Raw genomic sequence first — 115,343 nt, 5'->3', positions numbered from 1 at the left:
CTACTGCTTCAACACAGAAAATATTCACAGCAGCGGCGGCTTTGGAAACGTTAGGTAAAAGTTATACTTATAAAACAACATCAAGCTTTTCAGGAAATATTTCTGGCGGAGTTTTAAATGGAAACCTTTTCATCACTTCAAACGGGGACCCTACATTGGGAAGCTGGAGGTATGATGCTTATAAACCGGAAAATTTTAAGCAAAAACTAATTGAAGTCATAAAAAAATCAGGAATCACAAAGATTTCCGGTGACCTTATTATCGATGATTCTTATTTTGATCATCAAACTATTCCCGGAGGCTGGCCCTGGGATGATCTGGGAAATTATTATGGTGCAGGAGTCTGGGGAATCAACTGGCGTGAAAATCAGTTTGATATCAATATAAACGGAACCGAATTTCAAAGTTTTTCCTATCCTCTGGAAGGTGTAAAATGGTTGAACGACCTGAAAGTTGGAGGAAGTTCAGACCAAAGCCTGATCTTCACGGCACCGCATTCTGATGTTGCTTTAATTAACGGAACTTTACCTTCAAAAACGGTTACGGTTTCCGGTTCTACACCGAATCCGCCACTACAATTAGGAGTTGAAGTAAAACAATGGTTGAAGGAATCAGGAATTGATTTTTCCGGAAAAGTGGTGACAAATTCTCAATTGGAAATTGAAGGAAAACAAGCTATGGAAGTCCCGAAAGAAAATGTAATTCTTACATACGAATCTCCAACCTTAGATAAAATTATTTATTGGTTTTTAAGAAAAAGTATCAATCTTTACGGTGAAACGTTAATTAAAACATTGGGAAAAGAAAAGAAAGGAAATCCAAGCTTTAAAAGTGGAGTTGCGTTTCTGAAAGACTTCTGGAAGTCAAAGGGAATCAACCCAAATATGATTAATTTTGCTGATGGAAGTGGACTTTCACCACAGAATTATGCTTCGGCAAAAGCACAGGTTCAGGCCTTGCTGTATGCGAAAAAACAACTGTGGTTTGAGTCTTATTATGACGGCTTCCCGATTCAGGAAAACGGTATCAAAATGAAAAGCGGAACCATGCGCGATACCAAATCTTTTGCGGGTTACCATACTTCAAAAGATGGAAAAAAATATGTATTTTCTATCATTATTAACAATTATCAGGGAAGCGGAAGTTCGGAGCTGCAGAAAATTCTGAATGTTTTAAAATAAATTATTTTGAGGAAATCCATTCTTGCCAGGCTGAATAACTGGATTATTTTTACCTTAATGACCATCGTGGTTTTAACGATTGTCATTGCTTCGACGATTCTTATTAATTTTTTGCGAAAAGAAGAAGTGAAAAGGGTTGATATTTTGGTAAGCGCCTTAAGATTTCAGCAGGAAGTAGCGAATCCGAATTTGGAAGTTCAGGCATTGCTTCTTCAGATTTATAGCTCCAATACAACAATTCCGCTCATTATTTTAGATAAAAATGATCAGATTATTGAGCACAAAAATATCCCTAAAGATATTGAAGGTGACTCCTCGAAAATATTAGCTTTAGCAAAAAAAATGGCAAAGAGCTATACTCCTATTGAAATTGAAATCGTAAAAGGAAACAAGCAAATTGTTTATTACGACAATTCACAATTGTTGAATAATTTACGCTATTCTCCATTTATCTTAGGATTTTTTATTCTGTGCTATTTTCTGTTTTCATTCTGGTTTTTAAGGACTGTCAAAAAAACAGATGAAGGATATCTCTGGGCCGGATTGGCGAAGGAAACGGCACATCAGATAGGAACCCCGCTGTCTTCAATGATCGGCTGGATGGAGATCATGAAGCTCGACACTCCTGATTCTGAAGGCGTTCATGAGATTGAAAAAGATATTGAAAGATTAAGAACAATCTCTGAAAGGTTTTCCAAAATCGGTTCTGTTCCGGAGCTGAATGATATGGATTTTAATGCAACTATTCGTGAGAATTATGATTATTTAAAAACCAGGATTTCAAGAAAAATAAATTTCGGACTGCATCTTCCTAATTATACAATTTTGGTTCCTCACAATAAAATTCTGATGAGCTGGGTAATTGAAAATCTAGTAAAAAATGCCGTAGATGCGATGAAAGGTGAGGGTTCCATTTCCATGTCTGTTTTTGAACGGAATAAAAATATTGTAGTGGAAGTTCAGGATAACGGAAGCGGAATGACGAAACAACAAGCTAGGAATGCCTTTAAACCAGGATATTCAACCAAAAAAAGAGGTTGGGGATTGGGATTGTCATTAGCGAAAAGGGTAATCAAAGAATATCACAGCGGAGATATTAAAATCTCACAGACTGAAGTGGGAAAGGGGACGACTTTTAGAATAACGATTAAAAAAGGATAATTTAAACACCATTCTCACTAATCTTTCACAAATAAGCACGATTAAATTATGTTTTTATTTATCATCAAATTTGTGTAATTAGTGAAAATATTTGTGCTCATTAGTGTTTAAAACAAAAAGCGGAGAAAATTCCCCGCTAATATTCATTTAAATTAAATCAAAAATTATTTCTTTCCAGTCAGCCACTGCGTCTGCAGCTTCAGTTCTGCCGGAGTAGGATTAGCTTTATATTGCAATGTTTCCACTGTCATTTTATCTAAAATTGCTTTTCCTTTAAGATCAATTTTTTCAGATTTTCCGCCGTTGTTTCTTAAAACGGTTACTGTCACATTCTGGCCTTCTTTAATTGTTTTAGAATACCCAATGAAATCCTGAATATTCTGAACATTAATTGTTTTCCCATCCAATGCTACAATTTCGTCGGTTATTTTGAAGCCTATACTCTTTGCAAAAGATGATAAAGCCGAACTTTCATCGAAAATAAAAGTATTGTTTTTATCGTTGTAACCCGTTTGTTCCGGATTTTTAATAAACCAGAAAATTGGTGGCGTTTCCTGCTTTTTAATTTCTACTCCCACCTGGTTCAGGTAATCTGCATAAGGCGTTGGCTGGCTTCCGGCAATGTATTTGTTGTAGAAATCTCTCACCTGAGGATATCCTGTTACTGCTACCAATTCATCAATCAGCTTATCATCTTTAAACGGCTTGTTTTCACCGAATCTTTGCGATAATTTTCTGATCATATCGCGGTAACCCATTTCACCGTTTGACAGTTTTCTTAATTCAATATCAAGGCACATCGTCAAAAGTGTTCCTTTTTCGTAAACGTTTCTGTATTGATCTTTGTATTCGTCCTTAAGAATATTTTTACTCATCACCGTGAAAGGCATGGTGTCGTTGTAGCTCTTGGAGTTTGTAATTTTTTCGTTAATTCTTTGAAGGAACTCATCTTTAGTAATCAGACCTTCCTGAATCTGGAATAAATTGGCAAAATATTCCGTTCCGCCTTCATACATCCAAAGGTGTTGAGACATTTTCGGGTCTGCATAATCGAAATAATGAATCTCTTCCGAGTGCGTTTTCAAAGGATTTACCGTGTGGAAAAACTCGTGGGAAACTACGTCTGTAATGGTTTTATCAATGGCTTCTTTCGGCATCATTTCAGGAAGGACAACACTCGTAGATTCATGGTGTTCCAATGCTCCGAAACCTTTGATCTGCGGCCCGTCACCTCCTGAAAGGTAGAGCATGATCGCATATTTTTTGTTGGTATTCATGTCACCCAAAAATTTCTTCTGAGCCACTACCATTTTTTCTAAATTTTCTTTAAAATCAGCAGCTTTATATTTTCCCGTCGGAGAATAAACGCCCAGAACAAGATCCATTCCGCCTGCATTAAACGTGATGTAATCAGGTTTTGTGTACATCAAAGGAGAGTCCGTAAGCTTTGCATAATTTGCCAGGGTAAACGTATCCGTAGATTCAGACTTATCCTGATCTACTAAAGCGGTTGTTCCGTAGAAATCAGTCGGTTTCTGAATTACTAATTGATAAGGAACATCCTGCATATTGTCGATATATCCAATAAAACCGTGTGTATTTACCATATACACTTTTCCGGCTTCGATGTCCGTTCCAGAAGGGGAAAATACGGCTTTATGTTTTGAAGAATCCATCTCATCATCAAAACTGTCGTTTACCAGATAGGTTACTTTTGTTAAATTCTGAGCATTTTTAAGGGTATAGGTATTGTCTCCTACTTTTGTAAAAGCCAGTTCCTTTCCTTTATTATCATAAAATTTTATTCCTTCTACAAATCTTCCGTAATCATCCACGGAATAAGTTCCGGGAACGGTTTTTGGAAAATGAAACTTTACGTCGCCGGATTTCATTTTCGGAAATTCCATTGTAACGGCAACTTTATCATCTTTTACATTGACAAGGTCAATTGTTGTTTTGATAGACTGGGCATTAACGAGAAATGCAGTCAATATACCCAAGCTTAGTGCTATTTTTTTCATTGTTTAAATTATATATACAAATAGTTGCTTTTAAAATCATTTTGTTACAAATGTTCAAGAATTAATTTAAAACTTAATAATAAATGTTAAAATTAAAAGATATTTAGTTTCTTTTCAAAATAAAATTTAAAGAAAAACTTTCAAGAGGAAATAAAATTATTCCATATAAAATAAAATGCCATAATTTTTTTTAGTGATCAATGCTTTTTGTGGAATTTTAAGGTTTTTTCAAATATAATCGACTGATATTTTAAATGCAATATAATTTTATAGCCGTCGTTTTCCTGATAGTAAATTCAAAATTATGAACAACAATTTTTTAATCACTGTACCTTGTGTAGCAAGATCTGAATTATGTAAAACATTTTTAAACAAAACGATAATTAATATCTGGTATCGTTATAAACAATTAAGCCAAAACCGTTGAGTCAATATAAAAATACAGAAAAAGATGAAACGTTTAATCTTGGCATGAATTTTGACTAAAAATTAACTTAAAAAATACAAAAAATGAAAAACAATTTCTTAAACTCTACACTTAGAGTAGCAAAATCTGCATTATTAGCAGGAACAGTGTTCGCAACAGTATTATCTTGTAGCCATGATGATGAGCCTGCACCGAGAATTAACCACAAAATTTTAGTTAAAGCAGAAGCATCAACAGGAAGCAATATTACGGGTGGAAAACATTCATTTTATGCTGATGAGGAATATGAAAATTTTACAGCAAGTGGAGAAAAATGGACAAAAGAAGTAACAACCATAGGAACACAGGGGTATGATGGCGCAGTTCGAGTAGTAGTAAATGCTACGGGAGCAAATGCTTCTTCAACACTAAAATTACAGATTTATGTAGATGGTACATTGAAAAATGAAAGTGTGGTAACAGGTCAAAGTCTTCAGGCAGGTCTTACGACGATATATAAATATTAATAATAGTTAATATAATTACTAGGCTTCCTCGACATTACGAGGAAGCTTTTTTATGCTTATGCTATTTTTTCATTGTGTTTATATTATAATTTAGTAGTTGCTAAAAAGTGGATAAAACACATACTTATTTAACATAAATTTTATTAGTTAAATTTATTTTTGGATAAAATAATAATTTTTTTTAATTAAAAATTTAATTGTTGTAAAATTTATATAATGTTATGGCTTGTAGATAAAATAAAAGTTTATTTTTTGAGAATTTTACAATAAATTAAGATAATTTAGCCGAAATCATAAATATATTTAAAATGTAAAATAAACGTTTAATGTTTTGTTTCTTTGTGAAAAATATAAATTATGAGACAAAATTTTTTAGGCTCAAAACTTTTTAGAGGAGCCGTTACCGCAGTTTTAGCAGGTGCTTTATTTTCGACAACTATATCATGTGATGATGACAGAGAAGTGACACCTTCAATGGCGCACAAAATTACCTACAAAGCTGAAATTGTTTTGGGAGGTACTATCACAGGAGGTACATATTATGATATTGTAGAAATAGCGGATAAAACCATCCCTCCGGTAGGTCAGGTATTTACTAAAGAATATCAAACCATAGCTGCTGTGGGAACTATGAATACAGCATCTATCAATGTAAAAGCAACAGGAACGAATCCTGCATCGATGATGACTGTAAAAATATTTGTCGATGATAAATTGATGAGTGAAAAAGTAGTTACAGGAGTGAATCTTGATGCGGCTACCTCTTATAAATTAACATATTAATAAAAGGGTTAAATAAAAACCGTCTCCTTTATCGGGGACGGTTTTTTATGCTTGCTAAAAAAATAATTTTTAAAACTGATATAAGATTATTCAGGCAATATTGCTTTATTTATTGCACTTTTTTATAATTGATATAATAATTTTTATTGAAATCAATGGAACCTCCTTTCTTCAGTTTTACAGTCTGCCATTGTTCGGTAGGGTTGATGGTTTGTTCGCCAATTCTGATCGGAAGATTAAAGCCTTTAACTACATCTGTATAACGGAATTTCATTTCTTCTCCTTTTTGAACATATTCTAAAACCGGAACTTTTGTAGTTCTTAAATATTGATTAAAAATACTTGAAAAATCTATCCCCGATTTTTTTGAAATATAATCCTCAACCTGTTGTGTGGTAACGGTTTGGTGATAGAAATCTTTATTTAATCCTCTTAAGATCTGTCTGAATTTATCATCATTATTAATAACCTGACGAATGGTGTGCAGCATGCTTGCTCCTTTTGGATACATATCGCCGCTGCCTTCATTTCTTACGCCATATTTTCCGATAATAGGAATGTCATTATTGATCGTTTTATGGATTCCCTGCATATAAATATCCGCAGATTTTTTATCCATATATTTTTCGGTAAAAAGCACTTCGGAATACATCGTGAAACCTTCATGCACCCACATATCCGCCTGATCTTTTGCCGTGATATTGTTTGCAAACCACTCATGGCCGCTTTCATGAATGATGATATAATCCCAGTTCAGTCCAACTCCCGTTCCGGACAAATCTCTTCCAAGATATCCGTTTTGATACCCGTTTCCATAGGCAACATTACTTTGGTGTTCCATGCCTAAATACGGTGAGTCAACAAGCTTGTAAGAGTCTTCATAAAAAGGATACGGCCCAAACCAATATTCAAATGCCGAAAGCATCGGTTTTACTTGCTGGAATTGTTTTTTTGCTTTATCTAAATTATAATCCAGTACCCAGTAATCCAGATCCAGCGTTCCTTTTTCGCCTTTGTAAGTATCTTTAAAATTTACATATTTTCCAATATTCGGAATGATAGAGTAGGCATTGATGGGATTTTTCACTTCCCAGCTGTAAGCAATTTTATCACCCTGAGTTTTTTTATCAATTAACTTTCCGTTTCCGATACCTACTAAATCTTTCGGAGTGATAATTTTCATAATAACACCGTTGTCTGGTTCATCGCTCCAGATATCTTTTGTCGGAAGCCAGATAGATGCCCCGATTCCTTCGTCAGCAACGCTCATCCACGGATTTCCTTTTTCATCTTTTGTGAAAACCCAACCTCCGTCCCAAGGAGCATTTTTTGCAATCGTAGGGTTTCCGGAGTAAGTGACATTAATAGTATATTTTTCTCCCTTTTTAAAGTTTTTATTGGTTTTAATCCAAATAAAATCACCATCCTGTTTATATTCTGCTATCAGGAAACTTGCTTCCACTTTATCAGCTTTCATCGGTTGTTGTAAATCAATTTGAAATGTGGGATTTGCAGCGTCTTTTATAATTTCAAAACTGATTGTATTGTTTCCTTTGATACTTTTCTGTTCAAAATCCGGCTCTACGGAAAGATTATATTTCTTGACATCCCAAAAATTCCGGAATTTTGTATTGGAACCCTTTAATGTATCTTGTTTTGTGAATGTTTTATCTTTCTCAAAGAACTGTCCGAAGATAAGTCCGGAGGCAAACAAAAGTGTATACGACAGCTTTTTCATTTAAATTGAATTAATCTTTTCAAAAATAGAAAATTAATTGATTGTAAGTTCCCGAAATGGTAAAATTATTGAAGCTCAACATAATTAACGTAATAATTACCTGTCATCCTGAAAGGATCCAGCCACAAATCTTCCAGACCCGTGTCTAATACTTTGCTTAGACCCTTTCAGGATGACAAACGGGGGTTAGTTAACATTGATAAAACGACAAAAAGTTCTTTGGTGGCTGAGGTTCTCGAAGCCACCCGTCCTGAACCCTAGCCCCGATTGCAGCATTTGTTTGAGCTCATTTCCTGTTTTTTTCGGGGCGGCGGCAAAGCCGCCGCCCCGAAAAAAACAGGAAATAGCGAGTGCGGAAAGCGGGAAATAGCTCAAAAAAAATCCCGAAGAATCAATCTGCGGGAATATATTATTTTAAATTTTTGATATTTTATTTCTGTACAACCGGTAAATTTCCAGCTGATTTTTGAACTCTTTTATAGGTATAAGAACACATCAGAATACTGAATTCATACAATAAAAGCAACGGGAAAGCCGCCATCAACATACTCAAAACGTCGGCAGGAGTGATAATTGCAGCCACAACCATAATTAAAACAATAGCGTGACGGCGATAAGTTCTCATAAACATTGGAGTCAAGATCCCAATCGTTGTAAGGAAATAAATAAGTACGGGGAAAAGGAAAATCACTCCCATACCCAAAACTACCTGTAAAAACAATGTCGTATAATCACTCAGATCGTAAAGAGGAATAATAATGTCTGAAATTTTAAAAATAACCCCGAAATTAACGGCAAAAGGAAGAATTAAATAATATCCGCATAAAACACCCGTCATAAATAAAATCCAAACCGAATTGATAATAAAGATTGAATTTTTTCTTTCCTTCGGATGCAGGGCCGGACTGATAAATCGCCAAAGTTCCCAGACAATATACGGGAAAGCAGCCACAATTCCTCCGAAGATGGAAACCGCCATCATCACATTAAACTGCTGGTAAAGCTTACTGGCACGTACAGGAAAATCTTTTGGAAGGTGAATGCTTTCTTCTCCTAAAATCATTTTAGAAAAGTGGTTGACAATCTCGAAAGTCGCAAAATCATTTCTGGTAGGGCCAAAAAAGATATGGTCCATAATCCAGTTGATATTAAAGCCGATGACCACTGCAGCAATTATAATAGCAATAATAGAGCGGATAAGGTGACCTCTTAATTCTCCAATATGTCCCCAGAAAGACATGTCTTTAGCATCACTCACAGAATAAAATTTTTAAGGCTCAAATTTATGAAATATTTTATTAAAGATGGAAGCCGGGAGCGGGAAGATGGAAGTTAAATATTTTACGTTAAAATTAAATATTTTAAGTTTATTAATAGAGATCTTTCAAATCTCAGTTAACCTGACTTTAAACTATAAAAAAGATAAATTTGTAACCTTAAACAATATAAACCTCACGTCTACAACCTCAAACTTCCAGCCTAATTAATCCCCTCATCAAGCAATTTATGCAGATCAATAATCCCGAAATATTTTCCGTTTTCGGTTACGATAAGTTGGCCGATGTTATTTTCTTTCAGGATTTTCATGGCTTCTTTTGCCAAGGCTGTTCTTTCAATCGTTTTTGGATGGGCAGACATAATGTCTTTTGCCAGAACTTTAGAAATGTCATCACCTTTCATCAGCATTCTTCTCAGATCTCCGTCTGTAATTACTCCGATAATTGCATCTTCATTCGTTACCACCGTAATTCCGTGTCTCGATCCGCTGATGGAAATAATGACATCTTTTACGGTATCATTTTCCGTTACCTGAGGTTTTTGTGAAGACAGGAAATCGTCAACTTTCGAGATTAAATTTTTCCCTAAGCTTCCTCCCGGATGGAATTTTGCAAAATCATTGGCTTTAAAATCATTCATTTCCATTAAAGAAACGGCCAAAGCATCTCCCAGAGCCATTTGTAAGGTTGTTGAACTTGTAGGAGCCAGTTTGTTCGGGCAGGCTTCCATATCAACATGCGTATCTAAAATTACTTCAGAGAATTCTGCCAGTTTGCTTGATTTATTTCCTGTCATCCCAATTAATGCGGAAGAATAATCCTTTAAATAAGGAACAAGGTTTACAATTTCCGGTGAATTTCCAGAGTTTGAAATACACAAAACAACATCTTGTTTCTGGATGACCCCCAAATCGCCGTGGATGGCTTCCGAGGCGTGTAAAAATTGAGCGGGAGTTCCCGTGGAATTTAATGTTGCAACGATTTTATTTCCGACATGCGCCGATTTCCCGATTCCTACAACGATCAGCTTTCCCTTCGCAGAATGTATGATTTCTACAGCTTTCGCAAATTGATCGTCAAGTCTGTTTTTTAGTTTTTTAAGTTCAGCAATCTCTATTTCTAAAGTTGTTCTTGCTATTGAAATAATGTTGGCTCTTTCCATTTTATTTTTAGGGGCTATACAAAAAATCTCTTAAAAAATGTTATATTTAAAAAAGAATATTTAATATAAGTTTTATTCTTAATAAATCCGTTCGCTTTTATTTTAAGCGAAAAATTCATAACTTTGGATTGGATGCAAATTTAGCAATAGAAAATTAGATGAGCGCAAAAAAAGCCAATTTATCAGGCGAGTTGAAAAAATATTTCGGGTTTTCTACTTTTAAAGGCCAGCAAGAACAAATTATAGAAAACCTGTTAGAAGGGAAGGATATATTTGTCTTAATGCCTACAGGAGGTGGGAAATCCTTATGTTATCAGCTTCCGGCACTTATTTCGGAAGGTACTGCAATTGTAGTTTCTCCCTTAATAGCATTAATGAAGAATCAGGTAGATGCTGTAAACGGCCTTTCATCTGATGACGGAGTGGCACACGTTTTAAATTCATCATTAAATAAAACACAAACCAAACAGGTCTTCGACGACATCAAAAGTGGTAAGACAAAACTTTTATATGTCGCCCCGGAATCGTTGATCAAGGAAGATTATCTGGACTTTTTAAAAGATGTAAAAATATCTTTTGTTGCTATTGACGAGGCCCACTGTATATCAGAATGGGGACACGACTTCAGGCCCGAGTACAGGAATTTGAAGTCCATTATTGATAAAATTGCCGATGTACCCGTAATTGCATTAACGGCAACCGCAACTCCTAAGGTTCAGGATGATATCCAAAAAACATTGGGAATGGCGAATGCCCTGGTTTTCAAGGAAAGCTTCAACAGGCCGAACCTGTATTATGAAGTACGCCCGAAAGTCAATGTAGATAAAGAGATCGTTAAATTTATCAATCATAATAAAACAAAATCAGGAATTGTTTACTGTTTAAGCCGAAGAAAGGTGGAAGAATTTGCCCAGCTTTTGCAGGTAAACGGAATCAATGCTCTGCCTTACCACGCCGGTCTCGACCAAAAAATAAGGGTTGCCAATCAGGACAAATTTTTAATGGAAGAAGCTGATGTAATTGTTGCGACGATTGCATTTGGGATGGGAATCGACAAGCCGGATGTGCGTTTTGTGATCCATTACGATTTCCCGAAATCCCTTGAAAGTTACTACCAGGAAACCGGCCGTGCGGGACGGGATGGCGGTGAAGGCCACTGTCTGGCGTTCTACGATCCGAAAGATATTGAAAAACTGGAAAAATTTCTTGCCCAAAAACCTGTTTCCGAGAGAGAAATAGGGTTGCAGCTTTTAAATGAAGTCGTTGGCTATGCCGAAACTTCAATGAGCAGACGACAGTATATTTTATATTATTTTGGAGAAAATTTTGACCCAATTAATGGTGATGGCGCAAAAATGTGCGACAATTCCACAAATCCACCAAAATTAAAAGACGCAACCGCTGATTTGAAAAAAGTACTCGAACTTATCCGGGATACTGGGGAAAAATTCAAATCTAAAGATTTAATTTCTGTGATTGCAGGAAAAGAAAATGCCGTAACCAAATCTTATAAACTAGAGCATAGTCCTTATTTCGGCTTCGGAAAAGAGGAAAAAGACAATCATTGGAAAACGGTTTTAAGACAGGCGACAGTTCAGAATTTCTTATTAAAAGATATTGAAACGTATGGTGTTTTAAAGATCTCCGAAAAAGGGAAGTTGGTTTTAGAAGGAAAACTGGAACATTCATTTTTAATTGCGGAAGACCGGGAATTTGATCTTACCCAAACGAAAGCTGAAAGTGATCAGATCCAGATGCAGTCAACAGGAGGTTTGGATCAGAATTTATTTACTTTATTAAAGGATTTACGTAAAAAAGTAGCAAAAAAACACGGAATTCCACCCTATACAGTTTTTATGGACCCAAGTCTGGAAGATATGACGGTTCAGTACCCGATTACTGTTGAAGAAATTGCAAAAATCTATGGAGTTGGGGAAGGAAAGGCTAAAAAATATGGGAAGGAATTCGCGGATTTTATCAGTAAATATGTAGAAGAAAATAATATCGAACGCACTCAGGATATGGTATTGAAACAAGTGGCGAATAAATCCAGCCATAAAGTATTCATCATCCAGAGTACCGATAAAAAAATTGACCTTGAAGATATTGCCAGAGCTAAAAACCTTTCAATGGATGAACTGTTGAAAGAAATGGAAAGCATTGTCTATCAGGGTACTAAATTGAATATCGACTATTACATTGAAGATAATTTTGATGAAGATATTGTCGACGGCTTCATGGAATTCATGACTGAATCCGAAAGTGACAGCATGAAAGTTTTACTCGATGAATTCGGGGACGAACTTTCTGATGAAGAAGTGAGGATGTTGAGAATAAAATTCATCAGCGACGTTGCCAACTAAGTGATTTTAAACAATAACGAAATAATTTGAAAGAAATTCTTCCCTGGAAGAGTTTCTTTTTTAATAATTATTTGGTTTCGTATAATTTAATAAACAAGAAAAATAATCAAAAAGTTTGTCATGCTGAAAGCATCTTTACAAGGCGTTTCAAATTTTGGTTAGATCCTTTCAGGATCACAAGGGAGTATTGATAAAAATCAAGCATCTTCAAACTTAAATGTTCTTATTCAGAAAGTATTGAACTAAAAAAGATTAATTCATGTTAAGATTCAAGGTTACCAAAACTTTTTACTAATTTTACATTGATGAAAAAGATTTCTGTCATATTTATTCTGCCGGACCTTGAAACCGGAGGCGCAGAAAGGATTATTACCACTATTGCGAATCACCTCTCCCGAGATCGATTCGAGCCTAAGATTTTGCTTTTACGTAAACAGGGCGGATATCTCAATCTTGTAAAAGATGATGTGGAAATTATTGATATCAACACAGAAAGAATCAGACATTCATTAAAGCCTATTTTAGGTGAGATTTACAGGAGAAAACCTGATATTGTATTTTCCGGTTTCGGTGAGGTAAATGCGTATTTATCTTTATTTATCAAGCTTTTTCCAAGAACGAAATTCATTGCCAGGGAAACCAATGTAGTCACGGAACATGTTACCAGAAAGGAGATAAAATTTTTCTATAATTTTTACAACAACTATGATAAAATCATTGCGCAAAGTGATGATATGTTGAAAGATTTAACGAAGAATTTCAGAATTCAGTCAAGTAAAATTATCAAAATAAATAATCCCGTAGATTTTGATTTTATTGATGAAAAGCTCACCGTTTCCCCAAAACCTGAATGTTTTAAATATAATTATAAAAACGTTGTAGCAATTGGGAATTTATCTGCCCGAAAGGGTTTTGATAATTTGCTGAAAGTTTTTTCCAGACTTAAAAATGAAAATATTTTACTACATATTTTAGGAGACGGCAAAGATAGGGAGATGCTGCATCAGATGAAGGATTTTTTAGGCCTGAAAAATGTTTATTTCCATGGAAGACAGGAAAATCCATATCAATTTCTGAAATATGCAGACTTGTTTATCCTATCTTCAAGATATGAAGGTTTTCCCAATGTTTTATTGGAAGCAGGAGCCTGTGGAGCCTATTCTTTAGCTAATAACTGTCCGGGCGGGATCAACGAAATTATCCAGTATAATATTAATGGTGAAATTTCAAATATTGAAAATCACGAAGAATTTTCGCAAAAAATAATGAGAATTCTTCATCAGACCTATGATAAAGATGCTATAAAAAGTTCTATCAGATCGCGGTTTTCAAAAGATATTATTTTGGATAAGTATGAGAAGCTTTTGCTGGATTTAACGAAATAGTTGCAGTATTTTTTATTATAGATTGTCATTTTCTTACATTTTATCTTAATTAATTTTATCTAAAAAAATCAATATTTCATTAATGAAAAAAATTCCGAAACTAGGATGTACTTGTGAAAAACCTCCTTTCAACTATACAGATTTCAGAAGTTCCGAATTAGGTATAGATCATACCAACGGAAGATATGGAGAGGTAAGTATTTTACAGTGCAAACTTTGTCAGAGAATATGGGTCAATTATCTTGTTGAATTTGAGCATTTTTCTAATTCCGGAAGATGGTACAGAGGAATCGTTTCAAAAAAAGAACGTCCGCAAATAACACCGGAAAACACCATAGAATATCTGGAAAATCTTGAATGGTATCTGTATGGGGGTTCCTATTTTGAAAGTACAGGAAAATTCGGGCAAGGAAAGGTGAATGTAGATTTGTAAACAGACTTGAAGTTTGAAGCTGGAGATAGGAAGATATCGTAAACAATTCAACTTTCATCACCCAACATCCAGCATCCATTCTAAAATTTGACAAATCTCACTTTCTCACTTGGTAATTAATCTGTAAATTTGTAAGAATTAAGTAAGATAATAATAAACAAATTCATAAAATAACATGAGTCAATTCGATGTTACCGTAATCGGTTCTGGTCCTGGTGGTTACGTTGCTGCAATCCGTGCTGCACAATTAGGTTTCACAACAGCAATTATTGAAAAATATCCAACTTTGGGAGGAACTTGTCTTAACGTGGGATGTATTCCTTCAAAAGCGCTTTTGGACAGCTCTGAACATTTTGAAAATGCAAAGCACAACTTCGCAGGTCACGGAATCATTATCAATGAGCCTCAGGCGGACATTGCTAGAATGATTGAGCGTAAAAATGAAGTCATCAAGCAAAATACAGACGGAATCAGCTACCTGATGAACAAAAACAAAATCACTGTTTTTGAAGGTGTCGGAAGCTTCGAATCTGCAACTCAGATTAAAGTGACAAAAAACGACGGTTCTACAGAAACCATAGAATCCAAATATACAATCATCGCAACGGGTTCTAAACCATCATCTTTGCCTTTCATTACTTTGGATAAAGAAAGAGTGATTACTTCTACGGAAGCATTAAATCTTAAGGAAATTCCTAAGCATTTAGTGGTAATCGGTGGTGGAGTTATAGGTCTTGAGCTTGGTTCTGTTTATTTAAGACTGGGCGCTCAGGTAACTGTTGTTGAGTTTATGGATAAAATCATTCCGGGAATGGACGGAGCTTTAAGTAAGGAATTAACTAAAGTTTTGAAAAAGCAAGGAATGAAATTCATGCTTTCTACGGCTGTTTCAGCGGTTGAAAGAAATGGAGATTCTGTAAAAGTAACTGCTAAAGGCAAAAAAGGAGAAGAAGTAACAGTTGAAGGTGATTATTGCTTAGTTTCTGTAGGTAGAAAACCTTACACGGACGGACTTGGACTTGAAAAAGCAGGTGTTGAGCTTGACGAAAGAGGAAGAGTAAAAGTAAATGATCATTTGCAGACGAATGTTGCAAACATCTACGCAATCGGTGACGTTATCAAAGGAGCAATGTTGGCTCACAAAGCGGAAGAGGAAGGAGTTTTTGTTGCTGAAACTTTAGCTGGACAAAAACCTCATATCAATTATAATTTAATTCCTGGCGTTGTGTACACTTGGCCGGAAGTTGCGGGAGTTGGTAAAACTGAAGAGCAATTGAAGGAAGAAGGAGTAGCTTACAAAGTGGGATCTTTCCCAATGAGAGCTTTAGGAAGAAGCCGTGCGAGCGGTGATGTTGATGGTTTGGTTAAAATCATTGCAGATGAAAAAACTGATGAAGTTTTAGGAATGCACATCATCGGAGCTAGAGCTGCCGACCTTATTGCAGAAGGGGTAATTGCTATGGAATTCCGTGCAAGTGCTGAAGATATCGCAAGAAGTTCTCACGCACACCCGACCTATGCAGAAGCTATCAAAGAAGCGGCGTTGGATGCTACGGCGAAAAGACCGATTCATATGTAATAGTTGATTAAAAGATTTAATCATTTAAATATTTAAATTAAGAGAGGCTTTTGTCTCTCTTTTTTTGTTAATGATGGTTTAATTTAAAAATCGAGATATTGAGCATAGTCGAAGCATCCTAACATAAATTTCAAACAGTTTTAATTAAATCTATCTTTTTGCTTAACAATATTAATCATTAACCAACAAATTCAAATTTCATACACAATATTCAAATTATGAAATTTATCATTCCTAAAAATACCACTTTAGTTTTTATTTAGAAAAATTATAAATAATTTTGCGGAAAATTACTAACATTGAAGAAAAGAGTTTTACTTCTTGCTTTTCAGTTTGTTATACTTTCTGTCAGTGGGCAGACGTTGACGGGGATCGTAGTAGAAGCTGATAACAAGAAGCCGATTTCGGGAGTAAAAGTGGGTATTGAAAATACAGGAATCTGGACGGTGACGGATAATTCCGGGGCTTTTCAGATCAATTATAATGCTAATGAGACATTGGTTTTCTCAAGATCCGGGCTCGTTGAAGAGAAAAAATCTTATATAACAATCCCTGCCAGTCAAATTACTGTTGAAATGCAGATTGCTTCCATCCGCATCAAGGAAGTGATGCTTGCAGCAAAAAAGAAAAATTACTCCGAGATAGAAATTAAAGAAGAGGCTTTGAAAAATATTCAGGCATTTTCATTGAATGAAGTGTTGGAGCAGATTCCCGGGCAGCAGTTAAAAAATCTTAATCTTAATGAATTTAAACCGATTGTTTTCAGATCTGTAAATGTTGGAAGTTTAAACGCCACAGGTGCGGACGGATTTGGAAATAAATCTTTCGGTACCGCAATCGTTGTAGATGGAATTCCCATTTCAAATAATGAAAATATGCAAGGATATGCAGGGAATTATGCAGCAATTACCAATTCTTTATCCAATGAAGGATCATTATTTAGTCCTAATGTTTTAGGTTTTGGAAAAGGGAATGGTTATAACGGCTATTTTTCCAATGCCAATTTCGGGGTAGATTTAAGGGAAATTCCTGTTGAAAATATTGAAAGTGTGGAAGTTGTGCAAGGGATACCATCCGCAAAATACGGAGATTTGACTTCGGGTTTGGTAAATATCCAGCAAAAAAGTGGTAAAACGCCTTTCAGGACCTATCTTGCTTTGAGAGAAGGAACTCAGGAATATAATATTAATAAGGGTTTCCAGATCAATGATAAATTAGGTTTTATTAATGTTAATTTGAATTATTTAAGTTCAAATTCTGATCCCAGAACAAAATTCAACCGATATCAAAGAGTTTCCACAAGCTTAATGTGGACGGTTTACAATAAAAATAAAAATATCAGCAATTCACTTTCCGTGGATTATGGATATAATTTTGATAATGCTAATTTTGAAGAGGAAGATATTTTTGAGACTCTTATCAGAAACAAGAAAAGAGACTTCAAAATTTCCAATCGTTTCAACTGGAGATTTAAAGATTCTTTCTTCGACAATTTAAATATTAATGCCAACTATTCTCAGGCTTACCAAAACAGTTTTGAATCAAAATTAGTAAGTAGTGGAGGTGATGTTGTAGGAACGAGTACAACTGAAGGTGTTTATGTAGGAGCTTATACGCCAATTAATTACAGACAGGTTCAGGAAGTGGAGGGAAAACCCATTTCCATGTTTTTTTCAGCAGATTTAAAGAAAAACTTTAAAACAAAATCTAACTGGATTCACAATTTCTTAGTGGGAACTTCATTGAGAAGCAGCGATAACAAAGGTGCTGGAAGAATTGGAAGCCCTGAAACTCTGATTGCAGCTCTGGCAGGAGGCGGACAGGCCTTCAGACCCTATAATTTCGGGCAGAATGTAAAGGCAGAATATCAGTATTCATTATATGCGGAGGATAATTTGTTTAAGAGATTCGGGAATTATATTTTCAACCTTAATGCAGGGATAAGATTTGACAATCAGTTTGGAACATCGGTTTTACAGCCCAGGATTAATTCTTATTTAATTTATAAAAACTTCAAATTCAGAGGAGGTTTCGGGATTGCTTCAAAGGCCCCGTCTATGAATATGATCTACACCGGGCCAAGATATTATGACGAAATTTTGGCTGATGTTCGACTTCCGGGATATTATAATGTAGGAGTGGTGCAGACTTTCATCGATTATGCAGATAATAAAAACCTTAAACCATCTAAAAGCATCCGTTCTGAGGTTGGGATTGATTACAAATTTTCTTTGGGAAATATTGGGTTAACAGCCTATTATAATAAATTGTACGACGGATTTACCAACGAATATTTTGCCTCAAAAAGAGATCTTGCAGAACTTCAGATCAACTATAACGGTACAAATACGCCAACTTTTGACATTATTGGGTACAGTAATTTGTTTTACCTCCAAAATAAAATCGTAAACAGCCTGCAATCTCAGGATAAAGGGTTGGAGTTAATGGCGAGCCTTACAAAGCTTCCATTAAAAAATATTAGTCTGGACATCAATGCAACTTATATCGATACGAGAAACAACTCTAATACAGATCGTTACCTGCCGGCAAAAAATTATGATGATGGAGCGGTCTTTGGGATTTACAAGTCTTATGAACCAAAATACAGGCAGATGAACATCGGAGCTGCATTAAATTATCACTTGCCGAAAGCAGGATTGGTCATTACCTTGAGATCACAGCATTTAATCATCGATGACAAAATAAAATACAACCCCAAAATTCTGTATGCTTACATCAACAGGGATTTGGAAAAAGTAATGCTGACACAGGATCAGATCAATGATCCAAGCCAGTTTGCAAGTATAAAGGATAATGATGTAGACGATACTAATGAAAGGCTGGGAAAAGTCTTTCATAATTTTAATCTTAAAGTTTCAAAAGATTTCCAGAACGGATTTAAGTTTTCTTTTTATGCCAATAATTTTTTAGACTTAAAACAAACCCAGACTACGTACGAAAACGGGAAGTATGTCACCACCCTTAAATCAGACTTACTCAGTCTTTCTTTCGGGGCTAAAATAGAATATCAATTTTAAAAATTACCTTATAAATAAACACTATGAAACAGTTATTAAGTTTTTTAACGATTATGTTGTTGCTTATATCCTGTAGGGATGATGATTTTGGAAGCAATAATAATTCACTACAGCCTACTAATTTTAGGGTAGAAGTGAAATACGATGCTACTTACAGCTCTTTGCATGCTAAAAATGCAACGGTAGTTTTAACTAATAACAACTCCAGTGATACCTACACACAATCCACCGATGCCAACGGTTTTGCCAATTTTACCAATGTAATTCCCGGGATTTACAAGGTAACGGTTTTCAAGAAAATGCTTTCAGATGAGTTTAATACAACATTTGGGTATGCACCTGCCGTTTCCGAAATCAGCTTCAATGGTGTTCAGGAAAATGCAACCATTAATGTAAATGTGCAGTCCACTTTTATCGAATTAAAAGGAGCTAGAATCGGGGATTTATTGATTAAACAAATTTATTATGCAGGTTCGCACGCGACTCAGGGGGCAAGCTTCAGAGATCAGTTTATTGAAATTTACAATAATTCTAATGAGGTAATTTATGCAGACGGATTATACATTGGCCAGCTTTACGGTAAGGTGAACACCAATACTACAAACAACAATTATTCTCAGCCAAACGGGCAGTTCGATTGGAGCAAGTCTATCGGAATGACTATGGGCAGCACAGCAAATACGGATTATGTTTACGCAGATTATGTGCTGAAAATACCAGGAAACGGGACACAATATCCTATTTTTCCGGGACAAAGTATCGTCATCGCAGCTAATGGTGTCAATCACAAAGCGCCTTTGGTAGACAACACCGGAACACCGATTACGGTTCAAAATCCTTCATTAACGGTAGATCTGAGCACCGCTGATTTTGAAGTGTATTTGGGAGATTTCAACTTGTCGATCGGTGAGCCCGTTTACAAATATGATATTCAAAATCCGGCTGTAAAAGATATGCAGATTGCTTATTGGGGAAGACAGGGATATTGGAGTCCGAACAATGATTTTTTAATTGATAACCCGGGAAGAGACAGTTTTGTTATTTTCAGAATTAATGATTTTGATACGCTTCCAAACTATTCTGATCCTTCTGTGACAAGCATTTCATCAAGCACAAGATTCTTCAAGCAAATCCCGAATTCAGCAATTATTGATGGGGTAGACCTTCAGCATTTCAACCCAAATTCTCAAAGGCCAAAAATGTTGAGTGCCGCTGTCGACGCTTCTTCTATTTCCTGTGATGCTTCATTCAATTCTCAGGCGGTGATCAGAAAAACCAAAACTGAGGTAACGATGTCAAACGGAACAAAAAGAAAAATTTTAGAAGATTCTAATAACTCAGCGAACGATTTTGTAAAACAGGCAGCCAATCCGAGAGGTTTCCAACAATAATAAACAATGAAATTTAAAAGTTTTTATTTAATTTCTTTTCTGTCATTCGGTTGTGCTTCTGCGCAGCTTAATGACAGTATTTTTATTCCTGTGAACCAGGTTTATTATCAGCAATTAGGCAGGATTTGGGATAATCCTATTCAGTTTTCCAACCAAAAATTTTCAGATTTTACGGAAACAAATCTTAGCGCAAAGGTTAAGAGCTTAAATATGAAAAGGGTTCAAACAGCGGAAGAGACAAATGAATTTGGTTTTAATACACAGGGAATTTTCAATATTTCCGATAAATTAAGGCTATTGGGAAGTTTTGATTATCAATTCATTACCGAGAAAGGATTAGGATATAATCTGACTAATGAGCGGACAGAAGATCAGTTTGTCTTAAACCCGAATTATTTATTTGTTCCTAAAAAAGCTAATTGGGAAACCCAGAATTACCATATTAAAGGAGGTTTGTCTTATAAAATCTGGAAAGGGCTGGAGCTGGGCGCAACACTAGATTACAGAAACCAAAGCTCATACAGAAAATCTGATCCGAGACCAGACATTTCTACAGCTGATTATTCCGGAAAAATCTTTGGAGGATACCGTTACAAAGACCATCAGCTATCTGTTTTCGGAGGATTGGGAAGAAAATCCGAGACGTATGACCTTATCGCAGTGAATGAGGCCGTAAATGCCCCTGCAAATCCTGAATATTATGTGAGATTCTCCAATGGCTACGGAAGATTAATATTCTTCCCTTCTTATGCAGATTATAGCTACAGAACCGTAGACAGGAATTTTGGAGCAGGCTATTCCTTTGAAAACCAGAAAAATTTCTTCAATATTAATTTTAGTTACAGCAAAAAAATGCAAGATCTCTTTGAAAAAGATGCAAGTAACAATACCTATTTTGAGGAGAGTTTAGAAAAAATGAAATATCGCCTCGTCAACTATAAAACCGACGCCAACTATTGGTACAAAGGCAATGCAATGGATTTTATGTCTAATGTAAATTTCCAGAGTATTACAGGCGACAATTACAACAATGCAGAATTTGGGCAAAACTACAGAATGACGTTGGATAGATTGTCTTCAGCAAATCATTTTTTACTGAGAGATGGCCAAAAGATAAAATTCGGGGCGAGTCTTGAAGGAGTTTACAATGATTTTTCCGCGATTGATTTATTAGGAATGACTTATAAATATGTGAAAAGCTTAAACTTAAATTTAAAATTTAACAAAGATATTTTCTACCGCGATACTCAGAAAATTAACCTTGAAATCGGGGCGATGTCTTATTTTCCTTTAAGTGAAAGCTTAACTTATACCCCTGCTTCTTCAAATACTTTGTTGTTTGATAATGTCATTAAAAACGATCATGAGTTTGATGCGACTTCAAAATTAGGCCCGCAATTCGGATTACAGTTTTATCAGAAGATAACTTCTAAGACAGACCTGAAAATATTTACTAATTTTGCAACGCTCTTCCCATTGACTAAAGATTTTGAACAAAATACAGACTACAACGGAAACCCAAATCTGTATTTCAATGCGGGAATATCATTGTTTTATTAGAAAATTATGAAGTATTTTTTATTGCTTGCGGCAGTTTTATGTTTAATTTATTCTTTTTCTGATTTTAATACAATTCAGAAAGGATACACGATCCAGGAATTGAGGGATCTTTACGGAAGCGGAGATCAGAGCCTTTGGCCGAAACCCCATCTTTTTGATGAAGCTAAAGAAGGTTTTAAAGATATCGGATCCTTATCAAAGCCGGAATTTCCTACAGTTAATCCATATTCAAAAGAAAAGGAAGAATTGGGAAAAATGCTGTTTTTTGATCCGAGACTTTCAAAATCCGGACAGATTTCCTGCGCCAATTGTCACGATCCGGAACTTTCCTGGGCAGATGGAAGACGTGTTGCTTACGGCCACGACAGGCAATTGGGAACACGAAATGCTCCAACCATTCTCAATATTGCTTATGCCAAAGAATATTTCTGGGACGGAAGAGCTGCCAATCTTGAAGATCAGGTAAAAGTTCCGATAGAAAATCCTCTGGAAATGAATTTCCATTCAAGATTGGCGGTGAAAACTATTTCTAAAATCAAAGGATATAAAGAACATTTTTCGAAAGCGTTCGGAGACGATAAAATAACGGAAGAGAAAATAGTAAAAGCTATTGCAACTTTCGAGAGAACGATTGTAAGCCCGAAATCTAAGTTTGATAAGTTTGTAGGCGGAGAAAAAGATGCTTTAACAGATTCTGAAATAAACGGACTTCATTTATTCAGAACAAAAGCAAATTGTATCAATTGTCATAATACCCCTTATTTTTCGGATCAGAAATTTCATAATTTAGGACTAACTTATTTCGGAAGAGAATATGAAGATCTTGGATTGTATAATATTTCGAAAAAGAACGAAGATGTAGGAAAATTTAAAACACCGACTTTAAGGGAAGTTTCACAAACTGCACCTTATATGCACAACGGATTATTTCCCAATATCAGAGGTGTTTTGAACATGTACAACGCCGGAATGCCAAATGAAAAACGAAACAGGGACAGCCCGCTCGCGCCACACAAATCAAAAATGCTGGAAAAGCTTAGCCTCACGGATGAAGAGCTTACAGATCTGGAAAACTTCCTGAATACTTTACACAGCTATAAATATAAAATGCGGGCTCCGCAATTACCGAAATAATATAAAGAGGTCTTTTTGATCAAGAATCTAAACCTGAACCTCTGCCTTAATCTCAACCTTAACCTTAATTTTCGTACCTTTGTCAGCTAATTTTATCATTCAATGCAAATAGGAAAAACTCAGACTTTAAAAATTTCAGAAAAAAACAGTTCAGGATGGATTTTAACAGATGAATCAGGTGAAAAAGCTTTTTTGCCTAAAATTTTTATTCAGGACGATATGGAAATTGATGATGAGATGGAAGCTTTTGTGTATCAGGATGATAATAAATTAAAAGCTACCACAGAAATTCCTTTGGCGGAAGTGGGCGAATTTGCGGTGATGAGCTGTGTGCAGAGCCTTCCAAGCGGGGCTTTTATGGATTGGGGGATTATCAAAGATTTATTTATTCCTTACAAGCAGCAGAAGACTAAAATTATTGAAGGTAAAAGATATTTGGTTCACATTTATATAGATGATGAGTTGGAATTAATCACCGGAACTACGAAATTCAAAAGAAATCCGCAGTATGAAAACTTGCCGTTCCAGAAAGGGGACAAGGTTGATCTGATCATGATGAATGAAAGCGAATTGGGCTGGAATGTGGTTATCAATAAAAAATACATCGGATTAATTTACGCATCTGATGTTTTCAAAAAACTTTATCCTTTATCGGAAGAAACCGGCTATATCAAAGAAATCCGTGAAGATGGAAAAATAGACGTTTCACTACAGCCGCAAGGTTTCGAGAATATTGATGAATTCAAAAAGAAGATTCTTGATAAATTGGAAGAAAACTACGGCTTGCTTCACCTTTCAGACAAATCAACTCCGGAAGAGATCAAAGATGAGGTTCAGATGAGTAAAAAGAATTTCAAAAAAGCGATCGGCGGACTTTACAAGGATAAGGTCATCGATATTTTAGATGATAAAATAAAATTATTATAAATAAAAAACGAGCAGAATTTTCTGCTCGTTTTTGTTATTCTCTATTCTTAATCAGTAGCCAACCGGTATACACTCTGCCGTCGGATACTTTAATCGTGTACCAGTAGTTTCCTGTCTGAACAGGGCTTCCATTTTGTTTCCCGTCCCATTCCATCGGTTTTTTGGTGATGACAGCCTTGTAAACCTGCAGGCCTCTTCGGTCGTAGACATTCACTTCTGTTCCGGGGTAGTTTTCCAGGCCTGCAATTTTCCATTTGTCATTGTAGCCGTCTCCGTTTGGAGTGATTGCATTCGGAATATTAAATATTGAAAAAGGCTTCTGGCCAATGATACAGCCTCCTTTTGTCCTTACGTAAACAATATATTCTCCAATATTTAAATTAGTAAAAATATTAGAATCCTGCCATGTGAAATTATCCAATGAATATTCAAAATTACCCGAGGCAGAAAGAATTACCGTTGCAGAATTGTTATTAATATTGACAGCAACAATTTCTGGTAAAACCGTATAGCTTACCTGGATATTGTCCGTACTTTGACAGCCAAAACTGTTTGTGACAGTCACGGAATAGTTTCCGGGAGTTGAGACAATAATCGACTGTGTTGTAGCTCCTGTACTCCACAAGTATGATGAATAGCCGTTTCCTGCATCCAGCGTAACATTTTGTCCGTTACAGAAATCAATTTTTTCCGGAAGATTGAATTCTGGTTTTGGATTTAATGTCAAGCTTAATCTAACCACTTTAAAGCATCCGTCCGGTGTAAGAACTTTCACATGTATAACAATTGGTCCTAGATTTAAATTATAATTTGAAGGATTGGGAATTATAGCTCCTACATCATCAGTGTAAGTGAATGTATAAGCACTTGGATTGGTAATAATATTTGGTTCGTAAGAAGTTAAATTAACAATCATTGAACTTCCTGTAGTGTTGTTGCATAACGCTGCAGAATAGTCATTTGCAGGGACATTGTTTGTTGAAAGCGTAACGGAAATCGCCAGTTTTTCCGACTCACAATTATTCAAGGTTTGTGTAACAAAATAAGTAACTCCATGAACAAGAGGAGTTGTTAAAGGCAGGGCATTTCCTGCGGCATCATAGAATTTCAGGGCGGTTCCTATTACCACCAAATTTGCCAAAGTCGGGCTTGAAGAAGCACAAAAATCCTGAGCAGAATTTCCTGTTGGCTTCGGGGTTTCGTTTACTGTAACCTGAATGGCAATTTTATCACTTTCGCAGCCGTTGATCGTTTGGGAAGCGTAATAGGTTTGTCCGTTTACGAGGGCGGTTGCCGGAGTTAAAATATTTCCTGCGACATCATACCATTTTATATTTTGTCCTGTAATTTGGATGTTGGCAATAGTTGGATTAGTGGTTTTGCAGAAAATTTGTTGAGCGTTTGCTACCGGGGTGATACCTTGAATTGAAAATACTTTAAAAGGAACTTTTACGCTTTCACACCCCGATCCATATTGAGTAACGAAATATTGATTTCCAGCAATAATATTTGCATAATTACTGATTAAACTTCCTGCAGCGTCATAAAAATGAATATTCTGATTGTTATTAATATTTAACTGATTTAATGTCATTAAATTTACATTAGCACAAAAATAAAAATCACTGACAATTAATGCTGGTGGAGAATTTTTTATAATTACAGTTACAGGGAGCCTTTTCGGGTTGTAAGGGCAAGATTCATCCTGTACTGATGCATAATAAGTAACATTATGTTGCAAAGGTGTATTGGCTGCCAGAGGAGAAAGTGAAAAAGGCGAATCATACCATGTAGTATAAGATGTATTTGGATATAAGTCCTGTATCGTTGGATTGGACGAAGAACAAAATGTTTGTGTTTTGTCTCCGTCCGGAGTTCCATTATAGCATTTTCCAAATTTTTGAATAAAGCCATTTATATCACCGTTGGTATATTTTATATTTTTAATGTCTTGGTCTGGATCAAAATCTTGATAATCATCATAATACCCTCCTATAATCAGATTTCCTTCATGATCAATACTTTGGGTATATGAATAAGAAGAAAAGTCACTTTTATTAAAAATTAGTTTACCATCATTCCGGAATTTTAGGTAAAATGTATCAGCATGACGGCTTAAATAACTGTAGTTTAAACCGAGATCTAATTTTTTTATTGTTTCTTCTGTGCTATTGTTCCCATTTACGACTTTAATAAGATTTTCATCATATCTTACAAAAAAATTTATGGTATTGTCAGCATTCCGTTTTATGGATAAAAAATCAAAGGAATTATCACCTTTAATAAGCGAATTCCAAACTAAGTTACCATTACTGCTGATTTTATAAATTATAGTTCTGCCTCCAAATGGTGCATTAATAGTTGTATTCGGAAAATTGATCGTCTGAGCGTCATAATATGTACTAGCAGTGTAAATATTATTATCATTATCCGTATCAATTTTAAAATTTGATGAATTTAAATAGAAACTATAGGTAGATAGATGTTGATACCATATAAAATTGCCATCATTATTAAATTTTGCCAAAAAGTATCTATTAGAGTTTGTATTACCCGCAGGAAATGTATTATTATCGATTTTTAGATATGATTCAAAATTCCCTAATACAATTATATTATTACTTTTATCAACCTTCACACAGTTTATCGCTGGAGCATTATGAGCATGAAGCGGACGAGCCCAGACAAAAGAGCCGTTGGGACTGTTTTTCATTACAAATATTCCGTCTGGAGCAGGTAAATTATAATTTACTGCTGGGTTGGGATCAAAATCAGTAAGAAACAACGGTTGATAGTTTGCATAATTTCCCGTAGATATTATGTTATTATTTTCATCTACAGTACATGTCATATTTCCTACATAATTATAAATGTTTCCAAATACAAAATTACCTGTAGGATCAAGTTTTACCAGAAAAGAACTGGATGATAAAATACCGGTATCAAAAATGGCATTAGAATTTGGGTTTAATTTTAAATTCTGCCCATCTGTGTAGCCCGTGACAATTACATTATCCAGTTTGTCGACAACCAAAGAAGTAATGGATGATCCATAGCTAGAGCTGATCTCTTTTACCCAAATAACATTTTTATTCTGATCAAGTTTTGCGATAACAGCTCTTGATAATTCCGTGTTGGATGTTGTTTTAGTAATACTTCCAAATGCTATACTGTTTACACTAGGGAACGCCAGTCTTCCATATCTGCCGGCAACATATATATTACCTTGAGAATCGGTAGCGCTACAAGTAAGATAATGTTGAGACTCAATAATTGGGCTTGTTGTTTGAAAATCCCAAAGAATATTCTGAGAAAACAAAAATCCACAGCAGAAAACTGTGAAAAGAAACAAGATTTTTCGCATCGGTTACTAATTTTCCGGCAAATATATGACAATACCACATTTAATAAGGATTAAGAAATATTAATCTAACTGATATATTCAAAAACCTGATGCATATCATAATAATTTCCATTAATTATTTTGTTTAACAATTTTGTCAAAACATTTGATTGATTTATATTTGCACAAATTTGTTTAACAAAAATGTCAAATCAAGCAAAAAAAGACCAAACACAAGAATTAATCAAGGATACAGCGAAGAATTTATTCTTTGTGAAAGGTAAGTTTGATGCCACTACACAGGAAATTGCCGATGCAGCTGGTGTCAACAGAACGCTGATCAACTACTACTTCCGTTCAAGAGATAACCTTATTCAGATTATTTTTGATGAAGCACAGAAAGTAGAACACGAAAAATCTGAAATTATCATGAATTCAGATCTGCCTTTCAAGGAAAAAATAGGTCAGTTTATAGAGGGAAGTTTGTCAACAAGCCTTCAGTATCCGTACCTCGAAACGTACATTGTTTCACAGATCAACAAAGGAAACTGTCACAAAAAAGATATTGAAGAAGACGAATTACACAAGCTCTACAAAGACATAGAATCAGAAATGGAACTGGGAAATATCGAAAAAATGAAACCCATCCAATTCGTGTTGAATATGGTTTCCCTTTTGGTGTTTCCAAGTGCGGTAAGACCTTTATTAATGGAGAATCTTATGATCAGTGAAGAAGAATTTGACAAAATTATTTCTGAAAGAAAAGACATTATTCTGAATTTATTATTTAAAAATTAAATAATGTTAAAGTATTTTAAGATTTAAATCGTCAAGAAGAAATATATACATTAAAGAAAAAAAATACATTAAAAAAATAAACGAAGTATAAAATTATGGAAAGACAACGTATAACTGCAAAGCTGAAAATTGGGATGGCTGCTGCATTTATGATTTCCGGCTTTTTACAGGCTCAGCAAAGCTTTACAGTGGAGCAGAGTTTAGACTATGCTGTTGCAAACAACGTCAATGTAAAAAAGGCCAGAATAGATCAGGAAATTGCTTCCCAAAAAGTGAAGGAAACTACGGGGATCGGGCTTCCTCAGATTGATGCTCAAGGTACTTACAATTACTATCTGAAAATTCCTGTGCAGCTTTTGCCAGCAGAAATTGCAGGAGGAACTCCCGGAACCTATATTCCTGTACAGTTCGGACTGAAACAAACTGCAAGTGCCGGAATTACCCTAAAACAGTTACTTTTTAATGGTTCATACCTGGTTGGATTACAATCTGCAAAAGCTTACAGAGAAACATCTGCACTAGCTGAAGAAAAAACCGAAATAAGTGTAAAAGAAGGGATCATGATGGCCTATGCAGCAGTAATTGTCACTGATGAAAACATCAATACCCTGGAAGAAAACATTAAAGTTGCTGAAAAAACTTTAAATGACACCAGAGAAACTTATAAAGTAGGATTAATAGAGGAGCAGAATGTAGAGCAACTGGAATACAGCTACAAAAACCTGCAGACAAACAGGGAAAACCTGAAGAGAACAAGAACCAAGCTTGTTATGGCTCTTAAATATCTGATGGGGTATCCTTTAGATCAAAATCTGGAGCTTTCTACGACACTGGAAGAGATGGTTCAAAAGAATCAGGTGCTGGTAGATCAGAATGAAAATTTCGATATCAGCAACCATATTGATATGAGATTGAGAAACAATGCATTGAAGGTTTCAGAATTGCAGTTGAAATATCAGAAATCTAAGTCTTTACCATCATTATCCGGTTTTGCAAGCACTAATTATAACGGGAACAGCAACACCTTTACCTTTTTCGACAGAGATCAGCAATGGTTTAATACTTCTATTGTAGGATTGCAGCTGGATATTCCTATTTTCAGCGGGTTGCAGAGACACTGGCAAACACAGCAGGCTAAGCTTGAAGTGAAAAAAGCTCAAATGGATAAAGTAGATACAGAAAGAAGTCTTAAAAAAGATTATTACGAAAAATCTGTAGACTACAACAATGCTTTTGAAAGCTATAAAACTGCACAGGATCTGATAAAGCTATCTTCAAATATCTATCGTAAAGAACAGATAAAATTTAAGGAAGGTCTTGGAAGCAGCTTCGATTTGCAGAATAGTGAAACGCAGTTGTATACATCTCAATCACAGCTTTATGAGTCTGCAATTAATTTGATCCAGGCAAAAGTAGCTCTTGACAAAGCAAAAGGAGAATTATAATTTTCCAATCTTTTAATCATTCAAACAAAAAATAATATTCCACATGAAAAAAATATTTCTTCCACTAGCATTATTACTTACCCTTGCAGCCTGCAAGAAGGAAGGTGCTACACAAGATAAAACTTTAGAAGCTCTTATCAAAACCAAAGATGTAAAAGGGCTGCAAGCATATAAAGACCGTCAGAAAGCAAAAATGGACAGTCTGAACAATATCATGTCTGAGGTAGATAAAAACCTTTCGGCATTAGGCGTAAGCCAGACTGTAGGGTATGTTTCCGTACAGAAACTACAGCAGAGTTCATTTGCACACAATGTTGAGATACAAGGAAATGTTACAACAGATCAGGATGTGAATGTACAGTCTCAATTCAATGGAACATTAACGCTTTATGTAAAAGAAGGGCAAAGAGTAAACAAGGGGCAGGTAATAGGCAGAATTGCGGATGGAGGTCTTAATGATCAGCATAAGCAAGCTTTAATCCAGGTTTCTGCAGCCAATTCACAGCTTCAGCAGGTAAAATCTCAGGCTAATTTGTCGAGAATTACTTATGAAAAACAAAGTGCTCTTTGGAAACAAAAAATTGGTTCAGAATACCAATATCTTCAGGCGAAAACCAATTACGAATCTGCTCAGAAACAAATTGCTGCTGCTCAAAGTCAGGTTGCCGCTACACAAAAAGCTGCTGATGCGATAAGAGCAAACTTGGTGAAAACAACAATCGTTGCTCCGTTTAGTGGGGTGATTGATAAAGTAATTACACAAAACGGACAGGCTGTATCTGCTGCTCCGGCTACGGATATCGTAAAATTGATCAGTCTTGGAGTAATGCGCGTAGAAGCCAAAGTTCCTGAAACATATCTGGCCAACGTAAAACCGGGTACAAGCGTAGAGATCAATTTTCCGGCACTCAACAAATCTATTAAATCAAGTGTAAGATTGGTTGGAAACTATATTGATCCTGCAACAAGAACTTTCCTTATTCAGATTCCTGTTTCAAATGAAGGTGGATATATAAAACCAAACTTATTGGCTCAAATAAAGATTCAGGATTATGTGAATCCTTCTGCATTACAGATTCCGGCTCAATATATTTATGAAGACGCAGCCCATAAAACCTATGTTTTCATTGCAACCAATATCAATGGTGAAAATGCAATTGCCAAAAAAGTGTATGTAGAAACAGGGCAAAAGTCTGAAAACAGCGTAGAAATTACACAAGGTCTGAAATCTGGAGATACCGTAATTACTGATGGTTCTAAAAACCTGACAGAAGGACAGAAAATTAAAATTTCTTAAAAATAAACTCATTGAAATAAATAAATAATTATGGGCGAAAATAAACACCACGAAAAAGAATCTTTCTTTTCAAGTTGGGCGGTAGACAATAGAACCACAGTATATGTACTTACTTTTATCATTGTAATTCTGGGGATCTTTGCTTACATGTCTATGCCAAGAGAAAGCTTTCCGGAAGTGGTAGAAAATAAGATATATATTTCTTCTGTTTATCCGGGAAACTCAGCAGAAGATGTTGAAAAGCTTATCACAAAAGAGCTTGAAGATAAATTTAAGAACGTTTCGGGAGTTGATAAGGTAACTTCAAATTCATTTCAGGACTACTGTCTGATTACCGTAGAATTTGATGAAAAAGTGCCTTTGCCGGAAGCTAAACAAAGAATTAAAGATAAAGTAGATGAAGCAAAAGGTGATCAGGACTGGCCAACAGTAGACTCGGGATCAAAAGTAGAACCAAGTGTTTTTGATCTTAATATTTCCGAGGAAATTCCGATTCTGAATATTAATGTAAAAGGAAATTATCCGAAATTTATACTGAGACAATATGCAGATGATATCAAAGACGATCTAGAGGACATTCCTGAAGTAAAGGAGGCAACCGTTTTAGGGGTTGATGATAATGAAGTGGAAGTTGCTTTGGATATCTTTAAGATGAATGCTGCGGGAGTAAGTTTTGATCAGGTTATTAATGCTATCAGAAATGAAAATATCACCATTTCCGGTGGTAATCTGATCACAGAAGGAAACCGTGAAAATGTCAGAATTAAAGGACAGATTTCAAATCCTAGCGATGTTAACAATTTCGTTGTAAAGCCGGGTGTGAAGATCATGGATATTGCGAAAGTAGAGTTTAAAGAAAAAGAAAAAACTACCTACGCAAGAGAATCCGGAAAAGATGTTGTGATGATCAACCTTAAGAAAAGATCAGGAACCAACATGATTGCAGCTATTGAGCAGGCAAAAGAAAAAGTCAAAAAAGCTCAGGAAACATATCTTCCAAAAGATCTTGATATTTCTTTAACGTCTGACCAATCTACAGACGTTGAACATCAGGTAAGTGAGCTTGCCAACCATATCCTCATCGGTATCCTTTTGGTAATGTGCGTATTGAGTTTCTCAATGGGGCTTAAAAATGCATTATTCGTTGGGACGGCGATTCCGCTTTCGATGTTGATTGCCTTTGCGGTATTGAGCATGTTTGGAGTTACCTTAAATACCATGGTGCTTTTCGCAATGGTAATGGGACTCGGGATGCTGGTAGATGACGGGATCGTTGTTGTAGACAACGTGTACGCCAATATGGAGAAAGGGTATAAAAGGAGAGAAGCATCAAAATTCGGTATCGGTGAGATTGCTTTCCCTGTAATTACTTCTACTTTGACTACTGTTTGCGCATTTTTACCAATGCTGATGTGGCCGGGAATTATGGGAGAATTTATGAAGTATTTCCCAATCACAATTAGTGTTACTCTTTTAGCATCACTTTTTGTAGCATTGGTTATCAATGCTTCCATGACAGGAGGCGGAATGACATTAGATAATAAAAACATTACACCTTCTCAAGCTAAAAAATACACCATTATTTTTGCAATTTTAACAGTAGTTTTCGGAGTTTTAAGATTGGTAACCGGTGTTGAGTTCTTCCTGGCAATCGTAACACTTTCTGTACTGGCAATTGCTGCAATATGGTTGTATAAAGGATTTTTCCATGACAGAATTGAACATTTCCAATATACTTTTTTCCCGAATCTGGCTAAAAGGTATCAGAAATTCTTAAGAAATTTATTACAGGGCAAAAAGCCTAGATACTGGTTCTTGGGAGTGATTGGAGTTCTTATTTTCTCATTCATCCTTTATGGAGCAATGATGGGGATTGGGCGTTCAAAAGTACTTTTCTTCCCGGAAAACATTCCTAAGCAAGTGATTGTCTATATGGAATATCCTCAAGGAACGGATATTGCAAAAACAAATACTGCTACAAAACAGGTTGAAGCAAAAATTTTAAATGTTTTAAAAGAATATAAAGACAAAAAAACCGGAAAAAACTTCCTGGTAGAATCTATGGTAACCCAAGTGGGAAAAGGAGCTATCAATCCACAGGTTGATGCCGGTTCTGAAGCTGATACACCATTTAAATCAAAAACTACGATCACTTTTGTAGAATTCGCAAAACGTCAGGGGGTAGATACGGGTGAGGTAATGGAGCAGATCAGAAAGGCTATTCCTAATATTCCGGGATTCACATTTACGGTAGAAAAAGATGCAAATGGTCCGCCGGTTGGTTATCCAGTTTCTATCGAGCTTAAGGGAGACGATTATGATCAGTTGTTGACAGAAGCCAACAATATGATCACTTATGTAAACAAGCAGGGAATTTCGGGTATCGAAAAACTGCAGTCCGATATTAATAAAGAAAGCCCGGAATTGATTATCGATATCGATAGAGAGGCAGCTGGAAATATGGGAGTTTCGACGGCTTATACAGGGATTACGCTTCGTAGAGCTTTATTCGGTCAGGATATTTCTACCTTTAAAGATGTAAAAGATGATTACGATATTTCAGTAAGATTACAACAGGATCAGAGAAGAAATACGAGTTTACTATTTAACCAGCCGATTACGTTGCAGGGGCAAAACGGCCCGATTCTGGTTCCGATGTCTACTTTCTCTACCATGAAAGAAGAAAATACTTTCAACAAAATCAAGAGAAAAGACAATACCAGAACGATCATGGTTTACTCAAACGTATTGAAAGGATATAACGCGAATGAAATCGTTCAGAAAATTCAGGCATCATTAAAAAACTATAAAACTCCGGAAGGAATTACCTATAGTTTCGGTGGTGAACAGGAAGAGCAGGGCAAAAACATGAATTTCCTATTGTTTGCATTGTTCCTGGCAATGGCGTTGGTAACATCGATTATTGTATTCCAGTTCAACTCGCTTTCAAAAACTTTGATTATCATGACTACGATTTTCTTGAGTTTTGCCGGAGTATTCTTAGGATTGGCGATTTTCGGAATGGACTTCGTAATTCTAATGACCATGATGGGGATTATCTCATTAGCGGGTGTTGTGGTGAAGAACGGTATTGTATTGATGGACTTCTTCGTTCTTAAACTCGATGAACTGGTTCATAAAAAAGGGGTTGAAACCCACGATGACCTTGAACTTGAAGAAGTAAAAGAAATTATCATCGAATCCGGAAAAGAGCGTTTAAGACCTGTATTATTAACGGCTACAACAGCTATCTTAGGTTTGATTCCGTTGGCAGTGGGTCTGAACTTTGACGTGTTTTCTTTCCTTACAACACTGAATCCGCATTTCTCAGTAGGAGGGGACAACGTAATGTTCTGGGGACCATTAGCATGGACCATTATTTTCGGGCTATCATTTGCTACTTTCCTTACATTGATCATCGTGCCGGTAATGTTCTACATTATTTCTAAACGTAAGATCAATAGAAGAAGAAAATATGTAGAAAAACATGCTCACGATGCAGAAAATGAAGCTGAAGAACAGGAAAGACTGAAAAAGCTGTATCCTCAGGAGTTTGAAGAGTATCACAAGAAAAAGGATGATGATTTAGGTTTAGAATCATAAATATAATAACCTTTAATTAACCGAAAAAGCGTATCAGAAATGATGCGCTTTTTTCGTCATTGCGATGAGTGAAACGAAGAACAATCTCAAAGATTAAGATCTAAGCAATGGTAATAAATAGTTGAAAAGGTTCACACCTGGATTTCTCTGGAAAGACAAGCGAAGTGTTTAATGTATAAGCAATAAAAAAGCTTCCAAAGATTACCCTGAAAGCTTTATTATATTGTAATTGTAAAATTAATCCGCCATTACCTCACCAGACTTTCTATAGATAAAACTTCCATAGATATGTCTTCTTGCAAAACGGCTCGGGGAATCAGCATTAACCATTTTGATGTATGTATTTCTTGGAACACCGATGTATTCATAGATATTTCCGTTCAAATGCTGAACCGTAAGAACTGCTTTTTCAAGGTAAAAATCCTGAATATTGGATTTTGTAATCGTCTCGGTATATTCTTCTTTATATTTTTCCTGTGTTTCCGGGTTGATGCTCACCAAAAAATGGTAGGCTTCAATCACAGACTTGCTTTTTTCTTCCGCCTCCAGTTTGCCAGCTTCGTCATTTACAAATTTATCAGGATGAGTATCCTTCATTGTATTTCTGTAAATTGTTTTTAAATCTTTTAAAGTAGCGGTTTTATCAACCCCAAGAAGCTTTCTGTGCTCAACAACTCTTTTCATAATGATCCTTATTTCGGGGTGCAAAATTAAGCTTTTTAATTTTAAAAATTGTAAGTTATTCAGTATTAATTTGTTTTGGTGACTTAAGATTCTTTTCTGTATGCTTAATATGGGTGAGAAATTAAATCAAATTATTAAGAAAGAGGAGCCATGATACTGCTTATTATCTGGAAATAATATTTAATGAATTTTATGATTATCAATTGATATTTATTTAACTGAAATAATTAGTTTTGGAAAAACATAAATGCATGCAAAAAGAGCTAATGATTTTGATAGCCATATATCTTGGATTTTCCTATTGTTCAATGAAATTTTTTGAAATGTTTACTGTAAAATCCAGACATAAATTATACTTAAATATTTTGTCTTTTACAGGTACTTTTACGATGTGTTTAGTTATATCGTATTTGGTTTTTAAATATTTATTATTAGATGTTTAATAAATGTTGGCTTACTCCGTCTTCTGATAAATATGCGTAAGCTTTGAATCCTTAATAAAACTTTCCAGACTAGTATTTTTATCGGCTTTTTTATTGGTAAGCTCAAAATAATAAGCCATCATATTCGGAAATTTCGGGTCTTTGCAGGAAATTTTAAACCTTTTTACTGTTGGGTCTGAACTTAAAAAAGTTAATTCAGAAGCGTTATTGAACTTAATTTTATTCACATCAAAAGCATCCTTCCAGTTTTTCTGTAGTCGGGCAAACCTTTTCTGCGTTCTGTCACTGTCCTCATTGTCAAACTTATCAACTTGAAAATCAGTAAGAAGCTGAGGGTAAACCAAACCTTCCTGTAAGATTAATTTTGTGATCTTATCCGATTTATCATAAAAAACAACCTTATCTTCAAACTGAACCTGGTCATCTTTTACAGAGATAGTTCCGGAAAATCTTTTATAATTTTTCTTTTTATAATTATTTTTAAAATGCTCTACGGCAGCTTTGTCTTTTGGACCCGGTTTTTCAGTTTTTTGTGCTAAAATATTGATAGACAGTAGTAAAGAAAGACTGAAAGAAAGTAGCAGTTTCATATAATTTGATTTAATTAGATTCTCTTTTTTCCAGCAAAGCACTTGCCAATTGTGGTAAAACAGAGGTTTTTAACAATATTGATAGTAAATAAAGTTCCAGGATTTTATAAAATATTTTTTAAACGTATAAATTGAAGCAGCATAATGGTTTTCGCATCTTTAATTTCATCGTTGTCAATCATAGCTAATGCTTCATCAAATGAAAGTTCCAAAACTTCAATATTTTCCCCTTCGTCAGCGAGTCCACCTCCGTTTGTAACTTTCATTTCATTGGAATATTCTGCAACAAAAAAATGAAGAATTTCCGTAACCGAACCCGGAGACATATACGCTTCAAAAACTTTCTCCACCTTCGAAATCTTGTATCCGGTTTCTTCTTCGGTTTCCCTTTTGATGCACTCTTCGGGGTTATCGTTGTCCAGCAGGCCAGCGCAGGCTTCGATCAACATTCCGTCCGGATTTCCGTTGATGAAAGTCGGCAATCGGAATTGTCTTGTCAGAATTACGGTTCCTGAGATTTTATTATACAGCAAAATTACCGCTCCATTTCCTCTGTCATAGGCTTCGCGGCTTTGTGTTTCTGAGGTTCCGTCTTTTTTTAAGATGTTAAAAGTGACTTTTTTTAAGGTGTACCAGTTATCTGATAAAATTTCAGTTTTTAAGATGTCTATCTTCGTATTCTGCATTATTAATTTTGTTTTTATATAATTTTAATCAATTATTTCTTTAGTAAATCCTTCAAAGTAATTGTAAGATCAGGAAATTCAAAATGAAAGCCTGTCTCCTGAATTTTCTGTGAAGAAGCTCTTGAACCTTCCAGCAAAGCATCCGACAATTCCCCAAAGATCAGTTTCAAAACAAAACTTGGAACATTGGGCATAAATAAAGGTTTTCCCAAGACTTCAGCCATTTTTTTCGTTAAATCTTCGTTGGTTATATGTTGTGGTGAAACCGCATTATAAGCACCATCAATCTCTGAATTTTTTAAAGCAAATTCATAAATCGAACAAATATCTTTTATATGGATCCAAGGCATATATTGTTTTCCACTTCCCAACGGTGACCCGATTCCAGATTTTATGGTTGGAAGCATTTTTTTTAAAGCTCCGTCTTTTTCGGAAAGTACTACAGCTGTCCGGATTTTTACTACTCTTTCTGCTAAATTTTGCTCTTTGAAATCATCAGCCGCTCTTTCCCAAAGAATAACAACCTCGCTTAAAAAATCGTTTCCCGGACCATCTTTTTCTGTGAAAATTTTATCGGTTGTTTTGGTTCCGTAGTAATTTATTCCTGATGCGGTAATGAATGATTTTAACTTAATGTTCTTTTTTTGTAAAGTTTTTAAAATCAAATTTGCAGAATCTACACGACTTGAGATCAGTTCCTTTTTTCGTTCATCGGTCCAGCGTTTTTCAGAAATATTAGCTCCCGCCAGATGAATAATGTGGGAAATATTTTCAAAAGCATTTTCATCAATTGTTCCATTGCTGAGATCCCACTCAAATTCATTTTCATGCTTTTTTTTTCTTGTTAAAAAACGAATGGTATAATCTTTTTCAAGCTTTTTTGCGAGTTCTTTTGCAACTAAACCGCCGGCTCCTGTTATGAGAACAACTTCTTTCATATTGATAATTTTTAAGCTTAACATATATTTATGCTTGATTTTTTACAATCAGAATAAAGTCGTCATCCAGAAGTTTATAGCCATAGTCGTAAACGAATTTGTATTCAGAGCCGTTTTTATAAACTTTTAGATTAGTAAAGTATTCAAAATCAAAACCTAAGCTGTCCAGTTTGGATTTGGAAACTTTGGTTTTTCCATCAACATTTATTTCTACAAGAATCCTGTAATTCTTGCGAAGCTTATTATTAATATTTCGCATCAGATTGCTGGAATCCTTATTTTGTTTATTGTTATAGGCGTTTCGGCAGGCATCATTGCAAAACTTTTTATCTGACCGGCCGATAATTTTTTCGCCACATTCGAGACAATTCATAATTTTTTACTTTTCATTTTGTGTGTATGTTCGTGCTTTTTCTTTAATAATTTTCTGAATCTGGTGTGAGTAGGATAGCTTCTGTTGGGAGTAATATTATTAAAAAATAATGCCACAATCAATAATATGATGCATCCCGTTAAAACCGGTGAAAGTACATACCAAAACCCAAGCTCTGGGATTTTTCCTGTAGAGCTCACCGCGATCAATGCTGTTGCGCCGCCGGGTGGGTGTAATGTTTTAGTGTACTGCATCAAAACAATGGAAAAAGCTACGGCTAAAGGCGCAGAAAGCCAGATTATATCAGGAACAATTTTGTAAACAGTGACTCCTACAAGTGCAGAAATTACGTGCCCTCCAACCAGATTTCGAGGCTGAGCCAACGGACTTTGAATAGCTCCGTAAATTAAAACGCTTGATGCTCCAAAAGAACCGATCAGAAAGATATTTTCTGTTGCGGAAAGCGTGTGTGACTGGATAAACGCAATAATCCCGATCCCGAAAAATGCTCCCAGAAACGACCAGAAATGCTCTTTGTAATCTACCAGTGTTTCCTTATAAATTACATATTTTGAAACTCTGAACGTTCTTTTTAGGGTCTTCTTCATTTAATCTTTGTTGTTTATAATTTTAATTAGATTTTCAATAAAAGGTTGAGTATATTCACCATTCGGATCATAATCCGGATCCAGGATAGTGATTTCAATTCCAAAACTTTTTTCGTTGTGAATTAAAGGTTGTAGAATTTCTTTCAGATTGTCATAATCTATTCCGTCTTCCATTCTGCTGTCGACACAAGGCATGATATTATCATTCAAGACGTCAACATCAAAGTGAATGAAGAAGCCGTCTAAATTTTTTTCGTTAATTAAGCTTAAAAAGTCTTCAGAAGTTTTTCTGAAACCATTTTTTCTTAATTGATATAAATCAAAATAGTGAATTTTAGAATTAATAATTTGTTCAACATATTCTTCGTCATCTGTTTCCGCATTTCCAATACAGAAAATATTTTCTTCTAAGAAATAAGGTTTTTGGTTATTAATATTCGTTAGTTTGTCATGTCCTAAGCCAGAGACAATGGCAAGATCCATTCCGGCAACACCGCCACTCGGAGAAAGCTTTGGCGGAATATAATCTGTGTGACCATCAAGATAAAAAAGCCCAAAATTTCCCATTTGTTTTAAAGCAACAGCTGTACCAATAAGTATGCTGCAATCGCCGCCGAGAATGATATTAAAAGTATTGTTATTTGAATTTTTAAGGATAAGTTCAGATTGTTTTTTGGCGTATTCAATGATTTGATCCGGATTCTTTACGCCAGTTTCTTTGTCAAAATTCATTGTATATCTGGGAGATGCAAGCCTGAAAATATTTTTAGGAGCAATTTTTTCATGAAAGCCAAATTTTCTGAGCCACTCGGGAAGTTTCTTCACTCCAGGCTCTATCTCATGCTCTTTTTTTGTAAGTCCCAGATTGAATGGAAATTCAAAAAGATTAATTTCCTTTTTCATATTTTATATTTAATCCAAAGATACAAAAATATCCGTTTGCAAACGACTACAAATGAATTTAAATAGTTTTTTACCGGCTCCGGGTTCCGATTTCCCCAATCTTTGCAACAGAGATTTGAGAAAAGAGGTGAGCGTCTCTAATCTAATAATAATTTAAAAACAATTTTGTATGTCACTAAGAAATAAAGTAACATTAATCGGTTACACAGGAAGAGAAGTAGAAATGGTAAACTTCGACAATGGAAATGTAAAAGCAAGCGTTTCATTGGCTACAAGCGATCATTATACCAATGCGAAAGGTGAAAAAGTGGAAGAAACCCAATGGCATAATTTAGTAGCTTTTGGAAAAACAGCGGAAATTTTTCAGAAATATGTTCCAAAAGGTAAAGAAATTGCCGTTGAAGGAAAACTGACTTACAGGTCATACGATGATAAAGACGGTGTAAAAAAGTATATAACGGAGATCAGGGTAGATGAAATTCTGCTTTTAGGAGGTAAATAATCTAAAAACACAAATGATGAAAGTAAAAGTTTTTAAGATAAGATTAGCCGGGGAATTCCTTTACGAAGATCAGAAAACATTAGACACTTTTTTGGAATCCAATGATATTATGAAAGTGGAAACAGCTTTTGTAAATGATGAAAATTACTGGTCTGTAGTTTTGTATTTTGATGAACTTAAAATTACCCAAAACAAGGTGAAAGATCCAAAAGCCGCAAAATATTCTGCGGAAAGTGAAAATTTAAATTCTGATGAAGAAAAAATCTTATATGCTCTGAAAGAATGGAGGTCAGAGAAGGCTAAAGAACAAAACCTTCCGTCTTATTTCATTGCTACCAATAAAGAGCTGACATCCGTTGCTAAGTACAAGCCTGCAAAGAAAGAAGAATTGCTGGATATCAAAGGCTTTGGGAAGCATAAGATTGAGAATTATGGCGAAGAAATCCTGGAAATTTTAGAAGGTATTTGATTTAGGGGATAAGTAAACACAAATGATGAAGGAAACGATGAGCTGGAGAAGAATATTTCTTCAGCTTTTCATTTCCGCGAAAAGTCCTTTCAATTCCTTATTTTTGCAAGACTTATATATTAATCATCATTTATCAATTATAAAATGAAGCCAAGTTTAGCAAAAGGGACGAGAGATTTTACAGCACTGGAAGTTGCAAGAAGAAGATATATCATCAATATTTTACAGAAAAACTTCGAGTTATTCGGGTTCCAGCCATTGGAAACACCGAGCTTTGAAAATCTATCGACTTTGACAGGAAAGTATGGGGAAGAAGGAGATCGCTTGATTTTTAAGATTTTAAATTCAGGGGATTATACTTCAAAAGTAAATCAGGAAGATTGGGAAAATAAAAGTCATCAGAAATTGATTTCTCAGATTTCGGATAAAGCTCTTCGTTACGACCTTACCGTACCTTTTGCAAGATTTGTAGCAATGAATCATGGGCAACTTACTTTCCCTTACAAACGTTACCAGATCCAGCCGGTTTGGAGAGCAGACCGCCCTCAAAAAGGTAGATTCAGAGAGTTTTACCAATGTGATGCGGATGTTGTGGGAAGCGAAAGCCTTTTGCAGGAAGTGGAATTAATTCAATTATATTTAAAATCATTTTCAGATTTAAAAGTTCCGGTGACTATTCATCTCAACAACAGGAAAGTTCTTTCAGGATTGGCTGAATACGCTGGAATTACGGATAAACTGATTGATTTCACGGTCGCTCTTGATAAATTAGATAAAATTGGAAAAGACGGCGTTGTCAAAGAATTATTGGAAAGAGAAATTTCTCAGGAATCGATTGATAAACTGGATTTCCTATTCACTCAGTCTGCCGATGCGTTGAAAAATCTTCTTCAGCTAAAAGAGAAATTTGCAGGAAATGAAATTGGATTAAAAGGCGTCGAAGAACTGGAATCTGTTATCACCCAATCGTTAAACCTTGGTGTTGATATACAAAATCTTGTTTTCGATATTACGCTAGCTAGAGGTTTGGATTATTATACCGGAGCAATTTTTGAGGTGAAAGCGAATGAAGTTCAGATGGGTTCCATCGGCGGTGGCGGAAGATATGACAATCTTACAGAAGTTTTTGGGGTGAAAAATATCCCGGGAATTGGTATTTCTTTCGGACTTGACAGGATTTATCTGGTGATGGAAGAATTGGGACTTTTCCCTGAAGAAGCAACTTCAAAAGTAGAATATTTATTTGCCAACTTTGGCGGAAATGAAGTTTCGGAAGCTTTAAAATTGATTAAACAATTAAGAGAAAAAGGGGTTTCCGCAGAAATTTATCCTGAAAATGCAAAGATCGGGAAACAGTTCACCTATGCAGAAAAGAAAGGAATTAAAAATCTTGTTTTTTTAGGAGAAGAGGAAATTAAAAATAAAACAGTTACTTACAAAGATCTTGAAGCCGGTGAGCAGAAAACAGTTTCTTTGGAAGAGTTTTTAAGTAATTAAATTGAAAAAAGAGGTTTCTAAAGATATAGTGGAAAAATGGTTAAAAGGCTGGTCTTTGTCAAGAGATCTGCCTTTGCCAATTCAATATCAGTCTGGTTTTAAGGTTGAAGTTGGGTACGAAAACCAAAAATCCCGTTATGTATTTACGGAACCAAATGATGACTTTTTTCAATTGGCAGAATTTATCGAGGAACCATGGGTTTTTCTGAAAATCTGTACTTCTTTTAATGAATTTAAAGATAAAATTCCTGAAAAATGGCAGGTTCAGCCACAAGGATATATGATGTCCTGTTTTCGTACGATGACTTTTCCTGAAGTTAATTTGCCTGATGATTACAGATTGGAATTTGAAGAATACCACTCAACTTTTCTTGTAAAAATTGTTACGAAAAATGATGAAGTAGCTTCAATAGGGCGGCTTATCATTATTGAAGATCTGGCTGTTTATGATAGAATTTCAACGGAAAATAATCATAAAAGAAAAGGACTCGCAACTTTTGTAATGAAAGAATTGGAAAAGACTGCTTTATCAAAAGGTATTTACAATAATTTCCTGGTAGCAACAGAACAAGGCAAAATCTTATATGAATCGCTGGGTTGGGAACTTTACAGTCTTTATACTTCAATTGTAATTCCATCTAAATTTTAATTGACATTAAATTATTTCACAAAGAAATAGTAATTTAGGCTCATAAACTTATCGATTATGAGTGAAAAATCCAGATTTGACGAAATAAAAGATCAACTTGAAAAATTAGATATAAATCCGACCTTTTTTGCCAGAAAAGAAATTCGTGAATTACCGAATGTACTTTCTGAAGATGAAAAAATTGTATATCTGGTGGAAGGAAGGAATAAAACAACCACTCACCATATTGTTTTGGTGGCCACAGACAGAAGGCTGATTTTCATTGATAAAGAAGTATTTTATGGCTTGAAGGTTGAGGATTTTTCTTACGACAAAGTCACATCAATACAATATGAAAAAGAGTTTATGCTGGCTTCAATTGATATCATTGTTTCCGGAGAAATGCTTGAGATTGACGGAGTTGGGAAGTACGAAGCGGAATTGTTCTGCGAAAAAGTGAGAGATTTTATGGCCCGTCCAAAGGAGTATTTTCAGTCAAAAGCTGAGCCAAGTATTTTAGACCAGTTAGAACAATTGGGAAAATTAAAAGAAAGCGGAGTTTTAACGGAAGATGAATTTCAGGAACAGAAGAAAAAACTTCTTGCAAAACTTTAATTATTAAACTAAAACCAATGGAAAACTATCTCGAAATTAATAAAAACTCATGGAACGCCAAAGTGGACCCACACCTGAAATCGGATTTCTATTTTGTGGATGAATTCCTGAAGGGAAGAAGTTCTCTTAATTCCATTGAATTAGAGCTTTTAGGAGATATAAAAGATAAAACGATTCTGCATTTGCAGTGTCATTTTGGTCAGGATTCTATTTCTTTATCAAGAATGGGAGCGAAAGTTACCGGCATTGATTTATCAGATAAAGCGATTGAAGCAGCAGAAAAACTAGCTCAGCAATCCGGTACTGATACGAAGTTTATCTGTACAGATTTATACAACCTTCCCAATATTTTAGGTCAAAAATTTGATATCGTTTTTACAAGTTATGGTACAATTGGCTGGCTTCCGGATCTAGGTAAGTGGGCGAAAGTTATAAACCATTTTCTAAAGCCCGATGGAAAATTTATTATGGCAGAATTTCATCCTGTGGTGTGGATGTTTGATGATGATTTTAAAGAAGTAAAATATAATTATTTTAATGAAAAGCCAATTGTAGAAACCTATGAAGGAACTTACGCCGATCAGTCTGCCGATATTGTTCAGGAGTATGTCATGTGGAATCATCCGTTGGCTGATATTCTTCAAAATTTAATACAAAATGATATTCAGATAGAAAAATTTAAAGAATTTGACTGGTCGCCTTATCCATGTTTCAGACACGTGGAAGAATTTGAAAAAGGAAAGTGGAGAATCCCACAATTCGGAGATAAAATACCTCTGGTTTTTGCTATTGAAGCACAAAAAAAGTCATCGTAATTATAAAAACTACGATGACTTTTGTATATATGAATGTTAAAATAAACTAGTCTTAACCGTTATAGGTTTCCTGTGTTTTGTTCACAGTATCCTGCGCTTTGTTTTTGAATTCATCAGCTTTTTCCTGAACCTGGGATGCAACATTGTTGGCTTTATCCTTAAGATCGCTTCCCCATTTATTCAAATTGTCTTTGGCATTATTGATCTTATCTTTTACAGCTTGTTGTTCCTCAGGAGATGAATTTTTATATTTCCAATATGCTAATGCTCCTAAACCAAGTAGTGCTAATAAGCCTTTTGTTTTATTTCCCATGATTCTTATTTTTAAATGTTAATATTAAATTTTGTTATAAGTAATCATGTAAAATGTGTGCCAAAAAAATAATCAGACTTATAAATTAATGTTAAATTTAATTGAAAACTTCAAAATTTTCACCATCAAAACTTGCAAAAACCATAGTAGGATGAGAATCCTGATGGTAAATTTTTCCGTTTTTATCAATGGCAATCGCACCCGCAAAGCCGTTGATTGTTTTTAATTCTTCAAAAGTTTTTGTAAAAGCATTTTCCAAAGACATTCCGTCAGTAACTCTGGTAACGATCTTAGCAGCAGTGGCATTGCTTACAATATCTTCACCTACGCCTGTACAGCTTACCGCACAGAAAGAATTGGCATAATTTCCGGCAACGGTCGCAGAATCGGATATTCTCCCGGGAATCTCAAAACCTTTTCCTCCGGTAGAGGTGGCAACAGCTAGTTTTCCGTTTTTATCAATCGCTACACAACCTACAGTGCCTTTTCCGCCGTTATTGAGTTTTGCTTCATATTCTTTTCTTCTTTGAGGGATTTCAGTTGAAAAATTTTCAAAACCATGTTCGCTTGCATAATGTTTTGCACCATTTCCTCCCAAAATCCTGTCGTCTTCCTTCATCAATTCTTTCGCCACAAAAACCGGGTTTTTTACCTCCTGAATATTGATTACACCGCTTAATTTCTGGGTTTCACCATCCATAATCGCGGCACTCATCCTGATCACACCATCACTTTGAATTTGCGAACCGATTCCTGCATTGTATAATTCGTCATCTTCCAATAAAGAAACAGCGTATGCCACTGTATCAAATGCAGAATGAGTTTGCAGGTATCCAAATGCTTTTTGAGCAATATTTTTTAAAGAATTTTGTTTGGCTGTTTTCACCTCATTGCTTTGATCGCTTTCAGAGAAAAATCCACCGTGGAGAATAATTTTCATAATTATTATAATTGATTATTGATAAATGATAATTGATATTTTGACGAAGTTAATTAAAACCATTCATCATTTATCAATTAACATTTATAATTTATCTGTCTTGTGGAATCGGGTTAAATTGTGAATTTTCAATAGTTAATGTCTTTGTTATCAAGTCATAATGATCATTCATGGACATTACGTGAACCGTCAGATTATCAATAGAAATGGGCTCGCCAAGATTAATATTGGTAAGATTGGTATCTTTAATAAATCTTCCGTCCACCAATATAACAAGTCCGGAACCTACAGCCGTCATCACATCATTATGAATGAAAAGTCCGGTGTCTTCTCCCAAACCGATTCCCAACGTTCTCGGGTTGTTTACAACAGCCTGGAAAAGCCTGCCAATTCTACCTCTTTGTACAAAATGGGTATCAATAATTACGTTATCTATTAAGCCTAAACCTTGTGTCGTTTTGATTTCACCTTTAAGCAAGGCTTCCGAGCTGCTTCCCTGATAGATCATGTTTTCAGAAGCTGCGGCGGCTCCGGCAGAAGTTCCGGAATAGATAAAATCCTGTTCCTGATATTTTAATAGAATCGTATCATGAAACCTTGTTCCGCCAAGAATTGAGGTTAATCTCAACTGATCTCCACCCGTAAACATCACCACATCTGCTGCATTGGCTCTTGCAACCATTGCATCAGAATTGGCTTCTCCACGATTGTGAATATCCAGGATATTAACATTTTTGGCACCAAGAAATTCGAATGCTTTTTTGTATTCTGTACCTACAATCTGGGGGATTTGTGAGGCCGTAGTTACAATTTCTATTACAGAATTTTCCTTGAGCTTAGATTCGTTAATGATTTTTCTTAAAATTCCTCTTTCAAAGAAATTAAGGTTTTTTTCGATATTTTGATCAAAATCGGTTTCTGCAAAACTTCCTTTGTTTACAGCACCTCCGATTACAATTAATTTTCCAACAGGTTTCATCATATTGTGCAAATTTAAAAAATTATTAACATTTGGCGAAATCCGTGCCATATTTAGATTGATTCTGAGTATTTTATAATTGTTAATAAATTTTCTATATTTTTTAATAAATGTTTAACTGTGTTATGGTTTCATTTAGGCTTTTACATTATCTTTGAATTTAAATGAAGTTCTTGTTAACTATAAAAAATGCAAATAGACTATGAAAATTGAGAAGATACAGGCATTACGCGGACCTAATATCTGGAGTATCAGACGAAAGAAGCTGATACAGATGAGATTGGATCTCGAGGAAATGGAGAATTATCCAACTAATAAAATTGATGGATTCAGGGAAAGAATTGAAAAGCTGATGCCCTCATTATATAGCCACAGATGCTCGGAAGGAGTACCCGGTGGCTTTTTCCACCGTGTAGAAACAGGAACCTGGATGGGACATGTCATTGAGCATATTGCCTTGGAAATCCAGACGTTAGCAGGAATGGACGTAGGCTTCGGAAGAACTCGTGAAACGAGGACGCCAGGGATTTATAATGTAGTATTCAATTATCTTGAAGAAAATGCAGGGATTTATGCAGCGGAAGAGGCCGTAAAGATTGCTGAAGCTCTTATTAACGGACAAGAATATGACTTAAATGCGTGTATTCAGAAATTAAAAGAAATCAGAGAAAGGGTTCGTTTGGGTCCATCAACAGGAAGTATCGTTGAGGAAGCGGTTTCCAGAAAGATTCCCTGGATTCGTTTAGGAACAAACTCCCTGGTACAGCTTGGTTATGGCGTGAATCAACAGAGATTTCAGGCGACAATTACCGGAAAAACAAGTTCAATTGCCGTAGATATTGCATGTAATAAAGAATTAACGAAAAGAATGCTTCATGATGCTGCAATCCCTGTCCCGATCGGTGATCTGGTAACTCATGAAGAAGAATTGGATGCTGTGATCAGAAAAATCGGTTATCCGGTTGTTATCAAACCTTTAGACGGAAATCATGGAAAAGGCTCATCTATTAATGTTAATGATTGGGAAGCCGCAAAAATAGGCTTGGAACATGCTCAGAAATATTCAAAAAAAGTAATTGTTGAAAAATATATTACTGGCTATGATTTCAGGGTTTTAGTCATTAATAATAAAATGGTTGCAGCTGCAAGAAGGGTTCCCGCCCACGTTGTAGGTGACGGAGAGCTGAATCTTCAGCAACTCATTGAAAAAGAAAATAAAGATCCGAGAAGGGGTTACGGCCATGAAAATGTTTTGACCGAAATTGAAATTGACAAAGACACCACAGAGCTTCTCGAAAAACTTCAATATACATTAGAAACAATTCCTCAGAAAGGAGAAGTTGTATACCTGAAATCGACCGCCAATCTTTCGACAGGAGGAACTTCCATTGACGTGACAGATATGATCCATCCGGAAAATATCACAATGGCAGAAAGGATTTCTAAAATCATTGGCCTTGATGTCTGCGGAATTGATATTATGGCTGAAAACTTAACCCAACCTTTAAAAGAAAGTGGTGGTGCGATCATCGAAGTGAACGCAGCTCCGGGATTCAGGATGCACCTTGCTCCAAGTGAGGGACTTCCAAGAAACGTTGCCGCGCCTGTAGTGGATATGCTGTATCCACCGGGAAAACCTTTCACCATTCCTATCATTGCCGTGACGGGAACAAATGGAAAAACCACTACTACAAGATTAATTTCTCATATCGTTAAAAGCAACGGTTACAGAGTTGGTTTCACTACATCGGACGGAATTTATATTCAAAATACGATGTTGACAAAAGGTGATACCACAGGGCCGCTTTCAGCTGAATTTATCTTAAAAGATCCAACTGTGGAATTTGCCGTCCTGGAAACTGCAAGAGGTGGAATTTTACGTTCAGGACTTGGCTTTTCACAATGTGATATCGGTGTTTTAACCAACATTGAAGAAGATCATTTAGGAATGAATGATATTCACAACCTGAAAGATCTGGCGCGTGTGAAAAGGGTTGTTCTCGACAGCGTAAAGAAAAACGGGTGGAGTGTCCTGAATGCAGATAATGAGTATTCTATGAAGATTCTCAATGATCTGGACAGCAATGTCGCTATTTTCAGTATGAATGAAAATAATCCTCATATTCAGAAGTTTGCAAAAGAGGGAAAGATCACCTGCGTGTTCGAAGAGGGTTTTGTAACAATCAAAAAAGGCGACTGGAAAATCAGGATCGGAAAGGCAAAAGATTTCCCGATTACTATGGAAGGTAAGGCTAAGTTTATGATTGAGAATGTTTTAGCGGCAAGTTTAGCTTCTTATCTTTACGGTTTTGGGATCGAAGATATTTCTAATTCTCTCCGGACTTTCATTCCAAGTGCACAATTGACACCGGGAAGATTGAATGTCTTTAAATTTAAAAATTTTAAGGTTTTAATTGATTTTGCCCATAATCCATCTGGTTATGAAGCCATTGAAGATTATTTGAAAAATGTGGAAGCCAATAAAAAAATCGGAATTATTTCCGGAGTGGGAGACAGACGTGATGGTGATATCAGGGAATGCGGAAGAATTGCAGGAAGAATGTTTGACCATATCATTATCCGAAATGAAAAACATCTTCGCGGAAGAACAGAAGAGGAAATTAACGGGTTGATCATCGACGGAATGCAGTCTTCCGGAAGAAATGTAAGCTATGAAATCATTCCAAAAGAAATCGAAGCCCTGAAACATGCTATGGGAATGGCGGAAGAAGGTACTTTCATCACCGCATTGAGCGACGTGATTTCTAATGCCATTGACCTTGTTCAGGAGTATCAGGCAAAGGAATTGCTCGAGGATGATAAGATATAAATGAATTATTTAAAGTTTCGGCGGCATCGAAGATGCCGCCGAAACTTATTTATAGATTTTCCCAGTTTTTTCTTATCTGTTTCATTTTCTGTAGATAAAAATATAAAGGGATTAATTCTAATCTGATTGTAAAACTGATGTTCGGAACTGTAAAAGGTATCACTGCCATCATAATTATACAAATAGCAATACCTACAATAGCATCAATTACTGCAGTCTGAGGTGCCCACTTTTGCTCAAACCAGAGCCCATAAGCAACAATACCTTTATAGATTAATAAAATACTCAATAAGAATCCCGTTAATGTATAAGGATGAGTTGCCGTAATTCCGTAAAGGGATAAATCTACCTTATTCAGGAAAAGCCCAGCCATAAGCAAAACTGTTGCAACCGAACCCCCGATTAGAAAGAACCATATAAAAATTTTAATCCATACGGGTAGCAAGCTTCTCCTTCTTGCAAAATTATTCTTTACTTCAAATTCTTCAAAAACAGAATTGTTTTCCATTGTATATTAGCTTTTAATTAAAATTATTCTTCCGCAAAAAAAGCATTAGAACTACCGATCCAAATCGCATCCTTCTTGTTAAAATCTACATTTACCATGGCAGCTTTCGTCATTCTGCCAAGATTTTCTAGTAGGATAGGACGGTCGTCATTTTCGCGCCAAATATACAACAAACGGATCTCTGCTTTCGAAAATTCACCGTTAATATCTTCAAAAATCGATTCGTAAGTTACTTTTCTCTGTAAGATGTAATTTTCTTTATCCTCAATAGCATCCGTTATTTCTTTGGTTGGATTTAAATTAACTCCACTTCCTGCAAACGAAAATAAAGGCTTCAAAACAAAATTTTCAAGCTTTTCGTTTTCCGGAAACTCATGTAAAAAATAACTTTTCGGGACAAATTGATGTTTCAGCATCGGTAAAAGAAATTTTGAAATTTTAAAGAACCAATTCGGGTGTGTAACCCAGGTTACATCAACATCTTCTCGGAAATCAAACTCTATTTTCAAGTCGGGAATTCTATCTAATTCATCAAAAATCACACGGTTGTAAATTCTTTTTATTTCAATCAATTTACCATCGTTTTCATAAAATAATTTTCGGCCTTGTTTTTTTATTTTGGTTAAACAAACTGTTTTTATTCCTAATAATTTTTCAGTAAAAATAAAATCAATTGCTGTCTTTTGTTTTTCAGGATAAATTTCAAGAAGAATAACATTTTCAGGATTTTCATTACCTACAATTAACTCTTTTAAGTAATTCTTAAACTCTTCATGAGGCATCTTATTCCTGACTTCGGAAAGGAAAGGATAGACTTCACAAAATGTATCTTCAAATACTTTTTGAAAAGCATATAAAGAAGGAAAGGCTTGCAATTCAATTAATTGTGGTTCAATTTCACCGTTTTCGTTTTTACAGACTCCAAAATCTATGGTGAAGAAATGAGGTTTGTCCGTATCATTCGGAACCCGGCAATTGTCGGGGATTGCTTTTTGTAAAGTTTCGTAAGGTAAATTTTTAATCTGATCGATAATGCTTTCAGTCGCATCAATGAGCTTATCTTCAAATTTTTTAGTTAAAAAAATCGGACTTTCGGAAATTCTGAAGCTTGGCGCCAGCCCACTTTTTTCTTTTAAAATTTCTTTTAGCTGATTATATTTTTCCTGTGAAAATTCCTCATTAAACTGCTTTCTGTATTTTGAAATCATATTCTTTTTCTTTTGTGATTTTAAAAAATCGGACAATTGTTGCCCGATTTTGTTATTTAATTTTTGAGATGCTGAACTGTCAAAGCGTCTGAGCTTATCTTTAAGTTTAAGCAAAAGCTTTACAATCCTTCAAAACGTTTTTTTTTGCAAACCGCAAAAATCTCGGAAGAATCTGAGCCTGAGTTAGAATAATCTTGTCTTCATCATCCATTCGGTCAATGGTTTCAAGGTATTTTTCCATCCCGAAATTCTCAATCATGGCTTCCTTATTTTTGTCGTCTTTCAGGTTTTCCACCATTCCTGCAGGATTGGCTTCCGGATGGAATTGTGTTCCAAAGATTTCCTCCGAAAAACGAATAGCCATCACCGCTCTTTCCAGATTGATATGAGGACGGAACTTTTCAATCGCAACGATTTTCATTCCTAATTCCTCAAAACGGTCATGATTGGGCTCAATAAACTGGAATGCTCTTGAATCTACCGCATAGAAAGGATCCGGAAGGTTTTTGAATAAAAATTCCTGTTCACCTTCTTCAGTTTTATGAACCGGCATTACCCCGAAAGAATAGGATTTTCTCTTGCAGATATTTCCCAGCTCCCAATGAATACTCGCTAATTGGAATGAATGGCAGATTAAAAACAGATATTTTTTATCTTTATTAAACTTATTATGCTCAAGAACCGAGTCTAAAAATCCGGAAAATTTATCTTCCCATTCAAGCCCTTCTCTGTGCGGATCTCCGGGACCTCCTGATGAAATAAAAATGTCAAAATCTTCAATATCCGGCACTTCATTTTTATATCTTACATCAAAAACTTTGATGCTTACATTTTCTTCAGAGCTTTGCTTAAACGCTTCGGAAATTTCTTTAATATTTCTAAAGCCTTGATTTACATGATTGTTGTTCATGTCCAGCAAAGCAATTCGAATATCTTTCATACTACATTATATTTTTTGCAAAGTTACCAAAATTATAATGAAACGGTCTCCCCATGTGTTATGCCATACTCAGTTTCTGAAATCATATAATCCACCACTTTTGTAAGGTCGCCAGTTTCTTTGAAGATTTGTAACTGCCTGTCTGCACCGGTTCCGTGTTCTAAAATTTTCCAGGCATAATCTACTTCATTTCTGCATCCTAACTCATCCACAACATCATCGATAAATTCTAAAAGCTCTTTTAACAAATCCGGATAAGGAACGGATTCTTCTTTACCAAAGTCAATCAAATGAGCTTCAATTCCACTTTTGGAAGCCCGCCATTTATTTTCATTTAATAATAATCTTCTGTAGCTTCTGAAACTTAAATTTTGCTGGTGAAGCTTATAAATTTTTGCCACCAAAGCCTGCATAATCGCTGCAAGACAAACAGTTTCATCAATTCTAAGAGGCATGTCGCAAATCCTGAATTCAATGGTCGGATAGAACGGGTGAACCCTCAAATCCCACCAAATTTTCTTGGCATTGTCGATGGTTCCGGTTTTCACCAAAAGATCAACATAGCTGTCGAATTCCGCCAGAGAATTAAAAAAACTCGGAATACCTGTTCTTGGGAATTTTACGAAAATTTCCTGTCTATATGACTTAAAGCCGGTATTTCTTCCGATCCAGAAAGGTGAATTTGTGGAAAGTGCATAAACGTGAGGCAGGAAATAACGCATCACATTCTGAATTCTCACACCTTCTTCACGATTCGGGATTCCGATATGTACATGGAGCCCGAAAATAAGGTTTCCACGCGCTACATCGCCCATATCATCAACAATTTTGTTGTAACGCTCGCCATCGGTGATGGTGTTGTGTTCCCAGTTTGAAAAAGGGTGTGTCCCGCCTCCCGAGACTCTAAGGCCTTGTTCGTGAGCTGTTTTAATGAGGTGTCTTCTTAGATTTGTGAGCTCAGCTCTTGCTTCCTTAATGTTTTGACAGATGCCTGTTTCCATTTCGATCATGGATTCATGCATTTCGTGCTTTAAATTTTCACTTAAAACGGCTTTCCCGCCTTCAATAATTTTCGAAACATGAGAGATCAGATCTCTGCTCTCAACATCAATAATCTGATATTCTTCTTCGATTCCAATAGTAAATTGATGCATTTTTTTTCGTGCTTTTATATATTTTATGTTTATTTTACTGAATCTTTTACGAAAGTACCCCAAGAGATGTTGGGTTTTCCGGGAACATATTCTTTCGCTTTTTCTATGGCCAATTTTGCAGAATGTTCTACAATCCAGGCGAAGTTTTCTTCACCTACAGCATTTCTGTCGGCATCGGGAGCAGGGTTGCAGAAGTCGATGGCATAAGGAATTCCATCTCTTATGGCAAATTCTACTGTGTTGAAATCGTAGCCCAGCGCTTCGTTCATTATAATGGTATAATCGTGAATTGTTTTTAGTAATTTTTCCAATTCTTCACCTTTCGTCTGGTGTGTGGTTTCATATCTCAAATGAGGAGCATTTCTGGGCTCATAAGGCATGATGTGAACATATTTTTTACCTAAACAATACACACGGTAATAATCATCAAAAACAATTTCTTCCTGAACCATCATTACCAATTGCTCTGTTTCGCCTAATTTATTCCACATATCTTCCGGATTTTCCACCCGGTAAACGTTTCTCCAGCCTCCGCCGTCATGAGGTTTCATATAGGCGGGGAATCCTACGTAGTTGAAAATATAATCCCAGTCGTGCGGGAATTTTAGGTTTCTGAAAGAGGTTTCCGAAGTATTTGTAGGTCTTTGATGCGAGGGAAGCAATACGGTTTTAGGAAGTGGAATCCCCAGTTTTGACATTAATGCATTATTGAAAAACTTTTCATCAGCACTCCACCAGAAAGGGTTATTTATTACATAAGTTCCGTTTAAGGCCGCATTTTTTAAATAAGCTCTGTAGAAGGGAACGTCCTGCGAAATTCTGTCGATAATCACTGCATATCCATAATCTGCACCTTGCTCAAGTTTGTCAATAGTTACAGGTTCGGCAACGATTTCTCCGCCTCCTAACTCATTTACTTTGTCAATAAAAGCCCAGGGAAATGTGTCCTCCATACCGAATAGAATTCCTACTTTTTTTGCCATAATTGATGTTTTTATATTAATATTTGAATTTAAAATTAGTTAAGAAAAGAATCTCCCGATAAATGTTGGAAAAACCATCCTCCAAAGCGGCCAGTCGTGGTTGATCCATTTTCTTTCATCATACCAGAAATCGATTCCTTTTGAGCTTAAGATATCTGCCATTTCAAGGTTTTTATCTCTGCAAATATCCTGATCAGAAGTGCTTAAAACAATGTGCATGTGCTTGTATTTCCAGGCTTCATCGTTCTTTACAAACTCTCTCGGACAGTTAAAATAGACCAGTTCATCAGAATATCCGTCCATAAAATTTCTTATGCTGAAAGCCCCCGAAAGACAAAACAGATGCGAAACCACATCCGGAAATCTGAACGCGAAATTAGCCGCATGATAACCACCAAAACTAGCTCCGGCAACGGCTACACGGTGTGTTTTATGGATTTTCTGAATGTAAGGCACAAATTCCTGAATAAGAAACTGTACATATCTTTCATAATTTTTAATACGCTGCTGTGGAGAAATATTATTATCATAAAAACTCCAGCTATCAATGGTCTGTATATTATAAAGCTTAACTTTTCCCTGTTCTATAAACCAATTGATGCTTCCATTAAGATGAAAATCATGGTTTTGTGTGTATTGACCTTGTGAAGTGGGGAACATGATGATAGGATGTCCATAATGCCCTGTTACTTCTACTTTAAGGCTTGTTCCTAAAATATTCGAATAATAATCTGTATGCTCTATCTGCGGCATTTTTTTTCTTTATTTGGGTTTAGATTGATAATTTTAACTTGTCGGTTTACTTTTCGGAGGAAGAATATTCAACATTTCTGAGTAAATTTTTTCTGCTGCAGTATCCAATCTTTCCTGAATGACAGTAGAATCAGTGGATTTGTAGACAATTCCTACGTGATAATCAATTGGTAAAAATTTCACCACTTCTTCACATTCAAATTGATTATAATCCGGTTCTTTATCTTTAATTAGAGCTATAATTAATCCCGAATAATATTCGGTAGGTTTTGAAATTTCATAATGTTTTCCTCTCAGCAGGGCATCTTCAATTTTTGCCCATTCTCTCCAGATATTGATATTGCTGGAAGCTTCTACCATATCGGGAATATGTGCTCCTCCAACTCTGGAAGACGTTTCAAGAAAATAATATTTCCCATCATCTCTGCTTCGTATAAATTCTGTGTGGGTTGCACCGTTCATCAGCCCGAAATTGGAAAGGACCTTTGCGTTCACTTCTTTCAGAGCTTTGTATTCATCAGACTGCATTCCCAATGTTTTAGACCTGAAAACACCACCTTCATGAGAAACCTGCATTGGCGGAGAAAGGTATTTTGACGCAGAAGTGAAAACAATTTCGTTATTAAATGTAAGGCTATCCACATGGTAAACATCACCCGGCTTGAAACTTTCCAGAAGGAATAAATGACGTTCTTCGCCCAAGGCATCAAGCGCGTTCCAAAGTTCATCTTTAGAGTTGATTTTTTTAATTCCTGAAGCCGATGCTTCTGAACGTGGTTTCAAAACCCAGGGAGCGGTTACATTGTCTGCAAAATGGTTTACCTCATCATTGTTGAAAACTGCCGTAAACTCAGGTACATTAATTCCTGAATCTTTGGCTTTTTGCCGCATTGCCAATTTGTCTCTGAAATATCTGTGAGTGGTCTGTCCCATTCCTGGAATTCTGAAATTTTCCCTGATCAAGGCGGCCTTTTCTACGTCATAATCATCTAAAGCTACCACAGCGTCTACTTTTCTGGTCTGCATCAGGTGAGAAAAACCCTGTATAAGATGATCCAGGTTCCAGACAGACGGCTTCATTTCGGGCATATAAAACACCTCGTCAATAGCGTGCCACGGCCAGTTTTTTTCTTTAAGATTTTCAGATGTTACTAAAATTATTTTATTACCAAGCTTCTTCATTTCATCCATGAAATCATAGCCCTTGTAATAGCACGAAATACATACTATAGTTTTTTTCTCCATATAATGTTTTTTCAATATTGATGAATTATCAAAAATAAAAGCTTATTAATATTAATTAAATAATATTAAAACTCGAAATAAGGTGCGTATTTGAAAATTTTTCTATCAATTATACAGAGATTTTTTGTAATAAACTAATTTTTAGTGATAATTTTCGATTAAATCTGCCAATAATTGCACCCCAAAGCCGGTTGCAGCCTTCTCTTTTGCATATCCTACACTTCCAAAAGCTACTCCTGCGATGTCCAAATGAGCCCATTTCGGATGGTTTTCAATGAACTGCTCTAGGAATTTTGCGGCTACAATACAATCACCAATTGGTTTCATGGAAATATTCTTCAAATCCGCTACATCAGACTGGATATCGTCTTTCCAAACGTCCCACAAGGGCAGGTTCCAAAGCCTTTGATTGGTTTTGTCGCCGGTTTTTATTAGAAGATCTTTTAGTTCTTCATTATTCGAAAACATTGCGCCGCAGGTATCACCAAACATTCGTACTGAGCTGCCCGTCAATGTTGCAAGGTCAATTAAAAAATCTGTTTTGAAGTTTTTCGCCATATAAGAAAGCCCGTCTGCCAGAACCATTCTGCCTTCTGCATCGGTGTTCAGCACTTCGATCGTTTTTCCGTTATAAGCCGTAATCACATCACTCGGAAGGAAAGCGTTTTCTGAAATTGCGTTGTCCGTAATGGGTAAAATAGCAATGATATTTACGGGAAGCTGTATTTCCGCGGCATAAATTAAAGTTCCTAAAACTGCTGTGGCACCACCCATGTCAGACTTCATATAGTGCATGTTTTCATGGCTTTTCAGCGAAATTCCACCGGTGTCAAACAACACACATTTTCCTACCAGTCCAAAAGTTTTTGCATTTTTAGCGGTGGTTTTATATTCCAGAATCGTGAATGCTGCATCATAAGCACTTCCTTGATTGACAGATAGATAAGCTCCCAGTCCCAGTTCTTCACATTTTTTCCTGTTGAAAGAAGTATATTTTAAACTATATTTTTTTGCTATATTTTTTAAATATAAACTTAAAGCATCAGGTTTTTTAAGATTTGCAGGTTTGTTCAGCCATTCCTGACAGGCAATTTGTCCATTGCTTAGTGCTTCAGCCTTCTGAATAATCGCATCTAATTTTTTCTGACTTAAATTTTCAAAATGAAGCTCAGATTTTGCATTCCAAAAAGCATGATTTCTTTCAAAAGGGTAGCTGTAAGTTCCTATCAACAGACCTTTTACAAATTCTTCAAACTGTTTTTCAGTCATAAAATCAGCCAAAACCAAAGTAGGAACAGCCTGTAATTTTCCTTTATGAGTTTGTGAAAATTTTACGGCAACTTGTTGAATTTCGAAGTTTTGTACAGAAGATTTTCCCAAGCCTATAAAATAAGTGATGCCTTCTTCATGGGCATTTACAAAAATTTCATGTTTTTTTCCTGTAAAAAAAGTAGAAATGTTCTTATTGAAGTTTTTATTGGTTTTTATCCATTCCTCTTCCGTAAATAAATGGAAAACTTGAGTATAATTTTTATTTTTCTTGTTGATTAACTTCATAATTTTAATTTTTAATGCTTTTTTGCTGCGGTTTTACTTCCACCGGATTTTCTCTGTTATCGTAGAATAGCCATTCTATTGCTCTGGGAAATTCCTGCGACCAGTAAAATTCACTGTGAGTTCCTTCCGGATTGATATTGGTCCTGAATTCAAAATCAAAAAGGTTTTTCTTTTCCCAACGTTTTAAATATTCTTCAAAAATGTGAATTCTTTTCACCATTTTGGAACCTTCCTGAGCACCGCCGTAAAGGTAAATTTTTGTTTTAAAAGGAACCCTGAAATTCATCAGCGGGAAATTATTATTGGGTTCAACCCAAAGTGATGGAGAGAAAATCAGCAGTTTAGAATACACTTCCGGATAAAGAAACCCACTGTAAATACTGATTAAAGCACCAAGAGAACTTCCGCCGATTCCGGTGTTGTCCCGGTCTCTTTTGGTTCTGTAATTTTCATCTATAAAAGGCTTTAAAGTATCGGCAATGAAGCGGATGTACTTCTTTCCTTCTGATCCGTTGGCCACATTATCATTGTCGAAAATATATTCTTTGATTCTCTCTTCGCTTCCGTGCTCTATGGCAATAACAATCACGTCACCCCGGCCATATTCCGCCAGAATGGAAAGCTTTTTATCAATTTCCCAGTTCCCGTAGCCGCTGCCTTCGTTGAACAGATTTTGTGCATCCTGGAGATACAAAACGGGATAGCTTTTATTGGAAATATAATAGTCATAAGGCAAAAGTGCCCAAACTTTTCTGTAACGCTCAAGCTGGGGAATGTAAAATTCTTCTGAAATAATCTCAACAATCGGGAAGTATTCATCTTTGAAAGGGCCCCAGTTAAGTCGCCATTTTTCAACAATACCGGACGTTTTTCCTTCGGATTTAGAAGCTTTTCTATTGGGCGTAATGTTTCCGTATTTATCCAGCTCGACATTTTCCCATCCGCCTTTTGTGAATTTAAATTCAATCACATCAGGCAAAATCTGATCATCGATTTCGATAAAATATTTATTCGGATCTAGTTGTGTAAGCCGGTAGCGGTCATCTTTTGGATTCCAGCTGTTGAAATTACCCGTGATATAGGCGGCTCTGTTATCAATTTCTTCACTATAAAGTTCAAACCTCATCATTGTGTTTAATAATTCTAACGGCTAAATTTATAAAAAATCTTTTATATCAAATTATTTTTAAAATCATAAAGGGTGATTAAAAAATATTATATATTTGGTAAAAACAAGGGATGGAAGGCGATTGAGATAATAATTATTTCAATAATAATTAACAGTTATTCTTGATATTTTTTCGTAGTTTCAAGAAAAATATAAATTAAATTAAAACCGTGATGAATTCGGTTAAAACATATACGCTTTTTACAGAACACGATATTTATCTTTTTAAGGAAGGTAGACACTATAAGCTATATGATAAATTTGGTGCGCATTCTGCTGAAAAGGAGGGGGTAATAGGTGTTTATTTTTCGGTTTGGGCTCCAAATGCCAAAAAAGTTTCAGTTATCGGAAATTTCAACAATTGGAACCATAAAGACCATATTTTGTTTCCCCGATGGGACGGATCCGGGATTTGGGAAGGCTTTATTGCAGGATTGACATGGGGAACTTTATATAAATATGCTATCGAAACTGCTCATGGAGAAATTTTAGAGAAAAGTGATCCGTATGCTTTAAGCTGGGAACAAAATCTTCAGGCGGCATCCCTGGTTTCTACAACCTGGTATGAATGGAACGATAAAGAATGGCTCGAAAATCGTTGGAAAAAGAATAGCCTGAAAGCCCCGATCTCCGTCTATGAGCTTCATCTGGGTTCATGGATGAGGAATCTGGATAATCCGGAAAGGTTTTTGAATTACCAAGATGTGGCAAAAATGCTTGTTCCCTACATCAAAGAAATGGGTTTTACTCATGTGGAATTCATGCCCGTGATGGAATATCCTTACGATCCTAGCTGGGGGTATCAGATTACAGGATTTTATGCAGCGACCTCCCGTTTTGGTTCACCACAGGATCTTATGTTTTTGATTGATGAGCTTCACAGGAATGATATTGGTGTTATCCTTGATTGGGTCCCTTCACATTTTCCGGGCGATGCTAATGGCCTTCACCGTTTTGACGGGTCTTATTTGTATGAACATGAAGATCCGCGGAAAGGTTTTCACCCTGATTGGAAGTCGTATATTTTTAATTATGGAAGAAATGAAGTAAAATCATTTTTAATTTCAAATGCCATGTTCTGGCTGGAACGTTATCATGCTGACGGATTGCGTGTGGATGCCGTAACTTCAATGCTGCATCTCGATTATTCAAGAAATGAAGGAGAATGGGAACCGAATATTTATGGCGGAAATGTGAATCTGGAAGCGAAAGCTTTTTTGCAGGAATTCAATACCGCTGTTTATAAAGAATTTGGAGATAATATCATGACCATTGCAGAAGAAAGTTCGGATTTTCCCATGCTTACGAAACCGGTCCATGCCGGCGGTGTCGGTTTTGGGATGAAATGGATGATGGGCTGGATGCATGATACACTGGATTATTTTAAAGAAGATCCTATCAACAGAAAATTTCAGCATCATAAGCTGACGTTTGCTTCGATGTATATGTATAATGAAAATTATATGATGCCTTTGTCACACGATGAAGTAGTACACGGAAAAGCTAGCCTGATCTATAAAATGAGAGGTGATGAATGGCAGAAATTTGCCAATCTCCGGGCATTGTATGTCTATATGTTTACACATCCAGGCGCAAAACTTTTGTTCATGGGAGATGAATTCGGGCAGACGAGTGAATGGAATTTTACCCGGAGTTTAGACTGGCATTTATTACAATATCCTGTTCATAAAGGTTTGCAGACGTTGGTTAAAGATTTAAATCATATATATAAGTATGAAACTGCTTTCTACGAAAATCAATTCAATCCGTACGGCTTTGAATGGCTGGAAGCAGATGATCAGGAAAATTCGGTTTATATATATTTAAGGAAGGGAAAAAAACGGGACGATGTTTGTATGGTAATTTTGAATCTTACGCCAAGAGTTTTGGATTACAAAATTGGAGTCAACGCAGGAACGCATTGGGAAGTCATTTTTAATTCTGATGATGAAATATATAGTGGAAGTGGCGTAAAATCCCAGGTTTTTAAAGAAGAAAATGAAGAATATATGCGTCACCCGAAGTCGATCAGTCTGAATTTACCTCCGTTGGCAGGAATAATTTTAAAACAGAAAAAAGACAAAAAATATAAATTACAAAGAATCAAGCAACACAAAAGATAAAGGTAAAATGGTAGTTTATCATCTAAGTACGGAATGTTATCCGGTAGCAAAAGTAGGAGGTTTGGCAGATGTGGTAGGAGCTTTGCCGAAGTATCAAAATAAAATAAAAGGTGTTGAGGCTAAGGTGGTAATGCCATGGTACAACAAATCTTTTGTTCATGATCATCAGTTTGACATAGTTTTTGATGGCTTTATTCATCAAGGAGGGAATATGCTTCAGGTACAGGTTTTGAAGGAGAAAACCAATGCTTTGGGATTTGAATTATACATGGTAAAAGTTCCGGGGCTCTTAGACAGGGATAATCCTTACGGCTATCAGGATGAAAACTTTCAGTTTCTGGCTTTTCAGCACGGGGTTTTGCACTGGCTGAGCGCGATGAAAATTCGTCCCGATGTTTTGCATTGTCATGATTATCATACAGGATTAGTTCCTTTTATGATTGAAAACTGTTCTGAATTTTCGTTTTTAAAAGGTGTGAAAACCATAGGAACGATTCATAATGGCGAATATCAGGGAATGATGAGCTGGGAAATGGCCAATTATCTGCCGTCTTTTGATGCTTACAAATGGGGATTGATGGATTGGAACGGACTGATCAACCCGCTGGCAAGTATGATTAAATGTGCCACCGCTTTTACAACGGTATCACAGGGTTATCTTGAAGAACTCTTTATCAGCTTCAGGGGATTGGAAAGTCTTGTTCGTGATGAATTTGGGAAAGCTTACGGAATCATTAATGGAATTGACACCGAAGTCTGGAACCCGGAAACTGATCCAATGCTTGATTTTAATTTTAATGTAAAAAATGCCATCGCCCAGAAGAAGAAAAACAAAGAAAAACTGTGTAAAGAATATGGTTTGAAGCCTGAGCTTCCATTGTTTGCCTTCATCGGAAGATTTGCAACAGAAAAAGGGGCCGATCTTCTGCCTGATATGGTTTGGAGAAGCATCAAACAAAGCTATGGCGCTTTAAATATTATGATTTTAGGCTCAGGAAATGCTTACATTGAAAATAAGTTGAAGGAATATGATTATACGTACAGCAATTTTGCATTGGATTTGGGCTATAAAGAACATCTTTCACATAAAATGTATGCTTCGGCGGATTTTTTACTGATGCCTTCACGGGTAGAACCCTGCGGACTGAACCAGATGTATTCGATGAGGTACGGAACAGTGCCGGTTGTAAGATATACAGGAGGTTTGCGGGATACAGTGGAAGATATATCAACGGGTGGAGCGGGAATTAATTTTACCTATTCCGGAGTTGATGATATTATCCACGCCATGAACAGGGCGATGTTGGTTTACAATCAGAAAGATATGATGGAAAACCTCATCCATGCCAATATGAATTTTGATTTTGCCTGGGAAAAATCAGCAGAGAAATATATAGCTTTATATAATAATTAAATGTTGAAAAATTTTTCTTTTTTACTTTTATTAATGTTAATTTTTTCCTGTAAAAAAGAAGAAATTTATGTAGGAGGATACTATTGGATTTATACTTACGGTCTTCCTGACATGGATAGAATAGAAGCCGCAGAAGGTATTTCTGAAAAGTGGAAAATAAAATACCACGCAGTAGGAGGATGTTTGGTAGATGATAAATTAATAAAAACAGTTGAAGCCAGAAACCGGAAAACCTACGCTGCAATTGAAAAGAGATACGAAAAAGGCTGGAAGGAAAAATATAATAAGGATTCAGAAGATTTCATGATGAAAAAAGTAGATGTCATGGATGTTTTGATCACCAATAAATTATTCCGGAACGAGCTGAAAAAATATTATATAGAAATTGATGATGTAGATAAAGATGTAAAGGAAGTAAATGATAATTTGTATAAAGTTGTAGTTTATAACAAAAAGCTAAACGCGGAAAACAAAGAATGTTTTACAGTAGATGTAAACACGAAAAATAGAACGGTAAATTTAATAAAATAAACACAAGATAATTTATGAAACGCAATGTCATTTCCATTGTTTTAGGAGGAGGTAGGGGAACGAGATTGTTTCCTTTAACATACACGAGATCAAAACCGGCAGTTCCGATTGCAGGAAAATACCGATTGGTAGATATTCCCATTTCGAATTGCTTAAACTCAGGATTGAATAAAATTCTTGTGTTGACCCAGTTTAATTCAGCTTCCTTAAACTCTCACATCAAAAATTCTTATCATTTTGATATTTTCAGCAAAGGTTTTGTTGATATTCTTGCTGCCGAGCAAAATGTTGAAAACGACAATTGGTATCAGGGAACTGCAGATGCGGTGCGCCAGTCGATGAAGCATTTGGAGAAGTATGATTATGATTATATTTTAATTCTTTCCGGGGATCAATTGTATCAGATGGATTTCCGTGAAATGCTGGACTTCCATATTGAAAAAGGCGGCGATGTTACCATTGCAACCATTCCCGTAAATGCTAAAGATGCGACAGGTTTTGGGATTTTAAGTTCTGATGATGAAGGAAATATTACTTCATTTGTCGAAAAACCAGGTTATGATATGCTGGATGGCTTAAAATCTGAAGTTTCTGAAGAAAATAAACAAAGCGGAAAAGAATATCTGGCTTCAATGGGAATTTATATTTTCACGAAAAGCATCCTTAAAAAAATGTTTGATGATGGAGCCGGCGACGATTTCGGAAAGGACATCATTCCTAATTCTATCGGGAAATATACTACACTGAGCTATCAATATGAAGGATATTGGACGGACATCGGAACCATAGAATCTTTCTACGAAGCGAATCTGGATTTATGCCAGGATTTCCCCCAGTTTAATCTTTTCTCTTCTTCACCTATTTATACAAGAGCTAGAATGCTTCCGCCATCAAAAATCAACGGTTCATACGTGAGCAAAGCTGTTTTCGGGGATGGATGTATTATTATGGCTGATAAAATCGAGAATTCCGTGATCGGAAACAGGACAAGAATCGATAAAGGCAGTACAATTGTAAATTCTTACGTAATGGGTGCAGATTTCTATCAAAATACAGCGGAAATCGTAGTAAACGACAGAAAAGGTGAACCGAATATGGGAATCGGAAAGTACTGTTATATCGAAAAAGCAATCTTAGATAAAAACTGCTACATCGGAGATAATGTAAGGATCATTGGCGGAAGACACCTGAAAGACGGCGATTACGGAACACACTCCGTTCAGGACGGTATCGTTGTCGTGAAGAAAGGGGCGGTTTTGATGCCGGGAACGCATATTGGGTGAGAAGCGGGAAGTTTTGAAGTCTGATATAATTAAAGGTTAATTAAAAAACCAAAATTAAATAGTCGCCTGTCAACTTCCACCATCCAGCTTCCAACCTCCATCCTTTAAAATAAATTAAAACAAGAGTGATCAACATATTGGTCACTTTTGTTATTTTCAATACATTTGTGCGATGCGTTTTTTTAAAATCATAGCGGTACTTATTATTTTGCTGGTTGGGGCTTATGCGGCTTCCATGTATTATTTTGTGGATGAAAGCAAAGATTTCAAGATTGAGAAAGAGGTTGATTATCCTCTTGAAAAAGTTTTTAATCAGTTTAATAATTTACAAAACTTCACCCGATGGAATAACTTCTTTACGAGCTCTCAATCAGTTGATATTGATTATTATACACCTTACGAAGGTCAGGGAAGTTCCATCAGCTATATCGACCCGAAAAACGATACCGACGGAGAAATGTTCATCCGCTACGAAAACCCGAACAAGTCATTGAGATACCATCTTTTTGAGGACAGAAATGAAAATCCAACGTTGGTTGATGTGAAATTTAAAGCAGTTTCACCGACCAAAACAAAAATCATATGGGTAGTTCAAACCCCGAAATTATCTGTGTTAAGAAGAGTAGAGAATTTCTGGACAGAAGACCGGTTTGCCGAAAATATTGATAAAAGTATGGCAAATCTTAAAAATGTTTTGGGTAATAAAGTAGAAAAAGACAACCAGATGGCGGCCATAAAATATGACAGTTTGATGGTGGAAAATGAAGAATCAAAACTTTTACTGGGAATTAACGTAAGTACATCCAATAAAAAAGATGCCCTTTTCAAAAATATCGTGATGAATTATAATAAAATTTATAATTATACAACGATGGATTTAGGCAAAAGAGACGATGAATTTGGGTTTCCTACACTCATCACAGATGCCGATAATTACAAGGATAAAGAAGTTTCATACTTCCTTGGGATTCCTCTTTCGAAAAAGTTTGGTGTTACGGATAACAACTTTAGTTTCAGAACGATAAATGCTTCCCAAAATTATGTCATGTATTACAAAGGTACTTATGAAGGAAGGGTAAAGGCGGTCCAGCAATTGATTCAGAAAGCGAAAAAAGATGAAATGCGTTTTGGAGATATCCGCCAGACTTTCATCGAACGCCCGACGGAAGGCCAGGAAGTAAATATGAAGCTCTCGTTATCAGTATTTAAGTAAATCGACTGAATTTATTTATTTTATAGTTTTTTTAATAGTTTAAAGGCTGTTCCAAGTCGGTTTTTTTTATTAAATTTGAAGATTAATTCTACAAACAAAATTTAATAATAGATAAACTGTAATAATGGACAGATTTTCATTCCTAAACGCAGCTCATTCTCAATTAATTGAGGATTTATACCAACAGTATTTAAAATTCCCGGACTCTTTAGAACCATCATGGAAAGCCTTCTTTCAAGGTTTCGATTTTGCCTTGGAGAATTACGGTGATGAAGATAACATCCAATATACACAATCTTCGGCATCTTCTGCTCCGGTAGCGCAGCAGGCGGCTCAGGCAGCTTCAAACGGTGAAGTTCCTGAACACATCAAAAAAGAATTTAAAATTGTAAACCTTATCGAGGCTTACAGAACAAGAGGGCACCTGTTTACAAAAACAAACCCGGTAAGAGAAAGAAGGCACTATACACCTACTTTAGATATTGAAAATTTCGGATTAAGCAGTGCGGATTTAAATACGAAATTCAACGGTGCGGTAGAAATCGGTTTCAAGGAACCTGCAACTTTGAAGGAAATTGTGGATCGTTTACAGACCATCTACTGTGATTCTATCGGTGTAGAATATATGCACATCAACAATGTTGAAGAAAAAGATTTCATCAAAAGATGGCTGCAGGTAAACCAAAATCATGCAAACCTTTCAGCGAACGAAAAAACTGAGATTTTATTAAAATTAAATCAGGCTGTAGCTTTTGAAAATTATCTTCATACAAAATTTGTAGGACAGAAGAGATTCTCACTGGAAGGTGGTGAAACTTTGATTCCAGCATTGGATCAGTTGATCTCAAGATCTTCTCAATTAGGCGTTGATGAGGTTGTTCTAGGAATGGCCCACAGAGGAAGATTGAATGTTTTAACAAACATTTTCGGGAAATCTTACAAGCAGATTTTCTCAGAATTTGAAGGAAAAGAATTTGAAGAAGATGTATTCTCCGGTGACGTAAAATATCACTTGGGATCATCCAAAAAAATAAAAACAGCTTCCGGAGAAGAAGTTGCTATTAACTTAACTCCAAACCCATCTCACCTTGAAACGGTTGCAGCCCTTGTAGAAGGAATCTGCCGTGCAAAAGTGGATGACAAATACAAAGGAGATTATTCTAAAATCTTACCAATCGTGATTCATGGTGATGGTGCTATCGCAGGGCAGGGTATTGCTTACGAAGTAGCTCAGATGATGACGTTGGAGGGGTACAAAACGGGTGGTACGGTTCATATCGTTGTTAATAACCAGGTTTCATTTACCACAAATTATATTGATGCAAGATCTTCAACGTATTGTACAGACATCGCAAAAGTGACGGAATCTCCTGTAATGCACGTAAATGCTGATGATGCGGAAGCAGTGGTTCATGCCATTCATTTTGCTGCTGATTTCAGGGCTAAGTTTGGTAAAGACGTTTATATCGATTTATTAGGATATAGAAAATATGGTCATAATGAAGGTGATGAACCAAGATTTACTCAGCCTAATTTATATAAAACAATTTCTAAGCACCCGAACCCGAGAGAAATTTATAAAGATAAATTATTGAAGGACAGTGTAACTTCAAATGAGGTTATCGCTAAAATGGAAACTGACTTCAAAGGTCTTTTAGATAAAGATTTTGATGCTTCAAAAGAAATTGAGAAAAATATCATGGATGTTTTCATGGCAGACGACTGGACGAATTATCCGATTGCAAAAAGAGGAGCAGTTCAATTGCCTGTTGATACAAAATATGACTTAGCTAAGCTGAAAGAACTGGCCATTAAAATGTCAACACTTCCGGCTGATAAAAAATTCATTAATAAAATTACAAGACTTTTCGAAAACAGAATCAAGGCTATTGAAGGAAACTCTTTAGACTGGGCTCTTGGAGAGTGGCTGGCTTATGCTACGCTTCTTATGGAAGGACACAATGTAAGAATTTCCGGCGAAGATGTGGAAAGAGGAACGTTCTCTCACAGACATGCTGTGGTGAAAACTGAAGATACGGAAGAAGAATATATCCCATTAAGACACGTTTCAGAAAGTAGATTTGATGTGTACAATTCTCACCTTTCAGAATATGGTGTTTTAGGATTTGATTACGGATATGCGATGGCTTCACCTAATACATTGACAATTTGGGAAGCACAGTTCGGGGACTTCGTAAACGGAGCTCAAATCATTGTAGACCAATATTTGGCTGCTGCAGAAGAAAAATGGAAAATTCAGGATGGTTTAGTAATGTTATTGCCTCACGGTTCGGAAGGGCAGGGTGCGGAACACTCTTCAGCAAGACTGGAAAGATTCCTTACACTTTGTGCTAATGAAAATATGGTGGTAGCAAATATTACTTCTCCTGCAAACTATTTCCACCTGTTAAGAAGACAATTAAAATGGCCATTCAGAAAACCATTAATTGTAATGAGCCCAAAATCATTATTAAGACATCCAAAAGTGGTTTCTCCGCTTGAAGATTTTGCAAACGGTTCGTTCCAGCCAATCTTGGATGACCCAACTGCAGATCCTAAAAAAGTGGAAAAAGTAGTACTTTGTTCAGGTAAATTATACTTCGAATTATTGACGAAGAAAGAAGAGCTTAACGCTGAAAATATCGCATTGGTAAGATTTGAGCAGTTATATCCTCTTCAAACGGATGCTATTGAAGCGATTTTCAATAAATACGAGAACAAAAAAGAGCTGGTTTGGGCACAGGAAGAGCCGGAAAATATGGGTGCTTGGTCTTATATCTTAAGAAATTTCAGAGATACAGGAATCCAGGTAGTTGCCCCTGTTCCGAGCGGTGCGCCTGCTCCGGGAAGCCATAAAATGTTTGAGAAAAATCAAAATGCAGTAATCAACAGAGTATTCGACAGAAATGATGCTCCTGTGAAAAGACCTGTAACAGCTTAATTAAATAATAGAAGTTAGAGATTAGAAGTTAGAAAATTAAAAAGTCTTTTATCTTTTTTCTTATATCTAAAAGAATAATAATCATTAAAAAATAAAAAATACGATATGTCAGTTTTAGAAATGAAAGTTCCTTCACCGGGCGAATCAATAACGGAAGTTGAAATTGCAACTTGGCTTGTGAAAGATGGTGATTACGTAGAAAAAGATCAACCAATCGCTGAAGTAGATTCAGACAAAGCCACTCTTGAATTGCCTGCAGAAGAAAGTGGTGTTATTACTTTGAAAGCTGAGGAAGGTGATGTTGTACAGGTAGGACAAGTGGTTTGCTTAATTGATATGGACGCTGCAAAACCTGCTGGTGCTGCTGCTCCGGCTGCTGAAGCTCCGAAAAAGGAAGAAGCTCCAAAAGCTGCTGAACCTGCAAAACAGGAAGCTCCAAAACCTGCTGCTCAACCGGTAGCTGCTGCAACTCAAACGTATGCGACAGGTGCTCCATCTCCTGCTGCTAAGAAAATTCTTGACGAAAAAGGTATCGATGCTTCTCAGGTTTCAGGTTCAGGAAGAGACGGAAGAATCTCTAAATCTGATGCTGAATTGGCTGCTGTTCCTGCATTGGGAGGAAGCCCTGTTTCTGCTACAGGTTCAAGATCTACAACGACTACAAAACTTTCAGTTCTTAGAAGAAAAATCGCTCAGAGATTAGTTTCTGTAAAGAATGAAACAGCGATGTTAACGACTTTCAATGAAGTTGACATGTCTGAAATCTTTAGACTGAGAAAACAATATAAGGATGAATTTGCTCAAAAAAATGGAGTAGGACTTGGTTTCATGTCTTTCTTCACAAAAGCGGTTACAAGAGCATTACAAATGTATCCTGACGTGAATGCGTCTATCGACGGTGATTTCAAGGTGAACTACGATTTCTGTGATATTTCAATTGCAGTTTCCGGTCCTAAAGGATTAATGGTTCCTGTATTGAGAAACGCTGAAAATATGTCTTTTGCAAGCGTTGAAGCAAATATCAAAGACTTGGCTACCAAAGTAAGAGACGGAAAAATCACTGTTGACGAAATGACAGGGGGTACTTTCACCATCACAAACGGTGGTACTTTCGGGTCTATGATGTCTACACCAATCATCAACCCTCCTCAATCTGCAATCTTGGGTATGCACAATATCATCCAGAGACCGGTTGCGGTTGACGGACAGGTGGTAATCCGCCCGATGATGTATGTTGCAATGTCTTATGACCATAGAATTATTGACGGTAAAGAATCTGTTGGATTCCTTGTTGCAGTGAAAGAAGGTATCGACAATCCTGTTGAAATCTTACTAGGTGGAGACGAAAGAAAAGGTCTTGGCTTATAAATTTTGATAAATTATAATATAATTTTCTAATCTCGTCTTGAAAAAGGCGAGATTTTTGTATCCATTAAAGAAATACTAAGATGATGTTCTCAAAAATGACCTCAAATATCAAAGTTTCAGTAACACCTGAATATGATAGTAAGAATAGTTATCCATCTGAAAACAGATATGTTTTTAAATACAACATTACGATCGAAAATGACGGAAGTTTTGCCATAAAAATTCTTAAAAGAAAATGGCTGATCTTTGATGTTGGTTTCGGATATACAGAGATTATTGGTGATGGAGTGATTGGCCTCACGCCGGAAATTCCGATAAGTGAAAATTTTACTTATTTCTCAAATGTCATGCTTCGGTCCGGAGTAGGAAATATGAGCGGAAAATATTTAGTTAAAAATATGGAAACTCAGGAAAATTTTGAAATAGAGATCCCGAAATTCAATTTGTTGTCGGAGGTTTTGAGTAATTAAAAATAAGGGCAGTGAGCCAAATTAATGCGGATTAAAGCTTTTTAATCTTCAGTTTCATATAATCAGCAATTTCTTCATTACTTGTAAGAAATAGTTTCTCAAATGCCAGTAAAGAGATCTTTGCACAAACCTCTGCATCGTCGCCCGCCCTGTGATGATTAAATTTAATTTGATGGTATTCTGCCAAATGTTTTAAACCGTATTTAGGCAAATAATTCCAAGATTTTTTCGCTAATTGAATGCTGCACATGTAATTTAACTTTGGAGTAAACATCCCATAATGATTCAGGCAGCCACGCAAAACTCCAGCATCAAAACCGGCATTGTGAGCAATCATCAACGTTCCGTACATCATTTCTTCAACTTCATACCAGATTTCGTCAAACGTAGGTGAATCCTTCACATGGTCCGGTAAAATCCCGTGTACGTCTACATTGAACGGGTTAAAATAAGGAAAGCTCGGCGGTTTTATCAGCCAGGTTTTAGTTTCAACAATTTTAGAATCCTGTACAATACAAACACCAAGTTCACATGCAGAATTCCTCTCATGTGTTGCTGTTTCGAAATCTAGTGCACAAAAATCCATTTTTAATTAAGTTATGAGTTATAAATTATGAGTTTTGAATTATGAGTTATAAGATTTAAGAACTTAAAAGTAAAATTCGGGACTATTTTTTTCCTCCTAAAAAGTGTTTAAAGATTAACCATTTTGATTGATAAAATTTTTCTTTCTGAAATTTCTGTCGAAGCTTCCATGTTCCAGGAACCTGTCCGTAAAATGCAAAGTGTGCTCTTACAACAGCCCACAAATGGGGGAAACCCTGTTTTAATCCAAAATAAATCCCCGCGATACCATCCAGGCATAATCTGAAAAATATCAGCCAGATCAGCTTTGGAAATGGTAAATTTTTCAACATCATTGAAAGGTTATTTCTGATATTTAAATAAGTCTTTTGAGCTCTTTGCTTATTCAAAGTTCCGCCTCCAACATGGTAAACTTTAGATTTTCCGGTATAAAAAATTTTCTTTCCGGAATTGATTAATCTCCAACAAAGATCAATTTCCTCCTGATGCGCAAAAAATCTTTCATCAAAACCCTGCTGTTCCCAAAAATCTTTAGAGCGAATAAAGAAACAACATCCCGATGCCCAGAAAATCTCCGTTTCATCATCATATTGGCCTCTGTCTTCCTCCAGATCATCAAAAACCCTACCTCTGCAATATGGATAGCCAAGATTGTCGATCAAGCCGCCTGCAGCTCCGGCATATTCAAAATAATTCTTATTATTAAAGGATAAAATTTTGGGCTGAATAGCAGAAATTGATGAATCTTTTTCAAATAAGTCTAATACAGGATCAATCCAGTTTTCCGTAACTTCTACATCGGAATTGAGAAGACAGTAATATTCGTTTTTAATTTCTTTTAACCCTTCATTATAACCTCCCGCGAAACCGTAGTTTTTATTGTTTTTAATAATTTTTATAGTTGGAAAATGAGTCTGTAAAAACTCTATAGAATCGTCTGTGGAAAGGTTGTCAATAACATAAACATCTGCATTTTCAGAAAACCTCACTACATCCGGAAGGAACTTTTCCAGCCAGTTTTTTCCGTTCCAGTTTAGTATCGCGACTGCTAGTTTTTTTGACATGAGAATCTATATTTTTTCAGAATCAAAATTTTTAATAGAGTCTTGATATTTCCATTTTCTGTGTGACCAAAGATAATTGTCAGGACGTTTGTGTAAGGTGTTTTCCAATAATTTATGGAACTTTTTCACTACTTCATTCTCAACAAATTTTTCTCCGTCCGGATAAATTCTGTGATAATTCACTTGGTAAAATCCACGTTTTACCTTTTTCATTTCACAATAAATGAATGCAAGGTCCATTCTTGTGGCTAATTTATCGTATCCAATGAAAACAGGAGTCCTCTGATTCAGAAATTCTAATCCGTAAGTAATATGGGAAGAATGCGGCGTTTGATCAGCAACAAACATATAGATGGAATCACCATCATTTTTCTTTCTAAAAATATTAAGAATCACTTCATTAGCTTCCAATGCCTCATTCCCGAATTTATTCCGGACTTTTTTCATCTGGTTTTCCCAAAAATCACTGTTTACCTTTCTATAAACAGGGTGACAATGTTTTTGCGGAACAAGCTTAGCTAAAGCATTTATCCATTCCCAATTGAAGACGTGGCCCGCCAACAGGATGATGTTTTTACCTTCTGCTTTTGCCTCATGGAAAAGGTCCTGGTTAATATGCTGCATCCTCACTCTTGCTTCCGTTTCGGAGATGCTGAAGGATTTTATTGTTTCCACCAAATAATCGGAGAAATTGAGGTAAAACTTTTTCCTTATTTCCTTAATTTCTTCAATCGGCTTTTCAGGGAACGAGTTTTGCAAGTTCTTGGTAATGACAATTTTTCTATACCCAACAAGATAATAGTTTAAAAAGAAAATAATATCTGAAAAAATGTATAAAATTTTCAGTGGGAGTTTAGAAATTAAATATAATATTTTGATCAGGAAATTCATAAAACATGCAAATTTACGGATAATAAAAATATGGTTCTATTTTTGCTTCAATTAAGTATTATTTTTTTACTTTTATGTTATGAAAAAATTAATGTTAACAGCATTTTTGGGATTAAGTATTTGTGCTTTTTCTCAGGAATTGAAAGATAAACCTGCTTCAAGGGAAACTGATAAGGCATTGTTGGTAAAAACAGACCATGCAGAGCTTGATGCAAAGAAAAAAGCAGCTGAAGAAAAAGCGAAGTTGCCTAAACCATATAATCCGAAAGCAGATGCGGAAAAGGATATTCAAAATCTGATTGCAAAAGCTAAAAAGGAAAAGAAAAATATTATGATTCAGGCGGGTGGGAACTGGTGTATCTGGTGTTTGAGGTTCAACCAGTTTGTACAAACGACACCTGAGCTGAAAGGAATGGTTGATAAAAACTACGAATATTATCATTTGAATTTTTCTCCTGATAATAAAAATGAAAAGATTTTTGCAAAATATGGAAATCCGGGTGACAAATTTGGATATCCTGTTTTTATAATTTTGGACAGCAATGGTAAGATGATTCACGTTCAGAACAGTGAAGTTTTAGAGGAAGGGAAAGGATACAGCTTGGAAAAAACGAAGGAGTTTTTTAAGCAATGGGCTCCAAAGTCTTAAAAATATAAACCGGAATTTTCTTCTCGGTTTTAATGATAAAAAGAAACCACTTCAAATTGAAGTGGTTTTTATATTGAGAAAATCTCGTCTTTTTATTAAGCTTCTTCAGAAGGAGTTTCTTCTACTTTAGCGACTGGTTTTGGAGCAGCTGGTTTAGGAGCTTCTACCGGAGCGTCAGATACGATATCGAATTCGAAGTTGTATTCAACGTTTCTGTGTAATCTGATGTTTGCAGTTACTTTACCAGTTCTCTTGATAGTGTTTCCTGGGATTTTGATATATTTCTTCTCTACAGAAACTCCAGCTTTTTCTAGAGCAGCAGAAAGATCTGCATTGTTGATAGATCCGAATAATTTATCACCAGAACCTACTTTTGCAGGAATTGTGATAGAAGTTTTCTTCAATTGCTCAACTACAGCGTTTGCAGCAGCGATTAATTTAGCTTCTTCTTCTTTTCTAGCTTCTAATGTAGCTTCTAAAGTAGCTTTGTTTTTAGGTGTAGCTAAAAGTGCAATTCCTTGAGGAATTAAGAAGTTTCTAGCATAACCTGGCTTTACGTTTACTGTATCAAACTCAAGTCCTAAGTTTTCTACGTCTTTTTTTAGGATAATTTCCATTGTTGTTGTCCGTTTTTTAGTTTTAGAGAAAAGAACAAAGAAAAAAGAAAAAAGACAGGTGTCTTAGAAATTATTTCTTTTCTTTAATCTAAAAATCGTTAGAATTAATTATTATTCAGCAACTTAAAAAAAGAGAAACGACCGGAATCTTTTCTCTTTCTTCTTGTTTCTTTTTATATCTTACTTTAATAAGTCAGCTACGTAAGGTAGTAACGCAAGGTGTCTTGCTCTTTTGATAGCAGCAGAAACTTTTCTTTGGTATTTCAAAGAAGTTCCAGTGTATCTTCTTGGTAAGATTTTACCTTGTTCGTTTACAAATTGTAATAAGAAATCAGCATCTTTATAATCAACGTGCTTAATTCCGTATTTTTTGAATCTACAATATTTCTTTTCAGATTTTGTATTGATATCAAGCGGAGTAAGGAATTTTACTTCAGATTCTCCTCCTGCTGAGGCTTGTTTAGCCATTTCGTCTATTGCCATGTCTTGTCTTTTTTAAAAAATAGGGTTAATAATTAAGCTTTAGCTGTCTTTACTTTAGTTCTTCTAGTTACAGCATACTCAACAGCGTGTTTGTCAAGTTTTGTAGTAAGGTAACGGATTACTCTTTCATCACGTTTGAATGCTAATTCTAGATCAGCAACTACAGTACCTTCACCTTTAAATTCGATTAAAGTATAGAACCCGTTCTTTTTCAATTGGATCGGATAAGCTAATTTTTTTAATCCCCAGTTTTCTTTAGCAACGATTTCGCAGTTTTTTTCTTTGATAAGATCTTCAAATTTTTTCACTGCTTCCTCCACCTGTGCGTCAGATAGAACGGGAGTTAAAATGAAAACAGTTTCGTAATTGTTCATAATGTTAAATAAATTTGTTAATTATTTCGAGGTGCAAAAATAGAGAATAAATTTGTTATATGCAAACAATTTATAAGTAATAAGCAATGGGTAATGGGTAATGAACGCTTGATTTATTTAAAAAACTCAATTTTAATTACTTATAACCTATTTCTCACTCCTTATTTCCGTTAAGAAATTCGCTTTTATCACATCATACAAAGAATGTCTGCTTACAAGAATAGAAACAATTGACGAAACCATTCCGGCCAGCATCAGGTGGAAAATCAGAGAATGTCTGTCGGTCATTTCCAGGACGATAATAGCTGATGTAAACGGAGCACGCGTAATTCCTGTTAAAAAAGCGACCATACCTCCGAGAACCACAACATTTGTTTCATTGGGAGTCAAGTGAATAAATCCTGAAATCACAGAACCGATGCTCGCTCCGGCAGTCAGAGCTGGGGCAAAAATTCCTCCCGCACCGCCAGATGTGAAGGAAAGGGCAGGGCCGAGCATCCTTAAGATAGGAACATACCAGTCTTCATGCTTGTTATTCGTGAAAAGCACCCGCTCCATAATCTCTTTTCCCGAACCTAGAATTTCCCTGTTGATAAAATAAGCAATAGATGCAATAACCAACGCGCAGATAACCAGGAATATAATATTGGCTTTATCGGTTTTTAATTTTCTTTTTTTCCAATCACTCATTTTCAGCATGATTACGGAAAGCTGGCTTGCCAAAATTCCTGCAATTCCTGCAACTAAAATAATAGGAAACATCACCATTAATGAAACATCATTGGTTTTCGGATAGCCCAGATACAAGTACGAACCTGCCAGAGTCTGAGCTGTAAGCCCCGCAATGATAACAGCCGTAAATAAAGCAGTTTTAAAGTAGTTAATATGGGTTTTTGACAATTCTTCAACGGCAAATACAATTCCGCCAAGAGGAGTATTGAAAGCTGCTGCAAGACCTGCTGCGGCTCCGGTCATAATCATGTTTTTCTTAGAAATTTTCGGCCACCATTCCGGAAGGTATTCATTTACTTTGCGGAAAACAGACCCGGCAATCTGGATGGTTGGTCCTTCACGACCGATGGCACCGCCGCCGATTACCAGAATAACAGAGGAAATTATTTTAAAAATAATAATTTTTAAGCTCAAGAGACTTCTTATTTTTTTATGTTCCCTCGGATTGGCCAGTTCCACGGCTGCCATTACCTGCGGAATTCCGCTTCCTTTGGCATTGGGTGCAAATTCTTTCACGAGCCACCAGGAAACCACAAAACAAACAGGGGCGACAATAAAAATCATCCATGCATGCCAGTTCATAATAAAATGCAAAAGATTTTCGCCCCAAGCAAATATCTTTGCATACATCACCGCTGCAAACCCAGTAATCACAGAACCAATCCAAAACGGAATGGCCTGAAGCAGATTGTGTTTCAGTTGTTCATTACGGATATTGTCAAAAGATTTTTTAAGACTTCTTCGAATGAGGGTTAAAAATTTCAACATTTGTCAATTTTTAGGGGTAAAAATACGGTATTTTTATGAAATTCGTATTATAGAAGGGCTGAATTGGCTGTTTTTTTATTTTGTCTAAAAATAAATAATTCTGACTGTTTAAATTTAAAGTAAATTAAATCCAAAAACAAAAAAACCTCCGAAAAGAATCGAAGGTTTTATATTTTAAAATCGGCAAATTATTTGCCAATTGCTCATTACTTAGATTTCGGTGTTCAGATCCCAGTTTTCCAGGTAATCGTGAACATGCTTCAGCATCATTCCACCCAAAGAACCGTCTACAACCCTGTGATCATAAGAGTGAGACATGAACATTAAGTTTCTGATAGCAATTACATCACCGTCTGCCGTTTCAAGAACTGCAGGTTTTTTCACAATAGCTCCAATGGCTAAGATAGCAACCTGAGGTTGAGGAATAATCGGTGTTCCCATAAGGTTTCCGAAGCTTCCGACGTTAGAAATCGTGTATGTTGCACCCTGAGTGTCTTCCGGTCTTAATTTTTTGTTTCTTGCTCTGTAGGCCAGATCGTTGATCGCTTTTGCCAATCCTGAAAGTGACAATTGATCAGCATTTTTGATTACAGGAACGATAAGGTTTCCGTCCGGTAGAGCCGTTGCCATACCGATATTGATATTTTTCTTTTTAATGATATTATCACCGTTGATAGAAACGTTGATCATTGGGAAATCCTGAATCGCTTTTACCACAGCTTTCACGAAAATCGGCATGAAAGTCAGTTTTTCGCCTTCACGTTTTTCAAAAACGGCTTTGTTTTTATTTCTCCATTTTACCACGTTTGTCACGTCAGTTTCAATGAAAGAAGTAACGTGTGGAGCAATGTGCTTAGCCTTCACCATGTTTTCAGCGATGATTTTTCTCATTCTGTCCATCGGAATGATTTCGTCACCTGCTCCCAGAGTGATGGTAGAAACCGGAGCTGAAGTGGCCACCGGTTGTGGAGCAGAAACTGCCTGTTGTACCGGAGCAGCAGCTTGTGGAGCCGGTTGGTTTCCTCTGTTTTTAACGAAAGCTAAAATATCTTCTTTGGTAATTCTTCCTTCCAAACCGCTTCCTTTGATAGATTTAAGTTCAGATTCAGAAATATTTTCCTGTTGTGCAATTGATTTTACAAGCGGAGACAAATAAAGATCTCCGGAGAATTCTTGTGTTGAAGCAGCTACTTGCAAAGGCTGTTCAATAGTTTTTAATGTATCGGTATCTGGAGCTGCAGCCGGAGTTTCAGTTTTTACGTCTTCTGAAGCTGTATTTCCGCCTTCACCTTCAATTTCTAAAATAGCAATGGCTTCACCTACTTTTGCAACTTCGTCTTTTTGCTTTAAGATTTTCACAATTTTCCCCGAAACTGGTGTCGGAACGTCTGAATCTACCTTATCTGTTGCAATTTCTACTACGGAATCATCCTCCTTTACATTATCGCCTTCGTTGAACAACCAAGTGATAATTGTCGCTTCCATAACACCTTCTCCCATGGAAGGAAGCAATAATTTGTATTCTGCCATTTTTAATTTTTAGATTTTGACAAATATATAAAAAAAATCGTTTTTTTTATGAAATATTTAATTCTAGGAAAATTCGATGTAAATATTTTCTCCCACATTCAATCCGAATAAAGATTTTGCACCGTTTTTTTTACTTCCCTTATAGATCGTTAATTCCAAAAGCTGACTGTCATTGAAAATTGCTGCAGACTGCCCATGATATTCGGTCTCTCTTGTCCAGTCTGAAACCACCTCCGTATGACTTGAAAATACCTTCGAAAGACTTAAATTCCTGAATTTGATGGTGAAATTTTCGTATCCTCTTCCCATGGTTTCAAAAAAGTCTTTGCTGATATTTGATATTATATTTCCGAAATTATCAATATAGGTTACCTCACCAATGATCATTTTTTCTGATTCATTATAAACAGGTTTCGGGAACAGAAGTTCTTTGGCATGTTTTATTTTTCTGCCGATCACTTCCGGAAGTCCGCCGTTGGCCAAATGCACCGCCGCAGGAACAAAAACATCCGTTGAAGTGAAATTAACAATATCATCAAACCTGTTATTTAAAGTAATTTCATAAATGGCTTCAGGTTTAATATCAAAAAAAATTAAACTTAAAAGCCCGTTGTCTGCTGCCAAAAAGTAATGTCCGTCTGCTTTGTAAAGGATATTTTTCCTCGATTTATGATGAAAACTGTCTACAGAAAGGATATGGATGGTACCTTTTGGAAAATATTTATAAGAATTCCTGGCAATATAGGAAGTCTGAATAAGGTTGAAAGCCTGAATATCGTGAGAAATGTCAACAATATTCACCTCAGGCTTTAGAGACAGGATTTTGCCTTTCACAGCGGCAACTCTGTAGTCTAAATTTCCGAAATCCGAAGTAAGGGTAATGATTGACATTGAATAGTTATAGAATGATCGTTCTGCAAATTTATTTAAAAATAAAGGAAAGCCCGAAGATTGTGGAAAAGAATTTGATACAAATTTGAAAAAAAGGTTTAAATTTAAAATCTAAAATAAATAAAATACTGCATGTTTGAATTGACATATGATTTGGAAGATGTAGATGTAAAAATCTTCTATGGTGTAAACAACCAATACTTTAATTTAATAAAATCCAGCTTTCCGACCCTGAAAATCACAGGAAGAGACCATTTTATCTTTGCGATGGGGAATCAGGAGGCTCTTGATATATTTAAGCAAAAGCTTGATGACATTGTAAAATTTATCTCGACAAATAATTATATCGAGCTTAAAGACGTTGAAAATATTCTAAACCTTAAAGACGAAAACGAAAAACAGCTTGTTTTTGACCAGGATATTATAGTAAAAGGAGTAAACGGTAAAATAATTAAAGCTAAAACCACCAATCTTAAAAAATTAGTAAAGGAAACTGAGAAAAAAGATATGGTTTTTGCGATCGGGCCTGCAGGAACGGGGAAAACATATACCAGTGTAGCCTTAGCTGCAAAAGCTCTGAGAGATAAGGAAGTGAAGAGAATCGTTCTTACAAGGCCGGCTGTGGAAGCAGGGGAGAGCTTAGGATTTTTACCGGGTGACCTTAAAGAAAAGCTTGATCCGTATTTGCAACCTTTATATGATGCGCTTCGGGATATGATTCCTCACGATAAGCTGGAAGGATATATGGAGAAGAAGGTGATTGAAGTAGCACCATTAGCTTTTATGAGAGGAAGAACACTGGATGATGCTTTTGTAATTCTGGATGAAGCACAGAATACAACACATTCCCAGATGAAAATGTTTTTAACAAGAATGGGTATGAATGCGAAATTTATTATCACAGGTGACCCAAGTCAGGTAGATTTGCCTCCAAAACAGCAATCTGGGTTGAAAGAAGCTATGAGAATTTTACATGGCGTAAAAGAGATCGGGTTTGTACATCTTACTGAGGAGGATGTTGTAAGGCATCCTGTGGTAAGGAAAATCATTCTCGCTTATAACGATGAGGAAAAGCGGGTTAGAAATGAATAACTAACTATAAATAAATGATATAAAGCAGGATAAATTAATTTTTATCCTGTTTTTTTTAATATAAAATATACAAAATATACCATATTCTTTGATATTAGAAATAAATTGCTATTTTTGCCACAATTTAATAAAAAAATTCAATTATGAAGAAAATTTTACTTCTGGCAGCTGTAGCTGTAATGGGAATGAGTGTTACCGCTCAGGAATTTAGATTTGGACCTAAAGCTGGTTTTGCAATGTCAACTATTAAAGTTGATGATAAGCAGGATGATCTATATAAAAGAGAAATGGATCCTAAATATACTTTCTATATCGGAGGTATGGCGGAATACAAAATTAGTGACAAGTTCGGTTTACAGGGTGAGGTTTTGTATTCCCCACTTGGAGCGAAGGAAAGAATTGAAGAAAGCGAAGGTGATGTTTATTTTGGTGAACAGACAAAAGTGACGTTTGGAACTTTATTGGTTCCTGTTTCTGCAAAATATTTTATCAGTGAAGGATTTTCTGTTGCTGCGGGTGTGAATTTCGGAATTATTCTTACAGCTAAACAAAAAACTGTAATTGGAACTAATCTTCCTGTTGACATAGAAATTGAAGGTGGTGAAGGAGAGCAAGATATCAAAGATGATATTAAATCTTTAAACCTAGCTCCATTTGTAGGAGTAGAATATATGCTTGAAAATGGACTTTTCTTTGATGCAAGATATAATTTAGGGGTATCAAACCTTTCCAATGACGGAAGTGGAGGGAAAATAACGAACAGCTTCGCACAAATCGGTGTAGGATTCAAGTTCGGTGGTAACTAAGATCTCTCTATCTAATAAAGATATAAGCGGAAACAAATTTTGTTTCCGCTTTTTTTATATTTTGGACTACAATCTGTTTCTTCCTGCAGCGTCAATAATATCAGGATCACCCATTTTCCCGGCGTTGTAATCCGCGATACATCTTCTGATTTCATCTTCAGTGTTCATTACAAATGGCCCGTAAGCGTATACCTCTTCGTTATGAGGCCTTCCGCCAAGCATTAATATTTCCGTTTCCCCGGCACTGAAAATATTTACCATACTTTCTCCTCTTTCATAAAGTACTACCTGATTGGCTTTAATTTCTTTTCTTCCTTCCGCCTCAAGGCTTCCGTTGATTACATAAATAAAAGCGTTGTGTGTGGGATCGGTGGGAATGCTTAATTTCGTATTTGGTTTCAATTTAATATGATAGTAAAAAACCGGAAACAGAGTTTCAACTTGTGATTTAGCCCCGAAAAGTTCACCCATTACAATTTTTGCAGTATAATCCTTATGCTCGATCTCTGCCATTTTATCCTTGCTGAATACATGGGTTGTAGGATCAATGAACTTGTATTTTGAAGGAAGGTTGAGCCATATCTGAAAACCGTGATAAATTCCGCCATGCTGAAACATCATTTCCCCCGTTTCTTCTCTGTGAATTGCTCCTCTTCCGGATGTAAACATCATGAAATCTCCCTGATTAACATGAAAATCATGATTCAAACTATCGCGATGACGACAGTTTCCCGACAAAAAATATGATGTAGGGATGATACCTGCATGAGGATGAGCTCCAACGGTTAAAGGTGTTTCATTAGGATTTACAGCAATAGGGCCAAATTCATCGAAGAATACAAATGGGGAAACATAATCGTTTTTATCTCCGGCAAAAGCACGTAATACCGGCAAATCTCCCACCATTGTTTGTTGTGTATTGAGAATCTGATAGATCTTTCTGCCTTTTTCCTCATTCAACCCGGCTGATTTTAATAATACCGGTACCGCAGTATAAGCACCTACTATTGCAGAGCCTTTTATAAATTGTCTGCGTTTCATATTTATGTTTTTTTTTAAATAATTTTAAGCGAAGGTACAGATAAAGAGTTCTTTTAACTTGTAATACTATCTTAAAGGATAGCAGCTATCTTCAGGTAAAATACTTTTAAGAATAATATAAAACTAAAATAATGATGAATAAATTTCTTTGATAACACAAGGAAGAAGAGTAGTATTAATAATGTTGACAAATTTTAGTAATTTTGTCAAACAAGTATAAATTTTTAAATATGAAAAAACTATTATTACTAGGTGCTTTTGCATTTTTAGGAGGTGCAATGCAGGCGCAGGAAGGATTTAGATTGGGAGGTCATGTGGGAGCTCCGCTAGGTGACGCTTCAGATGCAGCAAGCGTTACCCTTGGGATAGATGCTGCTTATATGTGGAATATCACAAAAGGTCTGGACATTGGGGTTACTACAGGATATTCTCATTTTTTCGGGAAAGATAATGTAGATGATTTCGGCTTTATTCCTATTGCGGCTTCAGGAAAATATAAATTTGCTAAACTTCCTCTTTTCGTAGGATTGGATTTGGGAGCGGCTATTTCTACCAGGGATTATATCAACAGTGGTTTGTATGTGGCGCCAAGAGTTGGATATCAGATGAGGAGTACAGAATTGTATTTAGGATTCCAAACCATCAGCAGCAAATACAAAGATCATGGTCCTTATTGGCATGATAACGGCAGACATAATTTCGGAGCCGTCAATTTCGGAGTAAACTTCTTTTTGAAATAAGAAATTTTTTAAAATCAAATAAAACTGACTCCAATTGCAGAATTGGAGTTTTTTTATTAGAAATTTTGTGAAAAAGTCAAAAAGCTTAATTTAATACACTTTATTATTGAGAATTGCTAATATTTATCAATGATATTAATCACGTTAACAAATTTTAATTTTAAGTGGTATCACTGTAAATTTGCCCTCAGAAAGTATTAAAATTTTAAAAAAATGAAAAAAGTATTATTAGCTGGTGCTGTTGCACTTTTCGGTTTATCTAATGCTCAAATCGCTAAAGGAACTGCTTATCTTTCAGGATCTGTAGGGTATTCTCAAGAAGAAACAAACAACGGTAACTATAAAAAAGAAGATTTCAACGTATTACCTAGAGTTGGATATTTCGTAGGAACAAACTTAGCAGTTGGTGTTGGAGTAGGATACCAGACTTCAAAAACTACTGAAACAAGTACGGCTTTCTTACCGGGAACTACAGTTGTAAGCGAGGATATCATCAAAAATCCTGCATTTGTTGTTGAGCCTTTCGTAAGAAAATACTGGACTTTGTCTGACAAATTATATATCTTCGGACAATTGGCAGTACCAATGCAGTTCGGTAAGACTGAGGTTGAAAGCACTACTGTAGCTACTACAGGTTCTACTACAGCTACAACTTCAAATTCTTCTGAAGCTAAATACACTCAAGTAGGTGTTACTGTGAAGCCAGGTTTAGATTATTTCTTAAACAAAAACTGGTCTATCGAAGCTACAATCGGAGAATTTGGTTATAACAACTACAAGCCAAAAGATGGTGATGCTACAAACAACTACACTTTCGGATTGAACTTATCATCAGTTACTTTCGGAGTTAAGTATGTTTTCGCTAAATAATTTAAGCTAAAAGCATTAAAAATAAAGTCCTGAGTTTACTCAGGGCTTTTTCTACATATAAAAACTATACCATGAAAAAACTAATATTGGCCGGAGCTGTTGCGCTTTTCGGACTTTCTAATGCCCAAATTAAAACAGGAACTTTTTACGTTTCCGGACAGATAAGTTATACTCAGGAGGAGAATAAAACAACAAATGAGAAAACTCAGGATTTTAAAGTAATACCTACAGTAGCTGTATTTGTAGCACCAAATTTGGCCGTGGGAACTGGTTTAGGATTAAAAAACAGTAAAACTGAGTATACTCAAACTCTTTCTAGCGGTCCTTTCGCTACTATTATTGACTATACAGGGAAAACAAACGCTGTTGTAGTAGCTCCATTCATCAGAAAATACTGGACTTTATCAGATAAATTATACTTCTTCGGACAACTGGAAGTTCCAATGGAATTTGGAAAAATCAATCATGATGCATTAGTAACATACGTGGACGGAATGTCCGGATCTATGGGACAGGAGACTTTATCGGTTGAAAGAAAATATACCTCAATCGGTGTAAATGTAAAACCAGGTTTGGACTATTTCTTAAACAAAAACTGGACGATCGAAGCCACAATTGGAGAATTTGGATACAAGAATTTAAAGTATAAAGACGAAGATAATACAGATGTTAAAAACTATAATTTTGGTTTAAACCTATCTGCAATTTCTTTCGGGGTAAAATATGTTTTTGCTAAATAATCAAATTAAAATAATAACATAACTTTTAAAATTAAATAAAATGAAAAAACTATTACTAGCTGGTGCAGTTGCACTTTTCGGACTTTCAAACGCTCAGATGACTAAAGGTGACTGGGTAATCAGTGGAAACACAAGCGCTGGTTTCAACAGCATTAATACAACTGTTAAAGTTGGAGACGAGTCTGCAGACGGACCAAAAGTAACTACATTCTCAGTTTCTCCTTCAGTAGGATATTTCGTAATCAACAAATTAGCTGTTGGTATTGAACTAGGATACACTACTGCTACAACAAAGTATGAAGGGATCAAAGCTACAACAAGCAGCTTTTCTGTAATGCCTACTGCTACTTATTATTTTACTAACGACAGCAAATTCGTTCCTTTCTTAGGAGCTGGAATTGGGTATGCTTCAGTGAAAAACAGCGGTGAAACAGATTTTATGGGTATTTCTGCATCTGACGAAACTACTACAGACGGTCTGGCTTGGAAAGTAAAAGGAGGGGTAACTTATATGGCAACTCAGTCTTTAGGGGTTAACTTAGGAGTTTCTTACGATCAGTTTTCAAACAAAGAAACTTACATGAATACAGATGTTAAAACAAACGTAAAAACTTTCGGAGTTAATGTTGGTTTCTCTTATTTCATCAAAGCTAAGGCTCAGAAATCTGATAAATAATTAAACGGTTAAACACAAAAAAGGTTCAGCAATGAATCTATAAAATTTAAGCTAATATCATGAAAAAAATTCTATTCGCATCAGCTTTAGCATTATTTACAGCGGCTAATGCACAGACAACTTTCGGATTAAAAGGTGGATTTGCCTTATCTAAATTAACGTCTAATGAAGATCTTGACGCTTTTGAAGGAGTAGACGGTGGGCTGAAATCAAAGGCAGGCTTTTACGTGGGTGCTTTGGTTGAGCATAAATTCAACAATAAATTTGCTGTACAGGGAGAAGTTCAGTACGCTAATCTTGGCGGTAAAGCTGAAGTTTCAATGTCTGGCATTACCGTGACGGAGAATTTCAATTTAAACAGAATTGTAATTCCTGTATCTGCAAGATATTATGCAACACCTGATTTTGCAGTATATGCTGGACCTTTTGTAAGCATTAAAACGGGTACTAAAGTAAACATTGATGTATCGGGAGGTACAGCGGATCCGCAATTACTGGATGAAGCAGAAAGCTTCCTGGAAGAATCATTTGATGATGGTTTGAAGTCTGCTGAGTTCGGATTATTTTTAGGTGCGGATTATAACGTATACAAAGGACTTTTTGTAGATGCACGTTATAGTTTCGGATTATCTAATATGATTAAAGATCCTGTTGCCGACGAAAAAATGAGGATGAATTTCTTCCAGATTGGAATAGGATATAAATTCAAGTAATAGCAAACTCAAAAAAAAACTCTCAGAATTTTCTGAGAGTTTTTTTTTATATATCTTTTCTATTTTCCAAACATTCCGCCCATTCCCGGCATATTCGGCATTTTGCTCATCATCTGCATCATCTGCTTTCCTTGTGGGCCCTGCATCATCTTCATCATTTTACCCATTTGGTCGAATTGCTTCATTAGTTGATTCACATCTTCAATTTTTCTACCCGCACCTTTTGCAATTCTCTGCTTTCTCTGAGTATTGATAATAGAAGGTCTTCTTCTCTCATCCGGCGTCATAGAATAGATGATCGCTTCAATATGCTTAAATGCATCATCGCTGATTTCAACATCTTTAATTGCCTTTCCAACCCCAGGAATCATCCCCATCAAATCCTTCATGTTACCCATTTTCTTGATTTGATTAATCTGCTTTAAGAAATCATCAAAACCAAACTCATTTTTAGCAATTTTCTTGTGAAGTTTTTTCGCTTCTTCCTCATCAAACTGCTCCTGAGCTCTTTCTACCAAGGAAACAACGTCTCCCATTCCCAGGATCCTGTCTGCCATCCTTTCAGGGTAGAAGATATCCAAAGCTTCCATTTTTTCCCCTGTAGAAATGAATTTGATCGGCTTTTCAACCACCGAACGAATCGTTAATGCAGCTCCACCACGGGTATCACCGTCTAATTTTGTTAAAACAACACCATCAAAATTTAAAGCTTCGTTGAAAGCTTTTGCCGTATTTACGGCATCCTGACCTGTCATAGAGTCAACAACGAATAAAGTTTCGTTTGGCTTAATGAAATAATGAACTGATTTAATTTCGTTCATCATCTGCTCATCAATCGCAAGACGACCCGCCGTATCAACGATCACCACATCGTGGCCGTTTGATTTAGCGAAATTAATTGCGTTTTCAGCAATCGTAGAAGGATTTGTAGAACCTTCTTCCGTGAAAACAGGAACCCCGATTTGTCCGCCCAGTACTTTTAGCTGGTCGATCGCTGCCGGACGATATACGTCACAAGCTACCAAAAGAGGTTTTTTATTTCTTTTAGTCTTTAAAAAATTAGCCAGTTTTCCAGAGAAAGTTGTCTTACCGGAACCCTGAAGACCTGCAATAAGAATCACAGATGGTTTTCCTGAAAGATTAATTCCTTCCTGGGAACCTCCCATTAAATCTACTAATTCATCATGGACAATTTTTGTCATCAACTGCCCTGGAGTAAGCGAAGTAAGAACATTTTGTCCCAACGCTTTATCCTGAACTCTTTTCGTAAGATCTTTGGCAACTTTATAATTAACATCGGCATCCACCAATGCTCTACGGATCTCTTTTACGGTTTCCGCCACATTGATTTCCGTGATTTTTCCACGTCCCGAAATATTATGAAGCGCCTTGTCTAATTTATCCTGTAAACTATTAAACATATGTATTGTAAATTATAGGTTTGCAAAAATAAGGAATTTTTAAATAATATATATTATATAAGGTATTGAGATTTTTGTTTCTGAATTATAATTCTATTTTTGCAAAATGAATTTTTGGGATAGTTTTATTATTATATTTCTATTATTATTTTTGAATATTATCATATTTATAGTATTTAAAAGATATTTATATGGTAAACCGGACGCCGGAATGAAATTTTTAGCTACAAATCTTTCTAAAGATATTATTTGGCTGATTATTTCTTTAATAATAATTGACAAAACAAGAGATAATTTTCTCTTTATTGTTATTTGCTTTATTGTTGGTTCATTCCTTATATATTTATCTGTAATAAAACTCATTAATAAATCCTGATTTTTTTGATGATAAAAATCAATTTTTAATATTGGTAAAGTTTAATAAAATCGATATATTTGCACACGATTAAAAAAGAGATATGAACAGAAAAATTTCTTCATTATTTTTCGCATTTTTGTTTGTGTTTATTAGCGGTTTAGCTACTGCACAACACGAATCTGAGGGTGAGAAGTCGGCTGAAAAAGTAGAGCACAAAGAAGCGGGAGAGAGCTTCAATGCCACTAAAATGATCATGGAACACATTGGTGATTCAAACGAATGGCATTTATGGACTACAAAAGATGATAATGGTGAAGAGCATCATGTTTCTATCCCGTTGCCGGTAATTATTAAGGATAATGAAGGATGGCATACTTTTCTTTCCAGCAGTATAGCTCATGGTCATGAACACGACGGATATACTTTGGAGCACGGACAAGTAGTTTCTACGAAAGGAATTGAAAAAGCAACTTTATTTTCAATTATAAGTGGGAAACAAAAATCAAATGAAGTGTTTTTTGATTTGTCAGTGACTAAAAATGCAGCTTCAATGTTCTTGTCAGTGATTTTTATGGCAATTATATTTATCGGAATGGCAAGAAACTATAAAAAATCTCAACTTCCAAAAGGTATTGGAAAAGTTATGGAGCCTGTCATTGTATTTATAAGAGACGAAGTAGCTATTCCAAATATTGGGTCTGTTAAATATAAAAGATATATGCCTTATTTATTAACAGCATTTTTCTTTATCTGGTTTAACAACTTATTTGGATTGATTCCGTTCTTCCCTTTTGGGGCAAACCTTACAGGTAATATTGCAATCACTGCGGTTTTAGCAATCATTACTTTACTAATTACACTATTCAGTGCTAATAAAGATTATTGGAAACACATCTTTATGCCACCGGTTCCGATCTTATTGTATCCTATTATGGTTCCAATCGAGATCATTGGGATCTTTACAAAGCCTTTCGCTTTGATGATGCGACTTTTTGCTAACGTTACAGCGGGACACATTATGATTTTGGCGATTATTTCATTAATCTTCATTTTCAAATCTCCTTTCTTAGGATTTGCATCTGTACCATTAGCATTATTTGTATCCGTATTGGAATTATTAGTAGCGGCGTTACAAGCATATATCTTTACTGTATTATCAGCATTATTTATTGGTATTGCAGTTGCAGAGCATGATCACGGTCACGAAGAGCATGCACATTAATTAAACAAAATTTAAAATAATTTTTAACTAATATAATTTATTTATTATGGATTTATCAACTGGAGCAGGATTAATTTACGTAGGTATCGGTTTAGCAGTACTAGGTGTAGGTCTAGGTATCGGTAAAATCGGTGGACATGCAATGGATGCTATCGCTAGACAACCTGAGCAAGCTGGTAAGATTCAAGGAGCAATGCTTATTGCTGCTGGTCTTATTGAAGGTGCTGGTCTTATCGCGATTATCTTTGGTGCTTTCATCAAGTAATTATCCTCAAAAAAGCATTCTTAGCAGTGAAGCGGTTGGCTGCTGCTAAGAATTTTAAAAAAACAATCCATAAAATAACATTTAAAAAAGAATTACAGATATGGGAATTATAGAACCTGGAATTGGACTTTTGTTTTGGATGACCCTTACTTTTGTTATCCTATTGTTTCTTCTTGCAAAATACGCTTGGAAACCAATCGTAAATGCAGTAAACGACAGAGAAACTTCTATTGTTGACGCTCTTAATCAAGCTACATTGGCAAGAAAAGAAATGGAAACTTTAAAAGAAGATAACGAAAGAATCATTCGTGAGGCTAAAGTCGAAAGAGATGCTATCCTTAAAGAAGCCAGAGAAATTAAAGATAGAATCGTAGGTGAAGCTAAAGATGCTGCTAAAGCTGAAGGAGATAAAATGATTGAAGCAGCTAAACAGACAATTAATTCTGAAAAGAATGCTGCAATGGCAGACATCAAAACTCAGATCGGTGCTTTATCTGTAAACATCGCAGAATCTATCTTGAAACAAAAGCTTGATAACAGCGAGGCTCAAAACGAATTAGTTCAAAATTATTTAAACAAATCTAACCTTAACTAATAATGCTTACATCTAAAGTAGCTAAAAGATACGCACAAGGTTTACTTGATTTTACAAACGAATCAGGGCAAACGGCTACTGTATTTTCTGAAATGAAAGATGTGGTGAAGATTATGAAAAAATCTCAGGATTTGAACAAATTCTTCATGACCCCTTACATTGATTCTAAAAAGAAAGTAGAGGTAGCAAAAGAGATTTTCAAAAGTTTATCAGCTTCTTCACAGAATTTGATCACTTTGGTTATCAGACAGGGTAGAGAAAACCAACTGAAAAATATCGCTCAGGAATTCATCAATAAAGTTGAAGATATCAACGGGGTACAGAGAATAACTCTTACGACGGCAACTCAGCTTTCAAAAGAAAACCTTGATCAGATTTTAAAATCTACAAACCTGGTAAATACAAACTCAAACTTCGATTTGATAGTAAATGTAAAACCTGAAATTTTAGGAGGTTACATTTTAAGAGTAGGAGACCAGCAGGTAGATGCATCTGTAAAATCGAAACTTAATCAGGTTAAAAAAGATTTTCAATTAAATTAAGAAAAAAACAACCATACAATGGCAGAAATAAATCCGGCAGAAGTATCTGCGATCTTAAAACAGCAATTGGCCAACTTCGATACTCAATCAAACGTTGAGGAAGTAGGTACAGTTTTAACCATCGGTGATGGTATTGCTCGTGTATACGGGTTAGAAAACGTACAATACGGAGAGTTGGTGAAATTTTCTAGTGATGTAGAAGGTATTGTACTGAACCTTGAAGAAGACAACGTAGGTGTTGCTTTATTAGGTGAAAGTAAATTAGTAAGAGAAGGTGATACAGTAAGAAGAACAAACAGAATCTCTTCTATCAAAGTAGGAGAAGGTATGTTGGGTAGAGTAGTTGATACTCTTGGTAACCCTATCGATGGTAAAGGTCCTATTACTGGGGATTTATATGAAATGCCATTGGAAAGAAAGGCTCCTGGAGTTATTTTCAGACAGCCGGTAACTGAGCCTTTACAAACTGGTATCGTGGCGATTGACTCTATGATCCCTGTAGGAAGAGGACAGAGAGAGCTTATCATTGGTGACAGACAGACAGGTAAAACTACTGTTGCGATTGATACGATCATCAACCAAAAAGAATTTTTTGAAGCAGGAAATCCTGTATATTGTATATATGTTGCTATCGGGCAGAAAGCTTCTACCGTAGCACAAATCGTTAAAACCCTTTCTGACAAAGGAGCTTTAGCATATACGGTAATCGTTGCGGCTAATGCATCAGATCCGGTTCCAATGCAGGTATATTCTGCAATGGCAGGAGCTTCTATCGGTGAGTTCTTCAGAGACACTGGTAGACCGGCATTGATCGTTTATGATGATTTATCAAAACAAGCGGTTGCGTACCGTGAGCTTTCTCTACTATTGAGAAGACCACCGGGTCGTGAAGCTTATCCAGGAGACGTTTTCTATCTTCACTCAAGATTATTGGAAAGAGCGGCAAAAGTTATCGCTGATGACACGATCGCTAGCCAAATGAATGATTTACCTGAGTCTTTAAGACCAATTGTAAAAGGTGGTGGTTCATTAACAGCACTTCCAATCATTGAAACTCAAGCGGGTGACGTTTCTGCGTATATCCCTACAAACGTAATCTCTATTACTGACGGACAGATCTTCTTGGAGTCTGATCTATTCAACTCAGGGGTACGTCCTGCGATCAACGTGGGTATCTCTGTATCAAGGGTAGGAGGTAATGCTCAGATCAAATCAATGAAAAAAGTTTCTGGTACGTTAAAATTAGACCAGGCTCAATATAAAGAACTAGAAGCGTTCGCGAAGTTCGGTTCAGACCTTGATGCTTCTACTTTAGCGGTTATTTCTAAAGGGGAAAGAAACGTTGAGATCCTTAAGCAGCCGGTAAACTCTCCACTTCCTGTAGACAGCCAGGTGGCGATGATTTACGCTGGAACTGAGAACTTATTGAGAAACGTTCCTATCAGAAAAGTAAAAGAATTCCAAATCGAATATATCGCATTTTTAAGATCTAAGCACCCTGAAACAATGGCTGCTATCAAAGCTGGAAAAATTGATGATTCAATTACTGGTGTTCTTAAGCAGGCTGCTAACGATTTAGCTTCAAAATATAACTAAAAATTAGTTGATGGTTTTTGGTTGATAGTTGACAGAATTTTCTAAAACTAGCAACCAACAACCGACAACCAACAACTAACCAAAATATGGCAAACTTAAAAGAAATACGAGGTAGAATTACGTCAATTTCATCTACGATGCAGATTACACGTGCTATGAAAATGGTTTCCGCTGCGAAACTTAAAAAAGCACAGGATGCCATCGTAATGTTAAGACCTTATTCTGAAAAACTACAGGAACTTATCCAGAATGTAAATTCTAGCTCAGATCCTGACCAAATTTCTGTTTACGCTCAGAAAAGAGAAGTAAAAAGAGTGCTTTTTATCGCTATTACTTCAAACAGAGGTCTTGCAGGAGCTTTCAACTCATCAATTGTGAAGGAGCTTAATGTACAGTTTCAAAACAATTCTCAATATGAGATTGAAGTTCTTCCTGTTGGTAAAAAAGCTTTTGATGCCGTAAGAAGAAACCGTTCGGTATATAGCAATGCTAGTTCTGTGTATGATAACCTGAATTTTGATGTGGTTTCCAACGTTGCAGAAGGAGTAATGACGAGCTTTAGAGAAGGTAAATTTGATGAAGTTTATTTAATTTATAATAAATTCGTTAATGCTGCTACTCAGGAAGTGACTACAGAACAGCTTCTTCCGATTTCAATGCCTGAAACTACGGAACCCCAGGTAGAAACAGATTATATTTTTGAGCCTAATAGAACAGAAATCTTAGAAAACTTGATTCCGAAATCTATTAAAACTCAGGTTTTCAAAGCGATTCTTGATTCAGTTGCATCTGAGCACGGAGCGAGAATGACTGCCATGCATAAAGCAACAGACAACGCAGAAGCTTTGAGAAATGATCTGAAAATCTTCTACAATAAAGCAAGACAGGCTGCTATTACAAACGAAATCTTAGAGATCGTTTCAGGAGCAGAAGCATTGAAAAATTCATAAAAGAATTATTTTTAACATAATATTAAAGCATCGTGGTACCATGATGCTTTTTTTGTTATTTTTATTTTATATATCTTTGTAGTAATAAATTTTATATTATTTCTAAATGGATTCGGACATAGTCAGGCTTTTGTTGGCCTTATTACTTGTTTTACTTAATGGCTTTTTTGTAGCCGCAGAATTTTCAATTGTTAAAGTTCGTTATTCACAAATCCAGTTAAAAGCCGCAGAAGGAAATTCTATGGCAAAACAGGCAGAGCATATTATCAAGCATCTTGATGAGTATCTTTCTGCAACACAGCTTGGTATTACATTGGCTTCACTAGCCTTAGGTTGGGTAGGAGAAAGCGCATTGCATCACGTTGTTGAAAATACTTTCCACTCTTTAAATATTGATTTTACACAAACTACCGTTACCACGATTTCTGTGGTCACCAGTTTTGTGCTAATCACGGTGATGCATATTGTATTTGGTGAGCTTATCCCAAAATCAATTGCTATTCGGAAATCCGAAGCGACAACGATGGCAACTGCTATCCCGCTAAGGGTTTTCTATACGATCTTCAAGCCATTTATCTGGTTGATGAATTCGATGTCAAACGGATTTTTAAGATTAGTTAAAATTCATCCGGCATCCGAGCAGGAAATCCACTCTACAGAAGAGCTTCAGCTTTTGGTGAAGCAAAGTGCTGACAGTGGTGAAATTGAAGAGGAGAATTACGAGATCATTAAAAATGCGTTTGATTTTACGGATCACTCTGCAAAACAGATCATGGTCCCTCGTCAGAACATTACATCTATTGATTTTGAGGAAGATGTCAACGAAATTATCAACAAAATCATGGAAAGCGGGTATTCCAGAATTCCGGTTTATGTGAATTCTATTGATAATGTGACTGGTATTTTATATACAAAAGAGATCATCAGAGAATTTGTCAAAAGAAAAGGCGAGCTTAATCATGATGATCTGAATGAATTGATGCGTGACCCGTTCTTTGTTGTTGGCAGTAAGAAGATTTCAGACTTATTGAAAACTTTCCAGCAGAAAAAGCAACACCTTGCCATTGTAATTGATGAATTTGGTGGAACTGAAGGAATCATCACTCTTGAAGATATTTTGGAAGAATTGGTAGGTGAGATTCAGGATGAAGAGGATGATGAAGATAAGGTTGTTGATAAAATCGCGGACAATACATACTGGGTTCAGGCCACACAGCCATTAGACGAAATAAATGAATTTTTGCCTAAAAAACTGCCTCTTTCAGAAGAAAGCGAATACAATACATTGGCAGGATTCATTCTTCATGAGCTGGCAGATATTCCGGAAGAAAACCAGGAGTTTGATCTTGTAAATTATCATTTTAAGATTTTAAAAATGAATAATAAGAGCGTAGAGCTCGTAGAATTGGTTTACGAAGAACCAAATACAATCAATGATCTTGCAGACAAAATAGGAGAAGTTTAAAAAATGAATTTCTATAATAATATAAAAGATTACGAAAATCCGAAACGTCAGTATGAAGAAGAAGTATTGGTTTTGGATGATACGGATGATGTTTATAAATTGATTTTACATAACGATGATATCCACACTTTTGATTATGTGATTGATTCTTTGATAGAAATTTGTAAGCATACGCTGGAACAAGCGGAACAATGTACAATTTTAGTACATTTCAAAGGCAAATGCACGGTAAAAACAGGCTCAATGGATGTATTGAAGCCGATGCATGAAAAATTGCTTTCAAGGGAATTAACAAGCGAAATAGTATAATTTAAAGCTCTAACAATAGTTAGGGCTTTTTTATTAATATAATTTCATTTTTCACTTGTTTGTGTTTAAAAATGTTTAATTTTTTTTGATAGTTTAATATTGTTTTAATACTTTTAAGCATTAATAAAACATTATATGAAAATCAAAATTACTTCGTTATTTCTTGGCTGCGTATTATCGTGTTCTGCATTAATGGGTCAGGAATCATCTCTGGAAACTCCTGCAAGAAAATGGATCACCGAAAATTCCAGAAATTTAGGAGTTCAAAATTTCACCAAGCTTAAATTAAATTTCGTTAAAAAAGGAAATATCGGGGAAACGCTTCGTTTTCAGCAAATGATTAAAGATGTACCTGTTTTTCAGTCTGAAATCGTAGTACATTTTAATAAAGAAGGTAAAATTACCCATACTTCCACAGAAAGTTTAAAGAAAGATGTAAAAGAAATAAGCACTATTCCTTCTTTTTCTTCATCCGAAGCACTCAAAAAAGCACACACAGCATCTAAGTCAAAAGGAGAAATTACTTACGAAGAAAATAAACTTTTTGTTTATGTTACAGATCAGAACGAGACAAAACTAGTTTACAGAATATTAACGAGTTCTTTTGATAATCCTGGAAGTTGGGAAACAATTATTGATGCACAAAACGGAAGTATAATAAGTGTAAAAGATATTGCATTTTATTATCATGATAAAAATGAAAATCCAAAACCCAGGAAAAAAACTCCACCGAAACAAATAAAAGCTAAGAAGGTTCTTGTATCAGGTTCTGGATATATTTTCAATCCGGATCCTCTTTCAAAGATGCAAGTAGCTTATTCTGGGCAGTATGTTGATAATAGTGACATTAATAATGCAAGCTTTGATGCTGCAAGAAGTTTAGTTACAATTCCTGAAGTAGATTTTACAGGAGGAGTTTACAAATTAAAAGGCTCTTATGTAGAGATTAAAGACTTAGAAGCACCTTCTACTGGTCTTTTTACACAAGCAACAAATCAATTTTTATTTAATAGAAATGATCAGGGGTTTGAAGCTGTGAATGCATATTGGCATATTGATAACAGCTTACGATATATTAATCAGACATTGAATATTGCCTGTTTACCATTAACCAATGCCGGGATTCTATGGTATGATCCTCACGGGTTTGATGGTGATGACAATTCTTATTATAGCAATGGCACATTAGTTTTCGGAGAAGGAGGAGTGGATGATGCGGAAGATGCTGATGTTATCCTGCACGAATTAGGACACGGAATCCATGACTGGTTAACGAATGGAAACATATCACAGGTCAATGGTTTAAGTGAAGGGTGCGGAGATTATTGGGCACAATCTTATAGCAGAAGCCTTAATCAATGGCCATCATCTGCACCGGCTTACCATTGGATGTTCAGTTGGGATGGACATAACCAATATTGGTCCGGAAGAACTACGAATTATGCAGCAACCTATCCGGGAGGGCTTACCGCGAGTATACACTCAAACGGACAGATCTGGGCAACGGCTTTAATGAAAATTTATAATAAAATTGGTAAAGAAAAAACCGACAGAGCATTTTTGGAAGGTTTAGCCATGACAAGTTCAGCCACAAATCAACAACAAGCCGCAATTGCTGTAAGGCAGGCTGCAATAGATATGTTGGGAACATTTGGTTTTAATTGTAATGATATTACACAAATGACACAGGAATTCACGGCGGCGGGTTATGTTTTGCCTGCATATTCCTGTACTTTGGCTGTTGATGATGTTTCTAAAAAAGAAATAATTGCCATCTATCCGAATCCGGCTTCAGATGTTTTAAACATTTCCATGAAAATCACAAAAGAAGAAAAAGTAGAAATCTACAATATGGAAGGAAGAAAAATAATGGAAACCACTATTGGAAAGGGTAAGAATTCCATCAATGTTTCTCATCTCCAGATTGGCGACTATATTTTAAAAATAAAAGGCTTGGAAATATCCACTAAGTTTATAAAAAAATAAAATTAAATCCGGTGTTTTAAGCATCGGATTTTTTATTAAAAATAATTCCACCCGCATTATTTTATTTGCATTCATCTAAAATAGTATATTTGTAGAAACTATAAGAAACAAAAAGAATGCTTGTAATAGGAATTGCAGGAGGCACAGGATCCGGCAAAACTACGGTTGTTGACAAGATCATACAACAGCTTGATATTGAAGGAATGAACATCCTTTCACAGGATAATTATTATCACGATAATCATAATCTTACACTAACCGAAAGGGAAGCCTTAAATTATGACCATCCAAAGTCTATTGATTTTGATCTGTTGATACAACACGTAAAAGCTTTAAAAAATAATGAACCTATCGAGCAGCCGATTTATAGCTTTGTTACACACACAAGAACAGCAGATCACGTTACAATTGAGCCTAAAAATGTACTGGTAGTAGAGGGGATTCTTGTACTTACCAACAAAGAACTGTTAAAGGAATTTGATTTAAAAGTGTTTGTTCATGCAGATTCAGACGAGAGACTGATCAGAAGAATCAGAAGAGACACTCAGGAAAGAGGAAGAGATCTGAGTGAAGTCCTTCACCGTTATCAAACCACTTTGAAGCCAATGCATCAGGAATTTATTGAGCCTTCAAAAAATGAAGCAGACCTTATCATTCCGAATATGAGGCAAAATTCCGTAGCGATTGATTTTTTAACTACCGTTATTAAAAACTCGTTGAGAAAACATTAAAAATGAAAGAAAATAACCTTATTAAAGACATTCAGCCCAAATCTGAAACGTTCAGGATCATTCAAAAATATGTTTTGAATAAATATACCATTACAATTTGTCTATTTTTGGTGTGGATGATATTCTTTGATAAAACTTCGTTTCTGGTAATTAATGAACTGAATGGTGAGATTAACAAATACGAGGAACAGCTTCAATATTATAAAACCGAATACGAAAAAAATGATGCGTTTTATAAGAAATTGATGAATAATAAATCTGAAAAAGAAAAATACGCAAGAGAAAACTATTTCATGAAAAAACCGAATGAAGAGATTTTTATTCTGGTAGTGGATAGTGCGAATGTTGCAAAAAAATAATTTTAAAAAGTGAATGGTGAAAAGTCATTCGCTTAGCTGCCAATTTGCAAGATTCACTTGCGAAGCAAAATTACCAGTTACAATTAACAAATCATAAACTATGTCAAACACGGCCTGGGAAAATTTAGTTAAAAAACAACTTAAAACTGACGATATTTATCCAATTCTCAAGAAAGAAAACCTTGAAGGAATTGATGTGAAACCTTTCTATGGTTCGGTGCAAAAACCATTGGTGAACCTGCCTAAAATTGAGGAAAGTACCCATCTTGTTGCAAGATATCATGAAAGTTTAGAAGAGGATGTATTCGCGTTTCTTTTGGATCATAACGTTGAAAACCTGGAACAGAAGACTATTTTTGTTAATAATGTAGATCTCGCCGGACACATCAGCCCGAAAGAAGAAGATCAGTATTTTTCATTAATTGATGTTTTTGACGAAAAAGAAGCTGTAATTAACGATCAATTGGTTAAAGAATTACTAGCTAAAGAGTTTAAAAGAAATGTTTGTGTAGATATTTCCCTTCACCAAAATGCAGGCGCAGCTATTTACCAGCAATTGGGAATTGCTTTGGCCAAAACAAAAGAATTGGTGGAAGTTTACGGCCCTGAAATTTTAAATAAACTAATTTTCAGAATTGCTGTCGGAGGAAATTATTTCTTTGAAATGGCGAAATTAAGAGCTTTTAAAATCATTTTTAATCAATTTTCAAAAGAATATAATTTAGACGAAATTCCGTATATTTTTGCAGAAACTTCGTTGAGAAATAAAGCTGTTTCAGACAGTGAAAATAACCTTATCCGTTCCACTTTAGAGTTGGCTTCTGCGATGATTGGTGGTGCTGATGCCGTTTTCAGCAATAATTATCTGGTTGACAGAAGTACGGATAATTCTGAGGAGATTTCTTTCAAACAGCAGATTGTTCTGGCTTACGAAAGTATCATCAATGTGTTTGAGGATGCTTCAAACGGGAGTTATTATGTAGAAGATGTTACGAAACAGATTGCAGAAAAATCCTGGGCTTTCTTTGTAGAAATCGAAGAAAATGGCGGTTATCTTGAGCTTTTAAAGCAGGAAATTATCCAAAAGGAAATTTATGATCATGCTGTTCAGGAGCAAAAATGGGTCGAAGAAGGAAAAATAAAATTAATTGGTGTTAATTTATATCCAACCTTAGAGGTTAAAAAATCAGTTGAAGAACTTTATAATGAAAAAGAAATAAAAGCTGTCCGTTGGGCAGAAATGTTTGAATAATGAAAGAAAAGTTAATCGATTTATTTGAATATACCTATCATTTCAATAAAGAAATGATCAAAATAGTCACCGAAAATATCTCGAAAGTTGATGAAAAAACGATCAGTTTAATCAATCACACACTGAATGCCCAACAAATCTGGAATTCAAGGATTCTTGGAGAAAATTCTTTTGAAGTCTGGCAAATCAATCCGTTTGAAAATCTGGAAGCAATTAATCATCAAAACTTTAAAAAAAGTATTCAGATTGTTGAAAACTCGGATCTAGATCAGAGAATGGTGTATCAAACTTCAAAAGGAGCAAAGTTTGAAAATACTATTTTCGAAATGCTATTTCACGCCATTAATCACTCGACTTATCACAGAGGGCAGATCAATTCTTTATTGAAGCAAAACGGAGTAGAACCGATTTTGACGGATTATATTTTTTACAAAAGATAAAGTTTGAGTAATATTATTCCCACAGATTTCTCAGATAACACAGATTTGTAAGCAAAAAATTACAATAAGAATACACAAATGAATGAAAATGAAATTAGTTTTTACATTAGAAAATCAATATTTTCTGTGTATAATGAACTTGGACCAGGTTTATTGGAAAAAGTTTATGAAAAAATATTGATTTATGAATTACAAAGTAATGGTTTAAATGTCAAAAGCCAAGTTCAAATTCCGATTGAATATAAAGGTGTTTTTGTTGATACAAGTTTTATTGCTGATATTATTGTTGAAGATAAAGTGATAATTGAGATAAAATCAATTCATGAAATTAATAATATTCACCATAAACAATTAATAACGTACTTGAAACTGACTAAGTTAAAACTAGGAATTTTAGTTAACTTTAATACAGATTATATTGATAAAAGCATAATTAGAAAAGTTAACGGTATTATTAATTAAGTTTGAATAGTAAGATCTGTGAAATTTGTGAAATCTGTGGGAAACAAAATTTTAAATAAAGAAATCCAAGACTATATCAATGCAAATCTAAACACAGATTTGCACTCTTTATTATTAAAAAAATCCCCATTTCCAGAAGTTTCGATGCAGGAAATTGTGCAGCAAATTAAAGGAAAGCAGGTTGCACAGAAAAAATTTCCGTTTTTATTGAAGGAAGGCATAATTTTTCCACCACAACTCAATCTGGAACAATCATCATCGGAAAAAACAGCACTTTACAAATCAGACCTATTAAAAGGTAAGAAGTTTATTGATCTTACGAGTGGTTTTGGGATCGACGCTTATTATTTGTCCCAAAATTTTGGTGAAATTACCCTTGTCGAACAAAATTCCGAACTTTTAGATATTGTTGAACATAATTGGAATACTTTAGGTAAAAAAGCAACATTTATTAATCAGAAATTAGAAGATTTTCTTAGTGAAAACAAAGAAATTTTTGATGTAATTTACCTTGATCCCGCGAGAAGGGACAACAATAAAAATAAAGTCTTTCTTTTGGAGGACCTGTCACCGAATATTATTGAAATTCAGGAAAAATTGCTTTTCATTTCAAAAGAAGTGGTTATAAAATTGTCTCCTCTGATCGATTTGAAATATTTAGTTTCTGTTTTGCCGAATATTTTCAGGATCGAAGTTGTCGCGGTAAAAAATGATGTAAAGGAAGTTGTTATTTTCTTATCCAATCACAATTCCGGGAAGATTGTTTGCAAATGTTTGAATCTGGAAAGTGAAGAACCTGGGTTTGAATTTCAGTTTAATGATGAAGAAAATGCCGTTGCAGAATACTCTGAACCCGAAAAATTCATTTATATTCCCAATAATTCGATTTTGAAGGCGGGAGTTTTTAATCTGATTTCAGAAAAATTTAAGGTAAAAAAGCTACATCCGAATACCCATATTTATACATCATCACAGAAAATTATCAACTTTCCCGGAAGGATTTTTGAAATGGAAATTACTGATGCTAAGCAGATTAAAAAGAAAAACCAGTTTAATATTATTTCGAAAAACTATCCTTTAAAACCGGAAGAAATTAAAAAGAAATATGGTATAAAAGATGGCGGGGAAAATTACCTTATTTTTACACAGTCCAAAAAAGGAAAAATAATATTAAAATCAGTATAAAAATGTTGCCGAAAAAAATAGGAATCCTTAATTTTGGGCAATTAAAAATTAAAGCATGAAATCGCTTGCTGTTAAAATTAAGTATAACCGGCTACAATAATGCGATTCCATCGACCTTTTAAAAAATAAATTTTACATATGAAAAAATTAGTTATATGTTTAGCCCTTGTTACTGTTGCTGTAAGCTGTAAGAAAATCCAGGCTGGAGGTAATAAAGGTACACTGAAGCTGGAAGAAGGAGTAGAAAGATACTCTGATGACGAGCAGACAAGTGGTGAGCAGGACAAGCTTTCCGAATACAGAGGAGATGCACATGGAGGTCATGAAACTCCTACAAAAACGGATACTGCCGGTGCTGTACAACATAAAGAAGAGGGTAAGACACATCCTGAAACCACTCCGATACCGGAAGGATCTCAGACTCCAAAGGCTGAACACTAATTATTACAATATAAATGTCCTGCAGAAATGCGGGACATTTTTTTTTGGAGCTTTATTCCGCTTTCCGCACTCGCTATTTTTTGGGTTTCGGGCGGCGGCAAAGCCGCCGCCCGAAACCCAAAAAATGAGCTCAAACAAATGCTGCAATCGGGGCTAGGTGGCAGTCGTTTATTTAAACATTTGAAAATATCCATAAAGTCTGTCATGCTGAAAGCGTCTAGGCTCAAATCTTTCCAGACTATTTCTAATCCTATACTTAGATGCTTTCAGCATAACAAACTTTGCGGAAATGGTGAGAAAAATACAAACCAAAATTTAAGAACATTATCAAATCAAAGGATAAGATGATTATATATCAATCAGCTTAAAGCAGGATAATCATAAACCTGAGGAAAATTATATGTTTTTGTTTGTTCCTGCGGGGCAATTTTTTTACTTTTAGCAAAACAAAAATTTACAATGCAAGAGACATTAAATTACATCAACGAAAACAAGCAGCGTTTCGTGGATGAATTATTCGAGTTATTGAGAATTCCTTCTATTTCTGCAGATCCGGCGTACAAAAATGACGTATTGAAGTGTGCGGATGTCGTAGCGGGATACCTTAAAAATGCAGGAGCCGACAATGTGGAAATCTGCCAGACAAAAGGATATCCTATCGTTTTTGGAGAAAAATTTTTAGATAAAAGCTTGCCGACGGTTTTGGTTTACGGACATTATGATGTTCAGCCAGCCGATCCTTTGGAATTGTGGACAAAACCACCTTTCGAGCCTTATATCGAAAAAACTGAGCTTCATCCGGACGGTGCCATCTTTGCAAGAGGTTCTGCGGACGATAAAGGACAGTTTTTCATGCATTTAAAGGCTTTTGAAGCGATGATGAAAACGAATTCTCTTCCTTGCAATGTTAAATTTATTTTAGAAGGAGAAGAGGAAGTTGGTTCTGTAAGTCTGGGAGATTTTGTTAATGAAAACAAAGAAAAATTATCTTGCGACTGTATTTTAATTTCCGATACTCACATTTATAGCAACGAGCAACCGACTGTTACAACCGGTTTAAGAGGGTTAAGCTATGTAGAAGTAGAAGTGGAGGGACCAAACAGAGACCTGCATTCCGGGCTTTACGGTGGAGCCGTTCCAAACCCGATTCATGTGCTTTCTAGAATGATTGCAAAGTTGATCGATGAAGACGGGCAAATTACGATTGACGGTTTTTATGACAATGTGGAAGATGTTTCAGACGAAGAAAGAGCTGAGATGAATAAATTAAAAGACAATCCTGAAGAATTCAAAAAATCTATCGGATTGAGCGGAGTAGAAGGTGAAGAAGGCTATACAACGCTTGAGAGAACCTCTATCCGTCCTACTTTAGACTGCAACGGAATCTGGGGTGGTTATACTGGAGAAGGTGCGAAAACAGTGATCCCTTCAAAGGCATTTGCTAAAATTTCAATGCGTCTGGTTCCATATCAGACTCCGGAAGAGATTACGGAAAAATTCACAGCATATTTCAAAAAAATAGCTCCAGAAAATGTAAAAGTGAAAGTTACACCGCATCACGGAGGTATGCCTTACGTTTTACCGACTGATACAAAAGAGTTTTTAGCAGCAAAACAGGCCATGGAAACGGCATTCGGGAAAGAGGTTCTTCCGTACAGAGGAGGAGGAAGTATTCCTATTACATCAATGTTTGAAAAGGTTTTAGGTGCTAAGTCTGTTTTAATGGGATTCGGGCTTGATTCTGATGCCATTCATTCCCCTAATGAGCATTATGGATTATTCAATTTCTACAAAGGAATCGAAAGTATTCCGCTGTTTTTTGAGAATTACGCGAAATAGTAAAATTAATTTTACCTTATAAAACGCTCCGTATTCCGGGGCGTTTTTTTTATTTTTTTCACTTTAAATATTTTATATATGAAAATTAACCTATAAAAAAACATATTAATACTTAATTTAATTAAAAATCACATTTTTTAGAATTAAAAGTTTGTTTTTATTATCAGTTAAAATATTTTTGCTGCTGAAGATTGCATAATAAAAGAGTTGTTTTAATGCGGAACTCTTAGTAAATCTTCTATATTTTAATATTATAAAAAGGCTTAATCTTTTAATTATTACATTATGATGAAATCACTTTTACTCTTTGGAGCATTAACTGCAGCGGCTGTAAGTCTAAATGCTCAAACAACAATTTTTAATGAAACATTTAGTTCTGCTACACCCGGTGTGATGCCAACAGGCTGGACGTTAGCAGATCTTGATGGTGACGGTTTTAATTGGGTTCCAGTTATTCCTCCCTCTTCATTTGATCCGGATGCTATGGGCTTTTCAGGTAACTGCGCATATTCATTTGGGTTTGGTGGCGATAATAATTTATTGATATCACCTCTTATTACCTTGCCTGCAGGATCTTTAACGTTAACGTTTCAGGTGGGAGAGTTTACTTCAGATGGATTTTTAACACCTAATAGTCGCTATGCTGTTTATGTATTGCCTGCTGCAAATACTTATACAGGAACAGAGACGCCAATAATTACAGAAACGATTACAACAGGTGATGTAGCAATTACAAAGACAATCGATATTTCCTCTTTTGCAGGACAATCTGTTAAATTATATTTCCGACATTATCCAACCGATTTGCAAACTTTGCTTTTAGATAATGTTACAATAACTTCTGCCACATTGGGAACTTCTGAAACCGGTAATAAAGAACAGGTAGGTATTTATCCAAACCCTGCAACAGATTTTATTACTATTAAATCAAAATCTGAAATCATCAGCACAGAAGTTTATGATGCTACAGGAAGAAAAGTAGGCAGTCAGCTGAAATCTGATAAAGTAGATGTAAGAAACCTTCTTCCAGGAAACTATATTTTAAATATAAATACGAAAGAAGGGAAAACCTCTTCAAAATTTATTAAAAAGAACTAGAATCTTTTAAATCTGAATTTTAGGGATATTAATCTCTATATAAAAAAATAAAACTTTAATTATTACATTATGATGAAATCACTTTTACTCTTTGGAGCATTAGCTGCAGCGGCTGTAAGTCTAAATGCCCAAACAACAATTTTTAATGAAACATTTCAAACATCTTCCGGAACTTTAGCTCCGGGCTGGGCTTTTCAAAATCTAAACAACAGTACATCCTCAGTAGGTTGGAGGAGTCAAGATGAAACAGCTTCAACAGATCCAATGGGATTCTCCGGTGATACTGCAGGGTCGGGCGGATCAGATCTTGATAACTTACTTATTTCTCCATCAATCGTATTGCCGGCAAGTTCTTCTACTTTGACTTATAAGGTAGCCGCATTCGAATCTTCTGCTTATTTTACACCTATTATAGCTAATAATACTTATATGGTCTATGTGTTGCCAGCTTCAAGTACCTTTACTTCAACTCTTACGCCAGTGCTTACAGAAACTATTACTACAGGAAATACGGCTATAACAAAAACAATAGACCTGTCAAGCTTTGCAGGTCAGGCTGTAAAACTTTATTTCAGGCATCTCAGCACTGCTTTTCAGATTCTTATACTAGATGATGTAAATGTAACCTCATCTATGGTACTGGGAACTTCTGAAACTAGCAATAAAGAACAGGTAGGTATTTATCCAAACCCTGCAACAGATTTTATTACTATTAAATCAAAATCTGAAATCATCAGCACAGAAGTTTATGATGCTACAGGAAGAAAAGTAAGCAGCCAGCCGAAATCTGATAAAGTAGATGTAAGAAACCTTCTTCCAGGAAGTTATATTTTAAATGTAAATACGAAAGAAGGGAAAACCTCTTCAAAATTTATTAAAAAAAACTAGAACTTTTAAAATAGCTAAGGTGCTTCGAAAGGAGTGCCTTTATTTCAATTAAAAAATAGCAATAAAAAATTCTGTATTAAGTTTTTGATTATTGATCTTACAATAAATAGTTTAAACTTTTTAATATTTATACATTATGATTAGACAAATACTACTTTTGAGTGCATTTTCAGTTGCATTTTTGCATGTAAAAGCCCAGACAGTGCTTCTTAATGAAACATTTACAGTGGCTGCAGATGATAACAGTCTTCCACCAGGTTGGACCAGCCCGGATATGGATGATCCTTGGTATTCTTCTATTACAGCAGTTAATAGTTTATTGAGTCCTATGGGATTTACGGGGCAAGTTGCTTTGTCAAATACAAACAGTACTAATCCTGAAGATCTGTTAATTTCTCCGCAGGTAAATTTACCTCTTGGAGGAGCTTCTACATTAACATATAAAGTTGGTGTTATTACATTGGGAGGGCAGTATCCGGGTAATGCACATTATGCACTATATATATTGCCTGCCGCAACTACCTTCACAGGCTCTGGAACACCTGTGCTGGAAGAGGTAATTACTGTTCCTGATCAGGCTATTACAAAAACTATTAGCTTAGCTTCCTTTGCAGGACAGAATGTTAAACTTTATTTTAGGCACAGTAATACCTCTGAAATGTATATGGCTTTAGATGATGTAAATGTTACTGCACCTACAGTATTAGGAACTTCTGAAACGGGTAATAAAACTCAGGTAGGTATTTATCCAAACCCTGCAACAGATTTTATTACCATTAAATCAAAATCTGAAATCATCAGCACAGAAATCTATGATGCTACAGGAAGAAAAGTAGGCAGCCAGCTGAAATCTGATAAGGTAGATGTAAAAAATCTTCTGCCAGGAAATTATATTTTAAATGTAAATACCAAAGAAGGGAAAGCCTCTTCAAAATTCATCAAAAAAGATTAGAGATTTTCTGTAATCTTTTAAAATATCTAAAGCGTTTTCAAAAGGAACGCTTTTATTTTTTTCAATAAAAAAGTTAATATGATTAAAAAATAACAACAAAAAGCCTTTCAATTAAGCCTTTTCGTAGAAAATCACAATTTTTTAAATTAAAAGTTTGTTTTAGTAATCCGATAAAATATTTTTGTCGTTAATCTTTATACATACATTATGATGAAATCAATTTTACTTTTTGGAGCATTAACAGCAGCTATTGCGGGTTTAAATGCTCAGACAACAGTTTTTTTAGAAGAGTTCAATACAGTGGACGGTTCCACCATGTTAGCCCCAAACTGGGCTTGGCAAGACCTTAATGGTAATGCAGGCCGCTGGCGCAGCGGTGATTTTACAAGTGCAACAGCTGCAATAGGTTTTTCAGGTAATACTGCGTATTGTTCTGGCAATAATTTTGATGTTTTACTTGCGTCTCCTGCGATCAGCATACCGGCGGGAGCATCTACTTTAACATATAAAGTGGCATTAAGCTCATTTTTTGGTTCAGGATCAGCAAACAGTACCTATAATGTTTATGTATTGCCGGCTTCAAGTACATTTACTTCAACACTTACTCCGCTATTTACCGAGACTATTACTACGGTAGATACAATTTCAGAGAAAACCATTGACCTGTCAAGCTTTGCAGGGCAAGCTGTAAAAATATATTTTAGACATTTTAATAGCGGAATTAAGTACCTTTTTATGGATGATGTGAAAGTTACCTCATCTTCTGTATTAGCGACTTCCGAAACTCAGAATAAAGCTCAGACAGGTATTTATCCAAATCCTGCAACAGATTTTATTAGTATTAAATCAAAATCTGAAATCATCAGTACAGAAGTTTATGATGCTACAGGAAGAAAAGTTGGCAGCCAGCTGAAATCTGATAAAGTAGATGTAAGAAATCTTCTTCCGGGGAGTTATATCTTAAATATAAATACCAAAGAAGGGAAAACCTCTTCAAAATTCATCAAAAAAGACTAAAATTTTCTAAATTTTGTTAAAATAACCAAAGCGCTTCGGAAGGAGCGCTTTTATTTTTTTCAATAAATAATTAAATCCGATTAAAAAATAACACCAAAAAAATGCAAAAGGAAGTTTTTTGTGAGTGATTCACATTTTTTAGAATTATAAGTTTGATTTTATAATGAGTTAAAATAATTTTATTAAGAAGGAATACGTATAAGAATATTATATTAAATATTTCTTAAATATATTCTGTTTTTAGTGAAAAAAAAATAATCTTTTAATAATTACATTATGATGAAATCAATTTTTCTTTTTTGCACTTTAACAGTAGCAAGTCTAAGTGCACAGACAACAATTTTCGACGAAACTTTTGATACTCCTGTGTCAGATCAATTACCTCCAAACTGGAGTACACAAAACCTTAATAATGGTGATATCACAAATCGTTGGCAAAGCGGAACAGTAAGCTTAGCAGGTCCAATGGGTTTCTCGGGCGATGTTGCAGTTTCTTTCGGAGACAATAATTCACCTTTTGATAATTTATTGGTATCTCCTGCGCTCACCTTGCCAACGGGGTCATCTACCTTGACTTATAAGGTAGCAGCATACGAATCTCCCGGTATAATCATACCTGATAATATCTATAATGTTTATGTATTGCCGGCTTCAGGTACATTTACAACAGCACTTACACCAGTATTTACAGAAACAGTTACTACAGGAAATACGGCTTTGGAAAAAACCATTGACCTGTCAAGCTTTGCTGGGCAAACTGTAATACTTTACTTTAGGCATTATGGAACTGAATTGCAGTATTTATTCTTGGATGATGTAAAAGTAACTTCTCCTACCATATTGGCAACTTCTGAGGTTGGAAATAAAATTCAGATAGATATTTATCCAAATCCTGCAACAGATTTTATTACGATAAAATCAAAATCTGAAATCAGGAATACGGAAATTTATGATGCTACAGGAAGAAAAGTACACAGCAAATTAGATAACAATGTAATTGATGTAAGACATCTTCAATCCGGCAGCTATATTATCAGTATTGAAACTAGGGAAGGAAAAAGGGCGGCCAAATTTATTAAAAAATAATATTTACCCTTTATAAAGCGTTCCTGAGGAGCGCTTTTTTAATGTGTTTTTTCGTTCTACGTAGAAAATGGATTAAAATTAATCTACACAAATTATGATTTAATTCTTTTTTAAGGTCAAAAATAAATTTTATGAAAATGGATTTGTTTTTTCCTTTATGTAAATATATTTTCGTTTCAGAAATATCTGTAATAAAAGATTACAAAATCAAATTAAAAAAAACAAATGAAAAAAAAATTATTATTTGGAATGCTTGCATTCGCATCTTTAGCAGCAAATGCTCAAACAACTATTCTTAACGAAACCTTTGAATCCGGCGCGGGTACTACAATGCCTTCGGGTTGGGTTGCCACAGGTATAGGTGCAAGTTCGGGTAATTTAGGATGGCGGGTTTACAGTTTGTCACAGCTAGCCAATCCTACGGGATTTAGTGGTAAAGTTGCTGCCACACAAGCCCTAAGCGCAGACAATCTTTTGTATTCTCCTACCATAACCTTGCCTGCCGGAAGCTCATATACTCTTACTTTCCAGGTAGCGTCAAATACTCAAGAAGACTCATATGAACCTGATAACAATTATGCTGTCTATGCAGTGCCTCCTACAAGCCCATATAACGGAACCCAGACACCTGTTTTCCAGGAACTGCTTACAGTGGCCAATGTAGCACAATCAAGAACAGTTGATCTATCTGCTTTTGCAGGCCAGGATATAAGATTAGTCTTCAGGCATTATAATACTTCTGCAAGATCTCTTATAATTGATAATGTAAAGGTTACTCAGATGGGTACATTAGGAACATCGGAAGTTTCAGGGAAAAATCAGGTAAGTGTTTATCCAAACCCGGCAACAGATTATTTAATGATTAAATCAGAAGGGAAAATTAACAGTATTGAGACTTTTGATATGATGGGAAGAAAAGTGGATACAGTGCTTGATGGTAATAGAGTAAATGTAAAAAACCTTATTCCAGGTGCTTATATTATTACTGTTGATACAAAAGGGAATAAATTTTCTCAAAAATTCATCAAGAAATAATTATTTATTTTAAATAATCCAAAACGCCTCAGAAATGAGGCGTTTTTTTATTTAATGATAAAAAAACCTAAAAATAAAAAAAAACTGATCATAACGTGTTAATTTTTAATTATTTTTGTATATCACCAAATAGAAATATTATGAAAAAAAATCTAATAATCTCAGCAGTTATTACAACTTTCTCAGTTGTTTTTATGAATGTGTTTGCTCAAGTAGGGATAAATACACCTACACCGTCTGCTTCACTTGATGTTATTTCTCAAGGTAACACGGCAACCACCAAAGCATTGGAAATTAATAACTCTTCGGGTACTGAAATGCTTACTGTATTGGATCAGGGAAATATAGGAATAGGTGTGGCAAACCCTCAAAGAAAACTCGATATAAACTCAAATAATGAGCCTTTGAGAACCCAAAATTTACTCAGTACCGATAGGACTTATAATACAGACGGAACAATGAAATATTTGGCTTATGATACCAGTAATGGAGATGTAACTCAAAAGATTCATAGGTATTCAGAATCAGTATCACTGGCACAAAATGCGTCGGCTACTATCACAGATCCTAGTTCAGGCATAAATGGGCTTTTTCATATCAGATGTGCCCTAAACAGTACTGCAGCCGGAGCCAATATAATGGCAACATTTAATTTTGCTAGGAAAGGATTTGCTGTAATGGGAGTTGCTATCGATGGGGCAGCTGCAACTGCAACGCGTGCAGTGGCAGGAAGTGATGTTACATATACAATTACTTCAGGATCAATTACTTTTAGAGTAACAAAACTCGCAGCAAACCAAATTACCATAACCAATCTCTCTGGAGCTACAAGAACATTCTTCATAATTATTGAACCAATACTATAAGAAGATAGAATCTATCCAACCGGATTTAAATAATAATAAATCTTTGTATAAATAAAACGTCTCAATTGGGGCGTTTTTCTTATTTTTAAAAACTTAATGTTATTATTATGTTAGAAAATAAAGTCGCTTATATAACAGGAGGAACCAAAGGAATCGGTTTCGGGATTGCTAAGATTTTACTTGAAAATAAAGTTTCAGTGGCATTTTCCGGTAGAAAAAAGGATGATGTTGAAAAAGCTGAGAATGAGCTAAGGATATATTCTGAAAATGTTTTAGGAGTTGTTTCAGATGTAAGAAGTCTTGAAAATGAGCAGGAAGCAATTAAAAATATTATTGAAAAATTCGGAAGGCTGGATTTCGTAATTGCAAATGCAGGGCTGGGAATTTTCAAACCTGTAGATCAATTATCAGCCGAAGAATGGAATGATATGATCGAAACGAACTTAACAGGTGTTTTCTACACATTAAAGGCATCGGTGGAAGAACTAAAAAAGACGGCAGGATATTATATCACCATTTCAAGCTTAGCGGGAGCCAATTTCTTTGAAAATGGTGCCGGTTACAACGCTTCAAAGTTCGGAGTGGTTGGTTTTACTCAGGCTGCGATGATCGATTTAAGAAAATACAATATAAAATCAACGGTCATCATGCCGGGCTCGGTGGCAACCAACTTCAACGGGAATATTCCCTCAGAAAAGGATGCCTGGAAGATCCAGCCTGAAGATATGGGAAATCTGGTTCTGGATATTTTAAAAATGAATCCGAGGGTTTTACCGAGTAAGATTGAATTTAGGGCATCACAACCAGGCTGATACGCAATCTAATGCACTGAATAGTAAATTACTAGGTGTTATGCATGCATAATATATTTTTTAATTATATTAGCAAAATTAATTTAACTAAAAATAGCTTCATAAAAACAGTACGATCAATGAGGCAAAAAATAAATAAATAGTACACATGAAAATATTAGTTTGTATTAGTAGTGTTCCGGATACTACTTCCAAAATTAACTTTACAGCAGACAAATCTGCTTTCGACAAAAATGGAATTCAGTGGGTAATCAACCCATTAGATGAGTTTGCGTTGACGAAAGCAGTTAAACTTCAGGAATCTCAGGGAGCTACTGTGACGGTAATCAATGTAGGGGATGCTGGTACGGAACCTGTAATGAGAAAAGCATTGGCCATCGGTGCAAATGACGCGGTAAGAGTAAATCTAGACCCGAAAGACAGCTATTCTACAGCTAAAGAAATTGCAGCTGTTGCTCAGAATGGCGGATATGACCTTATTCTTTGTGGTAAAGAATCTATCGATTACAACGGTGGTTCTGTTCCGGGAATGGTTGCTCAGCTGTTGAATCAGCCTTTCGTAAATGCATCGGTAGGGCTTGACGTAAATGGAAGCGAAGCTACTGCAGTAAGAGAAATTGAAGGAGGAAAAGAAACTATTTCTGTAAAACTGCCTGCGGTAATCGCTGGTCAGAAAGGATTGGTGGATGAAAAAGACCTTATTATTCCAAATATGAGAGGGATTATGTCTGCAAGAACAAAGCCATTGCAGGTTGTAGAGCCTACATCTTCTGAGGTGAAAGTTCAGGGAGTTTCTTACGACAGTGTACCTCCAAGAGCTGCTGTGAAATTGGTTTCTCCTGATAATTTGGATGAATTGGTAAGACTACTTCACGAAGAAGCTAAGGTAATCTAAAAGTTGGAAGCTGGAAGTCAGAAAAGGGAAGTTTAGTTCCTGATTTTGAGTTTAATCTTTCAATTATTAAATTTTTTAATCTTTAAATTAATTAAAATGGCAGTATTCGTATACGCAGAAAATATAAACGGAGTTTACAAAAAAGCGGCTTTTGAGGCAGTTTCTTATGCTAAAGCTGTTGCAGACCAGGCTGGTGAAACAGTAACAGCGATCTCTGTAAACCCAACAGATTCTTCAGATTTATTATACAAATATGGAGCATCAAATGTTATCAATATCAAAGACGAAGGTCTTAAAAGCTTTTCAGCTAAAGCATTTGCGCAGGCTGTAAATGAAGTAGCAGACGGAAACATCATCGTTTTCCCTCATACTACGGACGCTTCTTCGGTTGCTCCGATGTTGGCGGTAATGAAGAATTATTCATTAATTACAAATGTTTTGGCAGCTCCGGAAAGCCTTTCCCCGATTCAGATCAAGAGAAAAGCGTTTTCAGGAAAAGGTTTCATGCATGCAAAAGCAGAAGGAACGGGTGTAATTATCACGGTTTCTCAAAATGCTTTCGGTGTTAAGGAAAATACAGTTTCAGGTTCAGAAGAAGTGAAAAACTTATCTGTTGCCAATGAAGATACTAAAGTGATCTCTCACGAACAGAGTTCTGGTAAATTAGATTTAAAAGAAGCTGAAATCGTAGTTTCTGCAGGTAGAGGGATGAAAGGTCCTGAAAACTGGGGAATGATCGAAGAATTGGCTAATGTTTTAGGTGCCGCTACAGCTTGTTCAAAACCGGTTTCAGACATCGGATGGAGACCTCATACAGAGCACGTAGGACAAACGGGTAAAGCAATTTCTCCGAATCTTTATATTGCAGTTGGTATTTCGGGAGCTATTCAGCATTTGGCGGGAGTTAACTCTTCTAAAACCATCGTTGTCATCAACAGCGATGCCGAAGCTCCGTTCTTCAAATCAGCAGATTATGGTGTGGTAGGAGATGCCTTCCAGATTATCCCTGCATTAACAGAGAAAATTAAAGCCATCAGAGGATAAAAGAAGTGAATTGTGAATAGTCAATTCGCTTTGCTCGTCAGTTTTTTACTTAAATTAAATCACTGCCAAGCAAAATTCACTATTGACCATTAACAATCCACAACAATATAGATAAAAGCTCGGCTTCCGGGCTTTTATTTTTGTCTAAAAAGTAAATCCTACAATAAAAAATTAATTTATATTTGTAGTTATGGATTATAAACAGCTAATTATTCGCGGAATATCGTACAGCCAGACACAATCAGGGGCGTACGCTTTGTTATTGGAACATGAAGAAACACACATAAAATTACCTGTTGTTATAGGAAATTTCGAGGCACAATCCATTTCTCTAGGTCTTGAGAAAGACATTCATCCGCCGCGTCCGCTTACCCACGATTTATTCACAAAATTTATAGTTTCTACCAATTATGAGCTTGTCTCTGTGATCATTTATCAGATTGTAGACGGAGTTTTCTTCTCTAATATTAATTTTAAAAATAAAAGCACAGAAGAAGAATTAATTCTTGATGCAAGAACTTCAGATGCAGTAGCGATGGCAGTAAGATTTGATGCCCCTATTTTTACAACTCAGCAGGTGTTGAATGAAGCGGGAATCCTTTTGGAGCTGGAAGATGTATCGAAAGAAGAGGAACCCTTTTCAGAAACCGTTGAGACGGAAGACAACCTGAAATCCGTTTCTATGGAAGAGCTTCAAAAATTACTGGAAGATGCGGTAAAAGAAGAAGATTATGATACCGCCCTGGAGATTCAGGAGGAAATCAAGAGGAGGAAAAAGAGAATTGATTAAAGAGATATTTAATAACTATGAATTTAAAATTACGACTTACCATCCTCAGCTTCCTTCAATTCTTTGTTTGGGGAGCATGGCTGATTACGATGGCTAATTTTTGGTTCGGTACAAAGCATTGGGACGGAGCTCAGTTTGGAGCCGTATTCGGAACAATGGGGATCGCATCCATTTTTATGCCTACCATTACCGGAATCATCGCCGACCGATGGGTAAACGCCGAGCGGATTTTTTCGGTTTTACATATCCTGTACGGAATTGTGCTTTTCATTTTGCCACATTCTGCCGATCCCAATTCTTTCTTTTCGATAATGCTCGTTGCGATGTGCTTCTATATGCCCACAATTGCTTTGGCTAATTCAATTTCCTATACCGTTTTGAAAAACAGTGATCTGGATGTTGTAAAAGATTTTCCTCCAATCCGTGTTTGGGGAACTATAGGTTTCATTGTGGCCATGTGGATTACCAATTTTACAGGAAATAAAGCGACGGAAGGACAGTTTTATATCGGGGGTGTAGCCGCAATTTTGTTGGGAATTTATGCATTAACATTACCAAAATGCCCTCCTCAGAAACTTATAGATAAAAATGCACCTTTATCAGAGCAATTAGGATTAAATGCTTTTAAATTATTTAAAAATTATAAAACTGCATTATTCTTCTTATTCTCAATGCTTTTGGGCGCAGCTTTACAGTTGACGAACGCTTACGGAGATGTTTTTCTGAGTGAATTTGAGCATTTTCCGAAATATGCAGATTCATTTGTAGTGCAGAGATCTACGATTATCATGTCAATTTCTCAGGTTTCCGAGACATTATTCATTTTGGCCATACCTTTCTTTTTAAAGAAATTCGGGATTAAAAAAGTAATGTTGATGTCCATGTTGGCTTGGGTGTTGAGGTTTGCATTCTTTGCTTACGGAGTTCCTGACGGTTTTGGATTAAGCTTAATTATCCTTTCGTGTATCGTGTACGGGATGGCTTTCGATTTCTTTAATATTTCAGGGTCACTTTTCGTAGAAACTACCACAGATAAAAAGATCCGTTCTTCAGCACAAGGTTTATTTATGATGATGACAAACGGTTTTGGGGCAGTTTTCGGAAGTTATGCTGCGGGTTGGGCGATTGATAAGTTTTTCACTCATAAATTCACAACAGCTTCATCTTTGTCGACCTATCTGGAAACAACACCTGATAACCCGACCTTTATTAATATTCTTAAAAAAAGTTTTAATTCTGCAATAAATCCGGACGGAACTTTATCATCTATTGTAATGGTGAAAGATTGGCATAATATCTGGCTTTCTTTTGCGGCGTATGCTTTAGTTTTGGCAGTTTTATTTGCCATTTTATTCAGGCATAAACACAACCCGAATGAAGTTTCAGAGATAAAACATTAATTTTATTTAATTGATTTTTAAAATATTAAATTGCATTTTCAAAAAAAGTGCAATTTTTTTTGTTTTTCAGGCAACCTTTTGAAAAATATTCTGTCTTATAGATAGAAACTGATACATGAAGAATTTAGAAGAGAATTTTAAACTAGCAAAAAAGCAGGATCGGAGAGGGCAACAGGCTCTTTACGAGATGTTTTCGGCAAAAATGCTTGCGATTGCGAATTCTTATGTAAATAATATCCATGATGCAGAAGATATCCTCATGAATTCTTTTTTTACCTGTTTTTCAAAAATAGATGAATGTAGGGAATGGAAAAGTTTCCAGTTTTGGTTAAGGAAAATTGTCGTGAACAATTCCATCAATTTTATCAGGAAAAGTAAAAATATTCTTTACACTGATGTTGAGGTCAACGAAATTGGAAATATCGATGAGAGTTTGGAAGAAGAAATGGAAGAACTCAATATGGATGAAATTTTTTCTAAAATGCCAGACGGATATAGATTGATTTTTAATCTTTATGTCTTTGAAGAGAAAAAACACAGTGAGATTGCAGAAATT

Annotated in this window: 105 protein-coding genes (2 of these 105 only partly in view); 70 read left to right on the top strand and 35 right to left on the bottom strand. The window is 35.6% G+C overall.

What is annotated here, in order from left to right; translation table 11 throughout:
- Together dacB and ATE47_RS08485 are read left to right on the top strand one after the other, a co-directional pair.
- Nucleotides 1–1,181, top strand: partial view of a D-alanyl-D-alanine carboxypeptidase/D-alanyl-D-alanine endopeptidase gene (gene dacB / locus ATE47_RS08490; RefSeq protein ID WP_062161560.1) — the 3' portion only. 190 nt of this gene lie to the left of the window's left edge; 1,181 of the gene's 1,371 nt are visible here — the last part of the coding sequence; its start codon lies off the left edge, out of view; its stop codon occupies nt 1,179–1,181.
- Between the two features lie 3 nt (nt 1,182–1,184).
- Nucleotides 1,185–2,342 (top strand): ATP-binding protein, encoded by a 1,158-nt coding sequence (locus tag ATE47_RS08485; RefSeq protein WP_442857091.1) that lies wholly within the window; start codon nt 1,185–1,187, stop codon nt 2,340–2,342.
- A gap of 164 nt (nt 2,343–2,506) precedes the next feature.
- Here the strand turns inward: ATE47_RS08485 and ATE47_RS08480 are convergent, their stop codons facing one another.
- Nucleotides 2,507–4,363: a M61 family metallopeptidase gene (locus ATE47_RS08480; RefSeq protein ID WP_062161558.1), complete on the bottom strand. Its 1,857-nt coding sequence runs from the start codon at nt 4,361–4,363 to the stop codon at nt 2,507–2,509.
- A 510-nt stretch (nt 4,364–4,873) separates the two neighbouring features.
- Here ATE47_RS08480 and ATE47_RS08475 point away from each other — a divergent pair.
- Both ATE47_RS08475 and ATE47_RS08470 read left to right on the top strand, forming a co-directional pair.
- Entirely contained in the window at nt 4,874–5,296 is a 423-nt protein-coding gene (locus tag ATE47_RS08475; RefSeq protein ID WP_062161557.1) for a hypothetical protein, read from the top strand.
- Nucleotides 5,297–5,653: 357 nt separating this feature from the next.
- On the top strand, nt 5,654–6,079 hold the full coding sequence (locus ATE47_RS08470) for a hypothetical protein (RefSeq protein ID WP_062161556.1): 426 nt from the start codon (nt 5,654–5,656) through the stop codon (nt 6,077–6,079).
- 109 nt (nt 6,080–6,188) lie between these two features.
- Here ATE47_RS08470 and ATE47_RS08465 read toward each other — a convergent pair whose 3' ends face one another.
- The 3 genes from ATE47_RS08465 to ATE47_RS08450 form a co-directional block, all read right to left on the bottom strand.
- Nucleotides 6,189–7,817, bottom strand: a complete 1,629-nt coding sequence (locus ATE47_RS08465; protein ID WP_062161555.1) for a M1 family metallopeptidase — start codon at nt 7,815–7,817, stop codon at nt 6,189–6,191.
- A 430-nt stretch (nt 7,818–8,247) separates the two neighbouring features.
- Entirely contained in the window at nt 8,248–9,075 is an 828-nt protein-coding gene (tatC, locus tag ATE47_RS08460) for a twin-arginine translocase subunit TatC (RefSeq protein ID WP_181898009.1), read from the bottom strand.
- 221 nt (nt 9,076–9,296) lie between these two features.
- Nucleotides 9,297–10,256, bottom strand: a complete 960-nt coding sequence (locus tag ATE47_RS08450) for a KpsF/GutQ family sugar-phosphate isomerase (RefSeq protein WP_062161553.1) — start codon at nt 10,254–10,256, stop codon at nt 9,297–9,299.
- A gap of 158 nt (nt 10,257–10,414) precedes the next feature.
- Between ATE47_RS08450 and recQ the strand changes: the two genes are divergently transcribed.
- The 9 genes from recQ to ATE47_RS08405 all read left to right on the top strand — a co-directional run bounded on the left by recQ (nt 10,415) and on the right by ATE47_RS08405 (nt 24,066).
- The gene (gene recQ / locus ATE47_RS08445) at nt 10,415–12,619 is read left to right on the top strand and encodes a DNA helicase RecQ (RefSeq protein WP_062161552.1); all 2,205 of its coding nucleotides are present in this window, start codon (nt 10,415–10,417) and stop codon (nt 12,617–12,619) included.
- Between the two features lie 305 nt (nt 12,620–12,924).
- Complete coding sequence (locus tag ATE47_RS08440) at nt 12,925–14,004, top strand: glycosyltransferase (RefSeq protein ID WP_062161551.1); 1,080 nt, start codon at nt 12,925–12,927, stop codon at nt 14,002–14,004.
- Nucleotides 14,005–14,086: 82 nt separating this feature from the next.
- A complete protein-coding gene (locus tag ATE47_RS08435) occupies nt 14,087–14,437 on the top strand; it encodes a hypothetical protein (RefSeq protein WP_062161550.1) in 351 nt (116 codons plus the stop codon).
- 175 nt (nt 14,438–14,612) lie between these two features.
- Nucleotides 14,613–16,016, top strand: a complete 1,404-nt coding sequence (gene lpdA / locus ATE47_RS08430) for a dihydrolipoyl dehydrogenase (protein WP_062161549.1) — start codon at nt 14,613–14,615, stop codon at nt 16,014–16,016.
- 299 nt (nt 16,017–16,315) lie between these two features.
- Nucleotides 16,316–19,054 carry a TonB-dependent receptor gene (locus ATE47_RS08425; protein ID WP_062161548.1) on the top strand — a complete coding sequence of 913 codons (2,739 nt, stop codon included), beginning with the start codon at nt 16,316–16,318 and terminating at the stop codon, nt 19,052–19,054.
- A 23-nt stretch (nt 19,055–19,077) separates the two neighbouring features.
- A complete protein-coding gene (locus ATE47_RS08420) occupies nt 19,078–20,445 on the top strand; it encodes a DUF4876 domain-containing protein (RefSeq protein ID WP_062161547.1) in 1,368 nt (455 codons plus the stop codon).
- 6 nt (nt 20,446–20,451) lie between these two features.
- Complete coding sequence (locus tag ATE47_RS08415) at nt 20,452–22,005, top strand: DUF6850 family outer membrane beta-barrel protein (RefSeq protein ID WP_062161546.1); 1,554 nt, start codon at nt 20,452–20,454, stop codon at nt 22,003–22,005.
- A gap of 6 nt (nt 22,006–22,011) precedes the next feature.
- Nucleotides 22,012–23,139 (top strand): cytochrome-c peroxidase, encoded by a 1,128-nt coding sequence (locus tag ATE47_RS08410; protein WP_062161545.1) that lies wholly within the window; start codon nt 22,012–22,014, stop codon nt 23,137–23,139.
- A 102-nt stretch (nt 23,140–23,241) separates the two neighbouring features.
- On the top strand, nt 23,242–24,066 hold the full coding sequence (locus ATE47_RS08405; RefSeq protein WP_062161544.1) for a CvfB family protein: 825 nt from the start codon (nt 23,242–23,244) through the stop codon (nt 24,064–24,066).
- Nucleotides 24,067–24,100: 34 nt separating this feature from the next.
- On the opposite strand, the gene ATE47_RS08400 is transcribed toward ATE47_RS08405, so the two are convergent.
- The gene (locus tag ATE47_RS08400) at nt 24,101–27,430 is read right to left on the bottom strand and encodes a T9SS type B sorting domain-containing protein (protein WP_062161543.1); all 3,330 of its coding nucleotides are present in this window, start codon (nt 27,428–27,430) and stop codon (nt 24,101–24,103) included.
- Nucleotides 27,431–27,613: 183 nt separating this feature from the next.
- Here ATE47_RS08400 and ATE47_RS08395 point away from each other — a divergent pair, with 183 nt between their 5' ends.
- The 4 genes from ATE47_RS08395 to ATE47_RS08380 all read left to right on the top strand — a co-directional run bounded on the left by ATE47_RS08395 (nt 27,614) and on the right by ATE47_RS08380 (nt 34,552).
- Nucleotides 27,614–28,207, top strand: a complete 594-nt coding sequence (locus ATE47_RS08395) for a TetR/AcrR family transcriptional regulator (protein WP_062161542.1) — start codon at nt 27,614–27,616, stop codon at nt 28,205–28,207.
- 95 nt (nt 28,208–28,302) lie between these two features.
- Entirely contained in the window at nt 28,303–29,652 is a 1,350-nt protein-coding gene (locus ATE47_RS08390) for a TolC family protein (protein WP_062161541.1), read from the top strand.
- A 43-nt stretch (nt 29,653–29,695) separates the two neighbouring features.
- Complete coding sequence (locus ATE47_RS08385; RefSeq protein ID WP_062161540.1) at nt 29,696–30,949, top strand: efflux RND transporter periplasmic adaptor subunit; 1,254 nt, start codon at nt 29,696–29,698, stop codon at nt 30,947–30,949.
- Nucleotides 30,950–30,979: 30 nt separating this feature from the next.
- Entirely contained in the window at nt 30,980–34,552 is a 3,573-nt protein-coding gene (locus ATE47_RS08380) for an efflux RND transporter permease subunit (protein WP_082632544.1), read from the top strand.
- 237 nt (nt 34,553–34,789) lie between these two features.
- Here ATE47_RS08380 and ATE47_RS08375 read toward each other — a convergent pair whose 3' ends face one another.
- The 7 genes from ATE47_RS08375 to ATE47_RS08345 all read right to left on the bottom strand — a co-directional run bounded on the left by ATE47_RS08375 (nt 34,790) and on the right by ATE47_RS08345 (nt 39,777).
- Nucleotides 34,790–35,236: a KTSC domain-containing protein gene (locus ATE47_RS08375; protein WP_062161539.1), complete on the bottom strand. Its 447-nt coding sequence runs from the start codon at nt 35,234–35,236 to the stop codon at nt 34,790–34,792.
- A 454-nt stretch (nt 35,237–35,690) separates the two neighbouring features.
- Nucleotides 35,691–36,269, bottom strand: coding sequence for a hypothetical protein (locus ATE47_RS08370; RefSeq protein WP_062161538.1), 579 nt, complete (start codon nt 36,267–36,269; stop codon nt 35,691–35,693).
- A 104-nt stretch (nt 36,270–36,373) separates the two neighbouring features.
- A complete protein-coding gene (gene nudK / locus ATE47_RS08365; RefSeq protein WP_062161537.1) occupies nt 36,374–36,955 on the bottom strand; it encodes a GDP-mannose pyrophosphatase NudK in 582 nt (193 codons plus the stop codon).
- Between the two features lie 32 nt (nt 36,956–36,987).
- Nucleotides 36,988–37,893 carry a TIGR01777 family oxidoreductase gene (locus ATE47_RS08360; protein ID WP_062163494.1) on the bottom strand — a complete coding sequence of 302 codons (906 nt, stop codon included), beginning with the start codon at nt 37,891–37,893 and terminating at the stop codon, nt 36,988–36,990.
- Nucleotides 37,894–37,921: 28 nt separating this feature from the next.
- A complete protein-coding gene (locus ATE47_RS08355; protein ID WP_062161536.1) occupies nt 37,922–38,266 on the bottom strand; it encodes a hypothetical protein in 345 nt (114 codons plus the stop codon).
- Nucleotides 38,263–38,874: an HPP family protein gene (locus ATE47_RS08350; RefSeq protein WP_062161535.1), complete on the bottom strand. Its 612-nt coding sequence runs from the start codon at nt 38,872–38,874 to the stop codon at nt 38,263–38,265. Before ATE47_RS08350 ends, ATE47_RS08355 begins: the two co-directional genes overlap by 4 nt.
- The gene (locus ATE47_RS08345) at nt 38,875–39,777 is read right to left on the bottom strand and encodes an arginase family protein (RefSeq protein WP_062161534.1); all 903 of its coding nucleotides are present in this window, start codon (nt 39,775–39,777) and stop codon (nt 38,875–38,877) included. It lies immediately after the preceding gene.
- Between the two features lie 169 nt (nt 39,778–39,946).
- Between ATE47_RS08345 and ATE47_RS08340 the strand changes: the two genes are divergently transcribed.
- From ATE47_RS08340 to ATE47_RS08315, 6 genes are all read left to right on the top strand, one after another.
- Nucleotides 39,947–40,279 carry a single-stranded DNA-binding protein gene (locus ATE47_RS08340; protein WP_062161533.1) on the top strand — a complete coding sequence of 111 codons (333 nt, stop codon included), beginning with the start codon at nt 39,947–39,949 and terminating at the stop codon, nt 40,277–40,279.
- 13 nt (nt 40,280–40,292) lie between these two features.
- On the top strand, nt 40,293–40,748 hold the full coding sequence (locus ATE47_RS08335) for an HRDC domain-containing protein (protein ID WP_228376341.1): 456 nt from the start codon (nt 40,293–40,295) through the stop codon (nt 40,746–40,748).
- A gap of 144 nt (nt 40,749–40,892) precedes the next feature.
- On the top strand, nt 40,893–42,245 hold the full coding sequence (gene hisS, locus ATE47_RS08330) for a histidine--tRNA ligase (RefSeq protein ID WP_062161532.1): 1,353 nt from the start codon (nt 40,893–40,895) through the stop codon (nt 42,243–42,245).
- Nucleotide 42,246: 1 nt separating this feature from the next.
- Nucleotides 42,247–42,894, top strand: a complete 648-nt coding sequence (locus ATE47_RS08325; RefSeq protein ID WP_062161531.1) for a GNAT family N-acetyltransferase — start codon at nt 42,247–42,249, stop codon at nt 42,892–42,894.
- Between the two features lie 57 nt (nt 42,895–42,951).
- Nucleotides 42,952–43,488 carry a PH domain-containing protein gene (locus ATE47_RS08320; protein WP_062161530.1) on the top strand — a complete coding sequence of 179 codons (537 nt, stop codon included), beginning with the start codon at nt 42,952–42,954 and terminating at the stop codon, nt 43,486–43,488.
- Between the two features lie 17 nt (nt 43,489–43,505).
- Nucleotides 43,506–44,303, top strand: a complete 798-nt coding sequence (locus ATE47_RS08315; protein WP_062161529.1) for a class I SAM-dependent methyltransferase — start codon at nt 43,506–43,508, stop codon at nt 44,301–44,303.
- Between the two features lie 52 nt (nt 44,304–44,355).
- On the opposite strand, the gene ATE47_RS08310 is transcribed toward ATE47_RS08315, so the two are convergent.
- From ATE47_RS08310 to ATE47_RS08300, 3 genes are all read right to left on the bottom strand, one after another.
- Nucleotides 44,356–44,616, bottom strand: coding sequence for a YtxH domain-containing protein (locus ATE47_RS08310; protein WP_062161528.1), 261 nt, complete (start codon nt 44,614–44,616; stop codon nt 44,356–44,358).
- A 97-nt stretch (nt 44,617–44,713) separates the two neighbouring features.
- Nucleotides 44,714–45,556, bottom strand: coding sequence for an isoaspartyl peptidase/L-asparaginase (locus ATE47_RS08305; protein WP_062161527.1), 843 nt, complete (start codon nt 45,554–45,556; stop codon nt 44,714–44,716).
- Nucleotides 45,557–45,647: 91 nt separating this feature from the next.
- Nucleotides 45,648–46,535 carry a cyanophycinase gene (locus ATE47_RS08300; RefSeq protein ID WP_062163492.1) on the bottom strand — a complete coding sequence of 296 codons (888 nt, stop codon included), beginning with the start codon at nt 46,533–46,535 and terminating at the stop codon, nt 45,648–45,650.
- 202 nt (nt 46,536–46,737) lie between these two features.
- On the opposite strand from ATE47_RS08300, the gene cphA reads away from it, so the two are divergent.
- Nucleotides 46,738–49,365: a cyanophycin synthetase gene (cphA, locus tag ATE47_RS08295; protein ID WP_062161526.1), complete on the top strand. Its 2,628-nt coding sequence runs from the start codon at nt 46,738–46,740 to the stop codon at nt 49,363–49,365.
- 49 nt (nt 49,366–49,414) lie between these two features.
- Here the strand turns inward: cphA and ATE47_RS08290 are convergent, their stop codons facing one another.
- The 9 genes from ATE47_RS08290 to ATE47_RS08250 all read right to left on the bottom strand — a co-directional run bounded on the left by ATE47_RS08290 (nt 49,415) and on the right by ATE47_RS08250 (nt 58,839).
- A complete protein-coding gene (locus ATE47_RS08290) occupies nt 49,415–49,873 on the bottom strand; it encodes a hypothetical protein (protein ID WP_062161525.1) in 459 nt (152 codons plus the stop codon).
- 23 nt (nt 49,874–49,896) lie between these two features.
- On the bottom strand, nt 49,897–51,081 hold the full coding sequence (locus ATE47_RS08285; protein WP_062163491.1) for a hypothetical protein: 1,185 nt from the start codon (nt 51,079–51,081) through the stop codon (nt 49,897–49,899).
- Nucleotides 51,082–51,187: 106 nt separating this feature from the next.
- Nucleotides 51,188–52,021 carry a type 1 glutamine amidotransferase gene (locus ATE47_RS08280; RefSeq protein ID WP_062161524.1) on the bottom strand — a complete coding sequence of 278 codons (834 nt, stop codon included), beginning with the start codon at nt 52,019–52,021 and terminating at the stop codon, nt 51,188–51,190.
- 32 nt (nt 52,022–52,053) lie between these two features.
- Nucleotides 52,054–53,175, bottom strand: a complete 1,122-nt coding sequence (locus tag ATE47_RS08275; protein ID WP_062161523.1) for a carboxylate-amine ligase — start codon at nt 53,173–53,175, stop codon at nt 52,054–52,056.
- A gap of 29 nt (nt 53,176–53,204) precedes the next feature.
- Complete coding sequence (locus tag ATE47_RS08270; protein ID WP_062161522.1) at nt 53,205–54,158, bottom strand: ATP-grasp domain-containing protein; 954 nt, start codon at nt 54,156–54,158, stop codon at nt 53,205–53,207.
- A 39-nt stretch (nt 54,159–54,197) separates the two neighbouring features.
- Nucleotides 54,198–54,911, bottom strand: coding sequence for an alpha/beta hydrolase-fold protein (locus tag ATE47_RS08265; protein WP_062161521.1), 714 nt, complete (start codon nt 54,909–54,911; stop codon nt 54,198–54,200).
- A gap of 33 nt (nt 54,912–54,944) precedes the next feature.
- A complete protein-coding gene (locus tag ATE47_RS08260) occupies nt 54,945–56,156 on the bottom strand; it encodes an ATP-grasp domain-containing protein (protein ID WP_062161520.1) in 1,212 nt (403 codons plus the stop codon).
- 141 nt (nt 56,157–56,297) lie between these two features.
- Nucleotides 56,298–57,713: a M17 family metallopeptidase gene (locus tag ATE47_RS08255; protein ID WP_062161519.1), complete on the bottom strand. Its 1,416-nt coding sequence runs from the start codon at nt 57,711–57,713 to the stop codon at nt 56,298–56,300.
- Between the two features lie 4 nt (nt 57,714–57,717).
- On the bottom strand, nt 57,718–58,839 hold the full coding sequence (locus ATE47_RS08250; protein ID WP_062163490.1) for an alpha/beta hydrolase: 1,122 nt from the start codon (nt 58,837–58,839) through the stop codon (nt 57,718–57,720).
- 215 nt (nt 58,840–59,054) lie between these two features.
- On the opposite strand from ATE47_RS08250, the gene glgB reads away from it, so the two are divergent.
- The 8 genes from glgB (at nt 59,055) to apaG (ending at nt 70,224) form a co-directional block, all read left to right on the top strand.
- Nucleotides 59,055–61,004 carry a 1,4-alpha-glucan branching protein GlgB gene (gene glgB / locus ATE47_RS08245; protein WP_062161518.1) on the top strand — a complete coding sequence of 650 codons (1,950 nt, stop codon included), beginning with the start codon at nt 59,055–59,057 and terminating at the stop codon, nt 61,002–61,004.
- 7 nt (nt 61,005–61,011) lie between these two features.
- The gene (locus ATE47_RS08240) at nt 61,012–62,418 is read left to right on the top strand and encodes a glycogen synthase (protein WP_062161517.1); all 1,407 of its coding nucleotides are present in this window, start codon (nt 61,012–61,014) and stop codon (nt 62,416–62,418) included.
- Nucleotides 62,419–62,451: 33 nt separating this feature from the next.
- A complete protein-coding gene (locus tag ATE47_RS08235) occupies nt 62,452–62,949 on the top strand; it encodes an FEKKY domain-containing protein (RefSeq protein ID WP_150114804.1) in 498 nt (165 codons plus the stop codon).
- A gap of 14 nt (nt 62,950–62,963) precedes the next feature.
- Nucleotides 62,964–64,232, top strand: coding sequence for a glucose-1-phosphate adenylyltransferase (locus tag ATE47_RS08230; protein ID WP_062161515.1), 1,269 nt, complete (start codon nt 62,964–62,966; stop codon nt 64,230–64,232).
- A gap of 172 nt (nt 64,233–64,404) precedes the next feature.
- A complete protein-coding gene (locus ATE47_RS08225; protein ID WP_062161514.1) occupies nt 64,405–65,445 on the top strand; it encodes an SRPBCC domain-containing protein in 1,041 nt (346 codons plus the stop codon).
- Nucleotides 65,446–65,569: 124 nt separating this feature from the next.
- Entirely contained in the window at nt 65,570–68,386 is a 2,817-nt protein-coding gene (locus ATE47_RS08220; RefSeq protein WP_062161513.1) for a 2-oxoglutarate dehydrogenase E1 component, read from the top strand.
- A 105-nt stretch (nt 68,387–68,491) separates the two neighbouring features.
- The gene (gene odhB / locus ATE47_RS08215) at nt 68,492–69,754 is read left to right on the top strand and encodes a 2-oxoglutarate dehydrogenase complex dihydrolipoyllysine-residue succinyltransferase (protein WP_062161512.1); all 1,263 of its coding nucleotides are present in this window, start codon (nt 68,492–68,494) and stop codon (nt 69,752–69,754) included.
- Between the two features lie 95 nt (nt 69,755–69,849).
- Nucleotides 69,850–70,224: a Co2+/Mg2+ efflux protein ApaG gene (gene apaG, locus ATE47_RS08210; RefSeq protein WP_228376339.1), complete on the top strand. Its 375-nt coding sequence runs from the start codon at nt 69,850–69,852 to the stop codon at nt 70,222–70,224.
- A 31-nt stretch (nt 70,225–70,255) separates the two neighbouring features.
- Here the strand turns inward: apaG and ATE47_RS08205 are convergent, their stop codons facing one another.
- The 3 genes from ATE47_RS08205 to ATE47_RS08195 all read right to left on the bottom strand — a co-directional run bounded on the left by ATE47_RS08205 (nt 70,256) and on the right by ATE47_RS08195 (nt 72,764).
- Nucleotides 70,256–70,810 carry a 3'-5' exonuclease gene (locus tag ATE47_RS08205; protein ID WP_062161510.1) on the bottom strand — a complete coding sequence of 185 codons (555 nt, stop codon included), beginning with the start codon at nt 70,808–70,810 and terminating at the stop codon, nt 70,256–70,258.
- Between the two features lie 82 nt (nt 70,811–70,892).
- The gene (locus ATE47_RS08200) at nt 70,893–71,873 is read right to left on the bottom strand and encodes a glycosyltransferase family 2 protein (protein WP_062161509.1); all 981 of its coding nucleotides are present in this window, start codon (nt 71,871–71,873) and stop codon (nt 70,893–70,895) included.
- A gap of 6 nt (nt 71,874–71,879) precedes the next feature.
- Entirely contained in the window at nt 71,880–72,764 is an 885-nt protein-coding gene (locus ATE47_RS08195; RefSeq protein WP_062161508.1) for a lysophospholipid acyltransferase family protein, read from the bottom strand.
- 79 nt (nt 72,765–72,843) lie between these two features.
- Here ATE47_RS08195 and ATE47_RS08190 point away from each other — a divergent pair, with 79 nt between their 5' ends.
- Complete coding sequence (locus ATE47_RS08190; RefSeq protein ID WP_062161507.1) at nt 72,844–73,413, top strand: thioredoxin family protein; 570 nt, start codon at nt 72,844–72,846, stop codon at nt 73,411–73,413.
- A gap of 95 nt (nt 73,414–73,508) precedes the next feature.
- Here the strand turns inward: ATE47_RS08190 and rplI are convergent, their stop codons facing one another.
- The 6 genes from rplI to ATE47_RS08160 all read right to left on the bottom strand — a co-directional run bounded on the left by rplI (nt 73,509) and on the right by ATE47_RS08160 (nt 78,808).
- Entirely contained in the window at nt 73,509–74,030 is a 522-nt protein-coding gene (rplI, locus tag ATE47_RS08185) for a 50S ribosomal protein L9 (protein ID WP_062161506.1), read from the bottom strand.
- A 180-nt stretch (nt 74,031–74,210) separates the two neighbouring features.
- Nucleotides 74,211–74,513 carry a 30S ribosomal protein S18 gene (gene rpsR / locus ATE47_RS08180; protein ID WP_002979091.1) on the bottom strand — a complete coding sequence of 101 codons (303 nt, stop codon included), beginning with the start codon at nt 74,511–74,513 and terminating at the stop codon, nt 74,211–74,213.
- 32 nt (nt 74,514–74,545) lie between these two features.
- Nucleotides 74,546–74,887 carry a 30S ribosomal protein S6 gene (gene rpsF / locus ATE47_RS08175; protein WP_062161505.1) on the bottom strand — a complete coding sequence of 114 codons (342 nt, stop codon included), beginning with the start codon at nt 74,885–74,887 and terminating at the stop codon, nt 74,546–74,548.
- A 147-nt stretch (nt 74,888–75,034) separates the two neighbouring features.
- Nucleotides 75,035–76,387 carry a chloride channel protein gene (locus ATE47_RS08170; protein WP_062161504.1) on the bottom strand — a complete coding sequence of 451 codons (1,353 nt, stop codon included), beginning with the start codon at nt 76,385–76,387 and terminating at the stop codon, nt 75,035–75,037.
- 210 nt (nt 76,388–76,597) lie between these two features.
- Nucleotides 76,598–77,917, bottom strand: coding sequence for a dihydrolipoamide acetyltransferase family protein (locus ATE47_RS08165; RefSeq protein ID WP_062161503.1), 1,320 nt, complete (start codon nt 77,915–77,917; stop codon nt 76,598–76,600).
- A gap of 63 nt (nt 77,918–77,980) precedes the next feature.
- Nucleotides 77,981–78,808 (bottom strand): SAM hydrolase/SAM-dependent halogenase family protein, encoded by an 828-nt coding sequence (locus ATE47_RS08160; RefSeq protein WP_062161502.1) that lies wholly within the window; start codon nt 78,806–78,808, stop codon nt 77,981–77,983.
- A 132-nt stretch (nt 78,809–78,940) separates the two neighbouring features.
- On the opposite strand from ATE47_RS08160, the gene ATE47_RS08155 reads away from it, so the two are divergent.
- Both ATE47_RS08155 and ATE47_RS08150 read left to right on the top strand, forming a co-directional pair.
- The gene (locus ATE47_RS08155; protein ID WP_062161501.1) at nt 78,941–79,900 is read left to right on the top strand and encodes a PhoH family protein; all 960 of its coding nucleotides are present in this window, start codon (nt 78,941–78,943) and stop codon (nt 79,898–79,900) included.
- Between the two features lie 143 nt (nt 79,901–80,043).
- Nucleotides 80,044–80,706, top strand: coding sequence for a porin family protein (locus tag ATE47_RS08150; RefSeq protein ID WP_062161500.1), 663 nt, complete (start codon nt 80,044–80,046; stop codon nt 80,704–80,706).
- A 66-nt stretch (nt 80,707–80,772) separates the two neighbouring features.
- Here the strand turns inward: ATE47_RS08150 and ATE47_RS08145 are convergent, their stop codons facing one another.
- Nucleotides 80,773–81,747 carry a pirin family protein gene (locus tag ATE47_RS08145; protein ID WP_062161499.1) on the bottom strand — a complete coding sequence of 325 codons (975 nt, stop codon included), beginning with the start codon at nt 81,745–81,747 and terminating at the stop codon, nt 80,773–80,775.
- A gap of 230 nt (nt 81,748–81,977) precedes the next feature.
- Between ATE47_RS08145 and ATE47_RS08140 the strand changes: the two genes are divergently transcribed.
- The 5 genes from ATE47_RS08140 (at nt 81,978) to ATE47_RS08120 (ending at nt 85,486) form a co-directional block, all read left to right on the top strand.
- On the top strand, nt 81,978–82,487 hold the full coding sequence (locus tag ATE47_RS08140) for a hypothetical protein (protein WP_062161498.1): 510 nt from the start codon (nt 81,978–81,980) through the stop codon (nt 82,485–82,487).
- A gap of 213 nt (nt 82,488–82,700) precedes the next feature.
- Nucleotides 82,701–83,357, top strand: coding sequence for an outer membrane beta-barrel protein (locus ATE47_RS08135; RefSeq protein WP_062161497.1), 657 nt, complete (start codon nt 82,701–82,703; stop codon nt 83,355–83,357).
- Between the two features lie 71 nt (nt 83,358–83,428).
- Nucleotides 83,429–84,097: an outer membrane beta-barrel protein gene (locus ATE47_RS08130; protein WP_062161496.1), complete on the top strand. Its 669-nt coding sequence runs from the start codon at nt 83,429–83,431 to the stop codon at nt 84,095–84,097.
- 40 nt (nt 84,098–84,137) lie between these two features.
- On the top strand, nt 84,138–84,773 hold the full coding sequence (locus ATE47_RS08125) for an OmpW family outer membrane protein (RefSeq protein WP_062161495.1): 636 nt from the start codon (nt 84,138–84,140) through the stop codon (nt 84,771–84,773).
- A gap of 59 nt (nt 84,774–84,832) precedes the next feature.
- Nucleotides 84,833–85,486 (top strand): porin family protein, encoded by a 654-nt coding sequence (locus ATE47_RS08120; protein ID WP_062161494.1) that lies wholly within the window; start codon nt 84,833–84,835, stop codon nt 85,484–85,486.
- 59 nt (nt 85,487–85,545) lie between these two features.
- Here the strand turns inward: ATE47_RS08120 and ffh are convergent, their stop codons facing one another.
- Entirely contained in the window at nt 85,546–86,907 is a 1,362-nt protein-coding gene (gene ffh / locus ATE47_RS08115) for a signal recognition particle protein (RefSeq protein WP_062161493.1), read from the bottom strand.
- A 458-nt stretch (nt 86,908–87,365) separates the two neighbouring features.
- On the opposite strand from ffh, the gene atpB reads away from it, so the two are divergent.
- The 30 genes from atpB to ATE47_RS07955 all read left to right on the top strand — a co-directional run.
- Nucleotides 87,366–88,487: a F0F1 ATP synthase subunit A gene (gene atpB / locus ATE47_RS08105; protein WP_062161491.1), complete on the top strand. Its 1,122-nt coding sequence runs from the start codon at nt 87,366–87,368 to the stop codon at nt 88,485–88,487.
- 46 nt (nt 88,488–88,533) lie between these two features.
- Nucleotides 88,534–88,752 carry an ATP synthase F0 subunit C gene (locus ATE47_RS08100; RefSeq protein ID WP_007844726.1) on the top strand — a complete coding sequence of 73 codons (219 nt, stop codon included), beginning with the start codon at nt 88,534–88,536 and terminating at the stop codon, nt 88,750–88,752.
- A 100-nt stretch (nt 88,753–88,852) separates the two neighbouring features.
- Complete coding sequence (locus ATE47_RS08095; RefSeq protein WP_062161490.1) at nt 88,853–89,347, top strand: F0F1 ATP synthase subunit B; 495 nt, start codon at nt 88,853–88,855, stop codon at nt 89,345–89,347.
- Between the two features lie 2 nt (nt 89,348–89,349).
- Nucleotides 89,350–89,889 carry an ATP synthase F1 subunit delta gene (gene atpH / locus ATE47_RS08090; RefSeq protein ID WP_062161489.1) on the top strand — a complete coding sequence of 180 codons (540 nt, stop codon included), beginning with the start codon at nt 89,350–89,352 and terminating at the stop codon, nt 89,887–89,889.
- A gap of 18 nt (nt 89,890–89,907) precedes the next feature.
- Nucleotides 89,908–91,485, top strand: coding sequence for a F0F1 ATP synthase subunit alpha (gene atpA, locus ATE47_RS08085; RefSeq protein WP_062161488.1), 1,578 nt, complete (start codon nt 89,908–89,910; stop codon nt 91,483–91,485).
- An 86-nt stretch (nt 91,486–91,571) separates the two neighbouring features.
- Nucleotides 91,572–92,435 (top strand): ATP synthase F1 subunit gamma, encoded by an 864-nt coding sequence (gene atpG / locus ATE47_RS08080; protein ID WP_062161487.1) that lies wholly within the window; start codon nt 91,572–91,574, stop codon nt 92,433–92,435.
- A 106-nt stretch (nt 92,436–92,541) separates the two neighbouring features.
- Nucleotides 92,542–93,900: a hemolysin family protein gene (locus ATE47_RS08075; protein WP_062161486.1), complete on the top strand. Its 1,359-nt coding sequence runs from the start codon at nt 92,542–92,544 to the stop codon at nt 93,898–93,900.
- A 3-nt stretch (nt 93,901–93,903) separates the two neighbouring features.
- A complete protein-coding gene (locus ATE47_RS08070; RefSeq protein ID WP_062161485.1) occupies nt 93,904–94,209 on the top strand; it encodes an ATP-dependent Clp protease adaptor ClpS in 306 nt (101 codons plus the stop codon).
- 135 nt (nt 94,210–94,344) lie between these two features.
- A complete protein-coding gene (locus ATE47_RS08065) occupies nt 94,345–96,195 on the top strand; it encodes a T9SS type A sorting domain-containing protein (protein ID WP_082632542.1) in 1,851 nt (616 codons plus the stop codon).
- A 116-nt stretch (nt 96,196–96,311) separates the two neighbouring features.
- Complete coding sequence (gene udk, locus ATE47_RS08060) at nt 96,312–96,926, top strand: uridine kinase (protein ID WP_062161483.1); 615 nt, start codon at nt 96,312–96,314, stop codon at nt 96,924–96,926.
- A gap of 2 nt (nt 96,927–96,928) precedes the next feature.
- Nucleotides 96,929–97,285: an FtsB family cell division protein gene (locus ATE47_RS08055; RefSeq protein WP_062161482.1), complete on the top strand. Its 357-nt coding sequence runs from the start codon at nt 96,929–96,931 to the stop codon at nt 97,283–97,285.
- 100 nt (nt 97,286–97,385) lie between these two features.
- Nucleotides 97,386–98,537: a methylmalonyl-CoA mutase family protein gene (locus ATE47_RS08050; protein WP_062161481.1), complete on the top strand. Its 1,152-nt coding sequence runs from the start codon at nt 97,386–97,388 to the stop codon at nt 98,535–98,537.
- The gene (locus ATE47_RS08045) at nt 98,537–98,977 is read left to right on the top strand and encodes a DinB family protein (protein ID WP_062161480.1); all 441 of its coding nucleotides are present in this window, start codon (nt 98,537–98,539) and stop codon (nt 98,975–98,977) included. Before ATE47_RS08050 ends, ATE47_RS08045 begins: the two co-directional genes overlap by 1 nt.
- Nucleotides 98,978–99,055: 78 nt before the next feature.
- A complete protein-coding gene (locus ATE47_RS08040) occupies nt 99,056–99,439 on the top strand; it encodes a GxxExxY protein (protein ID WP_062161479.1) in 384 nt (127 codons plus the stop codon).
- Between the two features lie 36 nt (nt 99,440–99,475).
- Entirely contained in the window at nt 99,476–100,624 is a 1,149-nt protein-coding gene (locus ATE47_RS08035) for a class I SAM-dependent methyltransferase (RefSeq protein WP_062163489.1), read from the top strand.
- Between the two features lie 138 nt (nt 100,625–100,762).
- On the top strand, nt 100,763–101,065 hold the full coding sequence (locus ATE47_RS08030; protein ID WP_062161478.1) for a hypothetical protein: 303 nt from the start codon (nt 100,763–100,765) through the stop codon (nt 101,063–101,065).
- A gap of 459 nt (nt 101,066–101,524) precedes the next feature.
- Nucleotides 101,525–102,904 carry a dipeptidase gene (locus ATE47_RS08020; protein WP_062161476.1) on the top strand — a complete coding sequence of 460 codons (1,380 nt, stop codon included), beginning with the start codon at nt 101,525–101,527 and terminating at the stop codon, nt 102,902–102,904.
- 285 nt (nt 102,905–103,189) lie between these two features.
- Nucleotides 103,190–104,002: a T9SS type A sorting domain-containing protein gene (locus tag ATE47_RS08015; protein WP_082632537.1), complete on the top strand. Its 813-nt coding sequence runs from the start codon at nt 103,190–103,192 to the stop codon at nt 104,000–104,002.
- Nucleotides 104,003–104,071: 69 nt separating this feature from the next.
- Nucleotides 104,072–104,890 carry a T9SS-dependent choice-of-anchor J family protein gene (locus ATE47_RS08010; RefSeq protein WP_082632535.1) on the top strand — a complete coding sequence of 273 codons (819 nt, stop codon included), beginning with the start codon at nt 104,072–104,074 and terminating at the stop codon, nt 104,888–104,890.
- A gap of 136 nt (nt 104,891–105,026) precedes the next feature.
- Complete coding sequence (locus ATE47_RS08005; protein WP_082632533.1) at nt 105,027–105,842, top strand: T9SS-dependent choice-of-anchor J family protein; 816 nt, start codon at nt 105,027–105,029, stop codon at nt 105,840–105,842.
- 207 nt (nt 105,843–106,049) lie between these two features.
- Nucleotides 106,050–106,859, top strand: a complete 810-nt coding sequence (locus ATE47_RS08000; RefSeq protein WP_062161472.1) for a T9SS-dependent choice-of-anchor J family protein — start codon at nt 106,050–106,052, stop codon at nt 106,857–106,859.
- Nucleotides 106,860–107,135: 276 nt separating this feature from the next.
- Entirely contained in the window at nt 107,136–107,945 is an 810-nt protein-coding gene (locus ATE47_RS07995) for a T9SS-dependent choice-of-anchor J family protein (RefSeq protein WP_062161471.1), read from the top strand.
- A gap of 225 nt (nt 107,946–108,170) precedes the next feature.
- Entirely contained in the window at nt 108,171–108,980 is an 810-nt protein-coding gene (locus ATE47_RS07990; RefSeq protein WP_062161470.1) for a T9SS-dependent choice-of-anchor J family protein, read from the top strand.
- Between the two features lie 200 nt (nt 108,981–109,180).
- Nucleotides 109,181–109,846: a hypothetical protein gene (locus tag ATE47_RS07985; protein WP_147296996.1), complete on the top strand. Its 666-nt coding sequence runs from the start codon at nt 109,181–109,183 to the stop codon at nt 109,844–109,846.
- Nucleotides 109,847–109,953: 107 nt separating this feature from the next.
- A complete protein-coding gene (locus tag ATE47_RS07980) occupies nt 109,954–110,658 on the top strand; it encodes an SDR family oxidoreductase (protein WP_062161468.1) in 705 nt (234 codons plus the stop codon).
- A 148-nt stretch (nt 110,659–110,806) separates the two neighbouring features.
- Nucleotides 110,807–111,553, top strand: coding sequence for an electron transfer flavoprotein subunit beta/FixA family protein (locus ATE47_RS07975; RefSeq protein WP_062161467.1), 747 nt, complete (start codon nt 110,807–110,809; stop codon nt 111,551–111,553).
- A gap of 96 nt (nt 111,554–111,649) precedes the next feature.
- A complete protein-coding gene (locus tag ATE47_RS07970; protein ID WP_062161466.1) occupies nt 111,650–112,597 on the top strand; it encodes an electron transfer flavoprotein subunit alpha/FixB family protein in 948 nt (315 codons plus the stop codon).
- A gap of 190 nt (nt 112,598–112,787) precedes the next feature.
- Nucleotides 112,788–113,387: a bifunctional nuclease family protein gene (locus tag ATE47_RS07965; RefSeq protein ID WP_062161465.1), complete on the top strand. Its 600-nt coding sequence runs from the start codon at nt 112,788–112,790 to the stop codon at nt 113,385–113,387.
- A gap of 17 nt (nt 113,388–113,404) precedes the next feature.
- The gene (locus tag ATE47_RS07960; RefSeq protein WP_062161464.1) at nt 113,405–114,787 is read left to right on the top strand and encodes a nucleoside permease; all 1,383 of its coding nucleotides are present in this window, start codon (nt 113,405–113,407) and stop codon (nt 114,785–114,787) included.
- 115 nt (nt 114,788–114,902) lie between these two features.
- Nucleotides 114,903–115,343: the 5' portion of an RNA polymerase sigma factor gene (locus ATE47_RS07955; RefSeq protein ID WP_062161463.1), read on the top strand. It continues 105 nt past the right edge of the window; 441 of the gene's 546 nt are visible here — the first part of the coding sequence; it begins with the start codon at nt 114,903–114,905; its stop codon lies beyond the right edge, outside the window.

Origin of the sequence: Chryseobacterium sp. IHB B 17019, from assembly GCF_001456155.1 — a bacterium.
Lineage (GTDB): Bacteria > Bacteroidota > Bacteroidia > Flavobacteriales > Weeksellaceae > Chryseobacterium.
This window is presented reverse-complemented; position numbering and strand designations above follow the sequence as displayed.

Bases quoted from the DNA above. Each gene is read 5' to 3' on its own strand.
- atpG (WP_062161487.1), top strand. From the start codon at position 91,572: ATGGCAAACTTAAAAGAAATACGAGGTAGAATTACGTCAATTTCATCT.
- nudK (WP_062161537.1), bottom strand. From the start codon at position 36,955: ATGCAGAATACGAAGATAGACATCTTAAAAACTGAAATTTTATCAGAT.
- ATE47_RS08205 (WP_062161510.1), bottom strand. From the start codon at position 70,810: ATGGATTTTTGTGCACTAGATTTCGAAACAGCAACACATGAGAGGAAT.
- ATE47_RS08070 (WP_062161485.1), top strand. From the start codon at position 93,904: ATGAATTTCTATAATAATATAAAAGATTACGAAAATCCGAAACGTCAG.
- ATE47_RS08005 (WP_082632533.1), top strand. From the start codon at position 105,027: ATGATTAGACAAATACTACTTTTGAGTGCATTTTCAGTTGCATTTTTG.
- ATE47_RS08400 (WP_062161543.1), bottom strand. From the start codon at position 27,430: ATGCGAAAAATCTTGTTTCTTTTCACAGTTTTCTGCTGTGGATTTTTG.
- atpH (WP_062161489.1), top strand. From the start codon at position 89,350: ATGCTTACATCTAAAGTAGCTAAAAGATACGCACAAGGTTTACTTGAT.
- ATE47_RS08440 (WP_062161551.1), top strand. From the start codon at position 12,925: ATGAAAAAGATTTCTGTCATATTTATTCTGCCGGACCTTGAAACCGGA.
- rplI (WP_062161506.1), bottom strand. From the start codon at position 74,030: ATGGAAATTATCCTAAAAAAAGACGTAGAAAACTTAGGACTTGAGTTT.
- ATE47_RS08370 (WP_062161538.1), bottom strand. From the start codon at position 36,269: ATGAAACTGCTACTTTCTTTCAGTCTTTCTTTACTACTGTCTATCAAT.
- ATE47_RS08100 (WP_007844726.1), top strand. From the start codon at position 88,534: ATGGATTTATCAACTGGAGCAGGATTAATTTACGTAGGTATCGGTTTA.
- ATE47_RS08055 (WP_062161482.1), top strand. From the start codon at position 96,929: ATGAAAGAAAATAACCTTATTAAAGACATTCAGCCCAAATCTGAAACG.
- ATE47_RS08015 (WP_082632537.1), top strand. From the start codon at position 103,190: ATGATGAAATCACTTTTACTCTTTGGAGCATTAACTGCAGCGGCTGTA.
- ATE47_RS08250 (WP_062163490.1), bottom strand. From the start codon at position 58,839: ATGAGGTTTGAACTTTATAGTGAAGAAATTGATAACAGAGCCGCCTAT.
- ATE47_RS08145 (WP_062161499.1), bottom strand. From the start codon at position 81,747: ATGAAACGCAGACAATTTATAAAAGGCTCTGCAATAGTAGGTGCTTAT.
- ATE47_RS08410 (WP_062161545.1), top strand. From the start codon at position 22,012: ATGAAGTATTTTTTATTGCTTGCGGCAGTTTTATGTTTAATTTATTCT.
- ATE47_RS08345 (WP_062161534.1), bottom strand. From the start codon at position 39,777: ATGAAAAAGGAAATTAATCTTTTTGAATTTCCATTCAATCTGGGACTT.
- ATE47_RS08045 (WP_062161480.1), top strand. From the start codon at position 98,537: ATGAAAGAAAAGTTAATCGATTTATTTGAATATACCTATCATTTCAAT.
- ATE47_RS08260 (WP_062161520.1), bottom strand. From the start codon at position 56,156: ATGGAGAAAAAAACTATAGTATGTATTTCGTGCTATTACAAGGGCTAT.
- ATE47_RS08475 (WP_062161557.1), top strand. From the start codon at position 4,874: ATGAAAAACAATTTCTTAAACTCTACACTTAGAGTAGCAAAATCTGCA.
- ATE47_RS08135 (WP_062161497.1), top strand. From the start codon at position 82,701: ATGAAAAAAGTATTATTAGCTGGTGCTGTTGCACTTTTCGGTTTATCT.
- ATE47_RS08380 (WP_082632544.1), top strand. From the start codon at position 30,980: ATGGGCGAAAATAAACACCACGAAAAAGAATCTTTCTTTTCAAGTTGG.
- ATE47_RS07970 (WP_062161466.1), top strand. From the start codon at position 111,650: ATGGCAGTATTCGTATACGCAGAAAATATAAACGGAGTTTACAAAAAA.
- ATE47_RS08305 (WP_062161527.1), bottom strand. From the start codon at position 45,556: ATGAAAATTATTCTCCACGGTGGATTTTTCTCTGAAAGCGATCAAAGC.
- ATE47_RS08000 (WP_062161472.1), top strand. From the start codon at position 106,050: ATGATGAAATCAATTTTACTTTTTGGAGCATTAACAGCAGCTATTGCG.
- ATE47_RS08375 (WP_062161539.1), bottom strand. From the start codon at position 35,236: ATGAAAAGAGTTGTTGAGCACAGAAAGCTTCTTGGGGTTGATAAAACC.
- ATE47_RS08415 (WP_062161546.1), top strand. From the start codon at position 20,452: ATGAAATTTAAAAGTTTTTATTTAATTTCTTTTCTGTCATTCGGTTGT.
- lpdA (WP_062161549.1), top strand. From the start codon at position 14,613: ATGAGTCAATTCGATGTTACCGTAATCGGTTCTGGTCCTGGTGGTTAC.
- ATE47_RS08125 (WP_062161495.1), top strand. From the start codon at position 84,138: ATGAAAAAACTATTACTAGCTGGTGCAGTTGCACTTTTCGGACTTTCA.
- hisS (WP_062161532.1), top strand. From the start codon at position 40,893: ATGAAGCCAAGTTTAGCAAAAGGGACGAGAGATTTTACAGCACTGGAA.
- udk (WP_062161483.1), top strand. From the start codon at position 96,312: ATGCTTGTAATAGGAATTGCAGGAGGCACAGGATCCGGCAAAACTACG.
- ATE47_RS08130 (WP_062161496.1), top strand. From the start codon at position 83,429: ATGAAAAAACTAATATTGGCCGGAGCTGTTGCGCTTTTCGGACTTTCT.
- ATE47_RS08065 (WP_082632542.1), top strand. From the start codon at position 94,345: ATGAAAATCAAAATTACTTCGTTATTTCTTGGCTGCGTATTATCGTGT.
- ATE47_RS08340 (WP_062161533.1), top strand. From the start codon at position 39,947: ATGTCACTAAGAAATAAAGTAACATTAATCGGTTACACAGGAAGAGAA.
- ATE47_RS08270 (WP_062161522.1), bottom strand. From the start codon at position 54,158: ATGGCAAAAAAAGTAGGAATTCTATTCGGTATGGAGGACACATTTCCC.
- ATE47_RS08255 (WP_062161519.1), bottom strand. From the start codon at position 57,713: ATGAAGTTAATCAACAAGAAAAATAAAAATTATACTCAAGTTTTCCAT.
- ATE47_RS08280 (WP_062161524.1), bottom strand. From the start codon at position 52,021: ATGAAAGATATTCGAATTGCTTTGCTGGACATGAACAACAATCATGTA.
- ATE47_RS08140 (WP_062161498.1), top strand. From the start codon at position 81,978: ATGAAAAAACTATTATTACTAGGTGCTTTTGCATTTTTAGGAGGTGCA.
- ATE47_RS08450 (WP_062161553.1), bottom strand. From the start codon at position 10,256: ATGGAAAGAGCCAACATTATTTCAATAGCAAGAACAACTTTAGAAATA.
- ATE47_RS08235 (WP_150114804.1), top strand. From the start codon at position 62,452: ATGTTAATTTTTTCCTGTAAAAAAGAAGAAATTTATGTAGGAGGATAC.
- ATE47_RS08150 (WP_062161500.1), top strand. From the start codon at position 80,044: ATGAAGAAAATTTTACTTCTGGCAGCTGTAGCTGTAATGGGAATGAGT.
- ATE47_RS08315 (WP_062161529.1), top strand. From the start codon at position 43,506: ATGGAAAACTATCTCGAAATTAATAAAAACTCATGGAACGCCAAAGTG.
- ATE47_RS07980 (WP_062161468.1), top strand. From the start codon at position 109,954: ATGTTAGAAAATAAAGTCGCTTATATAACAGGAGGAACCAAAGGAATC.
- ATE47_RS08395 (WP_062161542.1), top strand. From the start codon at position 27,614: ATGTCAAATCAAGCAAAAAAAGACCAAACACAAGAATTAATCAAGGAT.
- ATE47_RS08230 (WP_062161515.1), top strand. From the start codon at position 62,964: ATGAAACGCAATGTCATTTCCATTGTTTTAGGAGGAGGTAGGGGAACG.
- atpB (WP_062161491.1), top strand. From the start codon at position 87,366: ATGAACAGAAAAATTTCTTCATTATTTTTCGCATTTTTGTTTGTGTTT.
- ATE47_RS08420 (WP_062161547.1), top strand. From the start codon at position 19,078: ATGAAACAGTTATTAAGTTTTTTAACGATTATGTTGTTGCTTATATCC.
- ATE47_RS08335 (WP_228376341.1), top strand. From the start codon at position 40,293: ATGATGAAAGTAAAAGTTTTTAAGATAAGATTAGCCGGGGAATTCCTT.
- ATE47_RS08275 (WP_062161523.1), bottom strand. From the start codon at position 53,175: ATGCATCAATTTACTATTGGAATCGAAGAAGAATATCAGATTATTGAT.
- ATE47_RS08350 (WP_062161535.1), bottom strand. From the start codon at position 38,874: ATGAAGAAGACCCTAAAAAGAACGTTCAGAGTTTCAAAATATGTAATT.
- ATE47_RS08240 (WP_062161517.1), top strand. From the start codon at position 61,012: ATGGTAGTTTATCATCTAAGTACGGAATGTTATCCGGTAGCAAAAGTA.
- ATE47_RS08095 (WP_062161490.1), top strand. From the start codon at position 88,853: ATGGGAATTATAGAACCTGGAATTGGACTTTTGTTTTGGATGACCCTT.
- ATE47_RS08160 (WP_062161502.1), bottom strand. From the start codon at position 78,808: ATGTCAATCATTACCCTTACTTCGGATTTCGGAAATTTAGACTACAGA.
- ATE47_RS07965 (WP_062161465.1), top strand. From the start codon at position 112,788: ATGGATTATAAACAGCTAATTATTCGCGGAATATCGTACAGCCAGACA.
- ATE47_RS08290 (WP_062161525.1), bottom strand. From the start codon at position 49,873: ATGGAAAACAATTCTGTTTTTGAAGAATTTGAAGTAAAGAATAATTTT.
- ATE47_RS08390 (WP_062161541.1), top strand. From the start codon at position 28,303: ATGGAAAGACAACGTATAACTGCAAAGCTGAAAATTGGGATGGCTGCT.
- rpsF (WP_062161505.1), bottom strand. From the start codon at position 74,887: ATGAACAATTACGAAACTGTTTTCATTTTAACTCCCGTTCTATCTGAC.
- ATE47_RS08120 (WP_062161494.1), top strand. From the start codon at position 84,833: ATGAAAAAAATTCTATTCGCATCAGCTTTAGCATTATTTACAGCGGCT.
- ATE47_RS08310 (WP_062161528.1), bottom strand. From the start codon at position 44,616: ATGGGAAATAAAACAAAAGGCTTATTAGCACTACTTGGTTTAGGAGCA.
- ATE47_RS08170 (WP_062161504.1), bottom strand. From the start codon at position 76,387: ATGTTGAAATTTTTAACCCTCATTCGAAGAAGTCTTAAAAAATCTTTT.
- ATE47_RS08225 (WP_062161514.1), top strand. From the start codon at position 64,405: ATGCGTTTTTTTAAAATCATAGCGGTACTTATTATTTTGCTGGTTGGG.
- ATE47_RS08050 (WP_062161481.1), top strand. From the start codon at position 97,386: ATGTCAAACACGGCCTGGGAAAATTTAGTTAAAAAACAACTTAAAACT.
- ATE47_RS08320 (WP_062161530.1), top strand. From the start codon at position 42,952: ATGAGTGAAAAATCCAGATTTGACGAAATAAAAGATCAACTTGAAAAA.
- glgB (WP_062161518.1), top strand. From the start codon at position 59,055: ATGAATTCGGTTAAAACATATACGCTTTTTACAGAACACGATATTTAT.
- ATE47_RS08075 (WP_062161486.1), top strand. From the start codon at position 92,542: ATGGATTCGGACATAGTCAGGCTTTTGTTGGCCTTATTACTTGTTTTA.
- ATE47_RS08480 (WP_062161558.1), bottom strand. From the start codon at position 4,363: ATGAAAAAAATAGCACTAAGCTTGGGTATATTGACTGCATTTCTCGTT.
- ATE47_RS08300 (WP_062163492.1), bottom strand. From the start codon at position 46,535: ATGAAACCTGTTGGAAAATTAATTGTAATCGGAGGTGCTGTAAACAAA.
- ATE47_RS07990 (WP_062161470.1), top strand. From the start codon at position 108,171: ATGAAAAAAAAATTATTATTTGGAATGCTTGCATTCGCATCTTTAGCA.
- ATE47_RS08200 (WP_062161509.1), bottom strand. From the start codon at position 71,873: ATGTCAAAAAAACTAGCAGTCGCGATACTAAACTGGAACGGAAAAAAC.
- ATE47_RS08385 (WP_062161540.1), top strand. From the start codon at position 29,696: ATGAAAAAAATATTTCTTCCACTAGCATTATTACTTACCCTTGCAGCC.
- ATE47_RS07995 (WP_062161471.1), top strand. From the start codon at position 107,136: ATGATGAAATCAATTTTTCTTTTTTGCACTTTAACAGTAGCAAGTCTA.
- ATE47_RS08285 (WP_062163491.1), bottom strand. From the start codon at position 51,081: ATGATTTCAAAATACAGAAAGCAGTTTAATGAGGAATTTTCACAGGAA.
- ATE47_RS08190 (WP_062161507.1), top strand. From the start codon at position 72,844: ATGAAAAAATTAATGTTAACAGCATTTTTGGGATTAAGTATTTGTGCT.
- cphA (WP_062161526.1), top strand. From the start codon at position 46,738: ATGAAAATTGAGAAGATACAGGCATTACGCGGACCTAATATCTGGAGT.
- ATE47_RS08360 (WP_062163494.1), bottom strand. From the start codon at position 37,893: ATGAAAGAAGTTGTTCTCATAACAGGAGCCGGCGGTTTAGTTGCAAAA.
- ATE47_RS08010 (WP_082632535.1), top strand. From the start codon at position 104,072: ATGATGAAATCACTTTTACTCTTTGGAGCATTAGCTGCAGCGGCTGTA.
- ATE47_RS08220 (WP_062161513.1), top strand. From the start codon at position 65,570: ATGGACAGATTTTCATTCCTAAACGCAGCTCATTCTCAATTAATTGAG.
- ATE47_RS08405 (WP_062161544.1), top strand. From the start codon at position 23,242: ATGCAAATAGGAAAAACTCAGACTTTAAAAATTTCAGAAAAAAACAGT.
- ATE47_RS08030 (WP_062161478.1), top strand. From the start codon at position 100,763: ATGAAAAAATTAGTTATATGTTTAGCCCTTGTTACTGTTGCTGTAAGC.
- recQ (WP_062161552.1), top strand. From the start codon at position 10,415: ATGAGCGCAAAAAAAGCCAATTTATCAGGCGAGTTGAAAAAATATTTC.
- ATE47_RS08020 (WP_062161476.1), top strand. From the start codon at position 101,525: ATGCAAGAGACATTAAATTACATCAACGAAAACAAGCAGCGTTTCGTG.
- ATE47_RS08465 (WP_062161555.1), bottom strand. From the start codon at position 7,817: ATGAAAAAGCTGTCGTATACACTTTTGTTTGCCTCCGGACTTATCTTC.
- apaG (WP_228376339.1), top strand. From the start codon at position 69,850: ATGACCTCAAATATCAAAGTTTCAGTAACACCTGAATATGATAGTAAG.
- atpA (WP_062161488.1), top strand. From the start codon at position 89,908: ATGGCAGAAATAAATCCGGCAGAAGTATCTGCGATCTTAAAACAGCAA.
- ATE47_RS08265 (WP_062161521.1), bottom strand. From the start codon at position 54,911: ATGCCGCAGATAGAGCATACAGATTATTATTCGAATATTTTAGGAACA.
- ATE47_RS07960 (WP_062161464.1), top strand. From the start codon at position 113,405: ATGAATTTAAAATTACGACTTACCATCCTCAGCTTCCTTCAATTCTTT.
- ATE47_RS08165 (WP_062161503.1), bottom strand. From the start codon at position 77,917: ATGGCAGAATACAAATTATTGCTTCCTTCCATGGGAGAAGGTGTTATG.
- ATE47_RS08195 (WP_062161508.1), bottom strand. From the start codon at position 72,764: ATGAATTTCCTGATCAAAATATTATATTTAATTTCTAAACTCCCACTG.
- odhB (WP_062161512.1), top strand. From the start codon at position 68,492: ATGTCAGTTTTAGAAATGAAAGTTCCTTCACCGGGCGAATCAATAACG.
- ATE47_RS08040 (WP_062161479.1), top strand. From the start codon at position 99,056: ATGAATGAAAATGAAATTAGTTTTTACATTAGAAAATCAATATTTTCT.
- rpsR (WP_002979091.1), bottom strand. From the start codon at position 74,513: ATGGCAATAGACGAAATGGCTAAACAAGCCTCAGCAGGAGGAGAATCT.
- ATE47_RS08470 (WP_062161556.1), top strand. From the start codon at position 5,654: ATGAGACAAAATTTTTTAGGCTCAAAACTTTTTAGAGGAGCCGTTACC.
- ATE47_RS08355 (WP_062161536.1), bottom strand. From the start codon at position 38,266: ATGAATTGTCTCGAATGTGGCGAAAAAATTATCGGCCGGTCAGATAAA.
- ATE47_RS08435 (WP_062161550.1), top strand. From the start codon at position 14,087: ATGAAAAAAATTCCGAAACTAGGATGTACTTGTGAAAAACCTCCTTTC.
- ATE47_RS07975 (WP_062161467.1), top strand. From the start codon at position 110,807: ATGAAAATATTAGTTTGTATTAGTAGTGTTCCGGATACTACTTCCAAA.
- ffh (WP_062161493.1), bottom strand. From the start codon at position 86,907: ATGTTTAATAGTTTACAGGATAAATTAGACAAGGCGCTTCATAATATT.
- ATE47_RS08155 (WP_062161501.1), top strand. From the start codon at position 78,941: ATGTTTGAATTGACATATGATTTGGAAGATGTAGATGTAAAAATCTTC.